Here is a 111,077-nt window from a genome sequence, read left to right on the forward strand (position 1 = left end):
CGGTGCTGTTGCGAAGCAGCTTCAGGCGCTCGCCCGCGGGCTTCTTGAGCATGCGGCCGTACACCTCGTCGGCCTTCTCGCCGCCGGGGACGTAGTCGCCCTTTTCGAGATCGAAGCGCAGCACGTCGCGCCCGACCTTCTTGTAGAAGCCGGCCTTCGTCTTCTGGCCGAGGTTGCCTTTTTCCAGCAGCGTCTTGAGCACTTCCGGCGTGCCGAAGCTGGGATAGAACGGGTCGGTGTCCGCGTTCAGCGTGTCCTGCAGCGTCTTGATGACGTGCGCCATCGTGTCCAGGCCCACAACGTCCGCCGTGCGGAACGTGCCGCTCGACGCGCGCCCCAGCTTCTTGCCGGTGAGGTCGTCCACCACGTCGAACGTCAGGCCGAACTTCTCCACCTCGCGCATCGTGCCCAGCATGCCGGCGATGCCGACGCGGTTGGCGATGAAGTTGGGCGTGTCCTTCGCGCGCACCACCCCCTTGCCGAGGCCGCTGGTGACGAAGGTTTCGAGGTCGTCGAGGATCTGCGGGTTGGTCGTCGGCGTGGCGATCAGCTCCACCAGGTACATGTACCGCGGCGGGTTGAAGAAGTGGATGCCGCAGAAGCGCGGCTTGATCGCTTCGGGCAGCGCTTCGCTCAATTTGGTGATCGACAGGCCCGAGGTGTTGGACGCCACGATCGCATGCGGCGCGACGAAGGGCGCGATCTTCTTGTACAGATCGAGCTTCCAGTCCATGCGCTCGGCGATCGCCTCGATGACGAGGTCGCAGTCCTTGAGCTGCTCGAGGTGCTCCTCGTAGTTGGCCTGCCCGATCAGCGCGGCGTCTTCGGCGACGCCGAGCGGCGAGGGCTTGAGCTTCTTGAGGTTGTCGACGGCCTTCGTGACGATGCCGTTCTTCGGGCCTTCCTTCGCGGGCAGGTCGAACAGCACCACGGGCACCTTGACGTTGACAAGGTGGGCCGCGATCTGCGCGCCCATCACGCCCGCGCCGAGCACGGCGACCTTCTTCACCTGGAATCGGCTCATGGCTTTCCCCGCCCTTTCCATGTTGGCGCCGGCGGCGCGTTCTTCCTGGTCTTTGTACATGTTTCTCTCGAGTCTGTGTCTACTGGACGCGCACCCACGTCTGCGTGCGGCCGAACGGGCCGAACGAGCCGCGCATCTCCAGCTTCCTGCCGCCGTCGATGGGCGTCAGGCGGGCGCCGTATTCCCGGCCGTTCTCCGGGTCCAGCACCTTGCCGCCGTCCCACACGCCGTCCTTGCCTTCGGCCTTGCGCACGCCGCGGATGATCTCCAGCCCGTCCATCGGCTTGCCCTTGCGGTCGTCCGAGCATTCGTCGCACACCGCGTCGGGCTTGGCGTTCTTGACGAGGCGCCGCTCGATGCGGCCGCTGAAGACGCCGTCCTTTTCGACGATGCGGATCTCCGCCTTGGCTTCGCCGGTCTTGTCGTCGATGCTTCGCCAGAGGCCTGCAGGCGTGACCTGCGCGAACGCCGTAACCGCCGTCATCAGGACGGCCGCAACCCAGACCTGCCTCATGCCAGCGCCGCGTCCGTGTCCAGCAGGTTCTTCACGCCCGCACGCGCGGTGCGCAGCAGCGTCGCCGTCTCGGGGAACAGGCGCGCGAAGTAGAAGCGCGCGGTCTGCAGCTTGGCCTGGTAGAACGGGTCCTTGTTGCCGGCCTCGATCTCGCGCAGCGCCACCTGCGCCATGCGCGCCCAGAAGTAGCCGAACACGAGGTGCCCCAGCACGCGCAGGTAGTCCACCGCGGCGGCGCCCACTTCGTCGGGGTTCTGGAAGCCCTTGAAACCCAGCTCGGTGGTGAACTTGGTCATCTGGTCGCCCAGGTAGGCCACCGGGTTGATGAACTCGCTCATCTTCTCGTTGACGCCTTCTTCCTCCACCAGCTGCGCCACCAGCTTGCCGAACTTCTTCAGCGTGGCGCCGTTGTTGCCCAGCACCTTGCGGCCCAGCAGGTCCAGCGACTGCACGGTGTTCGTGCCTTCGTAGATCATGTTGATGCGGGCATCGCGCACGAACTGCTCCATGCCCCATTCCTTGATGTAGCCGTGCCCTCCGTACACCTGCATGCAGGCGGAGGTGGCGGTCCAGCCGTTATCGGTGATGAAGGCCTTGACGATGGGCGTGAGCAGCGCGACGAGTTCGGCGCTGTCCTTGCGCACCTTCTCGTCGGGGTGGTGCAGCTCCTTGTCGAGCAGCAGCGCGCAGAAGTTCGCGAGCGCGCGGCCGCCTTCGGCGTACGCCTTGGCGGTGAGAAGCATCTTGCGCACGTCGGGGTGCACGATGATCGGGTCCGCCGGCTTGTCCTTGGCCTTCACGCCGGAGAGCGAGCGCATCTGGATGCGGTCCTTGGCGTAGGCCAGCGCGTTCTGGAACGCCACTTCCGTGAGGCCCAGCGACTGGTTGCCCACGCCCAGGCGCGCGGCGTTCATCATCACGAACATCGCCTGCAGGCCCTTGTTGGGCTCGCCCACCATCGTGCCCACGGCGCCGTCCAGCACCAGCTGTGCGGTCGCGTTGCCGTGGATGCCCATCTTGTGCTCGAGGCCCCCGCAATAGATGCCGTTGCGCGAACCGATGGAGCCATCGGCGTTCACGTTGAACTTGGGCACGAGGAACAGGCTGATGCCCTTGCTGCCCTGCGGCGCATCCGGCAGGCGGGCCAGCACCAGGTGCAGGATGTTGGGCGCCATGTCGTGCTCGCCGGCGGAAATGAAGATCTTGTTGCCGGTGATGCGGTACGTGCCGTCGGCCTGCGGTTCGGCCTTGGTGCGCAGCATGCCGAGGTCGGTGCCGCAATGCGGCTCGGTCAGGCACATCGTGCCGGTCCACTCGCCGCTCGCGAGCTTGGGCAGGTATTTCTTCTTCTGTTCTTCGGTGCCGTGCGCATGCAGCGCCTCGTAGGCGCCGTGCGACAGGCCGGGATACATCGTCCACGCCTGGTTGGCGGCGTTGAGCATCTCGTAGAAGTTCTGGTTGAGCGTGAATGGCAGGCCCTGGCCGCCGTATTCGGGGTCGCACGACAGCGCGGGCCAGCCGCCTTCGACGTATTTTTGATACGCCTCCTTGAAGCCTTTCGGCGTGGCGACCTCGTGGGTCTCCTTGTTCAACTTGCAGCCCTCTTCGTCCCCGCTGATGTTGAGGGGGAAGGTCACCTCGGCGGCGAACTTGCCGCCTTCCTCGAGCACCGCGTTGATCGTGTCCACGTCCACGTCGGCGTGCTTCGGGATCTGCTTGTATTCGTCGGTGACCTTGAGCAGTTCGTGCAGCACGAATTGCATGTCGCGCAGGGGCGGGGTGTACGTGGGCATGGGTTCAGCCTTTCTTGGTGGACTTCTTCGCGGCCGCGGGGGCGGGAGCCTGCGCGCCGTACTGCCGAAGGATGTTCTCGAAGCCCGCGTTGGCGCGGGCGATGGAGCGAGGGTTCTTGAGGAAGCGCGCTTCGTAGTGCAGCGCGAGGATGAGGCCGTGGATCTCGAAGAGCATCTGCTCCTCGTCGGTGTCGGGCTTGAGATGGCCTTCTTCCTTGGCGATCTCGATCGCGCGCTTCATCGCGGCGTGCCACGTCTGCACGGAGCTGGCGAGTGCGTCGCGGACGGGGCCGGTGCGGTCGTCGAACTCGACGGCGCCGCTGATGTAGATGCAGCCGGAGTCGATCTCGATCGACGTGCGCTTCATCCAGTTGGCGAACATCGCGCGCAGGCGCGGCAGGCCGCGCGGCTCGCTCATCGCGGGGTAGAAGACTTCTTCCTCGAAGCGCGCGTGGTACTCGCGGATGACGGAGATCTGCAGCTCCTCGCGCGAGCCGAAGTGCGCGAACACGCCGCTCTTGCTCATTTGCGTGACCTCGGCCAGCGCGCCGATCGACAGGCCTTCCAGGCCGATCTGCGTCGCCAGGCCCAGTGCCGCATCGACGATGGCGGCCTTGGTCTGCTGGCCCTTCTGCAAGGCGCGGCCTTCGCGCGCGCGCCGGGTGGGCAGGTCGGTGACGGACATGGGCTTCCTGGCAAGAAAATAAAACGAACGGTCGTTCTATTCTGCAGGAATTCGGAGGCGAAGGCGGCCAATGACCTCGTTTAGAGGGTTGGTACTAACCCGTACCCGGAGTTACCCTCGGCATGCCGCGAGGGTTTGCGCGCCTGGTGCCCTCAGATCACCTTCGCCAGCTCCATCGCCATGATCGGCACGAGCTGGTGCGACAGCGTGTCGCGCGAGAGGCGGCTCAGGGCGTCGCCGACCCAGCTGGACACCTCGAACACGTTGTTCTCGTCGGCGATCTCGATGAAGGGGAAGTTCACGTCGTGGCGCTGGATGTCCAGCCGCAGCTCGTCGAACTTCTCGTCGCGCAGGCGCTCGTCCACCAGGATGATGTTCGGCAGCTCGAGCTCGCACGAGCGCACCGCCTGCTTCATGGTGGGCGAGCAGTCCACCTGCATGCCGGCGCCCTTGCACACGCGCAGCACCACTTCCTTCACGGCGGGGTCGTCGCAGATCAGCAGCGCGCGGTGGCCGGCGAGCGGGCGGCTGCCGGTCTCCCAGTCGGAGTTGGGCGCGGCACCCGGGCCCACGTCGACTTCGATCGCGGTCAGGCCTTCGAGCTTGCGCACGGTGCGCGGAAACTCCAGTTGCATCACGAACTGGCCGGGCACGTGGAAGCGATCGACCGGCACGCCCATCGCGCGGGCGAGCTGCAGCAGCAGGCACCAGGCCACGTTGTTTTCGAACGGATCGTCCGCGCTGTTCGGTGCCGTGGCTTCCTCTTCGGCCAGCAGGATCGGCGCCGCGATCTTGAAGGTGAGCACCGCGTGCTCGGGCCAGTTGCGCATCTCCAGCCAGAGCTGGATCTTCGAGCCCTGGCTCGCGGCCCAGTCGAGCGCCGTTTCGACGAGGCTCACGAGCAGGCCGGGGTCGACGATGACTTCGATGTCGGAGAGGTGCAGGTCCACCAGCACGTGCTGCGCCTTGAGCCAGCGCTCGCGCTCCTGCGCGATGTTGCGCACCACCTGTTCCAGTGAGAGGCGTTCGTGCGACTGGCGCACGCGGCCGTTGCCCAGGCGGGCGATCTGCTGCGCGCGGATGGCGACGATGTGCGCGTCGGCGATCGCGTGGCGCAGCGCGCGCACCTGGTCGCGCGAGAGGAGCTTGCGGGCATGCAGCTCCTGCAGCTCGCGGTTCATCACGCGCGTGTGCCGCGCCAGCTCACCGCCGATCAACCCCGCCAAGGCCAGCCCGTCCAGGGTGGACGCGCCTGCCGCTTCTTCACCAGCGTCCGCATCGCTCATGTCCCGTCCTCCAACTGCTGGACGGCAGGTTACGAACTGACACAACTTGTGTCAATTTGTGTCCGATGGGCGGTTTTCGCTGTGAAATCGTTGGCAGCTGGCGACCGGAACTTCAGCTTCGAAACGGGCCACACACGACCGATGGAATGCATGAGGTGAGCATGAGTAGTGAGAGCAAGGTGTCGAGACAGCGGCCGCCCCCGATACCTGCTGCGCCGGCGCGGGGTCAAAGCCCTTTCAGTAGCGATCCAGCCGCCTCCAGGCGCTCGCCGCACGACGAACCGGTGCGGATACACGTCGAGCGAACCCGATCCCTGCCCCGGCAGCCCGCGACACAGCCGGCAGCTGCCCCCGCACGCCTCACGAGCACCGAGGACTGCCAGGCTTTCGCCGCCTTGCTGAAGCGCAAACCTCCTCCCGAGCCCGAGCAGGTGGCCGAGCAACTGGAACTGCTCGCCTTTCGCCCTGTGCTTGCCGTGCACGAGGCGCTGGACGCTCTTGTCGACTTCCTTCATGCAGGAGAAGAGGAAGGCGTCGACTTCGATGTGCGCCGGGCGAGGCTCGGCCTCGTCCAGACTTTTGCCAACCAATACCAGGGCGCCATCCAGGAACAGGCCGTCGAGAAGCTGCGCAAGGAGGCCAAGAGAGCCCAGATCGAAAGAACCAGGCTTCCGTCGGCCAAGGCGATAGCGAGACCGAAACAGGAAGAGGCAGTGAAAATGGAAGCGGACGCGTGCCGCAACTACGCGAACGGGCTTCTGAGCGCGATCGAATGGACTGCAGGCAAACGCGACGCCGGTGCGGTCGAGGACGTGAACATGCGCAGGTTCGAGACGCCCCAGGAGTCGGACCGGCGAAAACTCGACGCGAAGCGCGTCTTCGACGCCACGTGCGCCCGCCACCGGCACATCGAGCGTCTTCTCCACCTCGATGCGAAAACTCTCGCCGCAGAAGGCGCGGGCTCGCGTCCGGACTGGATCTCGCCCGAACTGTGGAACGCAGTCATTCCGGATGCGGTGCGCGACTGCCGCCCGCACGAGCGGAGCGATCTGGTCCAGAACGTACTCGCCCTGCTCGAACTCCTGCCGCCCCACGCACCGGAGCGGGAGGACCTCGAGGCGATCCTGATCGAGGCGCAAGCCGGGCTGGACGCGACGGCATCCGTCGCTGCGCCGCACGACGCACCTTCCGCAGCCTCGGGCGGTGCAGACGACAAGCAGGCCTCGTTGGCCGAACCCGCGCCGGCTTCGCAGGAGGATGACACCCGCGCCAGGTGCGCCGAATATGTCAACGCGCTTCTGGCGCCCGCCACCAACGGGGGAGCACCGCTGGCGCTCGAGCAGCTGGTGCGCCCGAACGTCGACCACCGGCAATTGCGAAGCGACATCCGGGCAGCGGTGAGCCGTCTCGACGAGGAGGCGCTGAAGGACCTGAGCCGTGCGCTGGCGCAGGCCATCGAGGAGCTGCCTTGCGACGATGCGGTCCGAAGCGACCTCATTGCGATCAAGGCCCAGGTCGACGCGGACCTGGAGGACATGCTGAAATGAGCTTCAGGCCTTGAACGCGACCACTTCCTGACGCTGCTCGCCGAGCCCGGCGATGCCCAGCGTCATCACGTCGCCTTTCTTCAGGTACTTCGGCGGCTTCATGCCGAGCCCTACGCCGGGCGGCGTGCCGGTGGTGATGATGTCGCCGGGCATGAGCGTCATGAAGTGGCTGACGTAGCTCACGCACTTGGCCACGTTGAAGATCATCGTGCGCGTGTTGCCCGTCTGCGTGCGCTGGCCGTTGATGTCCAGCCACATGTCGAGCTTCTGCACGTTGGCGATCTCGTCGGCGGTCACGAGCCACGGGCCCACGGGGCCGAACGTGTCGCAGCCCTTGCCCTTGTCCCACTGGCCGCCGGGTTTTTCCAGCTGGTACTCGCGTTCGCTCACGTCGTTGACCACGCAGTAGCCCGCCACGTGCGCGAGCGCCTTGCTCGAAGGCACGTAGCGCGCGCGAGTGCCGATCACCACGCCGAGCTCCACCTCCCAGTCGGTCTTGGTGGAGCCGCGCGGCAGCATCACCGGATCGTTCGGGCCCTGGATGCAGCTCGGCGCCTTCATGAAGACGACGGGCTCGGCGGGAATCGGCGCGCCGGATTCGGCCGCATGGTCCGCATAGTTCAGGCCGATGGCGATGAACTTGCTCACGGTGCTGACCGGGCAGCCGAAGCGCGGGTTGCCGCGCACGAGCGGCAGCTTTGCCGGGTTGGCCTTGCGGATGCGCGCGAGGCCGACGGCGCCGAGTTGCTCGGGCCCGATGTCGGGCACGACGGACGACAGGTCGCGCAGCTTGCCGTCTGCGTCGATCAGGCCCGGCTTCTCGCGGCCCGGGTTGCCATAGCGAACCAGTTTCATTTCTTCTTTCCTTCTCAGTAGGTGGAGCGGCCGCCGGAGAGGTCGAACACGGCGCCGGTGGAGAACGAGCAGTCCTCGGTGCACAGCCACCCGACCATCGCCGCGATCTCTTCGGGCGTGCCGAAGCGGCCCATGGGGATCTTCGACAGCATGAAGGCGATGTGCTCGGGCGTCATCTGGTCGAAGATCGCCGTCTTCACGGCGGCGGGCGTCACGCAGTTCACGCGGATGTTCGTGTCGGCGAGCTCCTTGCCGAGCGACTTGGTGATCGCGATGACGGCCGCCTTGCTCGCGCTGTAGGCGCTCGCGTTCGGGTTGCCGTCCTTGCCCGCGACCGAGGCGATGTTGACGATGCGGCCGTAGCCCGCGGCGCGCATCACGGGCACGACTTCGCGGCAGCAGAGGAACAGGCCCGTGAGGTTGACGTCCATCACCTGCCGCCACGCATCGACGGGGTAGTCCCACAGCTTCGTGTTGGGTCCGGTGATGCCGGCGCTGTTGACGAGCGCGTCGATGCGCGGTGCCTGCTTCACGGCGTTCTGCACCGATGCGGCGTCGGCAACGTCCACTTGCGTGAACTTCGCGCCGAGCTCCGCCGCGGCGCGCGCGCCTCCGGCTGCATCGCGGTCCCACAGCGTCACGCTGCCTCCCGAATCGATTAATCGCTTCGCAATGGCGAAGCCGAGCCCCGTCGCCCCGCCAGTCACCACCGCGTGGCGGCCCTTGAAATCGAGCTGGTTCAAATCGTGATCCCTCCATCCGCAGCATAAGCCTGCCCCGTGACGAACACCGATTCGTCGCTCGCGAGGAACACCACCAGCGGCGCGATCTCCTCCGGCTGCGCGAGGCGGCCCATCGGCTGGCGCTTGATGAAGTCCTTGCGCGCCTGCTCCGGGTTGGCGTTGGCATTGATGCGGTCCTTCAGCGACGGCGTGTCCACCGTGCCGGGGCAGATCGCATTGCAGCGGATGCCGTCGGCCACGTAGTCCGCGGCGACGCTCTTGGTCAGGCCGAGCACGGCCGCCTTCGTCGTGCCGTAGATGAAGCGGTTCGGCAGCCCCTTGATGCTGGAGCACACGCTGGCCATGTTGATGATGCTGCCGCTGCCGGCCTGCACCATGCGCGGCAGCGCGGCCTGGATGGCCCAGTACTGCGAACGCACGTTCAGGTTGAGCGCGAAGTTCCACTCTTCGTCCGTGGCCTGCAGGATGGTGCCGCTGTGCACGAAGCCCGCGCAGTTGAAGAGCACGTCCAGCGCGGGCATCGTGGCCACGATGCGGTGGATCGCGTCCTTGTCGAGCACGTCGAGCTGCACGGCCTTCACGCGCTCCACGCCTTCGTAGGTGCGCAGCAGGTCCTTGTTGACGTCGGTCGCCCAGACTTCGGCGCCTTCCTTCGCGAGCGCGAGCGCGCTCGCGCGCCCGATCCCCTGCCCGGCCGCCGTCACCAGCGCGGTCTTTCCTTTGAGTCGCATCGTTTCTTCTCCTAGGGATAGTCCCGTGGGATGCCAAGTTGCCGGACGACTATAAATTGGCCTGACCACTTGGCCAGTCAGGGTCAACGCCTAAATCCTTTTCATGCCCATCCAGGCCCTCGAACCGCAGCGCCTCTATCGCCAGATCGCGGAGCAGTTGCGCTCGCTCATCACCGGGGGCGAGTTCGGCCCCGGCGAGCGCCTGCCGGCCGAACGCGACCTCGCGAAGCAGCTCGCCGTGAGCCGGCCGTCGGTGCGCGAGGCGCTGATCGCGCTGGAAGTCGAAGGCTGGGTCGAGGTGCGAGTGGGTTCCGGCGTCTACGTGCTCGACCGCACGAAGACGAACGGCCACGCCAAGGTGCCCGCCAGCGAATGGGGCCCCCTCGAATTGATCCGCGCGCGCCGCGTCATCGAAGGCGAGATTGCGTCGCTGGCTGCGCAGCACGCGAAGCGCAAGCACATCAGCGCGATGAAGGCAGCCATCGCGTCGATGAAGGAAGACGCAGCCCGCAACGTCGCGCCGCTCGAAGGCGACCGCGCCTTCCACACCGCCATCGCCTCGGCCTGCGACAACGTCGTCCTGCTCGAAACGGTGGAGCGCTTCTGGGACGCGCGCCACGGCCCGCTCTTCGAGCGCCTGGGCGACTGGTTCGAGAGCGTGCCTTCCTGGCGCATCGCGATCGCCGAACACGAACAGGTGCTGGCCGCCATCTCCGCGCACGACGCGGAAGGCGCGCGCAGCGCCATGCAGAACCACATGGACAAGTCCCATGCCCGTTTCAGCGCGAGCTGGCGCCGCGCCAATTCCTCTTGACCGTCAACCGCCCAGCAGTACCCAAGGAGACTCACCGATGAAAAAGCGCTTCACCCTCCAACTCGCCGCCGCCGCCGTGCTGCTGGCGGCCGCCCTGCCGATGTCCGCGTTCGCGCAGACCAAGCTGAAATGGGCCCACGTGTACGAGACCTCGGAGCCCTTCCACAAGTGGTCGGTGTGGGCCGGCGAGGAGATCAAGAAGCGCACCAACGGCCGCTACGAGATCCAGGTGTTCCCCGCCTCCACGCTCGGCAAGGAGTCGGACATCAACCAGGGCCTGCAGCTGGGCACGGTGGACATCATCCTCACCGGCGCGAGCTTCGCGGCGCGCAGCTACCAGCCGCTGGCCATCTCGTATTTCCCGTTCATCTTCCGCGACGCCGAGCACCAGCTGAAGTACGCCAACAGCGACGTGTTCCGCGACCTCGCTTCCGGTTACGACAAGGCCAGCGGCAACCACATCGTCGCGCTCAACTACTACGGTGCGCGCCACGTCACGTCCAACAAGCCGGTGGCCAAGCCCGACGACATGAAGGGCCTGAAGATCCGCGTGCCGGACGCGCCCGCGTACCTCGCCTTCCCCAAGGCGCTCGGTGCGAACCCCACGCCGATCGCGTTCGCCGAGGTGTACCTCGCGCTGCAGAACGGCACGGTGGAAGCGCAGGAGAACCCGCTGCCCACGATCGAGGCCAAGAAGTTCTATGAAGTGCAGAAGAACATCTCGCTGACCGGCCACATCGTCGACTCGCTGCTCACCGTCGTCTCCGGCCCGCTGTGGAGCAAGCTGTCCGACGCCGACAAGAAGATCTTCACCGACGTGATGAAGGAAGCCGCGGACAAGACCGGCCGCGAGATCATCGCGTCCGAAGCACGCCTGGTGGACGAGTTCAAGAAGAAGGGCAACAACGTGATCGCGGTGGACAAGAACGCCTTCCGCGAGGCGGTGCTGAAGAACACCAAGCCCGCCGACCACGGCTACCGCCAGGCCGACTACGACAAGATCCTCGCGATCAAGTAAATGTCGGCAGTACCCGAGGAGCGTTCGCTCATCGACGACCTCCCCCACGTGATGGGGGAGGACGGGCAATTCCACGCGCAGGACGAAGCCGTGGACCTGTCCGGCACGACGTACGAAGCCTGGGTGGCCCTGGGCTTCTTCTGGCTGCTGGGCCTGACGGTCTTCTACCAGTTCTTCACGCGCTACGTGATGAACGACTCGGCGTCGTGGACCGAGGAGATCGCGCGCTACCTGCTGATCGCCACCGTCTTCATCGGCGCCGCCATCGGCGTGGCGAAGAACAACCACATCCAGGTGGACTTCTTCTACCGCCACATGCCGGCGGCGATGTCGAAGTGGATGTCGCGGCTGGTGGACGTGATCCGCGTCGCCTTCTTCGCCGCGGCCGTCGTGCTCACCATCCAGATGATGCTCAAGCTGGGCAACGCCCGCATGACCATCGTCGACCTGCCCATGAACATCGTGTACGGCATCTGCCTCCTGGGCTTCGCAGCCATGTTCGCGCGCTCCGTCTGGGTTGCGCGCCTGCATTGGCGCCAGGGCTGGAGCGTGCTCGAAAGACCCTGATGCTCAAGATCGTCTTCCTGTTCCTCATGAGCGGCGGCGTGCCCGTGGCCATCGCCATGGCCGGCGCCTCGCTCATCTACCTGCTGTGGCAGCAGACCACGCCGCCGTTCGTGGTGATCCACCGCATGGTCAGCGGCATCGACAGCTTCCCGCTGCTGGCGGTGCCCTTCTTCATCCTGGCCGGCAACCTGATGAACAACGCCGGCATCACCAACCGCATCTACAACTTCGCGCTGGCGCTCGTGGGCTGGTTGAAGGGCGGCCTCGGGCACGTCAACGTGCTCGGCTCCGTGATCTTCGCTGGCATGAGCGGCACGGCCATCGCCGATGCGGCGGGCCTGGGCACGATCGAGATCAAGGCGATGAAGGACCACGGCTACGAGACCGAGTTCGCCGTGGGCGTGACCGCCGCATCGGCAACGCTCGGCCCGATCATCCCGCCGTCGCTGCCCTTCGTGATCTACGGGATGATGGCCAACGTGAGCGTCGGCGCGCTGTTCCTGGCGGGCATCCTGCCGGGCGCGCTGATGGCCGTCCTGATGATGCTCACCGTGGCGTACTTCGCGCACCGCAACGGCTGGGGCGGCGACATCAAGTTCGAGTGGCCGCGCGTGATCAAGGCGCTGATCGAAACCGCCGTCGTGATCGGCTGGCCCGTCGCGCTGTGGGTGCTGATCGTCAAGCTGGGGATGCCGCCGCAAGCCACCGTCGTCGCAGGCCTCGTCGTGCTCTTCGGCCTCGACAAGGCCTTCCAGTTCCAGGCCGTGCTGCCCATCATGACGCCCGTGCTGCTGATCGGCGGCATGACGACGGGCCTGTTCACGCCCACCGAAGGCGCGATCGCCGCCTGCGTTTGGGCGATGGTGCTGGGCTTCGCGTGGTACCGCACGCTGAACTGGAAGATGTTCGTGAAGGTCTGCCTCGACACGGTGGAGACCACGTCGACGGTGCTTTTCATCGTGGCAGCGGCCAGCATCTTCGGCTGGATGCTCACGGCGACCGGCGTCACAGCGGCGATCTCCGAATGGGTGCTCGGCTTCACCAAGAACCCGTGGGTGTTCCTGCTGCTGGCCAACCTGCTGATGCTGTTCGTGGGCTGCTTCCTCGAGCCCACCGCCGCGATCACGATCCTCGTGCCCATCCTCGTGCCGATCTGCCAGCAGCTGGGCATCGACCTCGTGCACTTCGGTCTGGTGATGGTGCTCAACCTGATGATCGGCCTGCTGCACCCGCCCATGGGCATGGTGCTGTTCGTGCTGGCGCGCGTGGCGAAGCTCTCGGTGGAGCGCACGACCATCGCGATCCTGCCGTGGCTGATCCCGCTGCTGGGCAGCCTCGCGATCATCACGTATTTCCCCAAACTGGTTCTCTGGCTGCCGAAGCTGATGTCATGACACCCTTCATCCGACTGCACCCCAACGACGACGTGCTGATCGCCCGCAAGCAACTGGTGGGCGGCGCCAGCGTCGAGAACGTCCAGGTCAAGGGCCTCATCCCGCCGGGCCACAAGGTCGCGACGCGCGACATCGCGGCGGGCCAGCCCGTGCGGCGCTACAACCAGATCATCGGCTTCGCGAGCAAGCCCATTGCCGCGGGCGAGCACGTGCACACGCACAACCTGGCCATGGGTGACTTCGAGCGCGACTACGCCTTCGGCGCGGACGTGAAGCCGGAGCCGGCGCGCATGGAAGCGACGTTCATGGGCATCAAGCGCCCGGACGGCCGCGTGGCCACGCGCAACTACATCGGCATCCTCTCCAGCGTGAACTGCTCGGCGACGGCGGCACGCGCGATCGCGGACCACTTCACGCGCGAGCGGCTGGCCGACTATCCCAACGTCGATGGCGTGGTCGCGCTCACGCACGGCACCGGCTGCGGCATGGACACCGAAGGCCTGGGCATGCAGATCCTCGAGCGCACGCTCGCGGGTTATGCCACGCACGCCAATTTCGCGGCGGTGCTGGTGGTGGGCCTGGGCTGCGAAGCCAACCAGATCAACGCATGGCTCGCGCACTCGTCGCTGCGCGAAGGCGAGACGCTGCAGGTGTTCAACATCCAGGACACGGGCGGCACGCGCAAGACGGTCGAGAAAGGCATCTCGCTCGTCAAGCAGATGCTGCCGGCGGCCAACCGCGTCAAGCGCGAGCCGTGCAGCGCGTCGCACATCACCATCGGCCTGCAGTGCGGCGGCAGCGACGGCTACTCCGGCATCAGCGCCAACCCGGCGCTCGGCGCGGCCGTGGACCTGCTGGTGGCGCACGGCGGCACCGCGATCCTGTCCGAGACGCCGGAGATCTACGGCGCCGAACACCTGCTCACGCGCCGCGCGGTGCGCCGCGAAGTGGGCGAGAAACTCATCTCGCGCATCAAGTGGTGGGAGCACTACACCAAGGTGAACGACGGCGAGATGAACAACAACCCGTCGCCGGGCAACAAGGCGGGCGGGCTCACGACCATCCTCGAGAAGTCGCTCGGCGCGGTCGCCAAGGGCGGCACGACGAACCTCGTGGCCGTCTACGAATATGCGCAGAAGGTCACCGAGAACGGGTTTGTCTACATGGACACCCCCGGCTACGATCCGGTGAGTGCCACGGGCCAGGTGGCGGGCGGCGCCAACATGATCTGCTTCACCACCGGCCGCGGCTCGGCCTACGGCTGCGCGCCGTCGCCGTCGCTGAAGCTCGCGACGAACACCGCGCTGTGGCAGCGGCAGGAGGAGGACATGGACATCAACTGCGGCGAGATCGTCGACGGCGATGCGTCCATCCAGCAGATGGGCGAGCGCATCTTCCGCCTCGTGCTGGCGACGGCATCCGGCGAAGCGACCAAGAGCGAGCGTCACGGCTACGGGCAGAACGAGTTCGTGCCCTGGCAGGTCGGCGCGGTAATGTGAGGGAGAAGGCAAAGAGATGACGAAGGTACTGCAAGCGAACGAACTGAGGGCGCACGGCGCCGCGATCCTGCGCGCGGCCGGCAGCAATGCCGACGAGGCGCGCACCGTCGCCGACAACCTGGTGCTCGCCAACCTGAGCGGCCACGACTCGCACGGCGTGGGCATGATCCCGCGCTACGTGGACGCGGTACTCGAAGGCGGGCTGAAGCCCAACACGCGCGGCAAGGTGGTGCTGGACATCGGCTCGCTGCTGTCCATCGACGGCCAGCGCGGTTACGGCCAGGTGGTCGGCGAGCAGGCGATGACGCTCGCCATGTCGCGCGCGAAGGAGCTGGGCAGCTGCATCTTCGCGCTCGCGCATTCGCACCACCTCGGGCGCATCGGGCACTTCGCCGAGATGGCCGCGGCGCAGGGGCTGGTCTCGATTCATTTCGTGAACGTGCTGTCGCGGCCCGTGGTCGCGCCGTGGGAAGGCGGCGATGGGCGCTTCGGCACCAATCCCTTCTGCGTGGGCGTGCCGCTGCCCGGGCGCGAACCTTTTGTGCTGGACTTCGCGACGAGCCGCGTGGCGCAAGGCAAGATGCGCGTGGCGCACAACGAAGGACGCAAGGTCGAGGAGGGGCTCCTGATCGACGAGAAGGGCCAGCCGACGACCGACCCCGGCGTGGTGGTGGTGCCGCAAGCCGGCGGGCTGTTCGGTGCGCTGCGCACTTTTGGCGAGCACAAGGGTTACGGCATGGCCGTGGCCTGCGAGCTGCTTGGCGGCGCGATCACCGGCGGCGGCACGTGGCACCGCACGGCCGACACGAAGCGCTCCGTCTACAACGGCATGTTCGCGATCCTCGTGGACCCGCAGCGGCTGGGCACCCGCAAGGAGTTCGAGCAGGAGGCGCTCGCCTTCATCGAGTGGCTGAAGGAAAGCCCTTCATCCACCGGTGGCGTGAAGATCGCGGGCGACCCCGAGCGCACGGCGCGCAAGGAGCGCGAGCGCGAAGGCATCGCGGTGGATGACACCACGTGGGCCGAGATCGTCGCGGCCGGCGCGAAAGTCGGCGCAAAGATCGATTAGGCCGCCCGCGCGGGCGGCCTGTCGACGATCAAGAGCGCTTACTTGCCCAGCGCCAGGTAGCGCTGGTAGTCGCCGGCGAGGTAGCCGTTGGCCGGCGGCACGGGGCCCGCATAGCGGTACACCGTGACGGTGCTACCCGCGGGCGCGCCCATGATGGCGGTGTTGGTGTCGGTGACGGCAACGGTTTCGACGCTGGTCAGCTGGCCATTGCGGATCGTCGCGCCGGGGATCAGTTCCATGCGCGTGCCGGGCGTGACGACCATGCCCGTACCGGACGTCACGGCGATGCCCGTGCCGCTGGTGACGACGGCGGCCTGCTGCGCCATGGCGGGGACGACGACGGCGGCGGCAACCAGTGCCGCGCCGAGGGCCTTCAGTGATTTCATCGATCTCTCCTTGGTTTCGAGGGGTGGCTCGATTGGAAGAGACTGGGCGGCTGCCGTTGGCAAGACAGCGTTGATGGGGCAGGTAGGTGCGTCCCTACGTCAGGCGATCGGTAACGCGGGCAGCGCACGCACCACGTTCTCGGCAATGGGGAAGATGCGGTCCCCCGCGCGCGGCTCGATGCGGTGCATGCCCGTGAACGCGCCGAAGGCCGGCAGGATGCCGACGGCCTGCTGAGGCAGCTCGCCGGAATCGTCGCCGAACCAGAAGCACGGCAGCCTCAGCCGTTCGAACGCGCGGCCGCCGACGCTGATGCAGGGGTGCCAGTGCCCGGCAAGCACGTAACGGCCATCGACGGGATTCGGGTGGTGGCACAAGGCGAAAGGCCCGAGCGCCAGCGGCTCGTCGACGACGTCGATGCGAAGCGACGCGGGCGGGTCGCCGGCGCGGTCGTCGTGGTTGCCGCGCACGAGCGTGAGTTCGACGCCCGCGTGCTGCTCGCGCCAGGCGTGGATCGCGGCGAGCGTCGGCGCCGCATGCGAGCGCGCCGAATGCAGGAAGTCGCCCAGGAACACGACGCGCTGCGCACCGGTGTCGGTGATGGCGCCGGACAGCTTGCCCAGCGTCTCGCTCGTCGTGCCCTGCGGCACGGGGATGCCGAGCTTGCGGAAGCTCACCGCCTTGCCGAAGTGCGCATCGGCAACGAGCAGCGTGCGCTCGGAAGGTAGGAAGGCCGCGCCGCTCTCGTGGAGAACGGCGTCGCGCCCTGCGAGGGCAATGCGAAGCACGGGAAGAAGAAAACCGGTTAGATCATCCGCGCCAGGCTGGCGTCGAGGTGTTCGGACGGCGGGCGCTTGAAACCCGAGCGGGCGAAACGCTGCAGCCGCCCGACGATGAAGGAGGTGAGCATCGACGCGCGCACCTGCGCGTCGACGGTCGGGGTGGCACCCTCTGCGTCCGCCGCGCGCAGGCACTGCTTGAGCGAGGCTTCGACCTTGTCGAAGAACTGGTTCATGCGGTGCTGCAGCCGCTCGTTCTCGAACACCAGCGCGTCGCCGACCATCACGCGGGTCATGCCCGGGTTCTTCTCGGCGAACTGGATCAGCATGGCGACGATGCGCGCCGCCTGCGCCTGGCCCTGCGCCTCGCGCTCGCCGATCTGGTTGATGAGGGTGAAGACGCTCTGCTCGATGAACTCGATCAGCCCCTCGAACATCTGCGCCTTGCTGGCGAAGTGGCGGTACAGCGCGGCTTCGCTCACGTCCAGCCGCGCGGCCAGCGCGGCCGTGGTGATGCGCTCCGCCCCGGGCTGCTCCAGCATGGTCGCGAGCGCCTGCAGGATCTGCACGCGGCGCTCGCCCGGCTTGGGGCGCTTGCGCGCGGGCGCCGCCGGCTCCTCGGCGCCGGATGAGGGTTCAGGGCTGCTGATCTCGGCGTGCGACATAGGTTGTGAGCAATTGTGCCGGGCATTCTCGCATACTGAAGAGCCGGGTTTCCCCGGGTGCGCGTGGCGCGGCGGTTGGCGTAGCGGCCAAGTGCGCACTTACCCCGAAGGGAAAGTCAATGTGATCCGCAGGCCGCGCCCGTCGCGTCCTTCGCGCAGTTGCAGGTGGCTGTGGTGCACCCGCGCGATCTCCTCCGCGATGGCAAGGCCCAACCCGGTGCCCTCGCCTTGCGTGCCCTGCACGCGATAGAAGCGTTCGAGCACATGCGCGCGTTCCCCAGGCGGCACGCCCGGGCCGTCGTCTTCCACTTCGAGGAACGCCGCGTCGCCGCGCCGGCCGCAGCGGATGGTGACCGTGCCGCCCTCCGGCGTGTACTTGATGGCGTTGTCCACGAGGTTGCCGAGCAGCTCGCGCAGCAGCCAGTCGTGGCCAGTCACCTGCACGGGTTCGAGCTCCACGCCGAGGTCGATGCTCTTGGCGGCCGCCGCGTCCAGCTGGTGCTCCAGCTGCGTCTCACACAGCTCCTTGAGGTCCACCCGCTGCATCGGCTGCGCTTCCATGGCGCGGGCATCGGCGCGCGACAGCGCGAGCAGCTGGTTGGCCAGCTGCGACGTGCGGCGGGTCGCACCGCGCAGCCGCTGTACCTGCTCGACGGGCAGCGGGAGCTCGCCGCCCGGCGGCTTGCCCTGCGCGGCCTGGGCCCACGCCTCCACCTGCGCCTGCAGCGCGGCCAGGGGCGTGCGCAGCTGGTGGGCGGCGTCGGCGATGAAGCGCCGCTGGCCCTCGGCCTGCGCGTTCACCAGCCCGAAAAGGCGGTTGAGCGACTGCACGAGCGGCCGCACCTCCTCGGGCGACGCACTCTCGTCCAGCGCGCTCAGGTCGCGCGGCGAGCGGCGCTCCACCGCGTCCTTCAGCGCCAGCAGCGGCCGCAGCGCCTGCTCGACCGCGAAGCGCACCGCAAAAGCCGCCGCGGCGATCAGCACCAGGTTGGGCAGGAGCACCTTGATGAGGATGGCGCGCGCCCATTGCTGGCGCGGGTCCGACGCGTCGGCGACCACGACCACGATCTCGCCCAGCACGCTTTGCTGGCGCTGGCGCGCGATGCGCCAGGTGATGCCGGAACTCTCCTCGCTGTGCAGCTCCGGCTCCTGCGCGGACGGTACCTGCCCCGCGAGCCGGGGTTCGCCGTGCAGGACCTTGCCGTCCGGGTCGAGGATGGCGTACGCGGAATAGCCCGGACGGTCCTTCAGGAACTCCTCCACCGCGGGGGCGAGCAGCAGGACGGGCGGGTCGGCCTTGCTGGTCCCGGCGGCGATCACCGAGTCCGCCACGAGGGGCACCAGTGCCAGCAACTGCTGGTCCTGCTTGCTGCCGACGTTTTCCGCGGACTGGTAGTCGAACCATGCGTTGGCCAGCGCGAGGAGCACCAGCGGCACGATCAGCATGACCAGCAGCCGCCGCCGCAGGCCGGATGTCACCCCCTGCGAGGGCGCAAACCCGAGGTTCACTGCTGCTCTTGGCCGCGCAGCTCGAGGCGGTAGCCGAAGCCGCGGATCGAACGCAGCGCCACGCCATAGGGCTCGAGCTTGCCGCGCAGGCGCGAGATGTACACCTCCACCGCGTTGGGCGTGATCTCCTTGTCCCAGCCGGTCAGCGCCTGCAGCAGCTTCTCCTTGCTGGCGGGCTTGGGGGCGTTGATCAACAGGTACTCCATCACCGTCCATTCGCGCGGGCCGAGCTCGATGGGCACGGCCTCGCCGGTGTCCTTGCGCGCGGTGGCGCGCCGGTTGGCGGTGTCCAGCTCGATGGGGCCGAAGGCAAGGACGGCGGAAGTGGCAGCCTGCGAGCGGCGCAGCAGCGCGCGCAGGCGCGCCAGCAGCTCGGGCAACTCGTAGGGCTTGACCATGTAGTCGTCGGCGCCGAGGTCCAGGCCCTGCACGCGGTCCTGCAGCGCGTCGCGCGCGGTGAGGATCAGCACCGGCATCGCGCTGTTGGCCATGTCGGGCCGGCGCAGCCGCTTGGTGAGCTCCAGGCCGTCCATGTTGGGCAGGCCGATGTCGATGATCGCGGCGTCGAACACCTCGGTGCGCAGCACCTCCTCCGCGCGCTCGCCGCTGCCCACCCAGTCCACCGCATAGCCGGCATTGGTGAGCCCCAGCTTGATGCCGCTGGCCACCATCACGTCGTCTTCCACCAGCAGCAGGCGCATGGGGGTCCTTGGGGTTCTTGTCTCCAGGCTCTATTGTCGCTCGTGCCGGACAATGAGGCTCCCGTCGCAGCGGACCCCGAGCCACGCGGCGCCTTGCGCGTCGAGCCAGTCGGCGGCGGCCTCGCCCATGAGCATGGCCGTGGTGGATAGCGCACCGGCAGTGGTGGTGTTGGCGGCGGTCACCGTGATCGACTGCCACGCGGTGACGGGCCAACCGGTGCGCGGGTCGAGGATGTGGCAATAGCGGCGGCCATCGAGTTCGAACGCGCGCTCGTAGTCGCCGCTGGTGGCAATGCCGCCGCGTGCGAGCGGCAGCGTGGCCAGCGGCCCCTCGCCGCCGGGGCGCGGGCGTTCGACGGCGACCTGCCATGGCGAACCGTCGGCATGCGGGCCCAGCACGTGGATGTCGCCACCGAGGTTGACGAGCGCGTGCTGCAGGCCTGATTCGAGCAGTACGGCCGCCGCGCGGTCCGCGGCGTATTCCTTGCCGAAGCCGCCGAAGTCGATCTCCATGCCGGCGCGCGGCAGGCGCACTTCGCGCCCGCGCAGTTCCACCTGCTGCCAGCCGACGAAGGGCAGCAGCGCATCGAGTTGCGGCTGCGTGGGCACGCGTGCGTTGCGGAAGTCCCAGGCCTTGCGCAGCACGCCCGACGTGATGTCGAACAAGCCGTCGCTCGCCTCCCACAGCTGCGCAGCGAAGGCGAGAAGCGATGCGGTCTCCTCGTCGACCGCCTCGGGCTCGCCCCCCGCCCGTTCGTTGATTCGCGACACGACACTCGATGCGAGGTACCGCGAGAACTTCGCCTCGATGCGCCGCACTTCGTCGATGGCCGCCTGTGCGCCGCACCGCATCTGCTTCTCGCCCCGGCCCTCGATCGCGATCTCGCATGGCGAGGCCATGCATTCGAAGTCGAACTTGAGCGACCGCAGCGCGGCCATCAGAAGCGGTGCGTGTAACCCAGCTGCAGGAAGCGTGCGCGCAGCGGGTCGAGCCCCGCACCCGGCGAGGTGCGGTAGTGGTCCACCTTGAAGTCGACCGTGTTGTCCGCGTTGAAGTCGTAGGCTAGCTTGAGCGACACCGTCCACGCGTGGAAGGCAGCAAGGCGCGCATCGGCGGAATGCAGGCCGGTGAGGCGGATGGCGAAGCGGCGCGTTTCGAGGTCGCTCAAGCGGCCGGTGGCATCCGCCACCGGCGCGAACCAGAAGTCGGCGGCCGTCTGCCGGTACCAGCGCAGGCCCGGCGTGATCGTCCACGACGCGAGCGGCTGCGCCCATTCGGCGCCGAGCGTGTGGGCGCGCACGCCGAAGCCGTCGCGGTAGTAGCGCCAGTGCACGCGCAAGGCGGCGTCGAAGCGCTCCACATGACGGTTCCAGCGGGCAAGCAGGATGTCGGCGTCGCGCCTGTCGGGGCGGCGGTCGAAGTCCTTGTACGGGTCGTCGTAGTAGCCGCGGCCGTGAACGCGCGTGTAGAGGAACTGCGCGGTGTCGTCCGGCGTGAGCACCTGCGTGAGCCCGAGCTGCAGTTCCGTCGTGCGCCGATGCCGGTCGCGTACGCTGCCGCCGGTGCCGGTGGTGTCGATGCGGTCCTCGGCATGGCCGAGGCCGACGATGAAGGTGCGGTTGTTGTCGTCGGTGGAGAAGCGCGCCTCGAGGCCGGCGGCCTTCGACTCGTAATCGCGCTCGTCCGAATACGCGAGGGTGCCGGAGACGGACGCGCGCGGGAAGTAGCGCGTGACCTTCACGTCGGTCGCCTTGCGCCGCTCCGTCATGCGCGTGGCGCCGGTGGTGAACGTGTGCAAGCGAGGTGTCGCGCCCGACACGCTGTCGACCACGTGCGAGCCTTCGAGCGACCACTTCCCGGCGATGGGCGCCATCACGTACACATGCGGCGAGCGCACGCGGATGCGGTCCAGGCCCGGCTGCGAATCTTCGTAGTGCCCGTACTTGAGCGCGACGACGCCCTGCGCGGGCGCTTCCTCGGCGCGCGCCGCGCCCGACACGGCGGCAAGCCCCGGCAACACCATCGTCGCCGCGAGGATCCGCGAAGGCCCCTCAGTTGCAGCCACAACCGCCCCCGCCCACGCCGGTGCCGCCACTGGCTGCCTCGCGGCTCGTGTAGGTGTGCTGCGTGAACTTCGCGTCCAGCGGGTCGGCGTCGAAGCGCATGGCCGGCTTCGCGAGGTTGCCCTTCTCCCACGCCTCCACGGGGCGGATGGCGCATCCGGGCAGCAGCACGACGGCGAAGACGACGAGCCAGGACTTCTTCATCACTTCACCCCCAGCGCCTCGCGGATGCGGGCTTCGAGAGGCGCCTTGTCCTCCTCCGAGAAGCCCCGGTGCACGGCCAGCACCCGCCCGTCCGGGCCGACGAGCACGGACGACGGCATGGCCTTGACGTCGTAAGCGCGCGGCGCGTTCCCGGCGGGGTCGAACGCGACCTGGAATTTCGCAGGGGTCCTGTCCAGGAACTTCCCTGCATCCGAAGCGCGCTTGTCCACGTTGATGCCGATGACGCGCAGGTTCCGGTCGCCGTAGCGCGCCTGCATGTCGTTCATCCAGGGGAACGACTGCCGGCACGGCACGCACCACGAAGCCCAGAAATCGAGGTAAACCGTCTTGCCTTTGAAGTCCGCCAGCCGCACCATCGCGCCGTCGGGGCCCGGCAGTTCGAACGCGGGCGCGGGCTCGCCCGGCGCCAGGGCGAGGGCCGCGAGCGGGAGCGAAAGCAGGGCAGCGAACAGCCGTTTCATCTCAGGAAGGGAAGTTAGCATGCAGTTCACCACGCGCACATTCGGGATGTTCGTCATGGCCGCCGCGCTGTTGCTGGCAGGCTGCGGCGGGGGCAGCGACGAACCCGCACCGCCACCCGCCACCCCCGTGACCGCGCTGCGGGCCGCTGCGCAGGCGCAACAGGCCTTGCGCACGCCCACGGCCACCGAGCTGATGGACTGGGCGGAACGCCAGTTCCCGGCCTTCTTCGCGCCTTCGGCGCAGCCCAATCGCACGGCGGACCCCTTCGTCTACCGCGTCTACCCGGCCACCGGCAACGCCATCGGCGTCGCGTTCGGCGACGTCTACGTCCTGGGGCCGGTCACGGGCGGGCAGATCATCAAGGTGGGCTCGCTCGCGGCGTTCTCGTGCGCGGTGTTCACCTGCGGGCCGTCAGCGGCGAACGGCCGCACGCTGTACACGACGTTCCGGGGCAGCGCGGGCTACACCTGCGACCTGTGCCACGGGCCCACGCCGGGAACCGGCAGCGGCTTCGCCCTGATCCGGCAGGCGGCCGGCACCGCATCGAGCAACGGGGACCCGTCCTTGATCCGCTTCGCGATCAACAACAACTTCGGCACGCCGCCCATGGGGCAGTTCTCGGACCTGACGGATGCGCAGCTCGCGGACCTGGCCGCTTACATCAACGCAACCGTTTACGGCAAGCCGGTCCAGTAGCGGCTCAATGACTGCGGATCATCGTGCCGTAGGCCTGGTCCGTGAGGATCTCCAGCAGCATGGCATGCGGCACGCGGCCGTCGATGATGTGCACGGCGTTCACGCCGGCCTTGGCGGCGTCCAGCGCGCCGCTGATCTTGGGCAGCATGCCGCCCGAGATGGTGCCGTCGGCGAAGAGCTCGTCGATCTCGCGGGCCGACAGGTCGGTGAGGAGCTTGCCCTGCTTGTCCAGTACGCCCGGCGTGTTGGTCAGCAGCATCAGCTTCTCGGCGCGCAGCACCTCGGCCAGCTTGCTGGCCACGACGTCGGCGTTGATGTTGTAGCTCTCGTTCGACTCGCCGAAGCCGATGGGGCTGATGACGGGGATGAACTGGTCGTCCTGCAGCGCCTTCACCACCGACGGATCGATCGAGACGATGTCGCCCACCTGGCCGACGTCGTGCTCCTTCGTCGGGTCCTTGGCGTCGACCATCTTGAGCTTGCGCGCGCGGATCAGCCCGCCGTCGCGGCCGGTGAGGCCCACGGCCTTGCCGCCGGCCTGGTTGATCAGGCCGACGATGTCCTGCTGCACCTCGCCCGCGAGCACCCACTCGACGACTTCCATCGTCTCGGCGTCGGTGACACGCATGCCCTGGATGAAGGTGCCCTTCTTGCCCAGCTTGTTGAGCGCCTGCTCGATCTGCGGCCCGCCGCCGTGGACCACCACGGGGTTCATGCCCACCAGCTTGAGCAGCACCACGTCCTCGGCGAAGTCGGCCTGCAGCTCGGGGTCCGTCATCGCGTTGCCGCCGTACTTGATCACCATGGTCTTGCCATGGAAGCGGCGGATGTAGGGCAGTGCCTGCGCGAGGATCTCGGCCTTCTCGCGCGGCTCGATCCTGCTCACATCGGTCATGTACGCTGCCCTTGCAGCGCCCCCGTCCAGCGCAGATATTCGTTGAGCACGGGCTGGCGCCATAGGCGCAGCAGGCTGTTGACATGCCAGACGAAGCGCTGGGGCTGGCGACGGCTGGAGCGGGCGGCCTCGTGGACCACCGGCGGGCCTGCCTTCTGCAGCTCGCCGCCGGCAAGTTGCAGGCGCAGGCAGAAGTCGGCGTCCTCGCAGTACATGAAGTAGCCCTCGTCGAAGCCGCCCATGCGCGAGAACAGGTCGGACGGCAGCAGCCAGAAGGCGGCGCTGACCCAGTCGACCCGGTTTTCCTGGCGCCGCAGCGCGTGGCGGCGCCACAGCGACGACAGCGTGGGCACCTCGCGCTCGCTGTCCTGCTTGGAGCCGTCCACGTTCATCAGGGGCGGGTAGACGCAGGCCTGCGGGTTGTCGCCCGAGGCGTCGAGCAGCGCGCGCCAGACGCCCGGGCCGAGCAGCTCGATGTCGGGGTTGAGCACGCAGAAGTGGCTGCTGCGGCAGTGGCGGAAGGCCTGGTTGTGGTTGGCCCCGAAACCCATGCGCCGGGGGTTGTGCAGCTCGGTCACCAGGAAGTCGCACTTGAGCCGGCCCATGTTCACGCCGTTCTCGGGCACGTTGTGCGTGATGATGACTTCGCTGATGACGCCGTCATGCCAGCGGGCGAGCTGGCCCAGCAGCTGCTCGACCATGTCGCCTTGTGCGTGACTGACTATCGAAATGGTTATGCCGCGCGCGGTGTCCACTGTTTCTTCTTCAGGCCCCGGGCTCCGCCGCCGTCCCCACGAGGGCGATCGGGCCGAGGTTGTTGTAATCCATCGTCAGGCGGTTCGTGACCGTCGCGGCCGCCTGCCCGTACACCGTGTCCGTTTCAAGGCCTGCGAGCAGGTTGATCAGGTTCAGGACCACTTGGCCACGGGCGTCACTGTACACGCTAAAGATGGTCGCGAGCGCGTCCCGGATGGCCGCGTAGCTCGCGGCGGGGTCCGGGCCGCCCAATGTGTTGGTTTCCACCGCCAGCCGGGTGAGCACATCCTGTGCCAGCGTGGCGGCGGCCACCCCCATGAAGGCCTGCCCCACCCCGATGGCGAAAGCCGAGGCTCCCTGGCTCGTGACGGTGGCGAGGGAGGAGCTGTACTGGGAGGTGCCGGGGCCGAAGCCGTAAAAGGCCTCGCTGACGCCCAGCACGGTGCGGGCGTTGCCGGTCACCGCCGTGCCCAGCGTCAGGCTCCCGACCGCCCGGGCGCCGTCGCTGAACTGGAACTGCTCGACGCCGGAGACCACGTCGACGGCGTCGCGCGGCAGGCCGAGGCGGTCGCCCACGCTGTAGCGGCCGGTCGCGGCGTTGAAGAGGACCAGGTAGTCGGAAGCGGCGCCGCTGAAGACCGCCGTGTCGGTGCCCGTGCCCCCCTCGATGCGGTCGTAGCCGCCCGCCCCGGTGAGCGTGTCGTTGCCGGCGCCGGCGTCGAGCTTGTTGGCCACGGCGTTGCCCGTCAACCGGTCGTTGCCGCCGCCGCCCGTGCCGTTCTCGATGGTGACGTTGTCGGCAATCCACACATTGGAAACCTGCTGCAGCCGGGTGCCGAAGGAGTTGATCACGTACACCGCGTTGCCGAGCATCGAGCCGCTGCCGGCGCGCAGGTCGATCACGGCGTTGTCCAGGCCGCTGTAACTGATGCCGTCGATGCCGCCGCCGTCCCAGATCGTCTGGTGGTAGTCGGCGTTCTGGGCGTAGATGTAAGCGGTGTTGCCGGCGTTGTAGTCGGTGTTGGCGCCGTACAGGTACTGCATGGCCTGGATGTCCAGGCGCATCGGCGTGGTGGGCCGGTACGTGAAGTCCGTGTCCTGGTCGCCCGCCAGCGCGGCGTACGACATGATCGTGTAGCTCTGGTTGTCGAGCGCCCCGGTGAGCACCGTGCCGTTTCCGCTCACGCCGCTGAAGTTGTGCTTGAGCCCCAGCGCATGGCCGGTCTCGTGCACCAGCGTCATGTAGTCGTACGAGCCTTCGGCGAACGAGCGGTTGCGCTCGGAGTAGCTGAACCACACGTCGCCGCCGATGGCGACGCCCGGCGAATAGGCATGCGCCTGCGCATTGCCGACATCCGTGAACGCGAAGCGGATGTCGCCGACGTTGTTGCCGCTGTCGGCGGTCTCGGCCAGCGTGAGGCGCGCGACGTTCGCCCACTTCTGCAGGGCCGAGCGCGCGGCCACCTGGGCCGCGGCCCCGAAGGCCGTGAAGAAGGGGCTGTACGGCTCGCTGGAGAAGGAGACGGGATAGCCGGTGACGCTGTTCGTCGACCACTGGCTGGACGTGTTCGGGAAGCTGTACGTGAGGACCGGCGAAGCCCACTTGTTGCCGTACAGCAGCGAATCGACCGCGGTGTTGCCTGTGAGCGGCACCGAAACGGCGTCGGTGCCGGTGGTCGGGGTGGCCATGGGGTACTGCGTCTGCTCAGGAGAAGCGCAGAGTATCACCGCCGTTCATGAAGGAAAGGTCAAGTTCGCCGTTGGCGGTGACAGGCATCACGTTTTGTTGCTTGAGGGCGGCCGCGCGGGCCCGCGCGAGCTGGCCGAGCAGGGGCATGTTCTGGCTGGATAGCAGGTGTGCGTAAAGCAGCGGTAAAGCATGGGCCCGGCGCAGCGCAAGGAAGGCTTCGTCGGGCAGCCCGGCGATCTTCGCCTCCTCCACCTTGAGGAGGCCCTCGACCTCGCGCGGCCCCGCGTCGGTCTGCAGCGTGATCTTCCACGGCACGAGCAGGCCGTGCTCCTTGAGGGCGGCCGCGGCCGCCGCCGTCGGCGCCTTGTTGTCCTCGACGCGCGAGACGAACTCCATCACCTGCTTCACGGCCGGCGCGAGTTCGCCTTCAGGCGTGAAGAAAGGCTCGGTGCCGGGTGCGCCCGGCAGTTCGCGCACCTCGCCCGCGGCCTCGTCCACGCACAGCACGAGCTTGCCGTCCGGCGCGGGCAGCAGCGCGAAGGGGCGCATGCGCAGCATGGCGGGCACGTAGCCGCCGAGCCAGCGGCCGTCGGCCGCGACGAACAGGTTGACGCCCGGCTCGAAGCCGAGCACGGCCACGGTCAGCGGCGGTTCGCCCTCCTTGTGCACGAAGCCGATCGGCAGGTGCATGGCGGCCGTGGCGAGCTCCGGTGCGACGATCGGCACGAGGTTCGCGCCGGCCGCCCATTGGTAGGAGGAAAACTTGCGCCAGCTGCGCTGCGCGTGGCGCTCGCGCGTGACCGCATGGAAATCTGCGTTCATGGGGTACTTCGGTTCAGGGCTTGAGCCAGGCATTGATCTCGTCGAGCACGGTCGTGCGGGGGCCGCCCGCGAGCGCCTGCAAGCGCACGCGGGAGATGAGGTAGACGTAGCGCGCCTGCGAGAGGTCGCGCACGGCGGTTGCGTACTGCTGCTGCGCGTTGAGGATGTCCAGCAGCGTGCGGCTGCCGGCCTCGAAGCTGCGGCGGCTGGAGGTGACGGCCTGCTCCGCGGAGCGCACGGCGACCTCGAGTGCCTGCACCTTCAGCACGCCCTCGGTGACGCCGCGGAACTCGCGGTGCACGCGCACCGCGAGGTCGCGCCGCGTGGCCTCCAGCGTGTTCTCCAGCCGCTCCAGGTCGGCCAGCGCCTGGCGCACCTGCGAGCTGACGTAGCCGCCGGTGTACAGCGGCACGTTCAGCTGCACGCCGATCGCCTTGACGTTGTTGCGCTGGTTGATGTTGGTGATGGTGTCGCTCTCGCTGCGCGACACCTGCGCGACGGCATCGAGCGTCGGCAGGTGGCCGGCGCGGGCCTTCTGCACTTCGTAGCGGGCCGCTTCGACCTGGGCGCGCAGCGAACGGATCTCGGGGCTGTTCTCCACCGCCGTTTCGGTCCACGGGTCCACGCTGTCCGGCTCGGGCCGCGCCAGGCGCAGCGCGGCGGCGTCGAGCGTGGCGAGCTTGCCCAGCGGCATCTCGACCAGGGCCTCGAGCTGGCGGCGCGCCAGGTCGACGGCCTGCTTCAGTTCGAGCTCCTGCGCGATGGTCATGTCCAGGCGCGCCTGCGCCTCGTCGATGTCGGTGCGCGTGCCGGCGCCGGCCGCCATGCGCTTGCGCGCGGCGTCGAGCTGGCCGGTGTAGGCCGCCTTCTGCGCCTGCACGAGCTGCAGCTGGTCCTCGGCGAGCAGCGCCTCGAAATACGCGCCGCCGACGCGCACCACGAGCTCCTGCTCCTGCTTGTCCAGTTGCGCGTTGGCGTCGTCGACGATGGCCTGCGCCTGCTTGTAGTCGGCGAACAGCGCGGCGCGGAAGATCGGCTGGCGCACCTGCAGCGTCTCGTTCGAGCTCGTGTAGACCTGGTGGTTCTCGGTCTCCTGGCCCAGGAAGTTCGGCGCGCGCTGGTCGAGGATGTTGCGAAAGCGCGAGGCGCTCACCGCCACCTGCGGCAGCAACTGCGCGCGCGACTGCGGCAGGCGCTCGCGCCGCGCGGCGGCGTTGGCGCGCGCGGCACGGATCGTCGAGTCGTTGTCCAGCGCGGCGCGGTAGGCCTGCGACAGGTCGATGGCGCCGGCAGGCGCGAGCACGGCGGCGAGCGCGAGGGCGAGCGCGCCGCGCGCGAAGGTGCGGATGGGCATGGCGGGCACGCTCACTCCTCCTTCATCGCCGCGGCGACGCGCTTGGTCAGCGGATTGAGCAGGTACGTCAGCAGCGAGCGCTCGCCCGTCGTGAACACCACTTCCACCGGCATGCCCGGCTGCATGCGGCGCTTGCCCAGCTTCTTCATGCCCTCCGGCGTGACGGTGGCACGCGCGAGGTAGAAGCTCTGGCCGGTCTGCTGCTCGGTGATCAGGTCCTTCGAGATGGAGATGAGCTTGCCCTGCACGACCAGTTGCGGCGAGTGGGCGAACGCCGAGAAGCGCACGTCGACGGGCATGCCCTCGTGCACGCGGTCGATCATGTGCGGCGCCACGCGCGTCTCCAGCACCAGGGGCTCGTCGGTGGGCACGATGTCCATCAGCTTCTGGCCGGGCTGGACGACGCCGCCCACCGTCTGCGCACCCAGCCCCACGACCTGGCCGGCGGCGGGCGACTTGATGTCGATGCGCTCCAGGTCCTGCTGCAGCGCGACGTACTTGCCCTCCTCCGAGGTCACGTCGCGCGCCACGTCGGTCAGCTGCGTCTCGACCTCCTTGCGGTATTCCTGCTGCCGCTGGATCGAGCGCTGGCGCAGCTCCGCGATCGCGCGCTGCGCGCGCGTGATGTTGCCCAGCAGCTCCGCCTGCGCCGAATTCATCTCCGCCTGGCTGCGCTCCAGCTCCAGTTGGCGGTTGCGCGGCGCGTAGCCTTCCTTCACGAGGCCGCGCGTGTTGTTCAGCTCCTCGTTCAGCAGCCCCATCTGGCTCTTGCGGCTGGCCAGCATGCTCTGGTAGGCCTGCACCAGCGCCTCCTGGCCCTGGATGCTCTCCTGGATGCCCTGCAGGTCGGCGCGCAGCGCGGCGCGGCGCGACTGGAACAGCTGCTCCTGCGTCATGACCTGCCCCTTGATCAGCGGGTCGGTGGACGCCGCCACGAGGTCGGGGTGGAACGTGATCTTGTCGGCGCCCGACTGCTCCGCGAGCAGCCGCGCCTGGATCGCGCGCAGGCCGAGGTAGCGCTGGCGCGTCGCTTCGAAGTTGGCCTTGGCGACCGCCGAATCGAGGCGCATCAGCAGCTGGCCTTCCTTGACCACGTCGCCCTCGCGCACGTGCACTTCCTTCACGATGCCGCCAGTCTGGTGCTGCACGGCCTTGCGCTTGGTGTCGATCGCCACGTTACCCATGCTCGGCACGCCTTCGTCGAGCGGCGCGAACGCGGCCCAGAGCAGGAAGCCGCCGAAGAAGATGCCCAGCGCGTACAGCGCGATGCGGTTCGCGCGGCTGCGGTCGCCCGCGAGCAGCCGCGCGGCGTCGTCGCCGGCGTCCGGGCCCATGCCCTGCACGAGGGCTTCCTTGAGGTCGGTGGTGTTTTCGTTCGTTGCCATGTCTTTCACCCGTTCTGTCTTGTCATGCCGCGTTGGGCAGTGCACCCGCGGCCGGCGCGGCCGGCGCGGGCGGGCGCAGCGCGGCGAGCACTTCCTCGCGCGGGCCCTGCATCGCCACTTCGCCATTGCGCAGCATCACGATGCGGTCGCAGGCGGCGAGCGCCGACGGCCGGTGCGTCACGAGCACCACCGTGCGGCCTTTCGCCTTGAGCTCCTGCACCGCGCGCGCCAGCGCCGCTTCACCCGCCTCGTCGAGGTTGGCGTTGGGCTCGTCGAGCACCACGAGGGCCGGCGTGCCGTAGATCGCCCGCGCCAGGCCGATGCGCTGGCGCTGCCCGCCGGAGAGCAGGCCGCCCGCCTCGCCGATGGGCATGTCGTAGCCCTTGGGGAAGCGCAGGATCATCTCGTGCAGGCCGGCGGCGCGCGCCGCCTCGATCACCTTGTCCGAATCGAGCTGGCCGAAGCGCGCGATGTTCTCGGCGATCGTGCCGTCGAAGAGCTCCACGTCCTGCGGCAGGTAGCCGATGTGCGGGCCGAGCTGCACGCGGTCCCAGCCGGCCACGGGCAGGCCATCCAGCAGCACCTCGCCGGACACGTTGGGCCAGATGCCCACCATCGTGCGCGCGAGCGTGGACTTGCCCGAGCCGGACGGGCCGACGATGCCGACGACGGTGCCCGCGGGCAGGTCGAGCGACACGTTCTTGAGGATCGGCTCGGCGCGGTGCGGCGCGGTGGCGAACACGTCCCGCAGCGCCACGGCGCCGCTGGGCGCGACCCGTTTGAGGCCGGGGTCCTGCTCGGGATATTCGTTCAGCAGGCTTTCGAGGCGCAGGTAGGCGCCACGCGCGCTCACGAAGCCGCGCCAGGTGCTCACCAGCATGTCGATGGGCGCGAGGGCACGCGTCATCAGCACGTTGGCCGCGATCATGCCGCCGGGCGAGAGCTGCCCGTCGATCACGAGCAGCGCGCCGGCGCCGAGCGCGAGCGACTGCTGCGAGTAGCGCAGGAACTTGCTGATCGCGTTGATACGGTGGGCCCGGTCCTGCGAGTGCGCCGTCGTCTCGAGCGCGCCTGCGTGCAGCTTGCGCCAGCGCGCGGCCAGGTTGGGGATCATGCCCATCGACTCCAGCACTTCGGCGTTGCGCAGCTTGCTCTGCAGGTAGGCCTGCGACTGCTGGTTGGCCTTCACGGCCGCCTCGGTGGGCTCCTGGCTGTTGCGGTGGCCGTACCACGCGAGCAGCCCCTGGAAGACCGCGAACACCAGGCAGGTGATGCCCAGCAGCGGGTGCATGACGAAAGTGACGGCGATGTAGACCGGCGCCCACGGCGCGTCGAACAGCGCGAAGATGCCGATGCCGGTGAGGAACTGGCGGATCTCGATCAGGTCGTTGAACGCGCGCGAGGGGCTTGCGGTGGCCTGGCCCAGGTACGACTCGAAGCTCGCGTTGAACACGCGAGTGCCCAGGCGCTCGTCCAGCCGCATGCCGGCGCCCACCAGCACCTGCGAGCGGATGCGCTCGGAGAATGCGAGCACGCCGAAGAGGAAGAGCGTGATCAGCGACACGGCCATCAGCGTGACCTCGCTGTAGCTGACCAGCACGCGGTCGTAGACCTGCATCATGTACAGCGTGGGCGCGAGCATCAGCACGTTCACGATGGCGCTGAGGACGCCGACGATGATGAATTCGCGGCGGAAGACCCAGAGGGTCTGGCCGAGCTCGCTGCGCTGGAAGAACTGGGGCGTTTTCATGGTCAGGCCACGGCTGCGGTGAAGGGGTTCGCGGGACGTGCGGGCGCCTGCTGTGCATGCGCCTGCGCGGCGCGGGCGATGGCCTGCAGCACTTCGTCGCGCGGGCCGAAGGCCTGCGCCTGGCCGTCGCGCAGGACGAGCATCTTGTCCACGACGGCGAGGATGCTCGTGCGGTGCGTCATGACGACGAACGTGGTGCCGCGCTTCTTCATCTCCGTGACGGCAGACGCGAGGGCTGCGTCGCCCGCGTCGTCGAGGCTGGAATTCGGTTCGTCCAGCACGACGAAGACCGGGTCCCCGTACAGGGCGCGCGCGAGCGCGATGCGCTGGCGCTGGCCGCCGGAGAGCACGGCGCCTTCATGGCCGACCGGCGTGTCGTAGCCCTGCGGCAGGGCCAGGATGAATTCATGCACGCCCACGAGCTTCGCGGCGGCCTCAACCTTGTGCGGCTCCACCTGCCCGAAGCGCGCGATGTTCTCGGCGATGGTGCCGTCGAACAGCTCGATGCCTTGCGGCAGATAGCCGATGTGCGGCCCGAGCTGCGACTTGTCCCACGTGAACACGTCCACGCCGTCGAGGCGCACCTTGCCGGAAGCGGCGGGCCACAGGCCCACGAGCAGCCGCGCGAGCGTGGTCTTGCCGGAGGCGGACGGGCCGACCACCGCGACCGCCTCGCCCGGCGAGACGGCGAACTGCACGCCGCGCAGGATCATGGCCTGGCTGTTGGGCGCGCCGGCCATCAGGCCCTCGACCACCAGCGCGCCACGCGGAGCGGGCAGCTTCATCGTTTCCGCCGGCGGCGGAAGGAAGGAGAGCATCTGGTCCAGCCGGCGCCAGGCATCGCGGAAGTTCACGACGCTGCGCCACTGGCCCACGACCACCAGCGCCGGCTGCAGCACGCGGCCGCCGAGGATGGAGCCCACGATCATCATGCCGCCGCCGCCGCGCAGGTCGTTGCGCAGGAGCAGCCACGCGCCCAGGCCGAGCAGCGCCGAGGACAGCGTGATCGAGGTGAACTTGCCGAGCGCCTGCCACACGCCGGCCTTGTCCGAAGCCACGGCCTGCAGGTTGAGGAACATGCGCTGCTTGACCATCCAGCGGCGGTGGATGTCCTTGATCATGCCCATGGACTCGATCACCTGCGCGTTGCGCAGGGAACCGTCGGCATATTGCTGCGCCTCGATCGCGATGCGGTTGGCCATCACCAGCGGCGGCTTGGTGCCGCGCTCGTTGAGCCAGCCAATGAGCGCCTGCACGAGTGCGCCGACCAGCGCGGACCACCCGAGCACCGGGTGGATGGCGAACAGGATGGCGAGGAACACGATCGACACCGGCGCCTCGAGCGCGGCCAGCAGCGCGGGCGACGGCAGGAACTCGCGGATCGTGCGCAGGTCGTTCATGGGCTGCGCGGTGGCGCCGGGCAGCTTGCGCAGGTTGGCCTCGAACATGGCGGTGAAGACGCGATCGCGCAGGCGCGTGTCGAAGGCGATGCCGGCCGCCGTCATCATCTCGGCGCGCGCCCACTCCAGCACCTCCATCAGCACGAAGGCCGCGAGCAGGATGAGCGTCAGCATCGTGAGCGTGAGGTGGTTGCGGCTGTTCACGACGCGGTCGTAGACCTCCAGCATGTACCAGCTGGGCATGAGCACGAGCAGGCTCGCCAGCACGCTGAACCAGAACACGCGCAGGAAGGTGGGCTTGAGCGATTCGAGCGCTTCGCGCAGCTCCGAAGGGCCCGAGGGCCCGGGGCGTACCGGTGTCATTGCGTGGCCTCCACCATCACGTAATCGGGCAGCGCGGCGGGCATTGCCGCCGCCGGCTCCGCGTCTTCTTCGGGCGCGGAGAACGAGAATGTCAAATGAAAGCGCTGTTGCGCATCCCGCGAAAGCACGATTTCACGTAACTTGCGCTCGTGGAAGGCGGCCTCCGCCTCCGGGTGCAGCGCCAGGCTGAAATGCATGCGGCCGTCGAGCGTGTACATGGAAAGCTTCTTGTTGCGCACGCTGATCGTGTGGCGGTCGAAATACACCGGCGCCGTCCCGGTGAAGTTCAGCAGCGGCAGCTTGCGATCGCCCAGGCGCGCGATGTTGAACGGGCTGCCCGGGTGCTGGAAAACCTGGCGGCTGGTGCGCGACACGGAATAGATGGCGTTGCAGGCCATTTGCGAGCCGATGTGCGGAAACCGCTCGCGCAGCATGCGGTAGGCCAGGTGGTGCAGCGTGACGCGGTTCCAGGTGCGGGTCTGCTGCACCAGCGGCGCCAGCGCATTGCACGCCTGCGCAAAGGCGGCCTGCAGCGCGATCAGGCGCTCGGTCTGCTCCGGCGTCGTGTCCAGGGCGATGGTCAGCTGGGCATTCATATAGGAAGGCGGGATTGTAGTGCTTCCTATATGAATATCCCGGGGTCCATCCGCATTTTTCGATAATCGTGTGATGCCGGACACCACCAAGCAACCCGACCCCGCCCTGCTCGCCTCGATTGCCGCCGATATCGAGGCCGGGCGGATGGCCGACGCGCAGACGCTGATCGCGCAGGTGGAGGCCGAGGGCTACGGCGGCGAAGCCCTGGCTGCCCTGAAGGAGCGGCTGCTGCGAGGCCAGTTCGCGGATGCGCTGGCCGGCCAGTTGCGTGCGCTCGTCAGCGACGGCCTGCCCCAGCCGCAGCTGCCGAAGAACCGCGCCCAGCGGCGCGCGGAAGCACGCAAGCGCACCAAGTCCGGCAAACGCTAGCGGGCGAGTCCTTCCACCCAGGCCACCTGCGCGGGCAGGCAGCGGGTGAGCAGGTCGTAGCGTTCGATGACATCGGAGCGGGCTTTCGCCCCGAGGCGGCCGCGTGCAGCCGGATCCGCCAGCAGGCGTGCGATTTCGCCGGCCAATCGTTCGGGCTCGAAGAACGGCACCAGCACGCCGTTGTCGCCGTCGCGGATGGCTTCGCGCACGGGCGCCGTGTCGCTGGCCACCACTGCGCAGCCGATGCTCATCGCCTCGAGCAGGCTCCAGCTCAGCACGAACGGGTACGTGAGGTACACGTGCACCGTGGACAGCTGCAGCAGCGCGACGAACTTGTCGTACGGCAGGCTGCCGAGGAAATGGATGCGCTTGAGGTCCTCCTCGCGAAGCCGCGGCCGCACTTCGGCCAGGAACACGTCGCGCCACGTCGTACCCTGCGGCGGCGCGCGGCCGTAGCCGGTCGCGGTGCCGCCAACGATCAGGACGCGCGCGTTCGGGCGCTCGCGCAGCAACGTGGGCAGGCTGCGCATGAACACGTGATAGCCGCGGTAGGGCTCGAGGTTGCGGTTCACGAACGTGACCACTTCGTCGGCGCGCGTGAGCTCGTGGCCGTCGAGCGCGAGCTTGACGCCGGGGTTCGGCGCGAGCGCGGCGGTATCGATGCCGTCGTGGACGACGGTGATGCGGTCGCGGAAAGGCCCCGGGAAGGCATCGGCCTGCCACCGCGTCGGCGACAGCCCCGCGTCGGCGACCTCGAAGTGCAGCAGGTTGTTGATGTTCTTCACCCGCATGCGGGGCGCCGACGCGTCGTCGGTGCCGGGAAACTCGGGGTCGAAGCCGAGGTCCGCGCCTTCGGGGTGGTAGTGGAACTCGGCGTAGATGCCCAGGCGCGCCTGCGGCCACACGTCCTTGATGAACAGGCTCTCGCCCCAGCCGGGGTGCGCGACGATCGCGTCGGGGGTGTAGCCCTGCTCGCGCATCTGCAGCGCGGCGCGATATGCCGCTTCGCCGCGGATCACCTTCGTCTCCACGTCGATGAGCCACGGGTGGATGCCCGGCGTGCTCGCACGGCCGACGGCATACGGCACGAGGCGCACGCCGTTCCATTGCGCCGGCTGGTTGGCCTTCATCGTCATCGCCACCACCTCGTGCCCGCGCGCCGCGAGCGCCGGTGCCAGGTGCTTGAACTGGCCGGGGAAGTTCTGGTGGACGAAGAGAAGGCGCATGCGCGGCTCAGACCGGCATGTGCTGCACGGCGATCGCGCGGACTTCGTCGTGCGGGCGCTCGCGCTTCGTGGCGACGGCCCACAGGTCGAAGCGCTCGGGCCTCGCGAGCGTGGCAACGGTGCCGAAGCCCGCCTGGCGCAGCGTCGCATCCAGCACCTTCTGCGTGAACCCGCAGCGGTGCGCCATGTAAAGGTTGCCTGCCGCCATCGGCTCGCGATGGCCGTAAAGGATGTCGATGGGCGCGATCGGGCCCAGCGGCGAGTTGTACGCGGGCTCGGTCAGCTTGTCCTGCGCGACCAGCGCGCACACCGACTGCAGGTCGGGGCACGTGATCACCGCGAAGCCGTCGTCGTCCAGCACGCGCAGGAATTCGGCCAGGGCCACCGGCACTTCGTGCGCGTAGAGGTGCTCGATGTTGTGGCTGGAGAAGACCGCCTGCACGCTGCCGCTGGCAACGGCGGACATGTCGGTCATCGTGCCGACGAGGTCCGGCGTGACGGTCGGGTCGATGTCGAGGCGCAGCTCCTGCCAGTGCGGCTGGTTGAAGCCGCGTGTCGTGTGCTCCTTGTGCTTCGGCCCGCAGCCGACATGGAGGAAAGTGGGCATGCGAGGATTATCCGGCAGGGCGTTGGCACCACTCGCGCCAGAGCTTCCGGTACGCGGCCTCGATGCTTCGGGCGTGAAGGGGTTCGTCGAGCAGCGGGGATCGTCTCATGCGCTCGCGCAGCTCATGCCTCAGCCGCTCCATGCGCTGCGGGTCGCGAGCGAGCGCGACCGAGATCGCAACGTACTCTTCGGGAGTGGCAGCCACGAGTTCGGGCAACCCGACGGCCTGGAGCAACGCCTTGCCCATGCGGCTGGAAAAACGCGGCGCGAAGCCGCCGCCCTCTCCGGTGCACGTGACGAGCGGCACGCCCAGCCACAGCGTCTCGTAGCTCGTCGTGCCACCGTTGAAGGGGAACGGGTCCAGCGCGATGTCGATCTCGGCGTGCATCGCCCAGAAGCGGTCGTGCGCCATCGCGCCGTACGCGTCGATGCGATTGGCCGCCACGCCGCGGTTTTCGAAGAAGCGCGCGACTTCGGTGCGGACAGCGCCTTGGGGCAGGCCGATCGCCAGCCGCGAGCCCGGCACCTCGTGCAGGATGCGAGCCCAGCATTCCAGTGCGGGCTGTGACACCTTGGAGTAGCGGTTGAGGTGCCCGAAAGTGATGCAGCCCTTGCGCAGGTATGGCGGCGGCGCGGGCTCAGGCATGCCGGGCAGCGGGCGATAGCCCCACATGCTGCCCTCCAGCCGCACAAGGCGCTCGGTGTAGTCGTCGTCGGTGCCTTCGGGATCGGTGACGGCGTAGGTCAGCCGCGCGTCCATCGCCGAGAGCCCCGTCGTGAGCACATAGCCGAGCCAGCTCAGCTGCACCGGCGTGGGCTTGCGCGCGAACACGAGCAGGCGGTTGCCCTCGGTGTGGCCGGCGAGGTCGACGAGCACGTCGATGCGGTCGCTGCGGATGCGCTCGGCCAGCTGCGCGTCGTCCAAGTCGGCGCATTCGACCCATTGCGACGAGGCCTGCCTCAGCCGCGAGGTCCACTCGTCCACGACTTTCGAGCTGCTGTAGCAGACGGCCTCGACCTCGTTCGAATGGTTTTCGAGCAACGGCAGCAGGAAGTACGCGACGGCATGCCGGCGCAAGTCCGGCGAGACGTAGCCCACGCGCAGGCGCCGGCCGGGGTCCCGATCGTTCTCGTGGACCCGTGTGGCGCGCAGGTGCCGGGCACAGTGCGTGTCGAACTCGATCGCGGCCCACTTGACGTCGGCAGGCCCATGCAAGTGCGAGTAGTTCAGTGCGACGATGAGGTTGGAGCGGAAAATCGGCACCTCTGGTGCAGCGGCAATCGCGCCTGTGTAGCTCTCGATGGCCTCCGTGTACCGCGCGAGACCTTGCCATGCGCTGCCGAGGTTGTTCATCCCTGCCGCGTTGCCCGGCACCAGTTGCGCGGCGCGCGCATGCGCTGCGTGCGCTTCGTGCGCGAAGCCCGCAGTTGCGAGGGCCCGGCCGGCGGCCGTGAACGCCTCGGCGGTGACGAGTGCGGCGTTCGGGAGGCTGCTGTTCAACGCGTATCCGCGTTCATAGGCCTGCGCGGCGTCCAGCCATTTCTGCTGGCCGGCCAGCGCGTTGCCAAGGCCGAACCATGATTCGGCGCGACCCGGCTCGATAGCCAAGGCACGACGCGCAGCAGCTTCGGCCTGCGGCCATTGCCTCGTCTCGATGAATGCTGCAGCGAGGTTCGCGATGTACAGGACTTCGTCGGGCTGCGCCTCGACGGCGAGTCCGAGTTCGCCGATGGCCTCTTCATGCCGGCCTGCCTGCCAAAGTGCCAAAGCGGCTTCGTAGTGCGCGTTCATCTCATAAAAAAACCCCGCCCTTGCGGGCGGGGTTTTCGAACTGACCGAGGCCGTGAAGCCCCGGAACTGTCGTGGTCGATCAGACGAACACGAAGTCGCTGGCGGTAACCGTGCCAGTGACGCCCGTGATGTTGATCAGCATGTCGCCGCCGGCAGCGGTGATCGTGCCGTCGTTGTTCATGTCGATCGCCAGGTAGGTACCCGCGGCCAGGCCGGCGGAGACCACGACCAGCTTCGCAGCCGGCGTCGCAGCGGCGCCACCAGCAGCCGCACCGGCGCTGGCGTAAACCTGCGTCAGCGTGTCGGCCGTCGTGATGGTCGTCGTAGCGGCCATCGTCACGCCCGTCAGAGCGGTGCCGGTGAAGTCGGCCGCAGCCGCGCCCACCAGGCCGATCTTGTCGGTGCCGGCCACGAAGTCCGTGATCTTCACGATCTGCGCGGTACCGGAGGACTGGACCTTGCTCGTGAAGCGGAACTGGTCGGCCCCGTCACCGCCGGTGACGATGTCGCCCTGGCTCACGTTCGTGCCGAACAGGATGCGGTCGGCGCCGGCGCCGCCCACGATCTGGTCCGCACCGTCACTACCGAACAGCGTGTCGGCAGCGGCGCCGCCAGTGATCTGCACACCGTTGTTCGTCACGGCGACGCCAGCGGCGAGGCCGGCGCTGAACGAAGCGGCGGTCATGTTCAGGCTGCCGGTCAGCGCGGAGGCGTTGATCTGGTCGGCCGTCACGGCGCCAACGGTCACGTTGTTCGCACCGGTGAAGTTCACGACTTCCGGAGCGGCCGTAGCCGTCAGGGTGATCGTGCCCAGCGTGTTGGTCGCACCCAGGGCGCCGTTCGACGCGACGTTGATGGTCTCGAACCCGGTGCTGGCGATCGTGTTGTAAGCCAGGCTGCCGGTGGTGTCGGCAACGCCCAGGTTCAGGTTCAGCACGTCGTTCGTTGCGGAACCGCTGGAGTTCACCGTTGCCGTACCGGCTTGGCCGGCGCGCAGGTTCAGGCCAGCAGTGCCCGCACCGTAGTTGACCGTGTAGCCGGCGGTGCCGGTAGCGGCCAGCGTCAGCTGCGTCGCGCCGCCGAAGGCAACCGGCAGGTACACGTTGGTAGCCGCCGCACCCGTGGCGTTGACGTCGGTCGCCAGCGAGAGGATCTCGAGGTTCGACAGGTTCGTCTGGTTGCTCGTCACGTTGACCGCGGAAACGGCGTTCATCGAGATCGTGTCGTTGCCCGCGGCACCGTTGTACGTGTCGGCGGTCGTGTAGTTCGCGCCGAGCGTGAGGGTGTCACCGTTGGCCGAGCCGGTCATGCGGACGTTGTTCGCCGCGCCGCTGGCGTTGACGGTCAGCGTGCCCGTGCCGGTCATGCCGGTCGCGTCAACGGTGAGCTGGTTCGTGCTCACGCCGCTGGACAGCGACAGCGAACGCGTGCCGGAAACGTTGAACGTGGCGCCGGCGGAGTAGCCGTCGACGTTGATGCGGTTCGTGGACGGGCCCGTCGTCGTGACGTTCACGATCTCGTAGCCGGCCAGGCTCAGGGGGATGAAGCCCGGGACCAGCGTGGCAGCCTGCGACAGGTTCACGGCAACCGTGTCGGCGGTGCCGGCGATGGAAGCAGCGGTGTTCGTCACGATCAGGCCGGACTGGGTGGCGTTCAGCGAGATCGACGACAGGACGGTGCCGAGGTTCGTCAGCGTGATGTCACCACCGGCGGCGCCGTTGGCAACGCTCACCGACGTCAGGCCGGTACCGTTGGTCATGTCCAGCGTCGTGGCGCCGGCAGCCGTGGCGTTGACGGCCAGGTTCTCGATGCTGGTCAGCGTCGCGGAAATCGTCTGCGCTGCGCCATTGTTGAAGCCCGCGTTCAGGGTGTCCGTGCCCGCGCCGCCGTTGACGGTGTCACCGGTGTTGATGGTCTGGAAGAACGTGCCCGACGGCGTGTTGAAGAACAGGTTACCGTTGATGTTGTCGTTGCCGGACGTGCCGGTGACGATGTCGCCGGCGTTCACGGTCAGGGGCGACGTGGTCGTGATCGAACCCAGGGTCTGGGTCTGCACGTTGTTGGGGTTCGAAGCGTAGACGTACGCGTTCGTGACGGACTGGTTGAACGTCTGGGCGACCGTGCCGAACGTGGCGTCGGTTTCCAGGGTCGTCAGGATGTTCATCGCGTTCAGCACGACGATGCCGCGCTGCGTGGGGTACGCGGCGAAGGCTTGGGTCAGGGCCGTCTGCAGGGCGGTGTACGAAGCGGCCGGGATGGTCGTCGCGGTGATGCCCAGGTTGGTCAGGACGCTGGTCGCGAGGAGCGAGTCGCTCACGGTCGCGAACTGGTTGCCGATCGTCAGCGCCAGGTTCAGCGTGCTGGACGCGCCAGCCACGCCGATCAGGTTGTTGTAGATCGGGTTGCTGGGAGCCTGGCCGTAGAAGGCGATGTAAAGCTGAACCGCAGCTGCCGGTGCGCCAAAGATTTGTGCGGGCATTTATCTTCCTCTAGAAGGTTAATGAAGAACTAAACCAGTTAGACCGAGGGCCAAGAGCTTACCTTCGTGAGAAGACAAGCCATTGAGTCCCCGACCCTGACAAGTTCGCGGGGCATTATCACACAGAGGTCTTGCGACCCAAGCGGACTGTTGCCCTTTGCCAACTTGGTGCCGAAGTGTAGGTTCGGCCACTGACCCGGGACAAGTGACCCGGGTCACACGCTCCTGCAGATTCCGCGGCATGCGAACCGACGGCTTACCAGGTACTGCGCAGCGCAACGTACGGCCCCCAGCTGCGGCTGCTGAATAGGACGATCGCGGATCGCTGCACCGCCCACTCCGTGCCCACGAGCAGTTGCAGCGACCGCGACACCGGATACTGGTACTCGGCACGCAAGGTACTCCGTTTCACTTCACGTAAGCGCCCACTCTCCAACAGGGGGCTGTAGCTGGTGCGGTCACGCGACACACTCAGCTCCGCATCGACAAGCACCTGCCCCTGCGGCCGCTCGCCGAGCCCGACCCCGGTCCACACGGCTGCGCCGCGTGCGCTGTACTGGTGCTGGTCCCCGCCCGGGCGTTGCGGGTCGCGGGCGCGGTCGACGCCGGCACGCACGCTCGCCAGCCACTGGACACGGCGGCTGCCGTCGCAGGTCCAGTTCAAGGAAAACCCTGAGTAGCGCCCCGACAACACGGGGTTGTTCAGGTAGTCGCGCTCCTGCAGGTCGAGCCCGAGCCGGCCGTCGCAGCCGCTGGCTGCCCGCGTGGCGCCGAGCCCCGCGACGAGAGAGCGAGCGCGATAGTTCAGGCCCGTGCGCGCGTGCAGCACCGATGTGGACGCACCGGCGAAGAAGCCACGCCTGCCGGGAGCGCGCTGGTAATTGTTGTACTGCAGGGCAAGATCGAGCTGGTCCGAGCCGACGTCCGCGACCGCGCCGCTGCGGCGGCTGCGCAGCCCCACGAAAGCGTCCCACTGGCCGTACTGGCCGCTGTCCCGGCGCGCCTCGAGCTGCAGGTCCACGCGTCCGTAGATTCCGCCCTTGCGCTTGTAGCTCTCGTCCAGCGGCAGCACCACCGTCTGGCCCGGGAACGTGAGGGCCAGCGACGTGAGGTTGGGCGTGCCCAGCAAATTGCTGTCGTAGCCCACGCGGGTGTTGAGCACGAGCCGCATCTGCGTGCCGCTGCCGCGGGTCCACCCGGCACGTTGCCGTTCCAGCACGGGCCGCAGCGCGGGCGGCAGGTCGCTCTCGGCGAGCAGGTTCTCCACGAGCGATAGAGCGGATGCAAGGTCGCCCACGCCCGCGAGCGCGATGGCGTAATCGACCTGCGCGCCCTTGAAGCCCGGCTCCAGCAGCAGCGCGCGTTCGAGGTGGTCCGCGGCCTCGACGTACCGGCCGCGCTCGTTCAGGAAATGGCCCAGCGCGGCGAGGAAAGCCGCGTCGCGCTGGCAGTCCGGCACGCGCTGGACCAGCAGGTTCAGCGTGGTCTCGTCGCCGGCGGTGTCGGGCGCGCGGCAATCCGCCGCCTGGGCGCAGGCGGCGAACAGCAGCAACGCGGCCCCTGCGGCCGGCCTAAGACTTCCCGAGCGCCGAAACCAGCGGGTAAGCATATATATGGTGGGGAACTCGCAGCCCTTCGAGCAGGAAGGTGCCGAGCGACTCGAGCCCCGCGGCGCCCACTTGCGCCGCGAGGCCCTCGCCGACCAGGATGGGATGGGCCAGCTCGGCGGTCATGTCGACCAACCGGCTGGCGATGGTGACGGTGCGGCCCAGGACCATGTGCGTGCGGCGGCTCGCCTGGCCGAACGATCCCGCCATGGCAGGGCCGGTCTCGACGCCGATGCCCAGGGCCAGCGGCTCGAGGCCGCCCGGGGCGGGATCCGGCAGCGACCCGCGCATCGCCTCGTGCAGTTTCACCGCGGCCTGCAGCGCGCGCTTCGCGTGGTCGGCGCCGGCCGTTCCGGGCTCGCCGGGGTCGCCGTTCCACACGGCGACCACCGCATCGCCCTGGAACGATTCGATCACCCCGCCTTCGCCTTCGACGATGCGCGCGGCCGTCGAGAAGAACGCGTGGAGCACCGCGGCGCATTCCTCCGGCGGCCGGGCTTCGCAGTAAGCCGAGAAGTTGCGGATGTCCGCGAACATCACCGAGACGAGGTTCGTGCTGGCCGTGATCGCGCTCGAAGGCGACTGCGACGCCAATGCCGCCGCCACCGGCGCGGGCAGGTAGCTCGAGAGGTGCGTGAAGAGCCGGTTGCGGTCGAAGCGGCTCCTCGCGTGCTGCAGGATGCCCATCGCCACGCCTGCGACGACGAGGAAGAAGGCCGGCTGGATCCAGCCGAGCCACACCGAGCCGCGGTACAGCACCAGCGAATGCAGCGCCCACAGCGCCGCCGCCCACAGCAGCGCGGCAACCGGCACCAGGTACACGGGGAAGCGCTTCACGTCGCGCCCCAGCAGCACGAGCAGCGCAAACCCGAGCAGCGCCATCGCCAGCTGGTACAGGACCGCGGCCTGCGGCTCGTAAGGCGTGCGGCCGTCGATGAGCCCGGCCATCAGCTGCACGTGCACCTGCAGGCCGGCGCCCGCGGCGGCAAAGGGCGTCGCGATCGAGTCGTTCAGCCCGAAAGCCGTGCTTCCCACGAGCACCCATGCATTCGACATCAGCCCCGCCGGCACGCGCCCCGCGAGCACGTCGGCCGCGGAGATGCTGACGATGCTCTCCGGATGGATGCGCCACGCCACGCGCAGGTCGCCGCGCCCATCGAGCGGCACGGCGCCCGAGGGCAGGTTCTTGCCAGTCAGCAGCCACGGCGCGTCGAAGGGGGACTCGCCGCGCTGCAGCGCGAGCCCTTGCTCGCCCGTGCCACGCATGAACGCTGCGACGGCCAGCGACGGGTAGGAGCGCCCCTGGAAGCAGATCACCGCCGGCACGTGCCGAACGAGGCCGTCGCCATCCAGGCGCGGCGTGATGTGGCCCACGAAGTCGCTGCGGATCTTCGGTGCGTTGGCGAGGTAGCCGCTCGCATCCTGGAACGGCGCCGGGCACGCCTTCCAGTCCAGCGCGCCGCCCAGCTGCCCCACGGCCTGACTGCCGCCCTGCTGCAGCGCGAAAACCTGGGCGAGCACGGCGGAGTTGCGCGAGACGGCCTTGGCCAGCTCTTCGTCGTCCGCCTTCGGGTCGGTGAACACCACGTCGAACACCTGCTGGCTCGCACCCTGCGCGGCCACCTGGTTCGACAGCTTCGCGAGTGTCGCCCGCGACCAGGGCCAAGCTCCCACTTCGCGCAAGCTGCGCTCATCCACGTCGACGACGATGATGCGGCGCTCGTCGCGGCGCTCGGCGGTCAGGCGCCAGACGAGGTCGCCCGAGCGCTCCTCAGCTTCGGAAAGAAGGGCGGGGAACAGCAGCGCCTGCACCGCCCACAGGAGGGCGGCGACGGCCAGTCCGGCGCCGGCCACCCAGTGCGTGGCCCAGCCGCGGCGCCGTGTCAATCAGCGACCCCAGAGCGTGATGCCGCTGAGCGCACCCGCCGGGAGGGACCTCTGGAAGAAATAGCCGGCTTCCTTGCCGTCGACGCTGAGCGCGCCGGCCACGTACGCGTTGCCGCTCTGGCCCAGCAGGTAGCCGTTGGGCCGCACGATGCCTGCGGCCGTGACCGACTCGTTGCCGATCCTCGTGCCGGACACGTTCAGCTGCGTGGCGAACGTCTGCTTCGTGAAGTCCACGTTGAGCGTGCCGGAGTCGACCTTCACCGGGTCGAGCAGCGTGTCACGGCCCTGCTGGTAGGCGAGCTGGCCCACGCCCGAATGCAGCCGGAAATTGGCCGACGTGTCGGTCGTCTGCAGCAGCGCGTTCTCCGATGCAGCCTGGCGGAACAGGCCGTACGCGCCGTCGCCGACGGTGGAGACGCGCCCGTTCTGCGTGGCCTCTTCGAACACGCGGGAGATCGTGTCGCCGTCGACCGGCTTGACCCATTCCCAGCGGCCCCACACGAGCTGGTTGACCTGGGGAGCGGGCAGCGGCACCGCGGGTGCCACGGCATTGCCTGACGCCACCACCACGGCCGAGCGCGACTCGTTGACCACGGCCTTGTCGGCGCTGGGCTCCTCGCGGCCCGCGGCGGCCACGGTGATGGGCTTTTCCATCTTGCCCGCCTGCGCTTCGCCCGCGTTCATGCGGCGCTGCTGCGCCATCAGGTCCACCAGCGGCACGAGCTGCGGCGTGGTCTGCTGGCGGCTGAGCTCCAGCATCTGGCCTTTCATGTCCTCGGACAGCAGCTTTTCCTGGCCGCTCTGGCAGGGGCCCAGCGTGCCCATACAGCCCGCCACCAGCGGCGAGACGCTGATCGTGCCGGTGTAGACGGACGCGGAGGTCTTGTCGCCCTCGTTGCGCACGACGAAGTCGGTGCCCTTGACGCCGATGGCGGCCACCGGGGTGTTCAGGCGGAAGCGGTCGCGCGCGTTCTCGCCCCACTGGCCCGTGATCGAGCGCACGACGCCTTCTTCGAGCCGGAACTTGATGGCCGTCTGCTGCGCCGGCTGGCCGCCGTTGTTGTAGCTCTCCACCTGCAGGCGGCTGGACGGGCGGATGCTCAGCCGGCCGCCGTCGATGAAACGAAAGTGGACATGGCCGCCGACCTCGGTCTCGACCTTGTCGCCCACGCGGATGGGCGTGCCGCGCTCGACGCCGCGCGAGCTGCCGTCGGCGCCGGTGAGGCGCGCGACGCCGATCACCATCGTGGCCTCGCCGACGATGGTGGCCGCGGCCTGCTGGGCCAGCGCCGGCACGCCGGCGGCTGCCACAGCCACGGCGAGGGCGGCGCGCCCGAAGAAAGTAGGAAAGTTCATGGTTTCACCTTTGGGATCGCAAGCGCACGCGGCGGCCGCGGACGCTCGAGTCCGGATGGCATTTTGCACCGCCCGCCCCCGCGCGGTTGTGCGCGGCATCACAAGTCCGGCGAGGCCGCAGGCCCTTAAACTCGCGCTCGCATGCCGGTTTCGCTCCAACTGCTTGGCCAGTTCCCCCTGCTGCGTCCCCTGCCCCGCGAAGTCCTGGAGCCGTTGTCGGCAACGATGTCGCTCCGGTCCTTCGCGCGCCGCGCCATGGTGATGGCCAAGGACAGCCCGATCATGGAGCTCGGCTTCCTCGTCGAAGGCCGGTTGCAGGGCATCGACTTCACGGTGGACGGCCGCAGCGTGGGCCTGTACTTCGTGGACCCGGGCGACTACTTCGGCGAGCTCTCGGTGGTGGACGGCGAGCCCTCGTCCGAATTCGTGGTGGCGGCCGCGAAGTCCACGGTGGCCTTTCTCGACGCGCCGCGTGCGCGCGACCTCATCTCGGTGCACCCGGAACTCGCGCGCGCCGTGATGGCGCGCCTGGCGCAGCGCGTGCGGCTGGTCACCGCGCAACGCACGCTGCTGGGCCTGGTCAACCCGTTCCAGCGACTGTGCGTGTTGCTCCTACAATTGCCGCAGCAGCAAGGCAGCGTGGTGAATGCGCCCACCCACCAGGAGATGGCGATCATGATCAACGCGAGCCGCGAAACGGTCACGCGTGCGTTCCAGCTGCTGTTCCTCAACAAGCTGCTGGTGCGCGAAGGCAACACGCTCAGGCTCGTGCAGCCGCAGGTGCTGAAGGACATCGCCGAAGGCCGGGTGGACCCGCCCAAGGCATGACACACGCCCGACATCACCGGTGAGCTCGCTGATCTCCTACCTCGCCCCCTGGCAGCACGCCGGCATCATCCGCCAGTTCGCAAGCCGCGACGTCCATTCCCGCTACCGCCAGTCGTGGCTGGGCGCGGCGTGGGCGGTCATCACGCCGCTGTTGATGCTCGCGGTCTACACCTTCGTGTTCCGCCACATCTTCGGCTTGCGCTGGGGCGACTCGGGCGGCAGCGACCTCGGCTTCGCCGTGCGGCTCTACGCGGGCCTGGCGGTCTTCAACTTCTTCGCCGAATGCGTGAGCCGGGCGCCGCGGCTCGTGCTGGACCAGCCGCACCTGGTGAAGAAGGTCCGCTTCCCGCTGGAGGTGCTGCCGTGGGCGAGCGCCCTGTCCGCCGGCGTGCATCTCGTCATCGCGCTCGTGCTGCTGCTCGCGCTCGGGGCGTGGGATTCGGGTCGCGTCCCGCCGACGGTGCTCGCGTTGCCCTTCGTGTGGCTGCCCATGCTGCCGCTCGTGGTGGGGCTCGGCTGGTGGCTCGCGGCGCTCGGCACCTACGTGCGCGACATCGGGCAGCTCATCGCGCTGGCGCTGAGCTTCCTGATGTTCCTCAGCCCCATCTTCTATCCCATCGAGGCCGTGCCGGCGGCACTGCGGCCGTGGCTCGTGGTCAACCCGCTCGCGCCCGTGATCACGCAGACGCGGCAGGTGCTGCTGGAAGGTGTGTGGCCGGCGTGGGGCTCGCTCGCGCTGAACTTCATCGTCTGCGTCGCGATCGCGGTTGCCGGCGCCGCGTTCTTCCGCAAGGTGCGTTCGGGGTTCCCGGATGTCGTCTGAGTTCGCGATCCGCGCCCGCGGGCTGGGCAAGACGTACTCGCTGTACGAGCGGCCCGCCGACCGGCTGAAGCAACTGCTGTGGGGCCGCTGGCGCAACTACGCGCGCGAGTTCCGCGCGCTGCAGAGCATCGATCTCGAAATCCGGCCCGGCGAAGTGATCGGCGTCGTCGGCCGCAACGGCGCGGGCAAGTCGACGCTGCTGCAGATGGTGTGCGGCACGCTGCAGCCGAGCGCGGGCGAGCTGGAGGTGAACGGCCGCGTGGCCGCGCTGCTGGAGCTGGGGGCCGGCTTCAGCCCCGACTTCACCGGCCTCGAGAACATCTACATGAACGCGGCGATCCTCGGCCTCACGCGCGCCGAGGTCGACGCGCGGCTCGCCGACATCGTCGCGTTCGCCGACATCGGCGACTTCATCCGCCAGCCGGTCAAGACCTATTCCAGCGGCATGTTCATGCGCCTCGCGTTCGCCGTGGCCACGGCCGTGGAGCCCGACATCCTCGTGATCGACGAGGCGCTGTCGGTGGGCGACGGCGCGTTCGCGCGCAAGTCGTTCGACCGCATCATGAAGCTCAAGGAGGCGGGCAAGACCATCCTGTTCTGCTCGCACTCGATGTACCAGGTCGAGGCGCTGTGCTCGCGCGCGATGTGGATCGAAGCCGGGCAGTTGCGGCAGTTCGGGCCGGCGGCCCAGGTCACGAGCGCCTACCAGGCCAGCCTGAATGCGGCGATGTCGCCGACGCTGATCGCCGAAGCCCCCGCCGCTGCCTCCGCACCACCCGGCACCGCGCGCATCACCAGGGTGGACGCATCGGCCGACGGCCACCACGGCAACGAGCTCACGCTGCACAGCACGCGCTCGGACCTCACGCTGGCCATCGACTTCGCCTGCGACCCGGCGCTGCCGGTGCCTGCGGTGGCCCTTGGCATCTCGGACGCCAACGGGCTGACGGTCGCCAGCGCGTCGAGCCACAACGACGGCGTGCAGCTGCGCTTCGATGCGGCCGGGCGCGGGCGCGCGAGCATCGTGTTCACGCAGGTGCCGCTGCTCAAGGGCGACTACTGGGTCACGGCCTTCCTGATCACCGAAGACGGCGTGCACGTGTACGAGCAGGTCGAGCGCTGCGTGCTGCTGCACGTGACGCAGTCGGGGCTGGAGCAGGGGCTGGTGACGCTGCCGCACGAGTGGCAGGCATGAGTGCGGCGATCGAGATCGGCGGCGCGCAGTTCGAACTGCGCGACCTGGGCCGCAACGATCGCGCAGCGCTGATCGGGCTGCATCGCGAGGTGTTCGGCGAAGGTGCCTCGGACGGGTGGTACGTGTGGAAGTACGTCCAGGGCCACGGCCTCGGCAGCGGCCTGTGGCACGACGGGCGATTGGTCGCCCACTGCGGCGGCGTCCCGCGCGCCTTGTGGCAGGAAGGCGAGCGCCGCACCGGCATCCAGATCGGCGACGTGATGGTGGCGCCGCAATGGCGCGGCGTGCTCACGCGGCGCGGGCCGTTCTTCCATGTCTCGCAGAAGTTCTACGACGGTCACGTCGGCAGCGAGCATGCGGTGGCATTCGGTTTCCCGAGCGAGCGGCACCTGCGGCTGGCGGTGAAGACGCAGCTGCTCTGGGACGGCGGCCCGGTGCACTCGCTGTCGTGGATGACGGCCCATGCCCCCGCACCCGGCTGGGCGTGGCGGTGGGAGCCGCTCGACGCAGGCTCACCAGCATTCGACAGCGCCATCGCCTCGGCGTGGTCGAACATGCAGGCCGAGTGCGGCCGCTTCGTCGTGGGCGAGCGCAACGCCGACTACGTGCGGTGGCGTTTCTTCCGGCGGCCCGGCCGGCACCATGCAGCGTTCGCACTGCGCCGCGCTTGGTCGCGGGCCGTGCGCGGCGTGGCAATCCTCGACCTCGCGCAACCCACCGCGCATTGGCTCGACTGGATCGGCCGGCCCTCGGACATGCCGCTCGCCTGCACGTGTTGCCGCGCGCAGGCCCACGCGGCCGGCGCGCAATACCTCACCGCCTGGGCGACACCCGCGGTGGCACAATCGCTCGCCCCCAGCGGCATCCTGCACAGCGAGGTGACGGCGTGGCTCGGCATCCCGCGCCGGTCGCAACTGGCCGAAGCCGACGTCGGTCGGCTCGCATGGTGGCTGATGGGCGGCGACACCGATTTCCTATGACGCCTGCGCAGCAACTCGTTTTCGTGACGGCCGTGAGCCGCGTGGATGTGCTGCGCGAGCGTTTGCTCGCATCTCCGTGCATCCGTGAGCGCAAGCGCAAGCTCGTCGCTTACTTCAATGTCGCGTCTGCTGCCGAAGCGTTCAACGCAGCGATGGCTTCGGTCACCAGCGCCGGCACATGGCTCGTCTGGGTCCACCAGGATGTCGTGCTGCCCGAGGGCTGGGACGAGCGATTTCTTGCCGCGCTCGATGAGGCACAGCGTACCTTCCCCGACCTCGCCGTCGCGGGCATCTACGGCATGTCGGGCAGCACGCGCGCGGGGCACGTGCTGGATCGGGGCAACCTGTTGCGCGAGAGCGCCGCGCTGCCCTGCGCGGTGGACAGCCTGGACGAGCTGTTGTTCGCAGTGCGAGCGGATTCGGGCCTGCGGCTCGACCCGGATCTCGCTTTCGATTTCTACGGCACCGACATCGTCCTGCAGGCGCAGGCAAGCGGCATGCGCGCCGCGGTCGTGGACGCGTACTGCGAGCACTGGTCCGACACGCCCGCGGGCACGCCGATCCCGCCTTCGATGGCGGACCGCATCGTGCGCAGCGGACGCGCCTTCGAGGCGAAGTGGGCTTCGCGGCTGCCGGTGCACACCTCGTGGCTGGCCGTGGAACGGCCTGGCGATGTCGAACGCTTCATCGACTCCCTCCGCTGAAATGCCCGTACGCGACGTCCTGAAGCAATGGGCGTGGGCGGCCGCGCGCCGCGCGCACCACCTCGACTTCGCGTACCTGTTGCCTGCGATCGCAAAGCTGCCGATCCCTTTGGGACATCGCCTCGCCGCGTTGCGAGGTGAACTGAATGCACGCCTCGGCCGCGACTGGCGCTCGATGGCCCTGGGCTTTCGCCACATCCGCTCGCATTGCATCGGCGCGTACCGCGAGCTGCAGCCCTCCGCGAGCCAGGACCAGCTCGCGGCGTGGACGCGCGGCCGCTTCGTCGCCGAGGCCCGAGACGAATACGAATCGCGCCTCACCATGGCAGGCCGCGTCGAGGAACTCGAGTGCGAGATCGTCGCGCCGTTCGACCTGAAGCAGCAGCTTTCGAACCGCGAGCGCGGCCTCGTCCTGCTCACGCCGCACTACCAGAGCTTCTTCCTCGGCATCGCCTTCCTCGCGCGCGCGAGCGGTGCGTTGGTCAACTCCATGTCGTCGTCGGTCACGCACGACCCGCGCGTCGACCCTGCGGTGCAGCGCCACTTCGACGCGAAGTACCGCGCGCTGGAACGCTACATCGGCGGCAAGGTGCCGGACCACGAGACCGGCAGCCGGCAGTTCTACCGCATGCTCCAGCGCAAGGAGGTGCTGGTCATCCTCGGCGATGCGCCGGTGCTGCCCGATGGCGCCGCGATGGCGGTGGATTTCCTCGGCGCGAAACGAGAGCTCGCGGGGGGCGCGCTGCGCATGGCGCGCGCAACCGGCAGCGACGTCGGGGCTTTCGTGTGCCGGCACCTGGGCGGCAAGCGGTACCGCATCGAGATGAGCGAGATCGGCTCCGCCAATGACGAGTCCGCGATCGCAAAGGCGTATCGCTTCCTCGGAACCGCCATCGAAGCCGACCCAGGTGGCTGGTGGGCGTCGGACCTGATCACCGCGATGCCGCGCGTCGCGAGCTCCGCGGGGGATATCGAAGCGCTCGTCATCACGGACAGCCTGCTGAGCGGTTCCGGCGAGCTCGCGCAGGGCCTGCCGCAGCTGCGACGCAGCGTCGGGCTTTCGCAGTGGCACGAGCGGCACGCGGCCGATGCCACGCCACTCGGCTTCCTTGCGGAGTGCACGGCCTCGCGCGTGCTCGTGCTGCTCGAACCCTCGCTGCTCGCCACCTCATCGCTCGCACCCGAGCTGGCCCGATGCATGGACGAGGCGCAAGCCGCCTGCGTTACGGCCACCGATCCGCGAGACGCCTCCGGCGAATGGGGCATCAGCTACACCACGCTCGGCGACTTCGAAACCTACGTCGCGCGACGTACCGCGCTGCCCGTGAGCGCGCCCGTGCCCGCGCATCCGCCCGTTGCGATGCTGCTCGACGTGGCGCGCACTCGCGACCTGCTGCGCGAGCGGCCGCAACTGTCCTGGGCGGACTTGCCTTCGGCGTTCGGCGCCGCGGCCGTGCAGGCACCGCGCGCCTTCGTCCACTCGTACGCGGCCTACCAGCAGGGGAATCGCATGGAGATGCTCGAACTCTTGCCCGAGGGCGTGAAGACCCTGCTCGACATTGGCGGCGGCGAAGGCGGCTTCGCGCGCGCGTTTGCCGTTACGCGGGGCGGCGAAGCCTGGCTCGTCGAACCGAGCGAAGCCGCCACGCGCGCCGCGCCGCACGACCGCGTCCACGTCGTGCGTGGCAAGCTACAGGAGCTCGATGCGTCCCTGCATGGCCGCTTCGATGCCGTGAGCTTCCTCGACGTCCTCGAACACGTCACCGACCCCGGCGAGCTGCTGCGCGCTGCCCGCCCCTTCCTGCGCGAGGGCGGCCACGTACTCGTTTCCGTGCCCAACGTCGGCCACTGGTCCGTCGTGCGCGACCTCGCGCAGGGCCGCTTCGACTACCTGCCCGTCGGCATCCTCTGCGCGACGCACATCCGCTTCTTCACCGAGCGCAGCGTGCGCGAGCTGCTGGAGGCGGCCGGCTTCGAGCCGATGCGGTGGCGCCGCGCCGGGCCTTCGCTGCCGCCGGAGTTCGAGCAGTTCGCAGCTGCCGCGCGGCAAGCCGGTATCGCGATCGACCGCGACAGCCTCGCCACCGAAAGCCTGCATGTCCTCGCCCGGCTCGGTTGACGTCTGCATCGTCAACTACCGCGGCGCCGACGACGTGCGCGAGGCGGTGCGCACGCTCGGCGAATGGCCGCACGGCACGCTCTGGATCGTGGACAACAGCGAGGACGCGGCGCAGGCCGACGCGCTTGCAAGCATCGCGGGCGCGCAGCTCCTCGTGCCGCAGAAGAACCTCGGGTTCGGGCGCGGCTGCAACCTCGCGTTCGAACGCTCGCAGGCGGATTTCTTCCTGCTGCTCAACCCGGATGCGCGCATCGAGGCGGCCGACCTGCTGCGGCTGGCCGATGCCATGCGGGCCGATGCGCGGCTCGCGGCCCTCTCGCCGCGCATCTGGTGGAACCCCGAACGCAGTTTCCTGCTGCCTGCGGCGTTCCCGCAGACACCGTGGGTCACGATCGCGCAGACGCTCGCTCCCGGGGCGCGCGGCCTCACGATGAAGAGTTCGGCGCGCTACCTCGCAAGGCAACGCGCGATGGCCGCATCGCACGCGACTACACCGGTTGATTTCATCGCCGGCGCCGTGCTGCTCCTGCGTCGCGGCGCGGTGCAGGAGGCAGGCGGTCTCTTCGATCCCGCCTACTTCATGTTCTACGAAGACAGCGACTTGTCGCTGCGGCTGCGCCGCCGCGGCTGGCGGCTGGGCGTCACCGGAGCGGCGGACGCGGTGCACGAGTACCGCCACAAGGCATTCAAGGGTGCGTTGATGATGCAGGCCCGCGAGGTCTACTTCCGCAAGCAGTACCCCGGGTTCTGGCGCGCGACCGGTGGCCTGCGCCGCCTCGATGCGTTCGTGCGGCAGGTGCCGCTGGCCGAGTGGTTCGACGTGCTGCCGCGCCCTTGCCGCACCCTCGACGACTTCAATGAGCAGAGCGGGAGCGCGCGCATCGAAGCCTTCAGCCCGTCCCCGCTGACGATGCCCGCGATCTTCCGCCCGGGCGCGCCCGCGGCGTTCACGCGGGAAGAATGGGCACTGCTGGAGCCCGCCGGCTATGCCGCGCGGATCGCAGGCCGCACGCGGTGGGCCTGGTTCGAGCGGAGCGCCACCGAATGACGCCTCGCGAGACCTGCTGCTGCTGCGACGCCCCGCCGCAAACAGGTCTCGCGCCCTGGCACCTCGTGTGCCCCACCTGCGGCTACGAGCGCGCGCACCTCGAACCCGCGATCAACGTGGGCAGCGCGCACGACGAACTCGACGAGGCGCAGCGGGACACCGGCCTGCGCGCGCTGCGCGACCAGAATTTCCGGCAGCTGCTGGATCGCCTCGTGCCGCAACTGCCCGGCAAGCGCTTGCTCGACGTCGGTGCCGCGCACGGCTGGTTCGTGCAGCGTGCCGCCGAACGCGGGCTGCAGGCCGAAGGCATCGAACCCGACGAAGCCGTCTGCGCCCAGGCGCAGCGCAATGGCGCGCCGCTGCGGCCCGGTTTCTTCCCGCAGGCATTGCGCGAAGGCGAGCGCTTCGACGCGATCGCCTTCAACGACGTCTTCGAGCACATCCCCGATGCCGCCGGCATCCTGCGCGCGTGCCACGAGCGGCTGGAGCAGGGCGGCCTGCTGGTTGTCAATCTGCCCTCCAGCCGCGGCGTGTTCTATCGCACGTCGAAGCTGCTGCAGCGGCTCGGCCTGCCCGGCTCCTTCGAGCGCATGTGGCAGAAGGGCCTGCCGTCGCCGCACGTGCATTACTTCGACGCGGCCAACCTGTCGCGGCTGGGCGCGCGCCACGGCTTCGAAGCCATCGACACCTTCCACCTGCCGAGCGTGCGCGTGCGGGGGCTCTATTCCCGCATTGCATCCGTGCGCAGCGGCCGGTGGAAGGCGCCCATCGTCTGGCTTGGCGTGGTGCTCGCCTATCCGCTGCTGGCGGTGCTGCCCGCCGACATCGACGTGGTGGTCTTCAGGCGGGTTGCCGCGCCGCGATCCGGCGGCTGAGGTCGCGCCCGAAGTTGCGCGCCGGCGCTTCCAGTGCATGGTGCAGCACCCAAGCCAGGAGCAGAGTCGCAGCGAGGCACAACCCGACAGCCGTCCAGCCCTCGATCGGCCAGCCGAACTTCGCACGCATCTGCGGCAATGCGTTGTGGAACAGGTACACGCCGTAGCTCAGCTCGCCGGCCAGCAGGCACAGGCGCAAGCGCCAGCCCTGCGGGTTGGGCCGGGCTGCGACGCCGCTCACCACGAGCGCGTAGCCGAGCGCCGCGCCCAGGCCGATGTTGCCGCTGATCCAGGGCCACGCATCGGCCGCGGCCTTCGGGTCCGGTGCGACGAACTTCGTGTACACCGCGCACATCGCCACGAGCGCCACGCATCCCAGCAACACACGCAGCATGCGTCCGCCGCCTTCGCGCGCGATGCGCCACGCACAGGCACCGAGCGCGAATTCCACCAGTACACCGGGCAGGTGCACGCTCGCAATCGCCGATGAAGTGACGCCCTGCCCCGGCTGGGCCACGGCGATGAGCGCCATGTGCATCAGCAGCGCGAACACGAACAGCGCGGCAAATGCCCGCCCTCGCAGCGTCGCCGCGATCACCGGCAGCAGCAGGTAGAACTCCACCTCCGGCGGCAGGCTCCAGAACGCCGCGTTGTAGAAGAATGCGATCTCGAGTGAGCGCAGCGTGTGCGCCATGAACACGTGGTCCACCACGTACTTCGTCGCGGCGGGGTCCGGCAACTTCAGCAGCACGTACAGCGCCAGCGCCACGAGGTACAGCGGGTACAGCCGGAAGAAACGCCGCACGAGGTGCGGCCCCCACGCCAGCGGCCGGCCGAAGAAGTACGGCGCGAACACATAGCCGCTGAGCACGAAGAAGAGGTCGACGCCGGTGGCGGCAAAGCCCCACGCGCCGGGCGCGCCCGTGACGAGGTGCGCGTAGTGCGAGCCGACGACAATGAGCGCCGCCAGGCCACGCAGGCCTTCGATGGCGGCGTCTTCGCCGGAACGATCGGAAACGGAGAAACCCAAGGCGTTCTTTACAATCCGGCGCGAGCGCCAAGCCCGATGCAAGAAAAGATCGCCGCCATTATTCCCTGTTACCGCGTCAAGGCGCACATCCTCGACGTCATCGGGCGCATCGGGGGCGAGGTCGGCCGCATCTACGTGGTCGACGACGCCTGCCCGGAACACACCGGCGACCACGTCGAGGCGCACTGCAACGACATCCGCGTCGTCGTCGTCCGCAACACCGAGAACCTCGGCGTGGGCGGTGCGGTGATGGCCGGCTACAGGGCCGCCATCGCCGACGGCGCCGACATCCTGGTCAAGATCGACGGCGACGGCCAGATGGACCCGGCCCTCGTATGGCGCTTCGTGCGGCCCATCGCGGCCGGCCAGGCCGACTACACCAAGGGCAATCGCTTCTACGACCTCACCGAGATCGGCCAGATGCCCACGATGCGCCTCGTGGGCAACGCGGTGCTGTCGTTCATGGCCAAGCTCTCCACGGGTTACTGGAACGTGTTCGACATCACCAACGGCTACACGGCCATCCACGCCAAGGTGGCGAAGCACCTGCCGATGGACAAGATCAGCCGCCGCTACTTCTTCGAGACGGACATGCTGTTCCGCCTGAACATCGTGCGCGCGGTGGTGGTGGACGTGCCGATGGATGCCGCCTACGGCAGCGAGGTGAGCAACCTGCGCATCCGCCGCATCGTCGGCGAGTTCCTCGCCAAGCACGCGCGCAATTTCTTCAAGCGCATCGCTTACAACTATTTCCTGCGCGACATGACCGTGGCATCGCTCGAGCTTGTCTTCGGCGCGGCGCTGCTCGGGTTCGGCGTCGTGTTCGGCAGCGTGCACTGGTGGCGCTCGGCTCAACTGGGCCTGGCAACGCCGCTGGGCACGATCATGCTCGCGGCCCTGCCCACGCTCGTGGGGCTGCAGATGCTGCTGGCATTCGTCGGCTTCGACGTCGCGAACGTGCCGCGGCGGCCCATCCATATCGACCTGCCCTGAACGCCGATGGCCCGCCCGCACCACTATCTCCTGCTCGTGTTGACCGTCGCCGCGCTCGCGGTCGGGCAGGTGCTGTTCAAGCTCGCCGCCGGCGCGATGCAGCCGGGCCGGGCGTGGCACGAATGGATCTTCAACCGCCACCTCGTCGCCGCCCTCTTCGTCTATGCCGCGGCCACGGGCATGTGGATCGCGCTGCTGCGCGAGGTGCCGCTGTCCGCCGCCTACCCGTTCGCCGCGCTGGCGTTCTTCTTCGTGCCGGTGCTCGCGCATTTCACCGTGGGTGAGCCGCTGCGCTGGCAGACGCTCGCGGGCGCCGCGATCATCTTCGTCGGCGTCTGGGTGTCGGGCCTCGAATGACCCGGGGCCGCCTGCTGGCGCTGTGGGCAGCGCTCGTCGTCCTGGCTGCGTGCGTGAGCGCGCTCATCCCGCCCATGCAGTCGCCGGACGAACACAGCCACGTCTTCCGCGCGCAGGCGCTCGCGCATGGCCAGTTGCGCATGGAGACACCGCCCGGCCAGAGCACCGGCGTGTACGTGGACGAGGGCCTCATCTACTTCGTCCAGCCGCACCTGTGGAAGATCGTTTCCGAGCGGGCCGCCCGGCTGACGCCGCATGAAAAAGAGCTCACCCACGCGAAGCGGTGGGAGGGCAAGGCGCATTTCGTCCAGATCCCGGGCACCGGCTATTACTTTCCGCTCGTGTATGCGCCGCACGCGGTGGGTATCGGCCTCGGCGAACTCCTGGGCCTGAGCGTGGTCCACAGCTACCGGCTGATGCGCGTCGTCTGCATCGCCGCGAGCCTGGCGCTGCTCGTGGCCGCGTTTCGCATCGCCCGGCCCCCGCTGCTCGCGATTGCCTTGCTGCTGCTGCCGATGACGGTGTACCAGCTGGTGCAGCCGACGCTCGACGGCTTCACGACGAGCCTGGCCGTGCTGGCGCTCAGCCTCTTCACGCGGCGCATCATGGAACCCGAAGGCGGCTCGCGGCGCGAGGACTGGGTGCTGGCAGGCTGCCTGTTCCTGCTCGCCACCAGCCGCGTGCACTTGGCGCCGCTGCTGCTGCTGCCGCTCTACCTGGCGTGGCGCCGCAAGTCACCCGCGGCCGCGGTGCCTGGCGTGGTGGCCCTTGCCGCGACACTTGCGTGGACAGGCTATGCGCTCGCGACGACGGTCGATGCTCGGGTCAAGCGCGACCACACGACAGCCCAGCTCGTGCTGCAGTACGTGCAGCATCCGCTCGACTTCGTCCGAATCGTCTGGGCCTCGGTGACCGACGAGAAGCTCGGCACGGAATACTCCCGGTCCTTCATCGGGGTGCTCGGCTGGCTGGACACCCACCTGGCGCTGCACTGGTACACCGCGCTGTGGATCGGCCTGGCCCTGTGCCTGCTGGTGTCGGCGCTGCGCGCGCCGCTGCGCCAGGCCGCCGAGGGCCGCGCCGTCCTCGTGCTGGGCGCCGTGGCCAGCGTCGCGCTGGCTTTCTTCGCGCTGCTGGTCACGTGGACGCCGCATCCGGCGAAGACGATCGAAGGCATCCAGGGCCGCTATTTCATCGTGCCGGCGCTCGCGGTGGCGTATGCGCTCGCCTCCCCGGCCGGCGCAGCGCCGCCGGACCGGTTGCGTTGGGTGGCCTGGGGGCTGGGTGGCGCCTTTGCCGCGGCGGCCCTCTACGCGCTCGTCGAGGCGATCCTCGGCCGGTATCATTGACGGCTTTTCGTCGCCGCGTGGAATCCGACCTTGTCCCCTACCAAGCCCTCGCCAGCCTGCCTGCCCGGTCGGTGCTGGTGCTGGCGCCGCATGCGGACGACGAAACCTTCGGCTGCGCCGGGGCGATCGCAGCGCATGTGGCGCACGGCGCCCGCGTCCGTGTCGTCGTCCTGACCGACGGCGCCATCTACGGCGACCGCGAGGTGCGCGAGCGCGAGTGCCGCACCGCCTGCGACGTACTCGGGTGCGAGCCGGAGTTCTGGCGCCAAGCCGACCGCGCACTCTTGCCCACCGATGCGCTCGTGCAGCGGCTGGCCACGATCGATGCGGACCTCGTCTACGCGCCCTCGCCCTGGGAGGTGCATCCGGACCATCGCGCCGCTGCACAGCTCGCGCTTCGCCTCGGGCATACACGCGGCGTGCGCATTGCGTTCTACGAGGTCGGCGCGCCGTTGCCGCCGAACGTGCTGGTCGACATCACACCGCACCTGGAGGCCAAGCGCAGGGCGGCGAGCTGCTACGAATCGCAGCTCGCGCAGCAGGACTACGCCGGCCAGCTGCTGGCGCTCAACCGCTTCCGCACGTACACGCTGCCCGCGCAGGTGCAGGCCGCCGAGGCCTTCCTGCTCCTGCAGCCGCACGAGCTCGCCACGCGCCTGCCCGCGCTGTTGGGCGCGCACCCGGTCACCGGCATGCCGGCCGCGGACACGCCGGACGACGCGCAGCTGGTCTCCGTCCTCGTGCGCAGCATCGACCGGGAAACGCTGGCCGCGGCGCTGGATTCGATCGCCGTGCAGGCGTGGCCGCGCGTCGAAGTCGTCGTCGTGGCCGCGAACCCGGGCCACTCGCCGCTGCCCGCGCATTGCGGGCCGCACGCCGTCCGGCTGGTGCAGCCGTCCCAAGCACTCCAGCGCAGCCAGACGGCCAACCACGCGCTGGACGCCGCGCGCGGCGAGCTGCTGCTGTTCCTCGACGACGACGACTGGCTGCTGCCGGGCCACATCGAACGCCTCGCTTCGGCGCTGCAGCGCCAGCCCCGCATGGTGGCCGCGTACACGGGTGTGATGCACGTGGACGGCGACGGCAAGCCGACGGGACAGGTCACCGACCTGCCGTTCGACGGCGTGCGCCAGCTCGCGGGCAACCTGATGCCGATCCACGCCGTGATGTTCCGCCGGCGCGCCGTCGAACAAGGCTGCCGCTTCGACGAGTCGCTGGACCGCTACGAGGACTGGGACTTCTGGCTGCAGCTTGCCCGCCTCGGCCCCGTCGCGCATCTGCCGGGCGTGAGCGCGGTGTACCGCATCCACCAGAGTTCCGGCGTGCACGACGAAGTGGGCGCGACGACCGCGGCCAGCCGCCGCATCTACGACAAGTGGCAATCGAAATGGCGCGAGGGCGACATCGCCGCCGTCATGCAGCGCGCCTGGGCCACCGACGATTTCGAGCAGCGCCACGCCGAACTCGCCGAGGACGTGGCGAAGCTGCACGACACCGTGCGCGCCCAGGGCGACGACATCGGCCGGCAGCTCGCGCACATCGAGGACCTCACGAAGCACGCCGCGGGGCTGCAGGAAGTCCTCGCGCGGCGCGAAGCCGAAATCGCTGCGCTGCACGCCAGCAGCAGCTGGCGCATCACGGCGCCGCTGCGCTGGCTCGCGGCGCGCTTGCGCGGCGGCACGAATACCTGACCACTCCATGCAGAAAAAGAGCTTCATCCAGCGCGTGCTTCGCTACCGGGACCGCCACGGCACGAAACAGCTGTTCAAGCAGGCGTGGCTGCACATCTGGCTGCCCGTGCGCGCCCGGTGGAACCGCTTCGCCTTCCGCTTCCAGCGCATCCGGCCGCAGAAGGAGCCGATGCAGTACGTGCGCGACGCCACGGTCGAACTGCTCCTGAAGGTGCTCGGCCCCGGCTACAAGGTGGTCGAGCCCATCCAGCTCACGCGCAACGCGAAGGGCGTGCGCGCCAACGAGGTGGTCGAGCACCGCTTCCGCAACCTCACGCCGATCCGCTTCTTCCCGGTGCCGCCCACGCCGGGCGGTCGCATCAACATCGTCACCGACAGCATCAACCCGGGAAGCCTGTTCGGCGGGGTTGCCACGTCCGTGATCATGGGCCTGCTCGCGGCGCAGGACACCGGCCGGCGCCTGCGCATCATCACGCGCACCGAGGCGCCGCACCCCGACGGCCTTGACGCGGTGCTCGGTGCTTACGGCATCGCAGTGAGCGGCGACCTCGAGTTGAGCTACGCGCCGATCGACGGCGAAGAACCCGGCCACATCGAAGCGGCACCCGACGAACTGTTCATCACCACGTCGTGGTGGACCACGACGGCGGTGCTGGCCACGGTCGACGCGCGGCAGGTCGTTTACCTGCTGCAGGAAGACGAGCGCATGTTCTACGCGCACGGCGACGAGCTGCTGCGCTGCGAGCGCCTGCTGCGCACGCCGGACGTCCGGTTCGTCGTGAACTCGAAGCTGCTGTTCGACCACCTGGTCGCCTCCGGGCTGGACAACGTCGCTGCGCGCGGGACCTGGTTCGAACCCGCCTTCCCGCCGCAGGTGTTCCACCCGCGCCCACGCTCGGGCGAGAAGCAGGTGCTGATGTTCTATGCGCGCCCTTTCAACGCGCGCAACCTCTTCACGCTCGGCCTCGAAGTGCTGGAAGCCGCCGTGGTGCGCGGCGTCATCGACCCCGCGAAGTGGGACGTCGTGCTCGTCGGCAAGGACCTGCTGCCCGTCCTGCTCGGCGACGGCACCTGCGTGCCCACGCGGCTGGAAAACCTCGACTGGCGTGCGTATGCCGAGCTCGTCGGCAAGGTGGACCTCGCGTTGTCGCTGATGTACACGCCGCACCCCAGCTACCCGCCGTTCGACCTTGCCGCCAGCGGCGCCGTGGTGGTGACCAACACCTACGGCAACAAGCAGGACCTTTCGGGCTACAGCCGCAACATCCTGTGCGCGGCGCCCGAGGTGGACGCACTGCTGGCCGCGCTTGCGGAAGGTGTCAAGCTCGCCGGGGACCTGGAACGCCGTCGCGCGAACCACGCCGCGAACCACCTGCCCGCCGACTGGCGCGATGCGTACGCGCAGGTGCAGGACGCTTTCCGGGCCGGCTGATGTACGACCTGGAGATCGGCGCCCAGCCCTACCTGGACCCGTGGCACCTGCCGCTGCGGGACCGGCTCGCCGCGCTGGCGCGCGGCCGCAAGCGGCGCATCGCATACTTCTACGAGAAGGCGGACAACAGCACCTTCCGCTACCGCGTCTACAACATGGCGCAGGTGCTCAACGCCGGTGACGACGAGGTCTCGGCGGGCTACTTCTTCCTCGACGACCTGCGGCGCATCGACGAGATCCTCGACCTCGCCGACATGCTGGTGGTCTGCCGCACGCGTTACGACCACCGCGTGAGCCACCTCATCCAGCGCTTCCAGGGCCGCGGCAAGCCGGTGCTCTTCGACACCGACGACCTGGTGTTCGACATCGAGCAGGCGCACCTGCTGATGGCCACGCTGGACGTGGAGTTCGACATCCCGAGCGTGTGGGAGTACTGGTTCGCCTACATCGGCCGGCTGGGCGCCACGCTGAAGATGTGCGACGGCGCCGTCACCACCAACGACTTCCTCGCGCAGCGCATCCGCGACTTCGCCGACGTTCCCGTGAACGTCGTGCCGAACTTCATGAACCGCGAGCAGCTCGAGCTCTCCGACCGCGTGTTCCAGGCGAAGCAGGGCCGCCGGCCCGACGCCAACGAGGTGATCCACTTCGGCTACTTCAGCGGCTCGCCTTCGCACAACCATGACTTCGGGCTGATCGCGCCGGCGCTCGAGGCGGCGCTGGAGGAGGATGAGCGGCTGGGCGTCGTCGTGGTCGGCTACATCGAGGCAGGCCCGAAGCTGCTGAAGTTCGGGCCGAAGCGCGTCACGCGCTTTCCTTTCGTGGACTACGTGAACCTGCAGCGGCTGATCGGGTCGGTCGAGTTCAATGTGATGCCGCTGCAGTCGAACACGTTCACGCACTGCAAGTCGGAACTGAAGTACTTCGAGGCGGCCGCGGTGGGCACGCAGAGCATCGCGTCGCCGACATACACGTACGGCCGCGCGATCCGCCACGGCGACAACGGCTGGCTCGCGCAGGCCCACCAGTGGCTGCGCGTGATCCGCGAAGCGCTCGCCGGGATCGACGGCTACGCGGCGATGGCGGAGCGCAGCCGCGCCGATGCGCTGGCGAAATACGCCTGGTACAACCAGCGCGAGACCATCCTGCGCGCGCTTTCGCTCCCATGAACGTCTGGGCCTGCATCGTCTGCTGGCGAGCGGATCCGGCGGCCGTCCGCCAACTCGCGGACGTGCTGCGCAGGCAGGTGAGCGGGCTGCTCGTCATGGACAACGCGGCGGATGCCGTGCTGCAGCGCGAGGTTCCCGGCCATGCGCGTTACGTCGCGCTGGAAGCCAACCTCGGAACGGCCGGCGCGATCAATCGCGCCTGGGAGATCGCGTCACGCGAGGGCGCGGACGCGCTCGTGATGCTGGACCAGGACAGCGTGCCGGAGCCGCACATGGTTGCCAAGCTGGCCGCCGCGCTGCAAGGGCTGCAGGCAGGCGGCGTCAAGGTCGCCGCGGTCGGTCCGGCCAAGGTGGACCCGCGCAACGGCCGCCCGGGCCGCCTGCTCAAGCCCGTGCGTTTCCTGCGCCGGTTCGCGCAGCCCGATTCCGGCAGCGTGATCGAAGTCGACCACCTGATCACGTCCGGCAGCCTCGTCACGTCCGCCGCGTGGCGCGAGGCCGGGCCGCTCGACGAAGCGCTCTTCCTGGACTACGTGGACATCGAGTGGTGCGTGCGCGCCCGCTCGAAGGGGCTGCGCAGTTTCTGCGTGCCGGGCGCGACGCTCTCGCACACCATCGGCGAGAACGTCGTCGACGTCGGCGTCCGCACGCTCTCGCTGCACGCACCCGCGCGCACGTACCTTCTCGTGCGGAACCACCTGCTGCTGTGGCGGAAGCGGACGATGCCGGGGCTGTGGCTGCTCAGCGATGCCCTGCAGGTGATGAAGAAAGTCGCGGGGCTGCTCGCCCTCGCGCCGCAAAAGCGTGAGCGGCTGCGCGCGGTGGGACGAGGTTTCGCCGACGGCCTGCACGGCCGCGGCGGCCCGCTCTAGGCAAACACCTCGGCCTGCGCCAGCGGCTTGCCCTGCTGGTCCTTCGCCGACAGCGAGGGCTCGCCCGTGAAGCCATGCGCGAACCAGTCGATGGCCAGTTGCGGGTCGTTCCAGACGATGCAGCGCTCGTGCGCCGGTGCGTAGTAGTCGGTCGTCTTGTAAAGGAACTGCGCCGTCTCGCTGAGCACCAGGAAGCCATGCGCGAAGCCCTCGGGCACCCACAGCTGGCGCTGGTTTTCGGCGCTCAACACCTCGCCCACCCACTTGCCGAAGTTGGGCGAGCTGCGGCGGATGTCCACGGCCACGTCGTACACAGCCCCTTCGACCACGCGCACCAGCTTGCCTTGCGCCTGCTGGAGCTGGTAGTGCAACCCGCGCAGCACGCCGCGCGCCGATCGCGAGTGGTTGTCCTGCACGAAGTCCGCCTTCACGCCCGTCGCTTCCTCGAACACGCGCTGGTTGAAGCTCTCGAAGAAGAATCCGCGCGCGTCGCCGAACACCTTCGGCTCCAGCAGCATGACTTCCGGCAGCGCGGTGCGCGTCGCCTTCATGCAAAGCCCTTCTGGTGCAGCAGGCGCAGCAGGTACTGGCCGTAGCCGCTCTTGGCCAGCGGCTGCGCGATGCGCTCGAGGTCCTCACTGGTGATGAAGCCATTGCGCCAGGCGACCTCTTCGGGGCAGGCAACCTTCAGGCCCTGCCGGTGCTCCAGCGTCGCGATGAACTGGCTCGCCTCCAGCAGGCTCTCGTGCGTGCCGGTGTCCAGCCATGCGTAGCCGCGCGCCATGATCTGCACATTGAGCCTGCCCTGCGCCAGGTACGCCTGGTTCACGGCGGTGATCTCCAGTTCGCCGCGCGCGCTCGGCTTGACGGACTTGGCGATCTCGACCACGTGCGGGTCGTAGAAGTACAGGCCCGTGACGGCGAAGCTGCTCTTGGGCTCCCTCGGCTTTTCCTCGATGCTGCTGGCGCGGCCGGTGTCGTCGAAGGCCACAACGCCGTAGCGCTCCGGGTCCTGCACGTGGTACGCGAACACGGTGGCGCCTTCCTCGCGCTTGTCGGCCTGCAGCAGCAGCGGCGCGAAGTCGTGGCCGTAGAACAGGTTGTCGCCCAGCACGAGCGCACTCGGCGCGCCGCCGACGAACTTGTCGCCGATGATGAAGGCCTGCGCCAGCCCGTCGGGGCTGGGCTGCACCGCGTACTGCAGGTTCAGGCCCCACTGCGAGCCGTCGCCCAGCAGCTGCTGGAAGCGCGGCGTGTCCTGCGGCGTGCTGATCACCAGGATGTCGCGGATGCCCGCGAGCATCAGCGTGGTGAGCGGGTAGTACACCATCGGCTTGTCGTACACCGGCAGCAGCTGCTTGCTGATGGCCAGCGTGGCGGGGTGCAGGCGCGTGCCCGATCCGCCCGCGAGGATGATGCCCCTGCGTTTCGTCATGTCAGTACCTCGGTCAACATGCGTTCGACACCTTGCTGCCACGGGGGCGGCGCAAGCCCGAACGCTTCCTCGAATCTCGTGGTGTCCAGCCGCGAGTTGTTCGGCCGCCGGGCGGCCGTCTTGAATTGGGAGCTGGGCACCGGCTGCACGGCATCGGGGCCCGCCCTCAGTTCGACGCCCTTGGCCTGCGCGGAGGCGAGCACCATGCGCGCATAACCGTACCAGCTGGTCTCGCCGGCGGCGGCCAGGTGGTAGAGGCCGCACAACTTCGGGTCGGCAAGCGCCGCGCGAATCGCGTGCGCGGTCGCATCCGCCAGCAATTCGGCGCCCGTGGGGGCGCCGAACTGGTCATCGACCACAGTGAGCGCCTCGCGTTCCTTCGCGAGGCGCAGCATGGTCTTCGCGAAGTTGCCCCCGCGCGCGGCGTAGACCCAGCTCGTGCGGAAGATGAGGTGGCGCCCCTGCGCGGCCTCGATGCGCCGCTCGCCTTCGAGCTTGGTCGCACCGTACACGCCCAGCGGCGCGGTCGGGTCGGTTTCCTTCCAGCGATGCGTGCCGGTGCCGTCGAAGACGTAATCCGTGGAGTAGTGGACGAGCAATGCGCCGACAGCTTTCGCCGCCTGCGCCATCACGCCCGGCGCCGTGCCGTTGACGGCCAGCGCGCGGTCCGGCTCGGCCTCCGCCCTGTCGACCGCGGTGTAGGCGGCGGCATTCACGATGACTTGCGGCTTGACGGCAGCGATGGTCGCGCGCAGGCCCTCGGCATCGGCCAGGTCACCGCTGTAGTCGGTGCTCGTGCTCGCCAGCGCCACCAGCTCGCCCAAGGGGGCCAGGCTGCGCTGCAATTCCCAGCCGACTTGTCCATTGCGGCCGAAAAGCAGGATCTTCATCGGGGCGTGGGGATCAGGCTGCGGCGTATTGCGTCTGGATCCACTCGCGGTAGGCGCCCGACTGCACGCGCGCCACCCACTCGGGGTGGTCCAGGTACCACTGCACCGTCTTGCGGATGCCCGTCTCGAAGGTCTCCGCCGGCCGCCAGCCGAGCTCGGACTCGATCTTCGATGCGTCGATCGCGTACCGCCGGTCGTGGCCGGGGCGGTCCGTCACGAAAGTCACCTGCCCCGAATAGGACTTGCCGTCCTTGCGCGGGCGCAGCTCGTCCAGCAGCGCGCAGATGGTGCGCACGATCTCGAGGTTCGGCTTCTCGTTGTGGCCGCCGACGTTGTAGACCTCGCCGGGGCGGCCCGCCTCGAGCACGCGGCGGATCGCGCTGCAGTGGTCCTTGACGTACAGCCAGTCGCGCACCTGCTGGCCGTCGCCGTAGACCGGCAGGTTCTTGCCCGCCAGCGCGTTGACGATCATCAGCGGGATGAGCTTCTCGGGAAAGTGATACGGGCCGTAATTGTTCGAGCAATTCGTCGTGAGCACCGGCAGGCCGTACGTGTGGTGGTACGCGCGCACGAGGTGGTCGCTCGCGGCCTTGCTCGCGGAATAAGGGCTGTTCGGCTCGTAGCGGTGCTGCTCCGTGAAGGCGGGCGCCTGGGACGCGAGCGAGCCGTACACCTCATCGGTCGAGACGTGCAGGAAACGGAAGGCCGGCTTCGCCAGCTCCGGCAGATCCTTCCAGTAGTGCCGCACCGCCTCCAGCAGCCGGAAGGTGCCGACCATGTTGGTCTGCACGAACGCCTCCGGGCCGAGGATGGACCGGTCGACGTGCGATTCGGCGGCGAAATTCACCACTGCGCGCGGCTTGTGCTGCCCGAGCAATTGCACCACCAGGTCCGTGTCGCCGATGTCGCCCTGCACGAACACGTGCCGGGCGTCGCCCTCGAGGGATGCCAGGTTTTCCCGGTTGCCGGCATAGGTCAGCTTGTCGAGGTTGACAAGGGGTTCACCGCCGGCTTCGAGCCAATCCAGGACGAAGTTGGAGCCGATGAAGCCGGCGCCCCCTGTCACGAGAATCATTCGATAGCCTCCTGCCGCCCCGCCAGCCAGGGCGCATCCGGGGGAGATTATCTCATCCGGCTCGCCGGCCTCAGAAGTGGATGCCACGCATCATCTGCTGCAGGGCGATCGCCTCCGGCGACAGAGTGGGCTTGGCCGACTTGTCACCCTTGGCAGCCGAGGAGTCCGGGAACATCCGGAAGCTCGTGTTCATCACGATCTGCGCCACGCGCGGCACCAGCGCGTGCAGCAGCTGGCCGGTGATGCCCAGGCGGGTGGCGATGCGCACGGGCTTGGTGATGCAGGCGTCGGCGATCATGTCCGCGGCCTCCTCGGGGGCCAGCGTCGGCACGTTGTTGTAGATCTTGGTGGGCGCGATCATCGGCGTGCGCACCAGCGGCATGTTGATGGTGGTGAAGGTGATGCCCTGGTCCTGGAACTCGCTGGAGGCGCAGCGCGTCCACGCATCCAGCGCCGCCTTCGACGCCACGTACGCCGAGAAGCGCGGCGCGTTGGTCAGCACGCCGATGGAGCTGATGTTCACCACATGGCCCTTGCGCTTGGCGACCATGCCGGGCAGCAGGCCCATCGTGACGCGCAGGCAGCCGAAGTAGTTGAGCTGCATGGTCCGCTCGTAGTCGTGGAAACGGTCGTAGCTGGACTCGATGGCGCGGCGGATCGAGCGGCCGGCGTTGTTGATCAGGAAGTCCACGCCGCCGTGGTTCTCCACCAGCAGCTGCACGAAGCGGTCGCAATCGGCCATGTCGGCGATGTCCGCCGGGTACGCGATGAACTCGTAGCCCTTGGCCTTGGCTTCCTTGCAGGCCTCGTCCAGCTTGTCCTGGTCGCGGCCGCAGATGATGGTGATGGCACCAGCCTCGGCGAACTTGTGCGCCGCGGCCAGCCCGATGCCCGAGGAGCCGCCCGTGACCAGCACCACCTTGCCACCCACCGTGCCCTTGAGCGAACGGTCGATGTGCAGGTCCGGGTCGAGGTGGCGTTCCCAGTAGTCCCACAGGCGCCAAGCGTAGTCGTTGAGGTTGGGGCACTCGATCCCCGTGCCCTTGAGCATCGCCTGCGCCTCGCGGCTGTCGAAGCGCGTGGGGTAGTTGACGAAGGCGAGAATGTCCTCGGGCAAGCCGAGGTCCTTCATCACGGCGTTGCGGATGCGGCGCACCGGCGCGATCGCCATCAGGCTCTTCTTCACGCCGCGCGGGATGAACCCGAGCAGCGCCGCATTGATGAACAGGTTCATGCGGGGCGCATGCGCGGCCCGCGTGAAGATGTCCAGCACGTCGCCCACGCGGTAACCCACCGGGTCCACGAGGTGGTAGCACTTCTTCTCGATGCCCGTCTTGTGGCTGATGTGGTCCAGCGCGTTGACGACATAGTCCACCGGCACGATGTTCACGCGCCCGCCTTCGAGCCCCACCGCCGGCATCCATGGCGGCAGGATCTGCCGCATGCGCTGGATGACCTTGAAGAAGTAGTAGGGCCCGTCGATCTTGTCCATCTCGCCGGTGCGGCTGTCGCCCACCACCATCGCGGGGCGGTAGATCGTCCAGGCGCCCTTGAACTCCTTGCGCACGATGCCTTCGCTCTCGTGCTTGGTGGCGAAGTACGGGTGATCGTAGTTCTCGGCCTCGTCGAACATGTCCTCGCGGAAAACGCCTTCGTACAGGCCCGCGGCGGCAATGGAGGAGACGTGATGGAAATGCTCCGCGTCGATGGCACGCGCGAATTCCACGGTGCTGCGCGTGCCCTCGATGTTCACGGCCACCTGGCTCTCCTCGTCGGCACCGAGGTCGTAGACGGCGGCCAGGTGGTAGAAGTGGGTGACCGTGCCCTTGAGTTTCTTGATGTCGTCGGAGGACACGCCCAGCTTCTTCGCCGTGAGGTCGCCGTACACCGGGATCGCCTTGTTCGCCGCGGCGCCCCAGTATTCGCGCAGTTCCGCCACCTTGCCTTCGCTCTCCTTGCGCAGGAGGAAGTGGACCACGGCGCCCTTGCGCTCCAGGAGCTTCTTGACGAGCCGCTTGCCGATGAAGCCGGTCGCGCCGGTGACGAAATAGTGCATGGGGAGCCTCCGGGATTGGTTGTTGGTTCGAGGTTTTCGGGCCATTTTGGCCAAAGCGAAGCCGCGATGATTCCGCACAAACCCGCGCGAGGCTGGAGCGCGGCGCCTACCGTATTAGGATCGGCCACCTAAACGACGGGCGCGCTTGCGCGTAGATTCCGCCGCATCAACCTTTGCGAGGAGTAGCGACCATGGTCAAGAAGATCCAGAAGTCCGGCGGCGGCGCCGAAGAGAAGAAGTCCGGCGCCCAGCTTTCGGGCACCGTGAAGGACAGCGCCCAGCAGATCTGGCTGGCGGGCCTGGGCGCCTTCGCCAAGGCGCAGGAGGAAGGCAGCAAGGTGTTCGACGCGCTGGTCAAGGAAGGCATGTCCATCCAGCGCAAGACGCAGGCGGCCGCCGAGGAGAAGATTTCCGAGGCCACCAACCGCATGGCCTCCATGGCCACCGACCTGTCGTCCAAGGCGTCGGGCCAGTGGAACAAGATGGAAGGCATCTTCGAGGAGCGCGTCTCGCGCGCCCTCAACAAGCTGGGCGTGCCCTCGGCGAAGGACATCGACGCGCTGATCGCGCGCATCGATGAACTCAATCGCAACGTGGCGCGCCTGTCGGCCAAGCAGGCGGCGGCGTCCCACGAGGCGCCGGCGAAGCCTTCGCGCAAGCGCGCGGCGCGCAAGGCGTCGTGACCGTTCGACGCATCGGCACAAGGGCGCTGAGGCGCCCTTTTTGCTGCCCGCCTTGCTGCAACGCAACAAGATCGGCACCACCCCGCACCTACACTGCGCCCTGATGAGGACGAGCCCCACCCCTCCCCCCAAGATCGCCCTCGCGCTGGCCGGCGGCGGCCCGCTGGGCGCCATCTACGAGATCGGCGCGCTGTGCGCGCTCGACGAGGCGCTGCAAGGCATCGACTTCACGCGGCTGCACCACTACGTCGGCGTCTCGGCGGGAGGTTTCATCGCCGCTGGCCTGGCCAACGGCATGAGCCCGCGCCAGCTGTGCGCGGCTTTCATCGAGAACGATGCGAGCGCGTCCGAAGTGTTCGACCCTGCCTGGCTGATGGTGCCCGCTTACGGCGAATTCGCCCGGCGCGCGATCATGCTGCCCGGGCTGGCGCTTTCCGCCGCCTGGCGCGCGACGTTCGGCCGCCGTTCCCTCACCCACTCGCTGGAGCAGCTCGGCCCGATCCTGCCCACCGGCATCTTCTCGAACGACGAGGTCGACCGGCGCCTCGCCCGCGTTTTCTCGCGCGAGGGCCGCACGAACGACTTCCGCGAGCTGAAGGCCAAGCTGACACTGGTCGCCACGAACCTCGACACCGGCGAGGCCGCGCCCTTCGGCCGCCCCGGGTTCGACCACGTGCCGATCTCGAAGGCGGTGCAGGCCAGCTCCGCCCTGCCGGGCCTCTTTCCGCCCGTGGAGATCGAGGAGCACTACTACGTGGACGGCGCGCTGAAGAAGACCATGCACGCCTCGGTGGCCCTCGAGGACGGCGTGGACCTGATGCTGTGCCTGAATCCGCTCGTGCCCTTCCGCGCCGCGCGGATCGTGGACGGCGGCCTGCCCGCGGTGCTCAGCCAGACCTTCCGCTCCATGATCCATTCCCGCATGGCGCTGGGGATGAAGCACTACGAGCGCGCGTACCCCGGCACGGACATCGTGCTGGTGGAACCGGACCCGCTCGACACGCAACTGCACCGCGCGAACACCTTCAGCTACGGCCAGCGCCGGCAGATGGCCGAGCACGCTTACCAGCAGACACGCGCGATGCTGCGCGCCCGCCACGCCGAGCTCTCGGCCAAGCTGCGCCGGCACGGCGTGAGCCTGCGCGCCGACGTGCTGCACGACCCGGCGCGGCACCTCGTGGAGCCGCGCACGCCGCCCACGCGGTTCGGCCGCGCCGTCGCCTCGCTGCACGCGGGCCTGGACGAACTTTCCGTCGCCATTGCCTGAAGAAATGTTGACCCCCACGTTTGCCGCTTCGCGGACTGCACTGCCCCCCGAGGGGGCTTCAATCGCCTTCGGGCGGCCGGGCGGCGATTGATGGCCAAGAAAGCCCCACGCCGCACGGCCGAACGCATCCTCGAGGTGACACTCGATTTGTTCAACCGCTTCGGCGAACCCAACGTCTCCACCACGCTGATCTCGGCCGAGCTGAACATCAGCCCCGGCAACCTTTACTACCACTACCCGGCGAAGGACGAGCTGATCAACTCGCTCTTCGACCGCTACGAGCGCTCCCTGTCGGAGCTGCTGAACGCGAGCGATGGCGTGCGCGACGTGGAGGACGCGTGGTTCTTCATGCACACGCTGTTCGAGCTGATCTGGCAATACCGCTTCCTGTACCGGGACCTGAACGACCTCCTGTCGAAGAACCGCCGCCTGGAGACCCACTTCCAGTGGGTGCTGAAGAACAAGACCCGCGCCATCCGCGCGCTGCTCGACGGCATGAGCCGCTCGGGCGCGATGTCGATCGACTCGCGCGAGGTGGAGGCGACGGCCACGAGCATGGTGGTGGTGCTCACCTACTGGTTGAGTTACGAGTACGTGCGGGATCCCCGCCGCGCGCTGGAGCCGGAGAGCGCGCAGCTCGCCCTCATGCGCGGCGCCCACCACGTGCTCAATCTGCTGGTACCCTATCTCCAGCACGACCAGCGCGCGCATTTGCTCAAGCTGGTTTCGGCATACGGCAACGCAGGTTGAGGAGACGACGAACGAGATGGCCAAGTGGTCGGCAGTTCCCCATTCGGGCGCTTTCGCCTATGACCCCGCCTCGCTGCGCAAGGTGTGGGACCGGCTGCACGCGGGCGATGCCGAACCGTGGCCGGCCGACGCAGCCGTGGTGGACGCGTGGGTGCTGTTCCACAACGGTGAGTTCCAGAAGGCCGTGGACGCGGGGTTGCAGGCCGGCGGTCACGGCATCACGGTCGCGAACAAGGCCACGTGCATTTACGCGAACTACCTCGAGAAAAAAGAGAAGGCCAAGCTCGAGCTGCTGATGGAGGCTGCGCAGCGCGCCGAGGCGCAGTCGCGCGAGCAGCCGGAGGCGCCCAACGCCTGGTACTGGCAGGCGTATGCGCTCGGCCGGTATAGCCAGGGCATCAGCGTCGCGAAGGCGCTGGCGCAGGGGCTCGGCACCAAGGTGAAGGAAGCGCTGGAGACCACCATCCGCCTTCAACCGCGCCATGCGGACGCGCACGTGGCGCTCGCCGCCTTCCATGCCGAAGTGATCGACAAGGTCGGTTCACTAATCGGCGGCATGACGTATGGCGCAAAGAAGGACACGGGCCTGAAGCTGTACGAGGAAGCGCTGAAGATCAACCCGCACTCGGTGATCACGCTGATCGAATACGCCAACGGCCTTGTGATGCTCGAAGGCGAGAAGAAGATGAAGGAAGCCACGCGCCTGTACGAGCAGGCCGTGGCCATGAAGCCGCTCGATGCCACCGAGTGGCTGGATTGCGAGCTGGCGAAAGTCGAGCTGGCGAGCTGACGCCGCCTTTCGCCTGCGGACTACAGGGCCGCGGGGCCTGCGCGACCAGAATCGCGCCTCATGGACATCTTCGAAGCCTTGCGCCTTTCGCACGACACGCAGCGTGCAATGGCGATGCAGATCCTCGACACCGCCACGCAGGACCCCAAGCGCGGCGAGCTCTTCACCGAATTCAAGCGCGAGCTCGGCGCGCATGCCGCCGCCGAGGAGCGCTGGTTCTACCTGCCGCTGATCGAGCACGACTCCACCATGGGGCTCGCGCGCCACGGCATGGGCGAGCACCACGAAATGGACGAACTGGTCGCCGAACTGGAGAAGCTCGAGACGGCGTCGACCGAGTGGCTGGAGCACTTCCGCAAGCTGCAGGAGAAGGTGTTCCACCACCTCGACGACGAGGAAGAGGACTTCTTCCCCGTCGCGAAGCAGAAGCTCGAGCAGGGCCAGCAATCGGAGCTGGCGGTGGGCTACGAAGAGGACTTCGCCAAGTTCCGCATCGACAAGGAACCCGTGTCCTCCGCCGAGGACGACTAGGTCTCGCCCCAGGGCAGCATCAGCGTCACGAGCGAGAGCTTCGCGAACTCCGGCTCGAACTCGTCGATGATCTTCTGCGGATCCGGGCACAGCTGCGTGTCGGTGATCACGCCGAACTGCACGCCGCCGCCATAACTGAGGATCGACACGCCCAGCCCGATGTCGCCGGACTGCGGCACCCAGAACATGCTCTGCTCCAGGGTCGAGCCCAGGAACTTGAGCTTCTCGCGCGGGCCGGGCACGTTGGTCATCACTGCCGTGGTCTTGCGGCCGAACAGGTTGAGCATCGCGTCCTGCGCGGGCTTGATCAGCAGGCCGGCGATCGCCAGCATGCCGAAAGCCAGCAACGGCTGCGTGCTGCCCTTGAGCGCGCTCATGCGGCGCCGCACCTCGTACACGCGCTCGATCGGGTTCTCGATGCCGATCGGCAACACCAGCGGCACCAGCCCGAAGCGGTTGCCCAGCTTGTAAGCCTGGTCCAGCGGGCGCAGGTTCACCGGGATCATCGCGCGGATCTCCTGCCCCTTCACGTCGTCGCCCTGCGACTTGAGGTATTCGCCGATGGCGCCGGCCACGCACGAGAGCAGGACGTCGTTGACCGAGCAGTTGAGCGCCTTGCCGACCGCCTTGACTTCATCCAGTGGCAGCGGCGGGCACCAGGCCACGCGCTTGGCGTTTCCGGGCTTGCCCTTCAGTCGCGTCTTGGAATCGTCCGGCATCAACGCGAGCGAGGCCGCGTCGCTCACCACCTGGTAGGCCAGGCGAGCCATGTCGACGGAGCCGCCGAGCGCCTTCTGCGGGTCGTGCAGCAATCCGAGCGACTTCGCGGCGCCTTCGCCGGCCGCATCGAGCGCCTTGACGGTGATCTCCGTCAGCGGCTTGATCAGCGTGTCCGCGATCCAGTCCTCCGCACCCTCCGGCCGCTCGCGCTTGCGGCGCTCCGGCGGCGGCGCGCCGCCGTCCACGAGAGACATCGTCACCGAGATGAGCGCGATGCCGTCCGCGATGCAGTGGTGGATGCGCACGATCATCGCGCTGCCGCCCTCGTAGTCCTCCACGAGGTGGATCTGCCACAGCGGCCTCTTGCGGTCCAGCGGCACCATCGCAAGCTCGCCCACGCGGTCCTGCAGCAGCTCCTGCGCGGAGGCGCCTCGGCGCTTGCCGAGCTTTTCGCGCACGACGTGCTGGGTGACGTCGACGTCGTGTTCGACCCACGTCGCGCCCGCCGCATCTTCCGACACGCGCTGGCGGAAGCGGTGGTACTTGAGGAGGCGCTCCTCCACGCGCTTGCACAGATCCGCGTAGGAGACGCCCGGCTGCAGCGTCCACACGCCCACGATCATCATCAGGTTGGCCGCCGAGTCCATCCGCAGCCACGCCGTGTCCACCTTGGACATGCGCTCGCCCGCGAGCCCCAGCATGCCGGTGGCTGCGCGCGTGGCCTGCCGGCGCACGGTGCGCGCGGCTTTCGTGGCTTGGGCGGCGGCGTTGCCGGCGGCCTGGCGGGCGATGCGGGTGACCATGGGGTGCGCTCCTGATTGTTTTGACGCTGCGCGTCTAATTCGAAGGCGGCCTCTATTCTGGGCAGCCCCGGAACCTTAAGATACCGCGAAGTTACCCGCAGCCTTGCCGCAAAGGTAGACGCGGGCCTCCACCCACAAGAAACCCAGGAGTCCTCACATGGCCGACCTCAACGCCGAATTCGAAGCCGCCGTGGCCAATTCCAAGAAGCTGTCGGAGCGCCCCGACAACACCACGCTGCTGAAGATCTACGGCCTGTACAAGCAGGCCACCGCCGGCGACAACACCGAAAAGAAGCCCGGCTTCGGCGACATGGTCGGCCGCGCCAAGTGGGACGCGTGGAACGGCTTCAAGGGCACTGCTGCCGACGACGCCAAGCAGCAGTACATCGACCTGATCAAGTCGCTGAGCTGACGCTCACTCCGCCGTGATCTTCGCCTTGCGGATCACGGTGCCCCAGTAGTCGAGTTCCTTCTTCGTGAACGCCGCGAACTGCGCGGGCGTCATGGTCTCTACGGCCGTGCCGGAATCATCGGCCTTCTTCTTCACTTCGGGCATCGCGAGGATCTTCGCGATCTCGGCGTTCAGCTGGTTCACGATCTCCGGCGGCGTGCCCGCCGGCGCGTACAGCGCGAACCACGAATCGAGTTCGTAGCCGTTCAGGCCCGACTCCGCGGCCGTCGGTACATTCGGCATCGACGCGAGGCGCTGCTTGCTCGTCACGGCCAGCGCCTTCAGCTTGCCCGCCTGCACCTGGCTGACCACACCCGCGGGCGTCGTGATGAACAGGTCCACCTGCCCGCCCATCAGGTCCTGCACCGCCGGGCCGGACCCCTTGTACGGGATATGCGTGATGAACACGCCGGTGAGCTGCTTGAGCAGTTCGCCCGCGATGTGCTGGATGGAGCCGTTGCCCGACGACGCGTAATTGAGCTTGCCCGGGTTGGCCTTCGCGTAGGCGATCAGCTCCTTGAGGTTGTTCACGGGCAGCGTCGGCCGCGCCGCGATCACCTGCGGCGCGCGCGTGAGCATCGCCACCGGCGCGAAGTCCTTGATCGGGTCCCAGCCGGCCTGCTTGAACAGGTGCGGGTTGCCCACGTGGTAGCCGCTGTACGAGAGCAGCAGCGTGTAGCCGTCCGGCTTGGCACGCGCGACGAACTGGTTGCCGATGTTGCCGGAGGCCCCGGGCTTGTTGTCGACGATCACCGGCTGGCCGAGCGCGCGCGACAGCGGGTCGGCGATCAGGCGCGCGGTGAAGTCGGTGCTCCCGCCGGGGGCCGTCGGCACCACGATCGTGATGGGGCGCGAGGGGTACTTGCCCTGCGCGAAGGCTTGCGGCGTGACGGCAGCCGCTGCGGCCAGCGCGAGGAGGTGTCGGCGTTGCATGGTGGTTTGTCTCCTGGGACTTTTGAAATTCATTGCACGGGGGCGGGATGCAGCTCGGTGATCAGGCCGGCCTTGGCGACCTGGCCCGGCACCCCGTGGCCCACGATGGAAGGCAGCCGCCGCGCGGCGGCAAGCAGCCGGGCGAGGTCGACGCCGGTGTCGTAGCCCATCACCGCGAGCATGTGGACGGCGTCTTCGCTGCAGATGTTGCCGCTCGCGCCAGGCGCGTACGGGCAGCCGCCGAGGCCGCCGAGTGAGCCGTCGAAGCGGTCGATGCCGCCCTGCACGGCGGCCAGCACGTTGGCCAGCCCCATGCCGCGCGTGTTGTGGAAGTGCAGCGTAAGCTGCAGGTGTGCGAAGCGCTGGTTCAGCGCTTCGACCATGCGCGCCACCTGCGCCGGGTGCGCCATGCCGGTGGTGTCGCAGATCGTGAGGCCGCGCACGCCGAGGTCGGCGAAGCGCGCGCACCAGCGCAGCACTTCTTCCTGCGGCACGTCGCCCTCCATCGGGCAGCCGAAGGACGTGGAAAGAGACACGTTGATGGCGACCTGCCCCTCGACGCGGCGGATCACCTCGGCCAGCGACTCGAAGCTCTTTTCGCGCGTCATGCGCAGGTTGGCCAGGTTGTGGGTCTCCGAAGTGGACATCACGAGGTTGAACTCGTCCGGCTTCGATTCGAGCGCCCGCTCGGCGCCGCGCATGTTGGGCACGAGCACGGTGTACTCGACGCCCGGCACGCGGCGGATGCGTCCCATCACCTCTTCCGCGTCGCGCAGCGCGGGGATCGCCTTGGCGGAGGTGAACGACGTCACCTCGATCTTGGCGTAGCCGCATGGCGACAGCTCGTCGATGAGCGCCACCTTGGCATCGGTGGGGATGAACTCCGGCTCGATCTGGAAGCCGTCGCGCGTGACGACCTCGTTGAAGAAGATGCGTTTCATGGTTGCGAGGCGTCCTTGACGATGCCGCGCTGCTTGAGCTCGGCGACTTGGGCGTCGGTCAGGCCGATCTCGCGCAGGACGCTGTCGGTGTCCTGCCCGAGCTTCGGTGCGTTGCGCCGATGGCCGCCCGGCGTGAGCGAGAGCTTGGGCACGATGCCGGGCACGGTGAGCTGGCTGCCGTCGTCCATGGTCACCTGCTGCAGCATGCCGCGCGCGGCGTAGTGCGGGTCGGCGGCGATGTCGGCCACGGTGTAGATCCGGCCGGCCGGCACGGAAGCGGCATCCAGCGCGGCGAGCACCTCGTCGACGCTGCGCGTCTTCGTCCACTCGCCGATCGCGGCATCGATCTCCTCGACGCGCTTGACGCGGCCGGCGTTGTCCGCGAGCGCGGGGTCGGCGGCGAGGTCGTTGCGGCCGATCACGCCCATCAGGCGCTTGAAGATGCTGTCGCCGTTGCCGGCGACCAGCGCATACCCGCCGTCGTTGCACAGGTACGCATTGCTGGGTGCGATGCCCGGCAGCGCGCTGCCCGCCGGGCCGCGCACCGCGCCGAACGCGCTGTACTCCGGCAACAGGCTTTCCATGCAGTTGAACACCGACTCGTAGAGGGCCACGTCGATCACCTGCCCCTGCCCCGTGCGGTGGCGGTGCTGCAGCGCGAGCAGGATGCCGATCACGCCATGCAGCGCGGCCAGCGTGTCGCCGATGCTCACGCCCACGCGCACCGGCACGCGGCCGGGCTCGGCGGTGAGGTGGCGCAGGCCCCCCATCGCTTCACCGACGACGCCGAAACCGGGCCGGTCGCGATACGGCCCCGTCTGCCCATAGCCGCTGATGCGCAGCACGATGAGGCGCGGGTTCAGCGCCTGCAACGCTTCCGGCCCGAGCCCCCAGCCTTCCATCGCGCCGGGGCGGAAGTTCTCGATCAGCACGTCCGCTTCTGCCGCGAGCTTGCGCACGATGTCCTGCGCCTGCTTGTCCTTCAGGTCCAGCGCGAGGGAGCGCTTGTTGCGCGCCTGCACCTGCCACCACACGGACGTGCCGTCCTTGATCAGCCGCCAGTTGCGCAGCGGGTCGCCGGCACCCGGCGGCTCGATCTTGACAACGTCGGCGCCGAAGTCGGCGAGCGTCTTGGCCGCGAACGGCCCGGCGATGAGCTGCCCGAGCTCGACAACCTTGAGGCCGGCCAGCGCGGACGGGGGGAGGGTCGTTTCCATCCCGCGGAGTCTGCGCAAGGCGGCGCGCTGCGTCTATTGCTTCTTGCGGCGGCGAGCGTTCGCAGCTTGCGAAGGCTGCACGAGGAAGTCCACCAGCGCCTGCGCGGCCGGCTCGGGCGAGGCGGCGGTCGCTACGAGGATGCGGCGCCGGGCCCAGGCATCGGCAAGGGGGCGCCAGTCGAGGTTCATCGCGCGCACGATGGGCAGCGCCGCTGCCTTCGGCAGCACCGCAAGGCCGAAGCCGGAAGCGACGAGGTGGCAGACCGCGTCGAAGCTGCGTACCTGCATGCGCAGCCGGAAGGGCCGGTTGGCGGCGAGCGCCGCCTCCTGCTGGCGCTGCAGCATCGCGGCGCCGGTGTTCAGGCTGATCCAGTCCTCGTCCAGCGCATCGGCGAACGCGAGCCGCGACTTGCCGGCGAGGCGATGGCGGCGCGGCAGCACGACCACGAGCTCGTCGTTGCGGAACACCTGCACTTGCAGGCCGCTCACGTCCGGCCCCTCCACGAACACGCCCACGTCCGCGCGTCCGTCGCGCAACGCGGCAGCGGCGGCATCCGACACCTGCTCCTCCAGGTCGATTCGAACTTGCGGTTCTCGTTTGGCGTACTCGGCCAGCAGCGGCGGCAGGAACTGGTTGATCGCCGCCGTGCTGGCGCACAGGCGCACATGACGGGCCACACCCTGGTGCAGGTCCGCCATCTCGGCGCCCATCTGCTCCAGCGTCTGCAGCAGCGCGAGGCCGTGCTTCACGAAGACGCGTCCCGCGGCCGTCACCGTGAGGCCGCGAGCATGCCGCTCGAACAGCGGCCCGCCGAGTGCGTCTTCCAGCTCGTGGATGCGGCGGCTCGCGGCCGCCAGCGCGAGGTGCGATTCGCGCGCCGCCGCCGTGAGACTGCCACTTTGCGCGCAGCTCACGGCCAGCCGCACCGAGAGCAGGTCGAACCGGGCCAGGTTGTAGCCCGTGCGGGCCATCAGGCTTTCTTTCGCGCGGGCGCCTTCTTCGCGGCCTTTTTCGGGGAACCCGGCTCGCGACCGGCTTCGTGGTCCGCCAGCCCCTGCTTGAAAGCGGAGTGCGGATCCTTCTGCGCCAGCAGCAGGTCGAGGTTCTTGACGATCTCCGACTCGATGCGCTCCCTGAACAGCCCGAGCAGCATCCCGAGCTGGGCGTCCAGCACGAACGAGTTCTTCGTCACCTGCAGCTCGCCCTTGCAGCCCGGCCGCGTGAACGTGACGACGTCCGCCGCCTTGCCTTCCTCGTACGTGCACTCCATGTCCAGCTTCTGCTCCGCGGCTTCGGCCCACTGGAACGCGAGCTTGCGCGCGGCGGGCAGGCCCAGCGAATGTTGCCGCTCGATGTGGATGTCAGGCACCGCGGCCTCCCGCCGAGCCGCCTCTAGGGAGGCCAGCCCCCTCGGGGGGCAGCGACGACACGAAGTGCGGAGCGTGGGGGCTCATTGTTTCTCCTTCAGTTTTTTATGACGCTCTTCCTTCGGCACTTGGGAGAGCGCTTTGGCCGCATCATAGAACCGCTTCCAGTCCCCGCCCACGCTCGCGAACAGCGCCTCGAAGCCGGGCACCAGTTCGTCATAGGCGGCCTGCGCGCCGAAGGCCGCGTTGTTCGCCTTGTCGACCCAGTCGTTGTAGCCGCGCCAGCGCGCCGGGTCGCCGCCCCAGCTCGTTCGCAGGGCGACGAACTGCGCGCGGAATTCGTCGAGGATGCGCTTCTTCTCCACGGCCTTCTGCGCCACGGGAAGCTGCTGCTGCTCGTACAGCACCTTGAGCTTCTCGCGCGTGGCCAGGCGCAGCGCATTGAACTGCTTGCGGCGGCCGTCGTAGTCGGCGTACTCGGCGCGCGCCTGGGGCGATGCCTGCGTCGCGAGCCAGCGCGAGCCCCCGAGCCGCTCCACCGCCGTCGCGAACGACTCGTTGAACATCGTGTCGCCGCTCGCGTACACCACCTGGTGCGCCAGCTCGTGGAAGATCAGGCGCGCGAGTTCGCCCTCGGGATAGTTGATGAAGGTGGAGAGCAGCGGGTCGCCACCGGCCCAGTTGGACCAGCCGAGCGTGGAGTACGCCGGCACCGGGTACACGCTCACCTCCCAGCCCTGCGACGCGAGGAAGTCGCCTTCGGCCCGCGCCTTCTTCTCGTCGAAGTAGCCGCGGTAGCCGACGCAGCCCGTCACCGGGAAGCACCATGTCTTGAGCGTCACCGAATATTCCGGCGCGGCCACCACGTTCCACACCACCGCGCTTCGATGCAGGTCCGCGTAACGCCGGTAGCTCGGGTTGTCCGGCAGGTGCAGCTCGCGCGCGGCGTATTCGCGGATGCGGCGCGCGAGTTCGAGCTTGCGCTTGACCGGCTCCGGCGTGGCGCTGTCGTCCAGCCACTCCTGCACCGGCTTGGCGGCATTGAGCACCTTCAGGTGGCCCGTCACCGACTGCCAGTAGTAGCCCATGTTGGCGCAGCCCGTGAGGCACACGGCCGCCACGACCGCCAGCCCTGCCGAAGCGAATGCCGTCAAGACCCAGGCCTTCCGCTTCACGCCGCCTGGACTTGGACGCGGCAGTCGTAGAACACCGGCGCGCGGCCGATGTCCGTCAGCCGCTGGCTCGTCAGCTCGTTGACGTTGGTGCCGCGCGGCCCGAACTTGCGCCACCACACGCCGAGCCCGTTGACCACGCCGGGGCGCGCGCGGTCGGTGACCTGCGCCTTGCAGAAATATTCGCCGCGGTCGTTGAACACGCGCACCACGCTGCCGTCGGCGATGCCCCGCGCCGCCGCGTCCTGCACGTTGATCTCCAGCACCGGCTCGCGCTCGATGTCGCGCAGGCTGGTCACGTTGACGAAGGTGGAGTTGAGGAAGTTGCGCGCCGGCGGCGAGATCATGGCCAGCGGGTACACCTCCGACGTGCCGCCCGGCTCGTAGTTGGGCAGGTGGTCCGGCAGCCCGTCCAGGCCTTCGCGCGCGAGGCGCTCGCTGAAGAACTCGCACTTGCCCGACGCGGTGGGGAAGCCGCCGTTGGCAAATGGCGCATCCGGGATCGCCAGCGGCGAGAAGCCTTCCTGCACGAGCTCGTCGAAATCGACCTTGTCGCCGTAGGCCGTGCGGCACAGCTGCAGGTCGCTGTCCTCGAAGCACGGGTCCTCGAAACCCATGCGCCGCGCCAGTTCGCGGAACACCTGGGTGTTCGGTTTCGCTTCGCCCACGGGCGCGATGGCGGGGCGATTGAGCGTCACGTCGGTGTGGCCGTACGCGAGGTGGATGTCCCAGTGCTCCAGTTGCGTCGTGGCCGGCAGGATGTAGTCCGCGTAATCGGCCGTGTCGGTCTGGAAGTGCTCCAGCACCACGGTGAACAGGTCCTCGCGCGCGAAGCCCGCGACCACCTTGCCCGATTGCGGGGCCACCGCCACCGGGTTGCTGTTGTAGACCACCACCGCTTCCACCTTCGGGCCGAACGCCGTGGAAGACGGCCGCAGCAGGTCGTCGCCGATGGTGCTCATGTTGATCGTGCGCGGCGTGCGCCCCGCCAGCAGGTCGGGACGCTGCAGCGCGGCGCGGTCCACCGGGAACATCCCCGAGCTCGAAAGCAGCACCCCGCCCGCGCGATGGCGCCACGCACCGGTGAGGGCCGGCAGCGAAACGATGGCACGCGCCGCATTGCCGCCGCCGCGCACGCGTTGCATGCCGTAGTTGACGCGGATCGCGGCCGGCTTGATCGTGCCGTAGTCGCGCGCGAGCGAGCGGACCTGCTCCACCGGCACGCCGCACACCTGCGCCGCGCGCTCGGGCGTCCAGCGCAGCGCGCGCTCGCGCATCGCTTCCCAGCCGAGGGTGTGGTCCCGCAGGTACTCGTGGTCCAGCCAGTCGTTCACGATGAGTTCGTGCATCACGGCCAGGGCCAGCGCCGCGTCGGTGCCGGGCAGCAACTGGATGTGCTCGTGGCACTTCTCCGCCGTCTCGGTGCGGCGCGGGTCGATGCAGATGAGCTTCGCGCCGGCGCGCTTGGCCTCCTGCGCCACGCGCCAGAAGTGCAGGTTGCTCGCGATCGAGTTGCTGCCCCAGATGACGACCAGCTTCGACTCGGCGAAGAACTGCACCTTCATGCCGACCTTGCCGCCCAGTGTCTGCACCAGCGCCTCGCCGCCGGCGGCGGAGCAGATCGTGCGGTCCAGCAGCGACGCGCCCAGCTTGTGGAAGAAGCGCGCGGAGATGCTCTCGCCTTGCACGAGCCCCATCGTGCCCGCGTAGCTATACGGAAGGATGGCTTGCGGATCGCGCGCAGCGATTATCTTCAGCCGTGCAGCGATGTCGTCCAGTGCCTCGTCCCAGCTGACCGGCTCGAAACGCCCCGCGCCCTTCGGGCCCGCGCGGCGCAGCGGCCGCAGGATGCGGTCGCGGTGATAGGTGCGCTCGGTGTAGCGGGAAACCTTCGTGCACAGCACGCCACCCGTGGCGCGGTGTTCGGGATTGCCCTGAACCTTGATGGCAACCCCGTCACTTACCGTGGTGAGCAGGGCGCAGGTGTCGGGGCAGTCGTGCGGGCAGGCGCCGCGCACCACGCCCGAGCCTGTCGGCGCGCTGACGTCGGTGGAGATGCCGATGGTGTCTTGCATTTCGTAGGCCTATAGTTCGCGCGCAGGAGACCCGGCCCCCGGGCCGAAGGAGCAACACATGAAGTTCGCCGCAGCAGTCGTTCGAATCGTGATGGTAGCGGCGCTGGCCGCCGCGGGTGTAACCACCCACGCGCAGGACGGCGTGGGCAAGTCGTCCATCACCATCGGGCAGTCGCTCGCGCTCACGGGCCCCGGCTCGGCGCTCGCGACGCAGTTCCACCAGGGCGCGAAGATGTACTTCGACCGCCTCAACGCGGCCGGCGGTGTCAACGGGCGCAAGATCGAGCTGGTGACGATGGACGACCGCGGCAACGCCGAGACCACCGCCGCCAACACGAAGAAGCTCATCGAGCAGGGCGTGTTCGCCCTCTTCGGCTACTACGGCTCCCCGCAGGTCACCGCGGCCTACCCCTCGTTCAAGGACACCGACCTGCTGCTCTTCGCCCCGATGGCGGCGGCCGACGAGTTCCGCGGCGCGGCCTACGGCAACGTGTTCTCGCTGCGGCCCGGCTACGCCGAGGAAGCCGCCGCGATCACGCGCCACGCCGAAACGCTCGGCGCGCGCAAGCTCGGCATCCTGCACGCGCAGGACGGCGAGTCGCTGGCCGCGCTCGACTCCGCCCAGCGCACCATGACCAGCATGGGCGCGAACCTGCTGGTGACCTCCGCGATGGGCGCGGGCTCCGTGGCCAACGCCGTCACGAAGGCAATTGCTGCCAAGCCGGAGTCGCTGCTCGTCGTGGGCGACGCCGCCATCGCCGCCAGCGCCGTGCGCGACTTGCGCGCCAAGGGCTTCCGCGGCCCGATCTACGGCTTCTCCAACGCGGGCGAGAGCCTGCTGGCCGAGGCGCTCGGCCCGGCGGGCGCCGGCGTCGTGGTCGTGCGCGTGGTGCCGAGGAGCGACACGGCCAAGGTCCCGGTGGTGCGCGAGCTGATGGAGGACGCGAAAGCTGCCGGGGCCAAGCCCAACGTGTACATGCTCGAAGGCTACATCGCCGCGCGGGTGTTCGCCGAGGCGCTGCGTCGCCTGCCGCAGGCTCCGACCCGCGCGAAGTTCCGCAAGGCGCTCGAAGGCATGGAGGAGCTCAGCGTGGGCGGCTTCCGCATCAACTTCGCGGACGACCGCGTGGGCTCCAAGCTCGTGCAGCTGAGCCTGATCGACTCACAAGGCAAGGTGAGGGAATGACCTAGGCCAGCTCCCGCGTCGCCGCGAGCTGCTGCATGAAGCGCTCGCAGCGGCCGAGCTGCTCCAGCGTCACGTACTCGTCGGGCTGGTGCGCCTGCACGATGCTGCCGGGCCCGCACACCACCGTGGGGATGCCGGCGTTCTTGAAGAGGCCCGCCTCCGTGCCGAACGCCACGAGCGTCGTGCGAGCCTCGCCCGACAGGCGCTGCGCCAGCCGCGTGACCGCGTCGGCTTCGGAGCCGAGGAAACTCGGGATCTCGCAGATGGTGTCGAACGCGATGCCCGCCTCGGGCGCCACGCGCTTCATCGCGGGTTCCAGCGAGCGCGCATAGGCGACCACCTCCGCCTGCATCGCACGCGCGTCGGCCGTCGGCAGGTCGCGGAATTCGTAGCGGAACTCGGCGTCGCGCGGCACCACGTTGTCCGCGATGCCGCCGTGGAACTGCCCCACGCTCGCGGTGGAGAACGGCACGTCGAAGCCTTCGTAGCGCGGCTCCTCGCGCTCGAAGCGCTCGGCCATGTCCCGCACCCGCCCGACCACGCGCGCCGCCATCTCGATGGCATTCACCGAGGCCGGCGTGAGGGATGAATGCGCCTCCTTGCCGCGCACGCAGCAGCGGTACCGGTACACGCCCTTGTGCGCGATGGCGGGCACCATGTTCGTCGGCTCGCCCACGATGCAGGCCAGGGGCTTGATGCCCGCTTCTCGCATGTCGGCGATCAGCTCCTTCACGCCGAAGCAGCCCACCTCCTCGTCGTAGCTGAACGCGAAGTGCAGCGCGAAAGGCGCGTCGGCATCGAGGAACCGCTGCGCGTTCGCCACCGCGATCGCGATGAAGCTCTTCATGTCCGCCGAGCCGCGCCCGTAGAGCCGCCCGTCGCGTACCGTGGCGGCCAGCGGGTCGTCGGTCCACGCCTGCCCGTCCCAGGGCACCGTGTCCGTGTGGCCGGAGAGGATCAACCCGGCCGGCTTGCCTGCGCCGAGCGTGGCGAACAGGTTGGCCTTGGTCTTTTCCGCGTTGAAGGTCAGGCGGCTTTTCACGCCCAGCCGCGCCAGCTCGTCGCGGATCGTTTCGATGAGGGCGAGGTTGCTGTTGGCGCTGACGGTATTCAGGCGCACGAAGCTGCGCGCCAGCTCGAGCGCGCGGTCGGAAAGCGGGAACTGCATGGCCGGATTCTGGCGGAATCTTCCCGATGGCGCCCGGCGCCCCTGCTCGATAGACTGTGGGGCTCCCGCAGTACCCAGGACCCACCCATGAACCTGCTCGATTCGATCGTGACGCAAGCCGCGTCCATCGCCGCGGTCCGCCGCGACCTCCATGCCCACCCCGAGTTGTGCTTCCAGGAAGTGCGCACCGCCGACGTCGTCGCCGCCAAGCTCACGGAATGGGGCATCCCCATCCACCGGGGCCTGGGCAAGACGGGCGTGGTGGGCATCGTGAAGAACGGCACCAGCTCGCGCGCCGTGGGCCTGCGCGCCGACATGGACGCGCTGCCGATGCAGGAGTTCAACACCTTCGCGCACGCCAGCCAGCACGCCGGCAAGATGCACGCCTGCGGGCACGACGGGCACACGGCCATGCTGCTCGCCGCGGCGCAGCATTTCGCGAAGAACCGCAATTTCGACGGCACGGTGTACCTGATCTTCCAGCCCGCCGAGGAAGGCGGCGGCGGCGCGCACGAGATGATCAAGGACGGCCTGTTCGAGAAGTTCCCGATGGAGGCCGCTTTCGGCATGCACAACTGGCCCGGCATGGCCGTGGGCCAGTTCGCCGTCGCGCCGGGGCCGGTGATGGCGTCCACCGCGGAATTCAAGGTGACCATCCGCGGCCGCGGCTCCCACGCCGCGCTGCCGCACAACGGCATCGACCCGGTGCCGATCGCCTGCCAGATGGTGCAGGCCTTCCAGACCATCATCAGCCGCAACAAGAAGCCGATCGACGCGGCCGTCATCTCCGTGACGATGATCCACGCCGGCGAAGCCACCAACGTGGTGCCGGACAGCTGCGAGCTGCAGGGCACGGTACGCACGTTCACGACCGAAGTGCAGGACATGATCGAGCGCCGCATGAAGCAGGTGGCCGAGCACACCTGCGCGGCCCACGACGCGCAGTGCACGTTCGAGTTCAAGCGCAACTACCCGCCCACGGTCAACTCGGCGGCCGAAGCCGAGTTCGCGCGCTCGGTGATGGCGTCGATCGTCGGCTCGGACAACGTCAAGGTGCAGGAGCCCACGATGGGCGCGGAGGACTTCGCGTTCATGCTGCAGGCCAAGCCCGGCGCGTACTGCTTCATCGGCAACGGCGACGGCACGCATCGCGAGATGGGCCATGGCGGCGGGCCGTGCATGCTGCACAACCCGAGCTACGACTTCAACGACGAGCTGATCCCGCTGGGCGCCACTTACTGGGTGCGCCTGGCCGAAGCCTGGCTCGCGAAGGCCCGCTGATGGCCGAGGCGATCGACAGCCACTTTTCCGCCAGTTACGCCGAAGCCCGCAGCAAGTTCCTCGCCGCCGTGCGCGAGCGCTCCATTCCCGTGGAGTCGCTGGTGCATCCCGAAAAGGGGCGGGACGGCGAGGAGCTCGCAATGGACGTCGCGCGCGAGGGCGACCCCAATGCGCAGCGCGTGCTCATCCTCTCCAGCGGCTGCCACGGCGTGGAAGGCTACTGCGGCAGCGGGGTACAACTTGCGACGCTGCACGACGAGGAACCGCGCCGCCGCGCCCGCGAAGCCGGCGTGGCGCTGCTCTACATCCACGCGCTGAATCCCTACGGCTTCTCGCACGTGCGGCGTGTGACGCACGAGAACGTGGACATCAACCGCAACTTCCACGATTTCTCCAGGCCCTTGCCCCGCAACCCGGCGTACGCGGAGATCCACCCGTGGCTCGTGCCTGCGCAGTGGCCGCCCACGCAGGAGAACGAAGCGGCCTTGATGAAGTTCGTGGCCGAACGCGGCCAGGCCGCCTACCAGGCCGCGGTGAGCGGCGGGCAGCACGAGTTCCCCGACGGTCTTTTCTTCGGCGGGACCGCGCCCACGTGGAGCAACCGCCAGCTGCGCGAAGTGCTGCGCGCGCACGGCCGCCGCGCCGCGCGCATCGCGTGGATCGACATCCACACGGGCCTGGGGCCCAGCGGCGTCGGCGAGCGGATCTACGCCGGCGTGGACGACGCAGCAACTGTCGCTCGTGCGCGCAAGTGGTGGGACGGCGGCGGCCGCACGCCGGTTACTTCGATCTTCGACGGCTCGTCCACGTCCGCCTTCCTCACCGGCCTCATGTGGAACTCGGTCTACGACGAGTGCCCGCAGTCCGAGTACACCGGCATCGCGATGGAATACGGCACGGTGCCCGTGATGCAGACGGTGAACGCGCTGCGCGCCGAGCAATGGCTGCACACGCACCCAGGCGCACCGCCGGAGATAGCGCGGCAGATCAAGCAGCAGATGATGGACGCGTTCTACACCGACACGCACGAGTGGAAAGAAGCGGTGCTCGTGCAGGCGCGCGAGGCGTTGCTGCAGGCGATCGAAGGGCTGGCCGCCTGATCAGGTGGGCCAGCGGTGCTGCGCTATCTCCAGCAGCCCGTCGAGGATCAGGCTCTCCACCAGCTCGAAGCGCTCCGCCAGGTGCGGCGCCATCTTCCAGCCCGCGCCGCCGGTGAGGAAGCACACCGGGTCCTGCCCGCTCCTGCTTCGCATGTGCTGCACCATGCGCTCGATCGCGCCCGCGATGGCGAAGGTGCCGCCGCTCGTGAGCGCATCGCTCGTGTTGGTGGGGAACTCGCGCACGTCACCCGTGGGCACGTGCAGGCCGGCGGTGCCGGACTCCAGCGCGCGCAGCATGATGCCGTGGCCGGGCAGGATGAAGCCGCCCAGGAAGCGGCCCTGCGGATCGACGGCCTCGACGGTGACCGCCGTGCCGATCATCGCCAGCACCATCGGCCGCGGCGGCTCCTTGCGCGCCTGCAGGCGGTGCCATGCGCCGATCATCGCGACCCAGCGGTCCGCGCCGAGCCGCGTGGGGTGGTCGTAGCCGTTGGTGAGGCCCGCCTCCGCGGCGCTGGAGACGACCCAGTGCGCGGGCACGTCCCACAGCTCCTCCATCTGCTCCTCGACGCGGCGCTTCACTGCGTCGGCGGCGACCGAGCAGCCCAGCATGCGCTGCGGCGCGCTGAACGCCTGCCAAGGACCATCGGAGAGCTTGTCGATGTTCTCGAGGAATTCGGCGCCGTGCGCCAGCATGGGCGCATGCGGCCGGCCGGCTTCGTACAGCGCCCACTTAAGGCGCGTGTTGCCGACGTCGATGGCCAGGAAGGTCATGGTGGCGCGACCGCCGCTACATCGCGGCGCGCAGGTGCTCGGCGAGGGCCGCAACGCCCTCGGCCTGCGACTTCTCGGCTTCGCGCAACTGGCCGCAGTCCGCGATGGCCTCGCCCAGGTGCTGCTTGAGCACGCGCTGCGCTTCCTGCGGGCCCTCGAGGGCAGGCGCTGGCGAGCTGCCTTCGCCGGCCGCGGCGGCGACGGGCGACATGCGTGCCTGCCACTCCTTCACGTCACCGGCGATGCGCTGCTGCAGAGACTGCACGAGCGCGAGCCGCCGCGCCGCGGTGGCCTGCACCGCCTGGCGTGCCTGCTGCGCGGCGCTGCTCGCGGCGCGCAGGAGCTTCAGGCGGGCGACCAGCAGTTCGCAGCGCGCGGCGTCTTCCTTGACCTGCTGCAGCTTCTCCTCGTCGCCGCCGGCCTCGGCCTGGCGCGTCTTGAGCTGGCCGCGCATGTCCTGCAGCCAGCGCGCGCCCTGGTCGATGATCTTCTCCAGGCCGTTGGTCTCGACCTCGAACTCCACCAGCGCGCGGTCGGCCGCCGCGGCCTGTGCCTGCTGGTGCGTGGCGAGCTTCTTCGCCTGCACGCTCACGCGCTCGGCCGCCTCGAGGACCTGCTCGTACTGCCGCGCGAATTCCGCGCCGGCGGTCTTGCCCTTGCCGGTCATGCGCGCGAAGAGGCCCTTGTTCTGGCCGAGCAGGGAAAAGTCGAGGCGGTCGAGCGCCGTGCCCGCTTCGGCGAGGCTGTCGGTGCAGCCCTGCAGGTCGCCGCCGCCGGGCTGCGCCTCGAACTGCGCGCGCAGCTCCATCAGGCGGGCCACGTGCACGGCACCGGCGTCGCTCGCCATCTTGTCGAGCCATGCCGCCGGGGTGGCCGCGGGCTTGGGCTTGGACTGCGCCAGCTGCGCCAGCTTCGCCGGCGTCATGAGGGAGGCAGTGCGGTCGGCATCGTCGCTCATGGCGGAGCAATATACCCCTTCCGGGGTGGCGATCAAATCGCCCCGAGCCAGCAGGCGCGCTGGATGGCGGCCATCTTGTTGTCCACGCGCAGCTTGTTCATCGCGTTGGAGATGTGGTAGTTGATCGTGCGTTCGGAGCAGCGCAGCCTCTGCGCGCTCTCCTTGGCGGTCCTGCCTTCGAAGGCGAGCATGAGGCACTCGCGCTCGCGCGGGCTGAGCATCGAACGCGCCGTGGCGATCGAGCGCCTCACCAGCGGCCAGATGTTCATCGCGGACCACACGATCGACGCGGCCTCGGCGCGGTCGGTGAGCTCGCGCGGGCTGAACATGAAGCACTCGAACGCGCGGCCCACCGGCAGCGGGAACTCCACGCGCACGACGGTCTGGAAGCCGTGCGCGAGCCACAACTGGCGCCAGCGGCTCGTGTCGAGGCTGTCCGACTTGGCGATGTGCTGCCACGCGACCAGGGGCGCGTCGGACGCGCGCCACGGCGCGCCGAAGTCGTGGCTGTCGGCCAGTGCCTTCGCGGCGTCGGCGAGCAGCGGCGGATGCACCGCCACCACCTGCCTGTCCTCCACGCCGCCGAAGGGATCGGGCCCGAGGACCACGACCGCTTCCACGGAAAACTCGCGCAATGCACTCAACCAGTCGCTGAGCAGCCCGTCCAGGCTCACACTGTCAAAGTTAACAGGTAGATGCATCGACGGTTATCGAAAGAACCGGGACAATAGCATGGACCCATGCATCGACAGCCGCGTGCGCACGCAGCGACCGGTTGGTCTGAGGCACCTCCCCATTCCATGAGCTTCCCCCTCTTTCATCGCCCCGGCACCCTCGTCTTCCTCGACGACGACCCGGACTACCTCGAGATGCTCGCGATGGTGCTGCCGCGCCAGTGGCACGTGAAGCTGTTCCAGCGCCCGTCCGCATGCATCTCCTACCTGCAGCAGGAGCCCCCGTTCTGGGAGGCCGATGCGTGGAACCAGCACGAGCTGATCGAGCGCTGGCGCGAGGGCAAGCCGCTCGTGCCGCAGGTGCTCGCGTACTGGTCCAAGTACACCGAGCGCTACGCGCTCACGCGCGTGTGCGTGGTGGACTATTCGATGCCGGGCATGGACGGCCTGCAGGTGCTCGGCGAGCTGGTGGACTGGCCCGGCTCGCGCGTGCTGCTCACGGGGCAGGCGGACGAACAGGTCGCGGTGCGCGCGTTCAACCGCGGGCTCATCGACCAGTTCATCCCCAAGCAGACGCCCGACATCTCGCGCCGCCTGATCGAGGCGGTGGAGCACCTGCTCACGACCCCGCACGCGCGGCATGCGCAGATCTGGCGCGCGACGCTGAAACCGGAGCACAACGCGCTGCTTCGCACGACGGCCGTCGCCGACGAGCTCGCGGCCTTCGTGGGCAAGCGCTGGGTGGAGCACGTCGTGCTCGGCGAGCCGTTCGGCGTGCTCGGGATGGACAGCGCCGGCAACGTCGGCTGGCTGCAGCTGGAGACGGGCGACGGGCTGGTTGCGCAGGCGGAGCTCGCGCAGCTGGAGGGGCTGGACGCGGAGGCGATCGAGGACATCCGCGCCGGCCGCCGCCTGACAAGCATCGAGCTGCGGCAGGCGCTCGGCGGCGCGGGCGAGATCGAACTCGCCACCGCGTTCCGGGTGACCAAGGACGCGAACCTGTACGGCGCCGTCTTCGCGCTCGACCCGCAGCACTGCCCCGACCCGAGCAGCAGCTACGCGAACTGGCTCGCGCGGCAGGAGAAGCGGCAGGTCCAGCCCTGACCGCCGGCGTTCACGCATCCGTCCCCTCCCGGTGTGGTTCCAGACCGCATTGGAGGCGCAAACGTGCGCCGGCGCTGCACGCACCCTGTCAGGTCTGACAGGTCATCGAAAGTCCTCAGGTGAGGCGGCCGTGGCAGTGCTTGTACTTCTTGCCGCTGCCGCAGGGGCAGGGGTCGTTGCGTCCGACATGCGCCATCGCGAAGGCGGCCGCGGCAGCGGCGCCGCCGCCCTGTGACGCCGCGCGCGCGGTGCTCTCGTCCAGCTGCGACTCGACCTCGCCGGTTTCGGTGGGCGCCGTGTAGGTGACGTTGGCGATGCGCTCCGCGCGGTCTTCCATGTCCTCGGCCGCCTGCTCCAGCTGTTCGCCGGACTGCACCTGCACCGTCATCAGCACGCGCGTCACTTCGTTCTTCACCGAGTCGAGCATCTGCCCGAACAGCTCGAACGCCTCGCGCTTGTATTCCTGCTTCGGCTGCTTCTGCGCGTAGCCGCGCAGGTGGATGCCCTGGCGCAGGTAGTCCAGCGCGGCGAGGTGCTCGCGCCAGTGCGAGTCCAGCGTCTGCAGCAGCACGATGCGCTCGAACTGCGTGAAGTTCTCGGCGCCGATCTGCGCGACCTTGGCGTCGAAGGCTTCGTTCGCGGCGGCGACCACTTTCTCCGCGATGTCCTCGTCGGTCAGGCTCTCGGAAGACTCCACGAGCTTCTTCAGCTCCAGCGAGATGCCCCAGTCGTTCAGGAGCGACTGCTCCAGCCCCGGGATGTCCCACTGCTCTTCCACGGTCTCCGCCGGCACGTAGCCGTGCACGAGGTCGGTGAAGCAGCCTTCGCGCAGCGCGGCGATCTGGGGGCCCAGCTCGCTCGCGTCGAGGATGTCGTTGCGCTGCTGGTAGATCACCTTGCGCTGGTCGTTGGCGACGTCGTCGTACTCGAGCAGCTGCTTGCGGATGTCGAAGTTGCGGCCTTCCACCTTGCGCTGCGCGCTCTCGATGCTGCGCGTGACGATGCCCGCCTCGATGGCTTCGCCGTCGGGCATCTTCAGGCGCTCCATGATCGCCTTGACGCGGTCGCCCGCGAAGATGCGCATCAGCGGGTCGTCCAGCGACAGGTAGAAGCGCGAGGAACCGGGGTCGCCCTGGCGGCCCGAACGGCCGCGCAGCTGGTTGTCGATGCGGCGGGACTCGTGGCGCTCGGTCGCGATGATGCGCAGGCCGCCCTGCGCCACCACGAACTCGTGGTCCTTCTGCCACTGCGCGCGCAGCTCGGCAATGCGGTCGCGCTTGGCCGACGGGTCCATGCCCTCGTCGGCCTCGACCGCTTCCACCGCCTTCTCGACGTTGCCGCCCAGCACGATGTCGGTGCCGCGGCCCGCCATGTTGGTGGCGATGGTGATCATCTTCGGCCGGCCGGCCTGCGCGACGATGTCCGCCTCGCGTGCGTGCTGCTTGGCGTTGAGCACCTGGTGCGGCAGGTTCGCCTTCTTCAGCAGCTCGGAGATGATCTCGGAGTTCTCGATGGAGGTCGTGCCCACCAGCACCGGCTGGCCGCGTTCGTAGCACTCGCGGATGTCCTGGATGGCCGCCTCGTACTTCTCGCGCGCCGTCTTGTACACGCGGTCGAGCTGGTCGTCGCGCTTGCTCGGCTTGTTGGGCGGCACCACCACCGTCTCCAGGCCGTAGATCTCCTGGAACTCGTAGGCCTCGGTGTCGGCCGTGCCCGTCATGCCGGCCAGCTTGCCGTAGAGGCGGAAGTAGTTCTGGAACGTGATCGACGCGAGCGTCTGGTTCTCCGGCTGGATCGAGACGCCTTCCTTGGCTTCCACGGCCTGGTGCAGGCCGTCGCTCCAGCGGCGGCCCTGCATCAGGCGGCCGGTGAACTCGTCGACGATGATGATCTCGCCGTCCTGCACCACGTAATGCTGGTCGCGGTGGTACAGGTGGTTGGCCCGCAGCGCCGCGTTCAGGTGGTGCATCAGCGAGATGTTGGCGGGGTCGTAGAGCGACGCGCCCTCGGGGATGAGGCCCAGGTTGAACAGGATGCGCTCGGCGTTCTCGTGGCCCTGCTCGGTGAGGAAGACCTGGTGGGTCTTCTCGTCGACCGTGAAGTCGCCCGGCTTGGTGACGCCCTCGCCGGTGCGCGGGTCGGCCTCGCCCTCCTGCTTCGACAGCAGCGGCACCACGCGGTTGATCGCGATGTACAGGTCGGTGTGGTCCTCGGCCTGGCCGCTGATGATCAGCGGCGTGCGCGCCTCGTCGATCAGGATCGAGTCCACCTCGTCGACGATCGCGTAATTGAGCTTGCGCTGCACGCGGTCGGCCACCTCGTAGACCATGTTGTCGCGCAGGTAGTCGAAGCCGTACTCGTTGTTGGTGCCGTAGGTGATGTCGGCGCGGTAGGCGGCCTGCTTCTCCTCGCGCGGCATGTGCGGCAGGTTCACGCCGACCGACATGCCCAGGAAGTTGTACAGGCGCCCCATCCACTGCGCGTCGCGATTGGCGAGGTAGTCGTTGACCGTGACCACGTGCACGCCCTTGCCGGACAGCGCGTTCAGGTACACCGGCAGCGTGGCGGTGAGCGTCTTGCCCTCGCCCGTGCGCATTTCGGCGATCTTGCCCTGGTGCAGCGCGATGCCGCCCATGAGCTGCACGTCGAAGTGGCGCATCTTCATGACGCGCTTGGACGCTTCGCGAACGACGGCGAAGGCTTCGGGCAGGATGGCGTCGAGCTCTTCGCCCTGTTCGAGGCGCTGGCGGAATTCGCCGGTCTTGGCCTTCAGCGCGTCGTCCGCCAGGCCCTCGAGCTCGCGCTCCAGCGAGTTGATGCGCTCGACCGTGCGGCGGTACTGCTTGAGCAGGCGGTCGTTGCGGGAGCCGAAGATCTTGGTGAGGATGTTGGTCGCCATGCGCGGTGCGGCCCTGCGGGGCAGCGCAATCCTTTTGTTCGTCGTGAGGACATGGGGGCCCCGGAGCCGTTTGCAACGGCCGGCGCACCCAAAGCGAGGGATTTTACCTGTGCAGGCCGGCCGGCGTGGCCTGCGCCACCGGGGGCATGTTCTGCCCGGCCGCCAGGAATTTCTGCGGGTCCTGCGGCACGCCCTGCACCAGCACCTCGAAGTGCAGGTGCGGCCCGGTCGAGCGGCCCGTGGTGCCCACCTCGGCGATCTTCTGGCCGCGCTTGATGAGGTCGCCCTTCCTGACGAGCAGCTTCGATGCGTGGGCGTAGCGCGTGACGAGGTCGTTGCCGTGGTCCACCTCGACCATGTTGCCGTAGGCGGGGTGCACTTCGGAGGTGACCACCACGCCGCCGGCCGCCGAATGGATCGCCGTGCCGACGTCGGCCTGGAAGTCCAGGCCGGTGTGCAAGGCCGAGCGGCCGGTGAACGGGTCGATGCGCCAGCCGAAGGACGAGCCGAGGTTGCCCGATTGGACCGGCTGCTGCGTGGGCACCATCATCTTGCGGATCTTCGCGTCGAAGAGGCGGGACTCCATCACCGTGAGCAGGTCGGCGCGGCTGGCAGTGAGTTCGTCGAGGTCGGCCAGCGTCTTCTGCAGTTCTTCCAGGGTGAGCGGGCGGCCTTCCACGAGGGCGCCGCCGCGGCCGGCGACCGCGCGGATTTCGGCGGGGTTGACGCCCGCGAGGCCAGACACGCGCTCGCCGAGCGCTTCGAGCTGGACCATCTTGGCCTGCATCTCGCCGAGCTTGCGCGCCATGGCGTCGAGGTTCTCGCGCATGAACCGGTCGCGCTGCTCGAACTCGTCCTTGACGACCAGGCGCAGCATGCTGCCCACCACCGGCCAGCCTTCGCGCGCGCCCTTGAGGAACACCCAGTGGTAGAGGCCCGCCGCGCAGAGCATCAGCGCGAACGACAGCCCGACGAGGGCGAGCACGAGCTTGGTGCCGCTCAGGTGGATCGCGCGGCTCTTGGCGAGCCACGCGTCCGTGATAATGAAGTGCACTTGCCTATCCCCTCACTGCATGCAGACGCCCGTGAACCGCCGCCACCCCGTCAGCCTGCAACAGGCTGCGGACGAGTCGCCGACCCTCGCACGGCTGGCGCAACGCGCGCGCGAGTCCGGCGAGCGGCTCAAGGCCATCGAATTCCTGATTCCCCTCCAGCTCCGCGCCGCCGTCAGGCCGGGCCCGATCGAAGGGGCCGACTGGTGCCTGCTGGTCGACAACAGTGCCGCCGCGGCCAAGCTGAGGCAGGTGGTGCCTGCTTTGGTGTCCGAGCTCAGCCGGCGGGGATGCGAGGTTAACTCAATCCGCCTGAAGGTGGGAAGGGGTTGACGGGTCCGGATTGAGGCCTAAAGGCTTCAATTCGCCCGCGTAAAGTGCTACCAGTCGTCAGGTGAGGCCCAGGCGCCGCCAGACGGGCGCCCGGTGGGTGATGAAGGGCTCCGCACGGCGCTCCAGCGCCTCCGCCGTCTCGCCGCACCAGGGCGCCACGGCCCGCGCGATTTCGGGCGCGGTGCGTGCGCCCTCGTGCCACGCCAGCCAGAACAGCCGGTCATGGCGGCCCGCATCGACGCCGGCGCCGGCAACCGGCGAGGCGAGGTAGCGCAGCGAGTCGCCGTGCAATGCGCGCGTTGCGATCGCCATGTTCATTTCGTTGGCCGCCGACGCCGTGGCGCAGGCCGCGTCGTCCGCGAACACCGGCGCGATATCGCGGCGCGCAACGAGGCGGGAGAGGTGGAGCACGAGGTCTTCCGGTGACCAGCCCTCGAGTTCGGGTATGCCACGCAACTCGGCGAGGGTGATGGCCCCATCGGCCTCGCCCAGCCGCTGCAGCAGCGGGCGCAGGCGCGATTCGTCCATCGCCATCTGGCCGTAAGGCGTGGTGAGGAACATGCCCACTTCGGCCGCGGGGCGCAGCGGCACGAAAGCGACTTCGTCGAGCATCGCCCAGCGCTGCGACGGCGTGAGCATCACCGAGCCGCGCATGAAGATGTCGCGCCGGAAGCGCCGGCCCAGCACGAAGTCGGCCGCGGTTTCCCGCATGCGCATGCCGGAGGCGAGCTGCTCCAGGCCGGAACCGGCGAGCCGCTCGCGCACTTCCCCGGACACGTCGGACATGTGGACGGAGCACGCGAAGCGCAGGCTCGCGGCCTGCAGCGTGCGCTCGACGTCCGCGAAGTACGTGAGCCACCACGAGCTGTTGAAGTATTCGTGCGCGAGGCTGCCGGGCTCCTGGCGCAGCATGTCGTCGAGCGCCTTGCTCGCGCGCGCGTTGTCGGTGAAGAAGGCGCAGCCGTGGCGGCGCAGCGCGCGCGCGAACTGCAATGCGTTGGCGATGCGTTCCGGCGTCGGGGCGTCGGGCGCGCCCTCGTGTTCCGCGTGCATGAAGAGCAGGTCGCGCAGCGGCTTCTCGGCGTTCCACCCGGGCAGCACGTTGTAGCTGATGTAGACGAGCCCGCCCGGCTTGAGCTTGCGCCGCATGATCTCCACCAGCGCATGCTGCGCGGCGGGGCTCACCCATGACCAGACGCCGTGCAGCACGATGAAGTCGAAGTGCGGGGTTGACGCGTCAAGGAAATCTTCGAAGCTGTCGCCGTGCCAATGCGCCTGCAGGCCGCCCTCGTGCGCGAGCGAGCGCGCGTTCAGCACATGGTCCGGGTTGAAGTCGGTGCCCCAGAACTCGCCGCGCGGGTTGGCGGCCGCATGGATGTTCGCCGAGACGCCCTGTCCGAAGCCCAGCTCGCAATACGTGTAGCGCCCGCCATCCGAGGGACACGCGCGGCCGTTCACGAGCAGGTGGTAGCGCAGGTACGCGGGCGCCAGCTCATGGAAGTAGCCGTGCGAGTAAGTGATGTCGGATACGTAGCCGTCGGCCCAGTCGCGTTTCATGGCATCTCCACGTTGACGCGGAGCATCTTGCTCGCGCGTCTCGCGACGCGGAACCAGCCATTGGTATCGGGGAGTGGTGCCGATTGTCCGAATCGAACGGACGACCTACCGCTTACAAGGCGGTTGCTCTACCAACTGAGCTAAATCGGCTCGACAGCGATTCTTACTTGATTCGCTTCAATGCGGGGCGTGGCCCGCCGGAAGGCTTGGGCGGCTCGTCGTCCGGCGCGCCCGGCTCCGGATTGACCAGCTGCACGACCTTGCCCTCCTCGGCGCCGCCGGCCGCCGGCACGCTCGAAAGCGGCGAAGGCTTGGGCGCATCTTCGGCCGCCGCGGTCACCGGCACCGGGAACGCCATGCCCTGCCCGTTCTCGCGCGCATAGATCGCGATCACGCGGTTGACGGGCACCATGATCTCGCGCGCCGTGCCCGCGAAGCGCGCCTTGAACTCGATGAACTCGTTGCCCAGCTTGAGCGACGAGGTCGCGTCGAAGCTGATGTTCAGCACGATCTCGCCGTTCTTCACGTACTCGCGCGGCACCTGCACGGTGTCGTCCACCAGCACCGCGACGTACGGCGTGAAGCCGTTGTCGGTGCACCAGTCGTACAGGGCCCGAATGAGGTACGGGCGGGTGGACGTGGACTCGAGTGCGTTCATTCCGGCGAGATTACTTGCGCATCACCTTTTCCGAAGGCGTGAGCGCTTCGATATAGGCGGGGCGCGAGAAGATGCGCTCGGCGTACTTCAGCAACGGCGCCGCGTTCTTCGACAGCTCGATGCCATAGTAATCCAGGCGCCACAGCAGGGGCGCGATGGCCACGTCGAGCATCGAGAAATTCTCGCCCAGCATGTACTTGTTCTTCAGGAACACGGGCGCGAGCTGCGTGAGGCGGTCGCGGATGTGGTTGCGCGCCTTCTCCAGCAGCTTCTCGTTCGACTTGGCGGCGCGCGACTCCAGCGTGCTCACGTGCACGAACAGCTCCTTCTCGAAATTGAGCAGGAACAGGCGCACGCGCGCGCGGTCCACCGGGTCGCCGGGCATCAGCTGCGGGTGCGGGAAGCGCTCGTCGATGTACTCGTTGATGATGTTCGACTCGTACAGGATCAGGTCGCGCTCCACGAGGATCGGGACCTGGCCGTACGGGTTCATCACGTTGATGTCCTCCGGCTTGTTGTACAGGTCCACGTCGCGGATCTCGAAGTCCATGCCCTTTTCGAACAGGACGAAGCGGCAGCGGTGGGAAAAGGGGCAGGTGGTTCCCGAGTAAAGCACCATCATGATGGGGGCTCCTTGAAAGCTGAAAACACGGTCGGCCTTGCGGCGTCGACCGTGTTGGAAAGGGGGGCGCGAAGGGTTACTTCACGTTTCTCCAGAAAGCGGCATTGAGGCGCCACGCGATGACGGTGAAGAGCGCCAGGAAAACCAGCACCCACACGCCGACGCGCACGCGGCTGTTGGCGGCGGGCTCGCCCATCCACTCGAGGTACGCCACGAGGTCGCCGACCGCCTGGTCGTACTGCTGCGGCGTCATCGTGCCGGGGCTCACCTGCTTCCAGCCCTTGAACACCTGCGTCTCGTGGCCGTGGCTCATCATCTTCTCGAACACCGGCTCGCGCACGCCCTGCAATTCCCACAGCGCGTGGGGCATGCCGACGTTGGGGAACACGAGGTTGTTCCAGCCCGTGGCCTTGGCGGGGTCGCGGTAGTAGGTGCGCAGGTACGTGTACACGTAGTCGGCGCCCGTGCCGCCGTGGCCGGAGCGCGAACGCGTGATCAGCGTGAGGTCGGGCGGGTTGCCGCCGAACCACTCCTTGGCTTCCTTCGGGTCGATGGCGGCCTTCATGGTCTCGCCGACCTTGGCGTCGCCGAAGAGGAGGTTGTCCTTGATCTGCTGCTCCGACAGGCCGATGTCCTTCAGGCGGTTGTAGCGCTGGAAGGCGGCCGAGTGGCAGTTCAGGCAGTAGTTGACGAACAGCTTCGCGCCGTTCTGCAGCGAGGGCAGGTCGTTCGTGCGGCCCGGCGCCTTGTCCCAGTGGACGGTGTCGCCGCCGGAGGCGTGCGCGCCGGCCACGAGGCCCAGCGCGGCGATGAGGGTCAGGAGGATCTTTTTCATGCTGTCGTCCTCCTGCTCAGTGGCCCGCGAACACGATGCGCTCGGGCGGCGTGTCGAACTTGCCGACACGGCTCCACCACGGCATCAGCAGGAAGAAGCCGAAGTAATAGATGGTGCCGACCTGCGCGATGATCGTGCCGATCTCCGAAGGCGGCTGGATGCCCAGGTAGCCGAGCACGAAGAAGTTGGCCACGAAGATGCCGTACATCCACCAGTGCCAGCGCGGGCGGTAGCGGATCGACTTGACCGGGCTGTGGTCCAGCCAGGGCAGCGCGAACAGGATGATGACCGCCAGGCCCATCACGACCACGCCCCAGAACTTCGGGTCGAAGGCCTTGAGCAGCAGGATGCCGACGACGGCAGCGACGATCACCGCGATCTTGGCGAACCCGGGCAGTTTGCCCTTGATGAACGTGAAGATCGCGGCAATGGCGGCCAGCAGGCACAGCACGTTGACCATGGTTTCGGTCGTCGCGCGCAGCATCGAGTAGTACGGCGTGAAGTACCACACCGGCGCGATGTGCGGCGGCGTCTTCAGCGGGTCGGCCGGGATGAAGTTGTTGTACTCGAGGAAGTACCCGCCCAGCTCCGGCGCGAAGAAGATGATCGCGGTGAAGACGATCAGGAACACCGACACGCCCAGGATGTCGTGCACGGTGTAGTACGGGTGGAAGGGGATGCCGTCGACCGGGTGGCCGTGCTCGTCCATCTTCGCGTTCGGGCCCTTGATCTCGACGCCGTCCGGGTTGTTAGAGCCGACGTCGTGCAGCGCCAGGATGTGCGCGGCCACGAGGCCGATGATCACCAGCGGGATCGCGATCACGTGGAAGCTGAAGAAGCGGTTGAGCGTCGCATCGCTCACCACGTAGTCGCCGCGGATCCACAGGGACAGCTCGGGGCCGATGAAGGGGATGGCGGAGAACAGGTTCACGATCACCTGCGCGCCCCAGTAGGACATCTGGCCCCACGGGAGCAGGTAGCCGAAGAAGGCCTCGCCCATCAGCGACAGGAAGATCGCGCAGCCGAAGATCCACACCAGCTCGCGCGGCTTGCGGTAGCTGCCGTAGATGAGGCCGCGGTACATGTGCAGGTACACGACGATGAAGAACGCCGAGGCGCCCGTCGAGTGCATGTAGCGGATCAGCCAGCCCCAGGGCACGTCGCGCATGATGTACTCGACCGAGCCGAACGCCAGGCTGGCGTCGGGCTTGTAGTGCATCACGAGGAAGATGCCGGTGACGATCTGGATGACCAGCACCAGCAGCGACAGCGAGCCGAAGAAGTACCAGAAGTTGAAGTTCTTCGGAGCGTAGTACTCCGACATGTGCTTCTTGTATTCGACCGTCGCCGTCGGGAAGCGGCTGTCGAACCAGTTGTACAGCTTGGCCGTGAGCGGGGCGTTCGGGGAGATTTCGCGTTCCTGGAATGCCATGGTGTCAGGCCTTCTTGTCTTCGCCGATCAGGAGGCGAGTGTCGGAGAGGAACATGTACGGCGGCACCTCGAGGTTGTCCGGCGCCGGCTTGTTCTTGAACACGCGGCCGGCCAGGTCGAAGGTGGAGCCGTGGCAGGGGCACAGGAAACCGCCCTGCCAGTCATCGGGCAGCGAGGGCTGCGGGCCGGACTGGAACTTGTCCGTGGGCGAGCAGCCCAGGTGCGAGCAGATGCCCACAGCGACGAAGTACTCGGGCTTGATCGAGCGGTACTCATTCTTCGCGTAGTCGGGCGTGGGGAAGGCGGTGCGCTCGGACTTGGGGTCGGCCACCTGCGGATCGGTCTTCTTGAGCGAGGCCAGCTGCTCGGGCGTGCGGCGCACGATCCACACGGGCTTGCCGCGCCACTCCACCGTCATCTTCTCGCCGGGCTTGAGCTGCGAGATGTCCGCTTCCACCGCGGCACCGGCGGCCTTGGCTCGTTCGGAGGGCTGGAAGCTGCTGACGAAGGGCACGGCGGTCAAAGCGCCGCCCACGACGCCGGCGCAGCCGGAGGCGATGAGCCAAGTCCGTTTGCTGGCGTCCTCGGGGGAGTTGCTCATGGAGTCCTCGGGAGGGAATTGCTGGGAAGCTGAATCAGGGTCAACCCGCGATTGTAGCGGAGCGGTTGTGACGGATTCAACGCTGCAGCTGCCGGGCCACCCTCACCGCTTCGACGAGGCTGGACGCATCGGCGCGGCCGGTGCCCGCGATGTCGAAAGCGGTTCCGTGGTCGGGGCTGGTGCGCACGAGCGGCAGCCCCAGCGTGACGTTCACGCCCTTCTCGACACCCAGATATTTGACCGGGATCAGACCCTGGTCGTGGTACATGGCCACCACGACGTCGAATTCGCCCTTGCGCGCGCGCATGAACACGGTGTCCGGCGCGAAGGGGCCGTGCGCATCGACGCCCTTCGCACGCGCGGCCGCGATGGCGGGCACGATCACGTCGATCTCCTCGCGCCCGAACAGCCCGCCCTCGCCCGCGTGGGGGTTCAGGCCCGCCACCGCGATGCGCGGCGCGCGGCCCAGCGAGCGCGAGAGCGATTCGTGCGTGATTCGCAGCGTGGTGCCCACGTTGTCCGGCGTCACCGCGTTGAGCGCGTCGCGCAGCGAGACGTGGATGCTGACCAGCACCGTTCGCAGTTCGTCGTTGGCCAGCATCATGCGCACCGGCATGTCGGCCAGCGGCACGCCCCGGTGCGCCGCGGCTTCGGCCTGCAGCAGCTCGGTGTGGCCGGGATAAGGCAGCCCTGCGGCCGCAAGCGCTTCCTTGTTCAGCGGCGCGGTCACGAGGCCGGCGACGCGCCCGCCGAGTGCCGCGCGCGCGGCCCACAGCACCGCCTGCGCCGCCATGCGGCCGGCGCGCGCGTCGACGCGGCCCACGGGCGGCGGCTCGCCGGTATCGACCACCTGCAGCACGGGGATGCAGCCGGGGGGCGCGTCCAGCGCTTCCTGCGGTTCGTCCAGCACCACCACCGGCAGGGGCGGCGCCGCGCCCGCGACCCACGCGGCCGCGCGGCGGATGCAGGCCACGTCGCCCGCGACGAAGCAGCCCGCGAGTTGGGAAGGCGCGTCGCGAAACGATTTCGCGAGGATCTCGGGGCCGATCCCGGCGGGGTCGCCCAGCGTCAAGGCAAGAGGGGGTTGGGGCACGCGCCCGATTGTCGTACGGGTCGGCCCCATGTCGCGCGCGGGAGCGCTCCGGATAATGGACCAGGTTCGACATGCCGTAAGGGGAGGCGATGAGCCCGGTCGAAGTCGTGATCTGGAGCATGGCAACCGGCGCCATCGGCACCGTCGTGCTGCTCGGCCTGGCGGAAGTCGCCTTCGGCCGCACGGTGGCGGGCCTGCAAGGCACCGCCTACCACGCGCTGGCGCTCCTCTTCGTCTTCCTCCTGAGCGGCCTGCCGCGCGAAATCTGGCCCGGGCTCGACGAGCGCTGGCTGCGCGTGATGCAGGTCATGATCGGGCCCATCTGCAACACGCTGGGCAACTACTGGGTGCGCGGCTGGCTCGGCGCGCACTATCGCGACAGCCTGATGGAAGCGGGGCTGCGCTGGGCGGGGTGGGTCTCGCCGTTCGCGGGCCTGGCCTGCCTGCTGCTGCCGTGGCCGCAGCAACTGCCGGCCGCCGGCGCGATCTGCCTGCTCAACGCCGCCCTGCTCTTCTGGCTCACGACGCGCGGTTTCCTGCTGGGCGACCGCATGGCCGCGGGCATGGTGGTGGGCAGCGGCTTCGCGCTCCCGGCCATCCTGGGGCTGTACGGCGTCGCGCTGCGGCTGTGGGAGCTGCCCATCGGCGTGCAGGTGCTCATCGCGCTGTGCGCCGTGCTGTGCACCTGCTGCGTGAGCGTGATGGTGTGGCTGCGCGCGCACCCGCACGTGCTGTCGCGCCCCGACCCCGAGTCGTCGCTGCGGCACGACCCGGTCACCAAGCTGTACAGCGGCATCGCGCTCGTGCAGAAGATGATCAAGGCGCAGCGCCGGCGCCGGCGCACGCGGCGCGACGGCGCCATCGTCGCGGTGATCGTGTTCGACCTCGACCGCATCGCCGAGCAGTTGGGCCCCAACGGCCTCAACGAGCTGTTCATCGCCGTCGGCAACCGCATCCAGCGCCAGGTGGGCGTCGTGAACCCGGTGGGCCGCTACTGGGACCGGTGCTTCGTCTCGCTGGTCGAGACGATCCCCTCGCCCTCCTGGCTGCGCACGCTGGGCCTGCGCGTGTCGTCCAACCTGCGCCGGCCCATCGAGGTCAGCGGGCCGAACGGCACGCGCGTGTCCGTGCGCCCGGACATCGGCGTGGGCGTGGTGCACCTGCTGCCCGGGCACACCGCGGTCGAGGACATCCTGCACGACGCGCAGCGGCTGGCCGAGGCCGCGCGCGGGATGCGTTCGCGCGCGGCCACGCTCGACCTGGCCACCGGCGAAGTGGTGGCTGTCGAGGAGGCCAACCTCGGGCCGCGGCGGCGCGGCCAGGCGAACCATGTTCCCCACTCCACCCCTGCGAGAGGCGCGGCAGTCTAAACTGCACGGATGCGACGTTACTGGCTCGTCTTCTCCCAGGCGGTCACGGTCCTCCTGGCCGCCTGGTTCGTGGTCGCGACGCTCAAGCCCGAGTGGCTGAACAAGCGTTCGGCGGTGTCCTCCAGCACCGGCGTGGCGCTCGTCGAGTCGACCGCGCCCGCGTCCGGCCCCGCGCCGCTGGGCAGCCTGCGCAACGCGGCGCTGCGCGCGTCGGCGGCCGTGGTGAGCATCAACACGACCAAGGCCGTGGCGAAGCACCCGTACGCCAACGACCCGTGGTTCCGTTTCTTCTTCGGCGACCAGGGCGCGGGCGCCGAGCCGCAGGCCGGGCTTGGCAGCGGCGTGATCCTCAGCACCGACGGCTACATCCTCACGAACAACCACGTGGTCGAGGGCGCCGACGAGATCGAGGTCGTGCTGCAGGACAGCCGCCGCACGCGCGCCAAGGTGATCGGCACCGACCCGGAGAGCGACCTCGCGGTGCTGAAGGTCACGCTCGACCGCCTGCCCGTCATCACGCTCGGCAACTCCGACTCGCTGCAGGTGGGCGACTACGTGCTGGCCATCGGCAACCCGTTCGGCGTGGGCCAGACGGTGACGCACGGCATCGTGAGCGCCGTGGGCCGCAACCAGCTGGGCATCAACACCTTCGAGAACTTCATCCAGACCGATGCGGCGATCAATCCCGGCAACTCGGGCGGCGCGCTGGTGGACGTCAACGGCAACCTGATGGGCATCAACACGGCCATCTACTCGCGCTCGGGCGGCAGCATGGGCATCGGCTTCGCCATCCCCGTCTCCACGGCCAAGCAGGTGCTCGAAGGCATCGTGAAGGAAGGCGTGGTCACGCGCGGCTGGATCGGCGTGGAGCCCGCGGAGCTCTCGCCCGAGCTGATGGAAACGTTCGGCGTGAAGGCGAAGAAGGGCGTGCTGATCACGGGCGTGCTGCAGAACGGCCCGGCCGCGCAAGCCGGCGTGAAGCCCGGCGACGTGATCGTCGACGTGGGCGGCAAGTCGGTGAGCACCGTCGGCGAGCTGCTGTCCAGCGTCGCCGGCCTCAAACCGGGCGCGCCGACGAAATTCCACGTGCAGCGGCGCGACGACACGGTGGAAGTGACGGTGACACCCGGCAAGCGCCCGAAACCGCGAGCAATGCCGCGCGGGCAGCAACAGCCGGTGCCGGAAGGCCGCTAGGAGCTGGCCTTTTCGCCGGCTTCTTCCGGCGCCTTGGTGTGCTTGATGAACACCTGCGCGGCCCAGATGCCCGCCTCGTACAGCAGGCACATCGGGATGGCCAGGGCCAGTTGCGACACCACGTCCGGCGGCGTGATCACCGCGGCGATGATGAACGCCAGCACGACGAAGTAGCCGCGGAACTCCTTGAGTTTCTCGACGGACACCAGCCCCATGCGCGCCAGCACGACCACCACGACCGGCACTTCGAATGCGGCGCCGAACGCCAGGAACATCGTGAGCACGAAGCTGAGGTACGCCTCGATGTCCGGCGCGGCGGTGATGCTCTTGGGCGCGAAGCTCTGGATGAACGAGAACACCTGCCCGAACACGAAGAAGTAGCAGAAGGCCACGCCGACGAAGAACAGGATGGTGCTGGAGATGACCAGCGGCATCACCAGCTTCTTCTCGTGCGAGTACAGCCCCGGCGCGACGAACGCCCACGCCTGGTACAGCACGACGGGCAGCGCGAGCAGGAACGCGGCCATCAGCAGGATCTTCAGCGGCACGATGAAGGGCGAGATCACCGAGGTGGCGATCAGCGTCGCGCCCTTGGGCAGGTGCGCGATCAGCGGCTGGGCAAGCAGGTCGTACAGGTGCGCGGGGCCGGGCCAGATGGCCAGCACCCCGGCCATCACGCCGATGGCGATGATGGCCTTGATGAGGCGGTCGCGCAGCTCCACGAGGTGGGCCACGAACGGCTGCTCGGTACCCGCGAGCTCGTCTTCCTTGTCTTGGGGATCGGCCATGCGGCCCGGACTTTCAGTTGAATTTGTGCGGACGGTACTTTGCCACACGGGCGGCGCCCGACAGCGCCTTCGTGCGAACGCCCGCGCGGGCCTTGTACCAGTGCGGCACGGCGCCCTGCTTCAGGCGCCACTTTTTCTTCGGGTGCTTGTACTCGGGAAAGGACGGCGGCTCCTCGAGCGCGGTGGACGTGACGTTCTGCCACTCCTTCTCGAACTCGGCGGCCGTGGTGGACACGGACGTCTCCACTTCGCGCGCGGCTTGCTCCACCGTCTCCTTCATCTTCTTGAGCTCGTCGAGCTCCATCGAGCGGTTGACCTCCGCCTTCACGTCGTTGACGTAGCGCTGGGCCTTGCCCAGGAGCGTGCCCACCGTGCGCGCGACGCGCGGCAGTTTCTCCGGGCCGATGACGATCAGCGCCACGGCGCCGATCAATGCCATCTTGGAAAGGCCGAGGTCGATCACGTGCTAGGGCTTCAGGACTTGTTGCGCGCTTCGACGTCGATGGTGGTCTTGTCGGCGGCCGGCGGCTGCTGGCTGGCCGTGACCTGCCCCGCGGGCGGCACGGGCTGCTCCGGCGTGGAACCGTCCTTCATGCCGTCCTTGAAGCCCTTGACGGCGCCGCCGAGGTCCTGCCCGATGTTCTTGAGCTTCTTCGTGCCGAAGACCAGCACGACGATCAGCAGCACGATCAGCCAGTGCCAGATGGAAAACGAACCCATGGATCTCTCCTGTACAGACTTGGGTGGATTCTAGTTGCCGGGCTAAGTTCAGCCCTTGAGCCACGGACGCGGGCCGCCGATGACGTGGAAGTGCAGGTGCGGCACTTCCTGGCCGCCGTCGCCGCCGGTGTTACAGACGAGCCGGAACCCGCCCTCGGGGTACGGGCGGCAGCCCTCCTGCTTCGCGAGTTTCGGCACGAGGGCCATCATCTTGCCGAGCAGGGCCGCATGCGAATCCTCCACGTGCGCCATCGACGTGATGTGCGCCTTGGGGATGATGAGGAAGTGCACCGGCGCCCACGGGTGGATGTCGTGGAACGCGAGGATCTCGTCGTCCTCGTGGACCTTCTTCGAGGGGATTTTTCCTTCGGCGATCTTGCAGAAGATGCAGTTCGGGTCGTGCGACATGTCTCAGGTGGGCGGGACGTGGTTGCTGAAACGCAGCCATCCGCGCACGAACCGGTACACGTACCAGACGCCGATGATGGACCACGCGACGAAGCCGGGGATGAGGAAGGCCAGGAACAGCGGCGACGTCAGCACCAGCCAGAGGATCGTCCACCAGAAGGTGGAGATCATGTAGTTGTGGTGCATGACGTAGAGGGCATCGTGCTCGTCGCCACGCTTGATGTAGTTGACGACGAGCGCCACGACGGACAGTGACCACATCGTGAACGGCGCGACGGCGTGCAGGCCGTACAGCACGTTCATGACCGAACGGTCCTGCGGCGACTTCATCTCGAACTGGGCGTAGTCGGTTTCCGGCATCTTCAGTCCCCTTCGCGTTCGCGCACCTTGCGCAAGGCCTTCTCCTCCAGGCCGCTCATGCCCTCGCGGCGCTCGAGCTCGCGGATGACGTCGGCCGGCGTGAGGCCGTAATGCGCCAGCGCGATCATCGAGTGGAACCACAGGTCGGCCACTTCGTTGACGATCTTCGTGGGCTCGCCGTCCTTGGCGGCCATCACCACCTCGGTCGCCTCCTCGCCGATCTTCTTGAGGAACGCGTCCGGGCCCTTCGCCAGCAGGCGGGCCACGTAGCTCTTGTCCGGGTCGCCGCCCTTGCGGCTTTCGATGACCGCGGCCAGGCGCGCGAGCGAGTCGTTGGAGGTGGTCACTTGTAGATGCTCTCCGGGTCCTTCAGCACGGGCTCCACGGCTTCCCATTTTCCGTCGCGATAGCGCTGGAAGAAGCAGCTGTGGCGGCCCGTGTGGCAGGCGATGGAGGGATCATGCCCCAGCTGCGTCACCTTCAGCAGCACCACGTCGTTGTCGCAATCGAGCCGGATCTCGTGCACCTGCTGCACGTGGCCCGACTCCTCGCCCTTGAACCACAGCTTGCCGCGCGAGCGGCTGAAGTAGACGGCCCGGCCCAGCTCCGCGGTCTTCGCGAGCGCCTCGCGGTTCATCCACGCGAACATGAGCACGTCGCCCGTCGCCCGTTCCTGGGCGATGACGGGAACGAGCCCCTGCGCGTCCCAGCGGATGTCATTGAGCCAATCCATGTGGCCCTATTGTCGGCGATTGGTTAAAGCCGTACGGGAATCCCGCGTTCGGCCATGCGCTGCTTGGCTTGCGCCACGGTGTACTCGCCGTAGTGGAAGATGCTGGCGGCCAGCACGGCATCGGCGCCGCCCTTCTGGATGCCGTCGGCGAGGTGGTCGAGGTTGCCGACGCCGCCGGACGCGATCACGGGAACCGGCACCGCGTCGCTGACGGCGCGGGTGAGTTCGAGGTCGAAACCGGCCTTGGTGCCGTCGCGGTCCATGCTGGTGAGAAGGATTTCGCCGGCGCCGCGCTTTGCCATCTCGGTGGCCCAGGCCACGGCGTCCAGGCCGGTATTCTTGCGCCCGCCGTGGCTGTAGACGTCCCAGCCGCCGCCTTCGCGGCGCTTGGCGTCGATGGCCACCACGATGCACTGCGCGCCGTACTTGTCGGATGCTGCGTCGATCACGTCCGGGTTGGCGATGGCCGCGGAGTTGAAGCTCGTCTTGTCGGCGCCCGCGTTCAGCAGCCGGCGCACGTCTTCCACGGTCCGCACGCCGCCGCCCACGGTCAGCGGGATGAACACCTGCGAAGCGACCGCCTCGATGATGTGCAGGATCAGGTCGCGCTCGTCGCTCGTCGCGGTGATGTCGAGGAAGGTGAGTTCGTCCGCGCCCTGCTCGTTGTAGCGCGCGGCGATCTCCACCGGGTCGCCGGCGTCACGCAGTTCGAGGAAGTTGACGCCCTTGACGACCCGGCCGCCGGTGACGTCCAGGCAGGGGATGATGCGTTTTGCGAGCACGTTATGAGCCGAGCTCGTCGGCGAGTTCCTGCGCCTTCACGAAGTCCAGGTCGCCGGAATAGATGGCGCGGCCGCAGATCACGCCCTCGATGCCCTCGTCCTCCACCGCGCACAGCTTGCGGATGTCTTCGAGGTTCGACAGGCCGCCGGAGGCGATCACGGGGATGGTGAGCGACTGCGCGAGCTTGACCGTGGCGTCGATGTTGATGCCCGAGAGCATGCCGTCGCGGCCGATGTCGGTGTACACGATCGCGTCCACGCCGTAGTCCTCGAACTTCTTCGCGAGGTCGACCACCTCGTGGCCGGTCAGCTTGCTCCAGCCGTCCGTGGCCACCTTGCCGTCCTTGGCGTCCAGGCCCACGATCACGTGGCCGCCGAAGGCGCTGCATGCGTCCTTGAGGAAGCCCGGGTTCTTGACGGCGGCCGTGCCGATGATCACGTAGCGCAGGCCGCTGTCGATGTATTTCTCGATGGTGTCCAGGTCGCGGATGCCGCCGCCCAGCTGCACCGGGATCTCCTCGCCCACCTCGGCGAGGATCGCCTTGATGGCGGCGAGGTTCTGCGGCTTGCCGGCGAAGGCGCCGTTCAGGTCCACCAGGTGCAGGCGGCGCGCGCCCTTGCCCAGCCACGCCCGCGCCATGGCGGCGGGGTCCTCGCTGAAGGTGGTGGCCTGGTCCATGTCACCCTGTTTCAGGCGGACGCAGTGGCCGTCCTTCAGGTCAATCGCGGGGATCAAAAGCATCGGGGGGAGCGGCTCGCGCGGCGTCAGGGGTTCCAGTGGAGGAAGTTTCGGTAGAGGGCGAGCCCCTGGTCGGCGCTTTTTTCGGGGTGGAACTGGGTCGCAAAAATATTATCGCGGGCGATGGCGGCGGTAAAGCGGGCGCCGTAGTCGGCTTCCCCCACGCTGTGGCGCGCATCCGACGGCCGCGCGTAGTAGCTGTGGACGAAGTAGAAGTACGCGCCGTCCTCCACGCCCTGCCAGATGGGGTGGGCGCCCGTCTGCCAGACCCGGTTCCAGCCCATTTGCGGCACCTTGTAGCGGCTGCCATCGGGCTGCATCCTGCCCGCCAGGTCGAACTTGAGAACCTCGCCGTGGATCAGCCCGAGGCCGTCTGTGGGGCCTTCGGCGCTGCGATCCAGCAGCATCTGCATGCCCACGCACACCCCGAAGAGCGGCTTGGCGGCGGCGGCCTCCAGCACGGGGGCCAGCAGGCCGGAATCGCGCAGCTCGCGCATGCAGTCCGGCATGGCGCCCTGCCCCGGCAGCACGACGCGCTCGGCCGCGCGCACTTCGTCGGGCCTGGAAGTGACCAGCGTGCGGAAGCCCTCGGCCGCGGCGACGTGCGCCACCGCCTGCGACACCGAGCGCAGGTTGCCCATGCCGTAGTCGACCACCGCCACGGTCTTCACGTTCAAAGGCTGCCCTTCGTGGAGGGGATGGAGCCGGCGGCGCGCGGGTCGAACTCGGCGGCCGCGCGCAGCGCGCGCGCGAAGGCCTTGAAGACGGTTTCGCACTGGTGGTGCGCGTTCTCGCCCTTGAGGTTGTCGATGTGCAGCGTCACGAACGCGTGGTTGGCGAAGCCCTGGAAGAACTCGTGGGCCAGCTGGGTGTCGAAGGCACCGATCATGCCGCTCTTGAAAGGCACGTTCATGACGAGCCCCGGGCGCCCGGAGAAGTCGATGACCACGCGCGAGAGCGCCTCGTCGAGCGGCACGTAGGCATGCCCGTAGCGGCGGATGCCCTTCTTGTCGCCGATGGCCTTGTGCACCGCCTGGCCGAGCGTGATGCCGACGTCCTCCACCGTGTGGTGGCCGTCGATGTGCAAATCGCCCTTGGCTTCGACTGTGAGGTCGACCAGGCCGTGGCGGGCGATCTGGTCCAGCATGTGGTCGAAGAAGCCGATGCCGGTGGAAAGCTTGGCCACGCCGGTGCCGTCGAGGTTGACGGCCACGGTGATCTGCGTCTCCGCGGTGTTGCGGGTGACTTCGGCGGTGCGTTGGGGTGCGGTCATAGGGAGGCCTGCAGGGCCGCGAGCATCTGCGTGTTCTCGTCGGCGGTGCCGACGGTCAGGCGCAGGCAGTTGGCCAGCAATGGATGCATTCTAGAAACGTTCTTCACCAGGACGCCGCGGGCCTTCATGCCGTCGAAGGCGCGGGCCGCGTCGGGCACGCGAACGAGGATCATGTTGGCGTCGCTCGGCCACGCCTTCACGCCGGGCATGCGCGACAACTCGCGCTGGATGCGTGAACGCTCCTCGCGGATTTCCTGCGCCTGCGCGGCGAACACGCTTTCGTGCTCGAGCGCGAAGAGCGCCGCCTCGCAGTTGAGGACGCTGATGTTGTACGGCGGGCGCACCTTGTCGATCTCGGCGACGAGCGCGGCCGGGCCCATCATGTAGCCGATGCGCACGCCGGCCAGCCCGAACTTGCTCATCGTGCGCATGAGAAGCACGTGCTCGTGCTTCGCGACCCGGTCGATGTAGCTGCGGCTGGCGAAGGGCTGGTAAGCCTCGTCGATGACCACGAGGCCGGGCGCGGCCTGCACGATCTTCTCGATGACCGCGTCGTCCCACAGGTTGGCGGTGGGGTTGTTCGGGTAGGCGAGGTAGACGACGGAGGGCTGGTGCTGCTCGATCGCGGCGAGCATCGCGCGTTCGTCCAGCTCGAAGTCGGGCGTGAGGTCCACGCCGATGAACTTCAGCCCCTGCAGCTGCGCGCTCATCGCGTACATCACGAAGCCGGGCAGCGGCGCGAGGATGGAGGCACCGGGCACGTCGCAGGCCATCGCCACCAGCGAGATCAGCTCGTCGGAGCCGTTGCCCAGCATCAGGCTGAAGCCTTCGGGCATCTTCGCGTGGCGGGCCAGCGCGGCGCGCAGTTCGTCGATGCGGGCGCCGGGGTAGCGGTTGAGCGCGACTTCGGCGAGGCGCTCGCCCAGCTGCCTGCGCAAATCGGGCGACAAGCGATGGGGGTTCTCCATCGCATCCAGCTTCACGAGGCCGCGCGACTCCTGGATGGCGTAGGCGTGCATGGACTGCACGTCCTGGCGGATGCGGGTGGCGATGAGGTTTGACCGGTTCACTTGAGCGTATCGAGGACTGAGGGGGGGTGCCGGAACGGATCGAGGACCTTGACCATGCCGTACATCTGGCCGTCCGCAAGGTCCTCGGAGAGCAGGACCGAGCAGTCGAGATGCTGGGCAGCAGCCACGATCAGGCTGTCCCAAAAATGAAGCCCATACCTCGCCTCGACTGCCCACGCAGTCTCGATGACGCTGTGGTCGATCACGAGCGGCGTCCAGGCCTGGAATCGACGTATCTTCGCCCGCGCCTCACCGCGGTCCAGCGGTGGCCGCAATTTGCGCGTGGCGTTGACATAGAACTCGTTGAGCGTTTGTGTCGAGAGATGCCCGAC

110 protein-coding genes and 1 tRNA gene (2 of these 111 cut by a window edge) are annotated in these 111,077 nt (G+C 68.5%); 37 read left to right on the forward strand and 74 right to left on the reverse strand.

All coding sequences use genetic code 11. From position 1 onward, the window contains the following. The 5 genes from H8R02_RS09600 to H8R02_RS09620 all read right to left on the reverse strand — a co-directional run. Nucleotides 1-1,024, reverse strand: partial view of a 3-hydroxyacyl-CoA dehydrogenase/enoyl-CoA hydratase family protein gene (locus tag H8R02_RS09600; protein WP_187081583.1) — the 5' end (the start) only. It extends 1,376 nt beyond the left edge of the window; 1,024 of the gene's 2,400 nt are visible here — the first part of the coding sequence; its start codon is at nucleotides 1,022-1,024; the stop codon falls past the left edge of the window. Nucleotides 1,025-1,103: 79 nt separating this feature from the next. After that, nucleotides 1,104-1,538: a DUF2147 domain-containing protein gene (locus tag H8R02_RS09605; protein WP_187081182.1), complete on the reverse strand. Its 435-nt coding sequence runs from the start codon at nucleotides 1,536-1,538 to the stop codon at nucleotides 1,104-1,106. After that, entirely contained in the window at nucleotides 1,535-3,331 is a 1,797-nt protein-coding gene (locus H8R02_RS09610) for an acyl-CoA dehydrogenase C-terminal domain-containing protein (protein WP_187081183.1), read from the reverse strand. Before H8R02_RS09610 ends, H8R02_RS09605 begins: the two co-directional genes overlap by 4 nt. A gap of 4 nt (nucleotides 3,332-3,335) precedes the next feature. After that, nucleotides 3,336-4,016: a TetR/AcrR family transcriptional regulator gene (locus H8R02_RS09615; protein WP_187081184.1), complete on the reverse strand. Its 681-nt coding sequence runs from the start codon at nucleotides 4,014-4,016 to the stop codon at nucleotides 3,336-3,338. 152 nt (nucleotides 4,017-4,168) lie between these two features. Beyond that, nucleotides 4,169-5,302, reverse strand: a complete 1,134-nt coding sequence (locus H8R02_RS09620; protein ID WP_187081185.1) for a hypothetical protein — start codon at nucleotides 5,300-5,302, stop codon at nucleotides 4,169-4,171. Between the two features lie 395 nt (nucleotides 5,303-5,697). Here H8R02_RS09620 and H8R02_RS09625 point away from each other — a divergent pair, with 395 nt between their 5' ends. After that, on the forward strand, nucleotides 5,698-6,849 hold the full coding sequence (locus H8R02_RS09625; protein ID WP_187081186.1) for a hypothetical protein: 1,152 nt from the start codon (nucleotides 5,698-5,700) through the stop codon (nucleotides 6,847-6,849). 3 nt (nucleotides 6,850-6,852) lie between these two features. Here the strand turns inward: H8R02_RS09625 and H8R02_RS09630 are convergent, their stop codons facing one another. The 3 genes from H8R02_RS09630 to H8R02_RS09640 are packed head-to-tail and all read right to left on the reverse strand — an operon-like array spanning nucleotide 6,853 to nucleotide 9,178. Then, nucleotides 6,853-7,704 (reverse strand): fumarylacetoacetate hydrolase family protein, encoded by an 852-nt coding sequence (locus H8R02_RS09630; RefSeq protein ID WP_187081187.1) that lies wholly within the window; start codon nucleotides 7,702-7,704, stop codon nucleotides 6,853-6,855. Between the two features lie 14 nt (nucleotides 7,705-7,718). Then, entirely contained in the window at nucleotides 7,719-8,447 is a 729-nt protein-coding gene (locus tag H8R02_RS09635; protein WP_187081188.1) for an SDR family NAD(P)-dependent oxidoreductase, read from the reverse strand. Further along, entirely contained in the window at nucleotides 8,444-9,178 is a 735-nt protein-coding gene (locus tag H8R02_RS09640; RefSeq protein WP_187081189.1) for an SDR family oxidoreductase, read from the reverse strand. The genes H8R02_RS09635 and H8R02_RS09640 overlap by 4 nt, the downstream gene beginning before the upstream one ends. Before the next feature lie 103 nt (nucleotides 9,179-9,281). Between H8R02_RS09640 and H8R02_RS09645 the strand changes: the two genes are divergently transcribed. From H8R02_RS09645 to H8R02_RS09670, 6 genes are read left to right on the forward strand one after another with little or no spacing between them, the layout of a single operon-like run. Then, nucleotides 9,282-9,992, forward strand: coding sequence for a FadR/GntR family transcriptional regulator (locus H8R02_RS09645; protein WP_187081190.1), 711 nt, complete (start codon nucleotides 9,282-9,284; stop codon nucleotides 9,990-9,992). A 37-nt stretch (nucleotides 9,993-10,029) separates the two neighbouring features. After that, nucleotides 10,030-11,010, forward strand: coding sequence for a sialic acid TRAP transporter substrate-binding protein SiaP (locus H8R02_RS09650; protein WP_187081191.1), 981 nt, complete (start codon nucleotides 10,030-10,032; stop codon nucleotides 11,008-11,010). Then, nucleotides 11,011-11,577, forward strand: coding sequence for a TRAP transporter small permease (locus H8R02_RS09655; RefSeq protein ID WP_187081192.1), 567 nt, complete (start codon nucleotides 11,011-11,013; stop codon nucleotides 11,575-11,577). After that, on the forward strand, nucleotides 11,577-12,971 hold the full coding sequence (locus tag H8R02_RS09660) for a TRAP transporter large permease (RefSeq protein WP_187081193.1): 1,395 nt from the start codon (nucleotides 11,577-11,579) through the stop codon (nucleotides 12,969-12,971). The genes H8R02_RS09655 and H8R02_RS09660 overlap by 1 nt, the downstream gene beginning before the upstream one ends. After that, nucleotides 12,968-14,470 carry a UxaA family hydrolase gene (locus H8R02_RS09665; RefSeq protein WP_187081194.1) on the forward strand — a complete coding sequence of 501 codons (1,503 nt, stop codon included), beginning with the start codon at nucleotides 12,968-12,970 and terminating at the stop codon, nucleotides 14,468-14,470. Before H8R02_RS09660 ends, H8R02_RS09665 begins: the two co-directional genes overlap by 4 nt. A 16-nt stretch (nucleotides 14,471-14,486) precedes the next feature. Further along, nucleotides 14,487-15,539 (forward strand): malate/lactate/ureidoglycolate dehydrogenase, encoded by a 1,053-nt coding sequence (locus H8R02_RS09670; RefSeq protein ID WP_187081195.1) that lies wholly within the window; start codon nucleotides 14,487-14,489, stop codon nucleotides 15,537-15,539. A gap of 38 nt (nucleotides 15,540-15,577) precedes the next feature. On the opposite strand, the gene H8R02_RS09675 is transcribed toward H8R02_RS09670, so the two are convergent. The 9 genes from H8R02_RS09675 to H8R02_RS09715 form a co-directional block, all read right to left on the reverse strand. Further along, on the reverse strand, nucleotides 15,578-15,925 hold the full coding sequence (locus tag H8R02_RS09675; protein WP_187081196.1) for a hypothetical protein: 348 nt from the start codon (nucleotides 15,923-15,925) through the stop codon (nucleotides 15,578-15,580). Between the two features lie 99 nt (nucleotides 15,926-16,024). Next, complete coding sequence (gene pdeM / locus H8R02_RS09680; protein WP_187081197.1) at nucleotides 16,025-16,711, reverse strand: ligase-associated DNA damage response endonuclease PdeM; 687 nt, start codon at nucleotides 16,709-16,711, stop codon at nucleotides 16,025-16,027. Between the two features lie 17 nt (nucleotides 16,712-16,728). Beyond that, nucleotides 16,729-17,367, reverse strand: a complete 639-nt coding sequence (gene slmA / locus H8R02_RS09685; RefSeq protein ID WP_187081198.1) for a nucleoid occlusion factor SlmA — start codon at nucleotides 17,365-17,367, stop codon at nucleotides 16,729-16,731. A gap of 99 nt (nucleotides 17,368-17,466) precedes the next feature. Next, nucleotides 17,467-18,846, reverse strand: coding sequence for a sensor histidine kinase (locus H8R02_RS09690; RefSeq protein WP_187081584.1), 1,380 nt, complete (start codon nucleotides 18,844-18,846; stop codon nucleotides 17,467-17,469). 26 nt (nucleotides 18,847-18,872) lie between these two features. Then, complete coding sequence (locus tag H8R02_RS09695; protein WP_187081199.1) at nucleotides 18,873-19,577, reverse strand: response regulator transcription factor; 705 nt, start codon at nucleotides 19,575-19,577, stop codon at nucleotides 18,873-18,875. A 30-nt stretch (nucleotides 19,578-19,607) separates the two neighbouring features. Next, nucleotides 19,608-20,516, reverse strand: coding sequence for an FAD:protein FMN transferase (locus H8R02_RS09700; RefSeq protein ID WP_187081200.1), 909 nt, complete (start codon nucleotides 20,514-20,516; stop codon nucleotides 19,608-19,610). Continuing rightward, nucleotides 20,516-21,643 (reverse strand): DUF3570 domain-containing protein, encoded by a 1,128-nt coding sequence (locus H8R02_RS09705; protein ID WP_354004893.1) that lies wholly within the window; start codon nucleotides 21,641-21,643, stop codon nucleotides 20,516-20,518. Before H8R02_RS09705 ends, H8R02_RS09700 begins: the two co-directional genes overlap by 1 nt. Next, the gene (locus H8R02_RS09710) at nucleotides 21,630-21,845 is read right to left on the reverse strand and encodes a DUF4266 domain-containing protein (RefSeq protein ID WP_187081201.1); all 216 of its coding nucleotides are present in this window, start codon (nucleotides 21,843-21,845) and stop codon (nucleotides 21,630-21,632) included. Before H8R02_RS09710 ends, H8R02_RS09705 begins: the two co-directional genes overlap by 14 nt. Continuing rightward, the gene (locus H8R02_RS09715; protein WP_187081202.1) at nucleotides 21,845-22,327 is read right to left on the reverse strand and encodes a TlpA family protein disulfide reductase; all 483 of its coding nucleotides are present in this window, start codon (nucleotides 22,325-22,327) and stop codon (nucleotides 21,845-21,847) included. The genes H8R02_RS09710 and H8R02_RS09715 overlap by 1 nt, the downstream gene beginning before the upstream one ends. 19 nt (nucleotides 22,328-22,346) lie before the next feature. On the opposite strand from H8R02_RS09715, the gene H8R02_RS09720 reads away from it, so the two are divergent. Next, the gene (locus H8R02_RS09720; protein WP_187081203.1) at nucleotides 22,347-23,024 is read left to right on the forward strand and encodes a c-type cytochrome; all 678 of its coding nucleotides are present in this window, start codon (nucleotides 22,347-22,349) and stop codon (nucleotides 23,022-23,024) included. Between the two features lie 4 nt (nucleotides 23,025-23,028). Here the strand turns inward: H8R02_RS09720 and argB are convergent, their stop codons facing one another. The 9 genes from argB to H8R02_RS09765 form a co-directional block, all read right to left on the reverse strand. Further along, a complete protein-coding gene (gene argB, locus H8R02_RS09725) occupies nucleotides 23,029-23,919 on the reverse strand; it encodes an acetylglutamate kinase (RefSeq protein WP_187081204.1) in 891 nt (296 codons plus the stop codon). Beyond that, complete coding sequence (locus H8R02_RS09730; protein ID WP_187081205.1) at nucleotides 23,916-24,620, reverse strand: glycosyltransferase family protein; 705 nt, start codon at nucleotides 24,618-24,620, stop codon at nucleotides 23,916-23,918. The genes argB and H8R02_RS09730 overlap by 4 nt, the downstream gene beginning before the upstream one ends. A gap of 64 nt (nucleotides 24,621-24,684) precedes the next feature. Further along, nucleotides 24,685-26,364: a M10 family metallopeptidase gene (locus tag H8R02_RS09735; RefSeq protein WP_187081206.1), complete on the reverse strand. Its 1,680-nt coding sequence runs from the start codon at nucleotides 26,362-26,364 to the stop codon at nucleotides 24,685-24,687. 16 nt (nucleotides 26,365-26,380) lie between these two features. After that, entirely contained in the window at nucleotides 26,381-27,187 is an 807-nt protein-coding gene (locus tag H8R02_RS09740) for a SapC family protein (RefSeq protein ID WP_187081207.1), read from the reverse strand. A gap of 13 nt (nucleotides 27,188-27,200) precedes the next feature. Further along, nucleotides 27,201-28,541: a TolC family outer membrane protein gene (locus H8R02_RS09745; protein ID WP_187081586.1), complete on the reverse strand. Its 1,341-nt coding sequence runs from the start codon at nucleotides 28,539-28,541 to the stop codon at nucleotides 27,201-27,203. 11 nt (nucleotides 28,542-28,552) lie between these two features. Then, nucleotides 28,553-29,926: an HlyD family type I secretion periplasmic adaptor subunit gene (locus H8R02_RS09750; RefSeq protein WP_187081208.1), complete on the reverse strand. Its 1,374-nt coding sequence runs from the start codon at nucleotides 29,924-29,926 to the stop codon at nucleotides 28,553-28,555. Between the two features lie 22 nt (nucleotides 29,927-29,948). Then, nucleotides 29,949-31,676: a type I secretion system permease/ATPase gene (locus H8R02_RS09755; RefSeq protein WP_187081209.1), complete on the reverse strand. Its 1,728-nt coding sequence runs from the start codon at nucleotides 31,674-31,676 to the stop codon at nucleotides 29,949-29,951. A 2-nt stretch (nucleotides 31,677-31,678) separates the two neighbouring features. After that, nucleotides 31,679-33,439: a type I secretion system permease/ATPase gene (locus H8R02_RS09760; RefSeq protein WP_187081210.1), complete on the reverse strand. Its 1,761-nt coding sequence runs from the start codon at nucleotides 33,437-33,439 to the stop codon at nucleotides 31,679-31,681. Continuing rightward, nucleotides 33,436-34,035, reverse strand: coding sequence for a hypothetical protein (locus tag H8R02_RS09765; protein WP_187081211.1), 600 nt, complete (start codon nucleotides 34,033-34,035; stop codon nucleotides 33,436-33,438). Before H8R02_RS09765 ends, H8R02_RS09760 begins: the two co-directional genes overlap by 4 nt. A 73-nt stretch (nucleotides 34,036-34,108) precedes the next feature. Between H8R02_RS09765 and H8R02_RS09770 the strand changes: the two genes are divergently transcribed. Then, a complete protein-coding gene (locus tag H8R02_RS09770; RefSeq protein ID WP_187081212.1) occupies nucleotides 34,109-34,405 on the forward strand; it encodes a hypothetical protein in 297 nt (98 codons plus the stop codon). Here H8R02_RS09770 and H8R02_RS09775 read toward each other — a convergent pair. The 7 genes from H8R02_RS09775 to H8R02_RS09805 form a co-directional block, all read right to left on the reverse strand. Then, nucleotides 34,402-35,631, reverse strand: coding sequence for a glycosyltransferase family 4 protein (locus tag H8R02_RS09775; RefSeq protein WP_187081213.1), 1,230 nt, complete (start codon nucleotides 35,629-35,631; stop codon nucleotides 34,402-34,404). The two genes, H8R02_RS09770 and H8R02_RS09775, sit on opposite strands and share 4 nt — an antisense overlap. A gap of 7 nt (nucleotides 35,632-35,638) precedes the next feature. Beyond that, on the reverse strand, nucleotides 35,639-36,238 hold the full coding sequence (locus H8R02_RS09780; protein ID WP_187081214.1) for a class I SAM-dependent methyltransferase: 600 nt from the start codon (nucleotides 36,236-36,238) through the stop codon (nucleotides 35,639-35,641). A gap of 7 nt (nucleotides 36,239-36,245) precedes the next feature. Further along, nucleotides 36,246-38,030, reverse strand: coding sequence for an O-linked N-acetylglucosamine transferase, SPINDLY family protein (locus H8R02_RS09785; protein ID WP_187081215.1), 1,785 nt, complete (start codon nucleotides 38,028-38,030; stop codon nucleotides 36,246-36,248). Between the two features lie 79 nt (nucleotides 38,031-38,109). After that, nucleotides 38,110-40,509, reverse strand: coding sequence for a beta strand repeat-containing protein (locus tag H8R02_RS09790; protein WP_187081216.1), 2,400 nt, complete (start codon nucleotides 40,507-40,509; stop codon nucleotides 38,110-38,112). 256 nt (nucleotides 40,510-40,765) lie between these two features. Beyond that, the gene (locus H8R02_RS09795) at nucleotides 40,766-42,061 is read right to left on the reverse strand and encodes a tetratricopeptide repeat protein (protein WP_187081217.1); all 1,296 of its coding nucleotides are present in this window, start codon (nucleotides 42,059-42,061) and stop codon (nucleotides 40,766-40,768) included. Between the two features lie 19 nt (nucleotides 42,062-42,080). Then, nucleotides 42,081-44,003 carry a CHASE2 domain-containing protein gene (locus H8R02_RS09800; RefSeq protein ID WP_187081218.1) on the reverse strand — a complete coding sequence of 641 codons (1,923 nt, stop codon included), beginning with the start codon at nucleotides 44,001-44,003 and terminating at the stop codon, nucleotides 42,081-42,083. Further along, nucleotides 44,004-45,359: a FecR family protein gene (locus tag H8R02_RS09805; protein ID WP_187081219.1), complete on the reverse strand. Its 1,356-nt coding sequence runs from the start codon at nucleotides 45,357-45,359 to the stop codon at nucleotides 44,004-44,006. 141 nt (nucleotides 45,360-45,500) lie between these two features. Here H8R02_RS09805 and H8R02_RS09810 point away from each other — a divergent pair, with 141 nt between their 5' ends. The 8 genes from H8R02_RS09810 to H8R02_RS09845 are packed head-to-tail and all read left to right on the forward strand — an operon-like array spanning nucleotide 45,501 to nucleotide 53,931. Next, nucleotides 45,501-46,187: a Crp/Fnr family transcriptional regulator gene (locus tag H8R02_RS09810; RefSeq protein ID WP_187081220.1), complete on the forward strand. Its 687-nt coding sequence runs from the start codon at nucleotides 45,501-45,503 to the stop codon at nucleotides 46,185-46,187. Nucleotides 46,188-46,206: 19 nt separating this feature from the next. Further along, the gene (locus tag H8R02_RS09815; RefSeq protein ID WP_187081221.1) at nucleotides 46,207-47,010 is read left to right on the forward strand and encodes an ABC transporter permease; all 804 of its coding nucleotides are present in this window, start codon (nucleotides 46,207-46,209) and stop codon (nucleotides 47,008-47,010) included. Beyond that, a complete protein-coding gene (locus tag H8R02_RS09820) occupies nucleotides 47,000-48,205 on the forward strand; it encodes an ABC transporter ATP-binding protein (protein WP_187081222.1) in 1,206 nt (401 codons plus the stop codon). The genes H8R02_RS09815 and H8R02_RS09820 overlap by 11 nt, the downstream gene beginning before the upstream one ends. Further along, nucleotides 48,202-49,185: a GNAT family N-acetyltransferase gene (locus H8R02_RS09825; protein WP_187081223.1), complete on the forward strand. Its 984-nt coding sequence runs from the start codon at nucleotides 48,202-48,204 to the stop codon at nucleotides 49,183-49,185. Before H8R02_RS09820 ends, H8R02_RS09825 begins: the two co-directional genes overlap by 4 nt. Continuing rightward, the gene (locus H8R02_RS09830) at nucleotides 49,182-49,889 is read left to right on the forward strand and encodes a hypothetical protein (RefSeq protein ID WP_187081224.1); all 708 of its coding nucleotides are present in this window, start codon (nucleotides 49,182-49,184) and stop codon (nucleotides 49,887-49,889) included. Before H8R02_RS09825 ends, H8R02_RS09830 begins: the two co-directional genes overlap by 4 nt. Nucleotide 49,890: 1 nt before the next feature. Then, entirely contained in the window at nucleotides 49,891-52,008 is a 2,118-nt protein-coding gene (locus H8R02_RS09835) for a methyltransferase domain-containing protein (RefSeq protein ID WP_187081225.1), read from the forward strand. Beyond that, entirely contained in the window at nucleotides 51,986-53,056 is a 1,071-nt protein-coding gene (locus H8R02_RS09840) for a glycosyltransferase (protein ID WP_187081226.1), read from the forward strand. The genes H8R02_RS09835 and H8R02_RS09840 overlap by 23 nt, the downstream gene beginning before the upstream one ends. Next, entirely contained in the window at nucleotides 53,053-53,931 is an 879-nt protein-coding gene (locus H8R02_RS09845) for a class I SAM-dependent methyltransferase (RefSeq protein ID WP_187081227.1), read from the forward strand. Before H8R02_RS09840 ends, H8R02_RS09845 begins: the two co-directional genes overlap by 4 nt. Here the strand turns inward: H8R02_RS09845 and H8R02_RS09850 are convergent. Continuing rightward, entirely contained in the window at nucleotides 53,897-54,961 is a 1,065-nt protein-coding gene (locus H8R02_RS09850; RefSeq protein WP_187081228.1) for an acyltransferase family protein, read from the reverse strand. The genes H8R02_RS09845 and H8R02_RS09850 overlap by 35 nt on opposite strands. A gap of 36 nt (nucleotides 54,962-54,997) precedes the next feature. Between H8R02_RS09850 and H8R02_RS09855 the strand changes: the two genes are divergently transcribed. Genes H8R02_RS09855 through H8R02_RS09885 form a run of 7 tightly spaced genes read left to right on the forward strand, consistent with a single transcriptional unit; the run spans nucleotide 54,998 to nucleotide 62,824 of the window. After that, on the forward strand, nucleotides 54,998-55,954 hold the full coding sequence (locus tag H8R02_RS09855; RefSeq protein ID WP_187081229.1) for a glycosyltransferase family 2 protein: 957 nt from the start codon (nucleotides 54,998-55,000) through the stop codon (nucleotides 55,952-55,954). Between the two features lie 6 nt (nucleotides 55,955-55,960). After that, the gene (locus H8R02_RS09860) at nucleotides 55,961-56,311 is read left to right on the forward strand and encodes an EamA family transporter (protein ID WP_187081230.1); all 351 of its coding nucleotides are present in this window, start codon (nucleotides 55,961-55,963) and stop codon (nucleotides 56,309-56,311) included. After that, nucleotides 56,308-57,660, forward strand: coding sequence for a DUF2142 domain-containing protein (locus tag H8R02_RS09865; RefSeq protein WP_187081231.1), 1,353 nt, complete (start codon nucleotides 56,308-56,310; stop codon nucleotides 57,658-57,660). Before H8R02_RS09860 ends, H8R02_RS09865 begins: the two co-directional genes overlap by 4 nt. A 17-nt stretch (nucleotides 57,661-57,677) precedes the next feature. Continuing rightward, a complete protein-coding gene (locus H8R02_RS09870; protein WP_187081232.1) occupies nucleotides 57,678-59,351 on the forward strand; it encodes a PIG-L family deacetylase in 1,674 nt (557 codons plus the stop codon). Between the two features lie 7 nt (nucleotides 59,352-59,358). Further along, complete coding sequence (locus H8R02_RS09875; protein WP_187081233.1) at nucleotides 59,359-60,783, forward strand: rhamnosyltransferase WsaF family glycosyltransferase; 1,425 nt, start codon at nucleotides 59,359-59,361, stop codon at nucleotides 60,781-60,783. Continuing rightward, a complete protein-coding gene (locus H8R02_RS09880; RefSeq protein ID WP_187081234.1) occupies nucleotides 60,783-61,952 on the forward strand; it encodes a glycosyltransferase in 1,170 nt (389 codons plus the stop codon). The genes H8R02_RS09875 and H8R02_RS09880 overlap by 1 nt, the downstream gene beginning before the upstream one ends. Then, a complete protein-coding gene (locus tag H8R02_RS09885) occupies nucleotides 61,949-62,824 on the forward strand; it encodes a glycosyltransferase family 2 protein (RefSeq protein ID WP_187081235.1) in 876 nt (291 codons plus the stop codon). The genes H8R02_RS09880 and H8R02_RS09885 overlap by 4 nt, the downstream gene beginning before the upstream one ends. Here H8R02_RS09885 and rfbC read toward each other — a convergent pair. The 5 genes from rfbC to H8R02_RS09910 form a co-directional block, all read right to left on the reverse strand. After that, the gene (rfbC, locus tag H8R02_RS09890) at nucleotides 62,821-63,375 is read right to left on the reverse strand and encodes a dTDP-4-dehydrorhamnose 3,5-epimerase (RefSeq protein WP_187081236.1); all 555 of its coding nucleotides are present in this window, start codon (nucleotides 63,373-63,375) and stop codon (nucleotides 62,821-62,823) included. The genes H8R02_RS09885 and rfbC overlap by 4 nt on opposite strands. Next, nucleotides 63,372-64,259: a glucose-1-phosphate thymidylyltransferase RfbA gene (gene rfbA, locus H8R02_RS09895; protein WP_187081237.1), complete on the reverse strand. Its 888-nt coding sequence runs from the start codon at nucleotides 64,257-64,259 to the stop codon at nucleotides 63,372-63,374. The genes rfbC and rfbA overlap by 4 nt, the downstream gene beginning before the upstream one ends. After that, nucleotides 64,256-65,149 (reverse strand): dTDP-4-dehydrorhamnose reductase, encoded by an 894-nt coding sequence (gene rfbD, locus H8R02_RS09900; protein ID WP_187081238.1) that lies wholly within the window; start codon nucleotides 65,147-65,149, stop codon nucleotides 64,256-64,258. Before rfbD ends, rfbA begins: the two co-directional genes overlap by 4 nt. A 13-nt stretch (nucleotides 65,150-65,162) precedes the next feature. Continuing rightward, nucleotides 65,163-66,224, reverse strand: coding sequence for a dTDP-glucose 4,6-dehydratase (gene rfbB, locus H8R02_RS09905; RefSeq protein WP_187081239.1), 1,062 nt, complete (start codon nucleotides 66,222-66,224; stop codon nucleotides 65,163-65,165). Nucleotides 66,225-66,294: 70 nt separating this feature from the next. After that, a complete protein-coding gene (locus tag H8R02_RS09910; RefSeq protein WP_187081240.1) occupies nucleotides 66,295-68,280 on the reverse strand; it encodes an SDR family oxidoreductase in 1,986 nt (661 codons plus the stop codon). Between the two features lie 191 nt (nucleotides 68,281-68,471). On the opposite strand from H8R02_RS09910, the gene H8R02_RS09915 reads away from it, so the two are divergent. The 5 genes from H8R02_RS09915 to H8R02_RS09935 all read left to right on the forward strand — a co-directional run bounded on the left by H8R02_RS09915 (nucleotide 68,472) and on the right by H8R02_RS09935 (nucleotide 72,301). After that, nucleotides 68,472-68,963 (forward strand): phasin family protein, encoded by a 492-nt coding sequence (locus H8R02_RS09915; protein WP_187081241.1) that lies wholly within the window; start codon nucleotides 68,472-68,474, stop codon nucleotides 68,961-68,963. Between the two features lie 103 nt (nucleotides 68,964-69,066). Next, complete coding sequence (locus H8R02_RS09920; RefSeq protein ID WP_187081242.1) at nucleotides 69,067-70,230, forward strand: patatin-like phospholipase family protein; 1,164 nt, start codon at nucleotides 69,067-69,069, stop codon at nucleotides 70,228-70,230. Nucleotides 70,231-70,320: 90 nt separating this feature from the next. Continuing rightward, nucleotides 70,321-70,980: a TetR/AcrR family transcriptional regulator gene (locus H8R02_RS09925; protein WP_187081243.1), complete on the forward strand. Its 660-nt coding sequence runs from the start codon at nucleotides 70,321-70,323 to the stop codon at nucleotides 70,978-70,980. 16 nt (nucleotides 70,981-70,996) lie between these two features. Then, nucleotides 70,997-71,770 (forward strand): tetratricopeptide repeat protein, encoded by a 774-nt coding sequence (locus H8R02_RS09930; RefSeq protein ID WP_187081244.1) that lies wholly within the window; start codon nucleotides 70,997-70,999, stop codon nucleotides 71,768-71,770. Between the two features lie 60 nt (nucleotides 71,771-71,830). Further along, the gene (locus tag H8R02_RS09935) at nucleotides 71,831-72,301 is read left to right on the forward strand and encodes a hemerythrin domain-containing protein (RefSeq protein ID WP_187081245.1); all 471 of its coding nucleotides are present in this window, start codon (nucleotides 71,831-71,833) and stop codon (nucleotides 72,299-72,301) included. On the opposite strand, the gene H8R02_RS09940 is transcribed toward H8R02_RS09935, so the two are convergent. Continuing rightward, nucleotides 72,298-73,824 (reverse strand): wax ester/triacylglycerol synthase family O-acyltransferase, encoded by a 1,527-nt coding sequence (locus H8R02_RS09940; RefSeq protein ID WP_187081246.1) that lies wholly within the window; start codon nucleotides 73,822-73,824, stop codon nucleotides 72,298-72,300. The two genes, H8R02_RS09935 and H8R02_RS09940, sit on opposite strands and share 4 nt — an antisense overlap. Before the next feature lie 157 nt (nucleotides 73,825-73,981). Between H8R02_RS09940 and H8R02_RS09945 the strand changes: the two genes are divergently transcribed. Then, entirely contained in the window at nucleotides 73,982-74,236 is a 255-nt protein-coding gene (locus H8R02_RS09945; protein WP_187081247.1) for an acyl-CoA-binding protein, read from the forward strand. Between the two features lie 3 nt (nucleotides 74,237-74,239). Here the strand turns inward: H8R02_RS09945 and H8R02_RS09950 are convergent, their stop codons facing one another. The 7 genes from H8R02_RS09950 to H8R02_RS09980 all read right to left on the reverse strand — a co-directional run bounded on the left by H8R02_RS09950 (nucleotide 74,240) and on the right by H8R02_RS09980 (nucleotide 81,981). After that, nucleotides 74,240-75,208 carry a Bug family tripartite tricarboxylate transporter substrate binding protein gene (locus tag H8R02_RS09950; protein WP_187081248.1) on the reverse strand — a complete coding sequence of 323 codons (969 nt, stop codon included), beginning with the start codon at nucleotides 75,206-75,208 and terminating at the stop codon, nucleotides 74,240-74,242. Nucleotides 75,209-75,237: 29 nt separating this feature from the next. Continuing rightward, complete coding sequence (locus H8R02_RS09955) at nucleotides 75,238-76,149, reverse strand: hydroxymethylglutaryl-CoA lyase (protein ID WP_187081249.1); 912 nt, start codon at nucleotides 76,147-76,149, stop codon at nucleotides 75,238-75,240. After that, the gene (locus H8R02_RS09960) at nucleotides 76,146-77,366 is read right to left on the reverse strand and encodes a CaiB/BaiF CoA transferase family protein (RefSeq protein WP_187081250.1); all 1,221 of its coding nucleotides are present in this window, start codon (nucleotides 77,364-77,366) and stop codon (nucleotides 76,146-76,148) included. The genes H8R02_RS09955 and H8R02_RS09960 overlap by 4 nt, the downstream gene beginning before the upstream one ends. A 33-nt stretch (nucleotides 77,367-77,399) precedes the next feature. After that, nucleotides 77,400-78,338 (reverse strand): LysR family transcriptional regulator, encoded by a 939-nt coding sequence (locus tag H8R02_RS09965; protein WP_187081251.1) that lies wholly within the window; start codon nucleotides 78,336-78,338, stop codon nucleotides 77,400-77,402. Beyond that, nucleotides 78,338-78,736: a polyhydroxyalkanoic acid system family protein gene (locus tag H8R02_RS09970; protein ID WP_187081252.1), complete on the reverse strand. Its 399-nt coding sequence runs from the start codon at nucleotides 78,734-78,736 to the stop codon at nucleotides 78,338-78,340. The genes H8R02_RS09965 and H8R02_RS09970 overlap by 1 nt, the downstream gene beginning before the upstream one ends. 81 nt (nucleotides 78,737-78,817) lie before the next feature. Further along, nucleotides 78,818-79,822: an aminopeptidase gene (locus H8R02_RS09975; protein ID WP_187081587.1), complete on the reverse strand. Its 1,005-nt coding sequence runs from the start codon at nucleotides 79,820-79,822 to the stop codon at nucleotides 78,818-78,820. Between the two features lie 83 nt (nucleotides 79,823-79,905). Beyond that, a complete protein-coding gene (locus H8R02_RS09980) occupies nucleotides 79,906-81,981 on the reverse strand; it encodes a molybdopterin-containing oxidoreductase family protein (RefSeq protein ID WP_187081253.1) in 2,076 nt (691 codons plus the stop codon). 58 nt (nucleotides 81,982-82,039) lie between these two features. Between H8R02_RS09980 and H8R02_RS09985 the strand changes: the two genes are divergently transcribed. Beyond that, the gene (locus H8R02_RS09985) at nucleotides 82,040-83,167 is read left to right on the forward strand and encodes an ABC transporter substrate-binding protein (RefSeq protein WP_187081254.1); all 1,128 of its coding nucleotides are present in this window, start codon (nucleotides 82,040-82,042) and stop codon (nucleotides 83,165-83,167) included. 1 nt (nucleotide 83,168) lies between these two features. On the opposite strand, the gene argE is transcribed toward H8R02_RS09985, so the two are convergent. Then, the gene (gene argE / locus H8R02_RS09990; RefSeq protein ID WP_187081255.1) at nucleotides 83,169-84,335 is read right to left on the reverse strand and encodes an acetylornithine deacetylase; all 1,167 of its coding nucleotides are present in this window, start codon (nucleotides 84,333-84,335) and stop codon (nucleotides 83,169-83,171) included. An 87-nt stretch (nucleotides 84,336-84,422) separates the two neighbouring features. On the opposite strand from argE, the gene H8R02_RS09995 reads away from it, so the two are divergent. Both H8R02_RS09995 and H8R02_RS10000 read left to right on the forward strand, forming a co-directional pair. Next, entirely contained in the window at nucleotides 84,423-85,616 is a 1,194-nt protein-coding gene (locus H8R02_RS09995; RefSeq protein WP_187081256.1) for a M20 aminoacylase family protein, read from the forward strand. After that, nucleotides 85,616-86,716 carry a M14 family metallopeptidase gene (locus tag H8R02_RS10000; RefSeq protein ID WP_187081257.1) on the forward strand — a complete coding sequence of 367 codons (1,101 nt, stop codon included), beginning with the start codon at nucleotides 85,616-85,618 and terminating at the stop codon, nucleotides 86,714-86,716. Before H8R02_RS09995 ends, H8R02_RS10000 begins: the two co-directional genes overlap by 1 nt. Here H8R02_RS10000 and H8R02_RS10005 read toward each other — a convergent pair whose 3' ends face one another. The 3 genes from H8R02_RS10005 to H8R02_RS10015 are packed head-to-tail and all read right to left on the reverse strand — an operon-like array spanning nucleotide 86,717 to nucleotide 89,122. Then, the gene (locus H8R02_RS10005) at nucleotides 86,717-87,490 is read right to left on the reverse strand and encodes a type III pantothenate kinase (RefSeq protein WP_187081258.1); all 774 of its coding nucleotides are present in this window, start codon (nucleotides 87,488-87,490) and stop codon (nucleotides 86,717-86,719) included. A gap of 16 nt (nucleotides 87,491-87,506) precedes the next feature. Beyond that, nucleotides 87,507-88,448, reverse strand: coding sequence for a toxic anion resistance protein (locus tag H8R02_RS10010; RefSeq protein ID WP_187081259.1), 942 nt, complete (start codon nucleotides 88,446-88,448; stop codon nucleotides 87,507-87,509). 32 nt (nucleotides 88,449-88,480) lie between these two features. Next, on the reverse strand, nucleotides 88,481-89,122 hold the full coding sequence (locus H8R02_RS10015; protein ID WP_354004894.1) for a helix-turn-helix transcriptional regulator: 642 nt from the start codon (nucleotides 89,120-89,122) through the stop codon (nucleotides 88,481-88,483). A gap of 126 nt (nucleotides 89,123-89,248) precedes the next feature. On the opposite strand from H8R02_RS10015, the gene H8R02_RS10020 reads away from it, so the two are divergent. Further along, nucleotides 89,249-90,226, forward strand: coding sequence for a DNA-binding transcriptional response regulator (locus H8R02_RS10020; RefSeq protein WP_187081261.1), 978 nt, complete (start codon nucleotides 89,249-89,251; stop codon nucleotides 90,224-90,226). A gap of 115 nt (nucleotides 90,227-90,341) precedes the next feature. On the opposite strand, the gene secA is transcribed toward H8R02_RS10020, so the two are convergent. After that, nucleotides 90,342-93,125, reverse strand: coding sequence for a preprotein translocase subunit SecA (secA, locus tag H8R02_RS10025; protein WP_187081262.1), 2,784 nt, complete (start codon nucleotides 93,123-93,125; stop codon nucleotides 90,342-90,344). A gap of 103 nt (nucleotides 93,126-93,228) precedes the next feature. Continuing rightward, nucleotides 93,229-94,179, reverse strand: coding sequence for a M23 family metallopeptidase (locus tag H8R02_RS10030; RefSeq protein ID WP_187081263.1), 951 nt, complete (start codon nucleotides 94,177-94,179; stop codon nucleotides 93,229-93,231). 31 nt (nucleotides 94,180-94,210) lie between these two features. On the opposite strand from H8R02_RS10030, the gene H8R02_RS10035 reads away from it, so the two are divergent. Then, entirely contained in the window at nucleotides 94,211-94,510 is a 300-nt protein-coding gene (locus H8R02_RS10035; RefSeq protein ID WP_187081588.1) for a DciA family protein, read from the forward strand. Nucleotides 94,511-94,567: 57 nt separating this feature from the next. On the opposite strand, the gene H8R02_RS10040 is transcribed toward H8R02_RS10035, so the two are convergent. From H8R02_RS10040 to pdxA, 8 genes are all read right to left on the reverse strand, one after another. After that, complete coding sequence (locus tag H8R02_RS10040; protein ID WP_187081264.1) at nucleotides 94,568-96,067, reverse strand: class I SAM-dependent methyltransferase; 1,500 nt, start codon at nucleotides 96,065-96,067, stop codon at nucleotides 94,568-94,570. Nucleotides 96,068-96,141: 74 nt separating this feature from the next. Further along, nucleotides 96,142-96,217, reverse strand: a tRNA-Thr gene (locus tag H8R02_RS10045). A 13-nt stretch (nucleotides 96,218-96,230) separates the two neighbouring features. Beyond that, complete coding sequence (locus tag H8R02_RS10050; RefSeq protein ID WP_187081265.1) at nucleotides 96,231-96,725, reverse strand: ClpXP protease specificity-enhancing factor; 495 nt, start codon at nucleotides 96,723-96,725, stop codon at nucleotides 96,231-96,233. 10 nt (nucleotides 96,726-96,735) lie between these two features. Continuing rightward, on the reverse strand, nucleotides 96,736-97,347 hold the full coding sequence (locus H8R02_RS10055) for a glutathione S-transferase N-terminal domain-containing protein (protein WP_187081266.1): 612 nt from the start codon (nucleotides 97,345-97,347) through the stop codon (nucleotides 96,736-96,738). A 76-nt stretch (nucleotides 97,348-97,423) separates the two neighbouring features. Beyond that, on the reverse strand, nucleotides 97,424-98,182 hold the full coding sequence (locus H8R02_RS10060; protein WP_187081267.1) for a cytochrome c1: 759 nt from the start codon (nucleotides 98,180-98,182) through the stop codon (nucleotides 97,424-97,426). Between the two features lie 16 nt (nucleotides 98,183-98,198). Further along, nucleotides 98,199-99,614, reverse strand: coding sequence for a cytochrome b (locus tag H8R02_RS10065; RefSeq protein WP_187081268.1), 1,416 nt, complete (start codon nucleotides 99,612-99,614; stop codon nucleotides 98,199-98,201). Nucleotides 99,615-99,618: 4 nt separating this feature from the next. Continuing rightward, on the reverse strand, nucleotides 99,619-100,215 hold the full coding sequence (petA, locus tag H8R02_RS10070; protein WP_187081269.1) for a ubiquinol-cytochrome c reductase iron-sulfur subunit: 597 nt from the start codon (nucleotides 100,213-100,215) through the stop codon (nucleotides 99,619-99,621). Between the two features lie 76 nt (nucleotides 100,216-100,291). After that, nucleotides 100,292-101,308, reverse strand: a complete 1,017-nt coding sequence (gene pdxA, locus H8R02_RS10075) for a 4-hydroxythreonine-4-phosphate dehydrogenase PdxA (RefSeq protein ID WP_354004895.1) — start codon at nucleotides 101,306-101,308, stop codon at nucleotides 100,292-100,294. Between the two features lie 89 nt (nucleotides 101,309-101,397). Here pdxA and H8R02_RS10080 point away from each other — a divergent pair, with 89 nt between their 5' ends. Further along, nucleotides 101,398-102,678, forward strand: coding sequence for a diguanylate cyclase domain-containing protein (locus tag H8R02_RS10080; protein ID WP_187081271.1), 1,281 nt, complete (start codon nucleotides 101,398-101,400; stop codon nucleotides 102,676-102,678). 9 nt (nucleotides 102,679-102,687) lie between these two features. Beyond that, nucleotides 102,688-103,872: a S1C family serine protease gene (locus tag H8R02_RS10085; RefSeq protein WP_187081272.1), complete on the forward strand. Its 1,185-nt coding sequence runs from the start codon at nucleotides 102,688-102,690 to the stop codon at nucleotides 103,870-103,872. Here H8R02_RS10085 and tatC read toward each other — a convergent pair. The 13 genes in view from tatC to H8R02_RS10150 are tightly spaced (at most 48 nt apart) and all read right to left on the reverse strand, a layout consistent with a single transcriptional unit that may run on beyond the window. After that, complete coding sequence (tatC, locus tag H8R02_RS10090; RefSeq protein WP_187081273.1) at nucleotides 103,869-104,660, reverse strand: twin-arginine translocase subunit TatC; 792 nt, start codon at nucleotides 104,658-104,660, stop codon at nucleotides 103,869-103,871. The two genes, H8R02_RS10085 and tatC, sit on opposite strands and share 4 nt — an antisense overlap. 13 nt (nucleotides 104,661-104,673) lie before the next feature. Next, nucleotides 104,674-105,123 (reverse strand): Sec-independent protein translocase protein TatB, encoded by a 450-nt coding sequence (tatB, locus tag H8R02_RS10095; RefSeq protein WP_187081274.1) that lies wholly within the window; start codon nucleotides 105,121-105,123, stop codon nucleotides 104,674-104,676. An 11-nt stretch (nucleotides 105,124-105,134) separates the two neighbouring features. After that, entirely contained in the window at nucleotides 105,135-105,380 is a 246-nt protein-coding gene (tatA, locus tag H8R02_RS10100; RefSeq protein WP_187081275.1) for a Sec-independent protein translocase subunit TatA, read from the reverse strand. 48 nt (nucleotides 105,381-105,428) lie between these two features. After that, the gene (locus H8R02_RS10105; RefSeq protein WP_187081276.1) at nucleotides 105,429-105,788 is read right to left on the reverse strand and encodes a histidine triad nucleotide-binding protein; all 360 of its coding nucleotides are present in this window, start codon (nucleotides 105,786-105,788) and stop codon (nucleotides 105,429-105,431) included. A 3-nt stretch (nucleotides 105,789-105,791) separates the two neighbouring features. Then, entirely contained in the window at nucleotides 105,792-106,148 is a 357-nt protein-coding gene (locus H8R02_RS10110; protein WP_187081277.1) for a DUF4870 family protein, read from the reverse strand. A 2-nt stretch (nucleotides 106,149-106,150) separates the two neighbouring features. Beyond that, nucleotides 106,151-106,495, reverse strand: coding sequence for a phosphoribosyl-ATP diphosphatase (locus H8R02_RS10115; protein ID WP_435531269.1), 345 nt, complete (start codon nucleotides 106,493-106,495; stop codon nucleotides 106,151-106,153). Further along, nucleotides 106,492-106,881: a phosphoribosyl-AMP cyclohydrolase gene (hisI, locus tag H8R02_RS10120; protein ID WP_187081279.1), complete on the reverse strand. Its 390-nt coding sequence runs from the start codon at nucleotides 106,879-106,881 to the stop codon at nucleotides 106,492-106,494. The genes H8R02_RS10115 and hisI overlap by 4 nt, the downstream gene beginning before the upstream one ends. A gap of 23 nt (nucleotides 106,882-106,904) precedes the next feature. Beyond that, complete coding sequence (gene hisF / locus H8R02_RS10125; RefSeq protein ID WP_187081280.1) at nucleotides 106,905-107,663, reverse strand: imidazole glycerol phosphate synthase subunit HisF; 759 nt, start codon at nucleotides 107,661-107,663, stop codon at nucleotides 106,905-106,907. A 1-nt stretch (nucleotide 107,664) separates the two neighbouring features. Further along, nucleotides 107,665-108,405, reverse strand: coding sequence for a 1-(5-phosphoribosyl)-5-[(5-phosphoribosylamino)methylideneamino]imidazole-4-carboxamide isomerase (hisA, locus tag H8R02_RS10130; protein WP_187081281.1), 741 nt, complete (start codon nucleotides 108,403-108,405; stop codon nucleotides 107,665-107,667). A 23-nt stretch (nucleotides 108,406-108,428) separates the two neighbouring features. Beyond that, entirely contained in the window at nucleotides 108,429-109,079 is a 651-nt protein-coding gene (gene hisH / locus H8R02_RS10135) for an imidazole glycerol phosphate synthase subunit HisH (protein ID WP_290427962.1), read from the reverse strand. Then, a complete protein-coding gene (hisB, locus tag H8R02_RS10140) occupies nucleotides 109,076-109,675 on the reverse strand; it encodes an imidazoleglycerol-phosphate dehydratase HisB (protein ID WP_187081282.1) in 600 nt (199 codons plus the stop codon). The genes hisH and hisB overlap by 4 nt, the downstream gene beginning before the upstream one ends. Further along, nucleotides 109,672-110,745 carry a histidinol-phosphate transaminase gene (gene hisC / locus H8R02_RS10145; protein WP_354004896.1) on the reverse strand — a complete coding sequence of 358 codons (1,074 nt, stop codon included), beginning with the start codon at nucleotides 110,743-110,745 and terminating at the stop codon, nucleotides 109,672-109,674. Before hisC ends, hisB begins: the two co-directional genes overlap by 4 nt. After that, nucleotides 110,742-111,077, reverse strand: partial view of a PIN domain-containing protein gene (locus H8R02_RS10150; RefSeq protein ID WP_187081283.1) — the 3' portion only. Its footprint extends 111 nt past the window's final position; the window shows 336 of its 447 coding nt (coding positions 112-447); its start codon lies off the right edge, out of view — the gene reads right to left on this strand; its stop codon occupies nucleotides 110,742-110,744. The genes hisC and H8R02_RS10150 overlap by 4 nt, the downstream gene beginning before the upstream one ends.

This window comes from Ramlibacter albus, from assembly GCF_014297445.1.
Classification (GTDB): domain Bacteria; phylum Pseudomonadota; class Gammaproteobacteria; order Burkholderiales; family Burkholderiaceae_C; genus Ramlibacter; species Ramlibacter albus.

Bases quoted from the DNA above. Each gene is read 5' to 3' on its own strand.
- H8R02_RS09605 (WP_187081182.1), bottom strand. From the start codon at position 1,538: ATGAGGCAGGTCTGGGTTGCGGCCGTCCTGATGACGGCGGTTACGGCG.
- H8R02_RS09865 (WP_187081231.1), top strand. From the start codon at position 56,308: ATGACCCGGGGCCGCCTGCTGGCGCTGTGGGCAGCGCTCGTCGTCCTG.
- H8R02_RS10065 (WP_187081268.1), bottom strand. From the start codon at position 99,614: ATGGCATTCCAGGAACGCGAAATCTCCCCGAACGCCCCGCTCACGGCC.
- H8R02_RS09735 (WP_187081206.1), bottom strand. From the start codon at position 26,364: ATGGCCACCCCGACCACCGGCACCGACGCCGTTTCGGTGCCGCTCACA.
- H8R02_RS09730 (WP_187081205.1), bottom strand. From the start codon at position 24,620: ATGGTCGAGCAGCTGCTGGGCCAGCTCGCCCGCTGGCATGACGGCGTC.
- H8R02_RS09620 (WP_187081185.1), bottom strand. From the start codon at position 5,302: ATGAGCGATGCGGACGCTGGTGAAGAAGCGGCAGGCGCGTCCACCCTG.
- H8R02_RS09845 (WP_187081227.1), top strand. From the start codon at position 53,053: ATGACGCCTCGCGAGACCTGCTGCTGCTGCGACGCCCCGCCGCAAACA.
- H8R02_RS09950 (WP_187081248.1), bottom strand. From the start codon at position 75,208: ATGCAACGCCGACACCTCCTCGCGCTGGCCGCAGCGGCTGCCGTCACG.
- H8R02_RS09710 (WP_187081201.1), bottom strand. From the start codon at position 21,845: ATGAAGAAGTCCTGGCTCGTCGTCTTCGCCGTCGTGCTGCTGCCCGGA.
- H8R02_RS09860 (WP_187081230.1), top strand. From the start codon at position 55,961: ATGGCCCGCCCGCACCACTATCTCCTGCTCGTGTTGACCGTCGCCGCG.
- H8R02_RS09765 (WP_187081211.1), bottom strand. From the start codon at position 34,035: ATGAATGCCCAGCTGACCATCGCCCTGGACACGACGCCGGAGCAGACC.
- H8R02_RS09945 (WP_187081247.1), top strand. From the start codon at position 73,982: ATGGCCGACCTCAACGCCGAATTCGAAGCCGCCGTGGCCAATTCCAAG.
- H8R02_RS10110 (WP_187081277.1), bottom strand. From the start codon at position 106,148: ATGCCGGAAACCGACTACGCCCAGTTCGAGATGAAGTCGCCGCAGGAC.
- tatA (WP_187081275.1), bottom strand. From the start codon at position 105,380: ATGGGTTCGTTTTCCATCTGGCACTGGCTGATCGTGCTGCTGATCGTC.
- H8R02_RS09740 (WP_187081207.1), bottom strand. From the start codon at position 27,187: ATGAACGCAGATTTCCATGCGGTCACGCGCGAGCGCCACGCGCAGCGC.
- H8R02_RS09920 (WP_187081242.1), top strand. From the start codon at position 69,067: ATGAGGACGAGCCCCACCCCTCCCCCCAAGATCGCCCTCGCGCTGGCC.
- rfbD (WP_187081238.1), bottom strand. From the start codon at position 65,149: ATGAAGATCCTGCTTTTCGGCCGCAATGGACAAGTCGGCTGGGAATTG.
- H8R02_RS10005 (WP_187081258.1), bottom strand. From the start codon at position 87,490: ATGACCTTCCTGGCCATCGACGTCGGCAACACGCGCCTTAAGTGGGCG.
- H8R02_RS10105 (WP_187081276.1), bottom strand. From the start codon at position 105,788: ATGTCGCACGACCCGAACTGCATCTTCTGCAAGATCGCCGAAGGAAAA.
- slmA (WP_187081198.1), bottom strand. From the start codon at position 17,367: ATGTCGCACGCCGAGATCAGCAGCCCTGAACCCTCATCCGGCGCCGAG.
- H8R02_RS09615 (WP_187081184.1), bottom strand. From the start codon at position 4,016: ATGTCCGTCACCGACCTGCCCACCCGGCGCGCGCGCGAAGGCCGCGCC.
- H8R02_RS09915 (WP_187081241.1), top strand. From the start codon at position 68,472: ATGGTCAAGAAGATCCAGAAGTCCGGCGGCGGCGCCGAAGAGAAGAAG.
- H8R02_RS09700 (WP_187081200.1), bottom strand. From the start codon at position 20,516: ATGGCCGCGCTGCGGTCGCTCAAGTTCGACTTCGAATGCATGGCCTCG.
- rfbA (WP_187081237.1), bottom strand. From the start codon at position 64,259: ATGACGAAACGCAGGGGCATCATCCTCGCGGGCGGATCGGGCACGCGC.
- H8R02_RS10060 (WP_187081267.1), bottom strand. From the start codon at position 98,182: ATGAAAAAGATCCTCCTGACCCTCATCGCCGCGCTGGGCCTCGTGGCC.
- H8R02_RS09910 (WP_187081240.1), bottom strand. From the start codon at position 68,280: ATGCACTATTTCGTCACCGGCGCGACCGGCTTCATCGGCAAGCGGCTC.
- H8R02_RS09660 (WP_187081193.1), top strand. From the start codon at position 11,577: ATGCTCAAGATCGTCTTCCTGTTCCTCATGAGCGGCGGCGTGCCCGTG.
- H8R02_RS09775 (WP_187081213.1), bottom strand. From the start codon at position 35,631: ATGCGCCTTCTCTTCGTCCACCAGAACTTCCCCGGCCAGTTCAAGCAC.
- H8R02_RS09790 (WP_187081216.1), bottom strand. From the start codon at position 40,509: ATGCCCGCACAAATCTTTGGCGCACCGGCAGCTGCGGTTCAGCTTTAC.
- secA (WP_187081262.1), bottom strand. From the start codon at position 93,125: ATGGCGACCAACATCCTCACCAAGATCTTCGGCTCCCGCAACGACCGC.
- H8R02_RS09835 (WP_187081225.1), top strand. From the start codon at position 49,891: ATGCCCGTACGCGACGTCCTGAAGCAATGGGCGTGGGCGGCCGCGCGC.
- H8R02_RS10080 (WP_187081271.1), top strand. From the start codon at position 101,398: ATGAGCCCGGTCGAAGTCGTGATCTGGAGCATGGCAACCGGCGCCATC.
- H8R02_RS09820 (WP_187081222.1), top strand. From the start codon at position 47,000: ATGTCGTCTGAGTTCGCGATCCGCGCCCGCGGGCTGGGCAAGACGTAC.
- H8R02_RS09650 (WP_187081191.1), top strand. From the start codon at position 10,030: ATGAAAAAGCGCTTCACCCTCCAACTCGCCGCCGCCGCCGTGCTGCTG.
- H8R02_RS09975 (WP_187081587.1), bottom strand. From the start codon at position 79,822: ATGGGCTACTACTGGCAGTCGGTGACGGGCCACCTGAAGGTGCTCAAT.
- argE (WP_187081255.1), bottom strand. From the start codon at position 84,335: ATGCAGTTCCCGCTTTCCGACCGCGCGCTCGAGCTGGCGCGCAGCTTC.
- H8R02_RS09810 (WP_187081220.1), top strand. From the start codon at position 45,501: ATGCCGGTTTCGCTCCAACTGCTTGGCCAGTTCCCCCTGCTGCGTCCC.
- H8R02_RS10055 (WP_187081266.1), bottom strand. From the start codon at position 97,347: ATGATGGTGCTTTACTCGGGAACCACCTGCCCCTTTTCCCACCGCTGC.
- H8R02_RS09965 (WP_187081251.1), bottom strand. From the start codon at position 78,338: ATGGCCCGCACGGGCTACAACCTGGCCCGGTTCGACCTGCTCTCGGTG.
- petA (WP_187081269.1), bottom strand. From the start codon at position 100,215: ATGAGCAACTCCCCCGAGGACGCCAGCAAACGGACTTGGCTCATCGCC.
- H8R02_RS09885 (WP_187081235.1), top strand. From the start codon at position 61,949: ATGAACGTCTGGGCCTGCATCGTCTGCTGGCGAGCGGATCCGGCGGCC.
- hisA (WP_187081281.1), bottom strand. From the start codon at position 108,405: ATGCTTTTGATCCCCGCGATTGACCTGAAGGACGGCCACTGCGTCCGC.
- H8R02_RS10000 (WP_187081257.1), top strand. From the start codon at position 85,616: ATGGCCGAGGCGATCGACAGCCACTTTTCCGCCAGTTACGCCGAAGCC.
- H8R02_RS09780 (WP_187081214.1), bottom strand. From the start codon at position 36,238: ATGCCCACTTTCCTCCATGTCGGCTGCGGGCCGAAGCACAAGGAGCAC.
- H8R02_RS09715 (WP_187081202.1), bottom strand. From the start codon at position 22,327: ATGAAACGGCTGTTCGCTGCCCTGCTTTCGCTCCCGCTCGCGGCCCTC.
- H8R02_RS09785 (WP_187081215.1), bottom strand. From the start codon at position 38,030: ATGAACGCGCACTACGAAGCCGCTTTGGCACTTTGGCAGGCAGGCCGG.
- H8R02_RS09985 (WP_187081254.1), top strand. From the start codon at position 82,040: ATGAAGTTCGCCGCAGCAGTCGTTCGAATCGTGATGGTAGCGGCGCTG.
- H8R02_RS09830 (WP_187081224.1), top strand. From the start codon at position 49,182: ATGACGCCTGCGCAGCAACTCGTTTTCGTGACGGCCGTGAGCCGCGTG.
- argB (WP_187081204.1), bottom strand. From the start codon at position 23,919: ATGACCGATGTGAGCAGGATCGAGCCGCGCGAGAAGGCCGAGATCCTC.
- H8R02_RS09655 (WP_187081192.1), top strand. From the start codon at position 11,011: ATGTCGGCAGTACCCGAGGAGCGTTCGCTCATCGACGACCTCCCCCAC.
- H8R02_RS10020 (WP_187081261.1), top strand. From the start codon at position 89,249: ATGAGCTTCCCCCTCTTTCATCGCCCCGGCACCCTCGTCTTCCTCGAC.
- H8R02_RS09675 (WP_187081196.1), bottom strand. From the start codon at position 15,925: ATGAAATCACTGAAGGCCCTCGGCGCGGCACTGGTTGCCGCCGCCGTC.
- tatC (WP_187081273.1), bottom strand. From the start codon at position 104,660: ATGGCCGATCCCCAAGACAAGGAAGACGAGCTCGCGGGTACCGAGCAG.
- rfbC (WP_187081236.1), bottom strand. From the start codon at position 63,375: ATGAAGGCGACGCGCACCGCGCTGCCGGAAGTCATGCTGCTGGAGCCG.
- H8R02_RS09750 (WP_187081208.1), bottom strand. From the start codon at position 29,926: ATGGCAACGAACGAAAACACCACCGACCTCAAGGAAGCCCTCGTGCAG.
- H8R02_RS10010 (WP_187081259.1), bottom strand. From the start codon at position 88,448: ATGAGCGACGATGCCGACCGCACTGCCTCCCTCATGACGCCGGCGAAG.
- H8R02_RS09825 (WP_187081223.1), top strand. From the start codon at position 48,202: ATGAGTGCGGCGATCGAGATCGGCGGCGCGCAGTTCGAACTGCGCGAC.
- H8R02_RS09640 (WP_187081189.1), bottom strand. From the start codon at position 9,178: ATGCGACTCAAAGGAAAGACCGCGCTGGTGACGGCGGCCGGGCAGGGG.
- H8R02_RS09925 (WP_187081243.1), top strand. From the start codon at position 70,321: ATGGCCAAGAAAGCCCCACGCCGCACGGCCGAACGCATCCTCGAGGTG.
- H8R02_RS10050 (WP_187081265.1), bottom strand. From the start codon at position 96,725: ATGAACGCACTCGAGTCCACGTCCACCCGCCCGTACCTCATTCGGGCC.
- H8R02_RS09880 (WP_187081234.1), top strand. From the start codon at position 60,783: ATGTACGACCTGGAGATCGGCGCCCAGCCCTACCTGGACCCGTGGCAC.
- H8R02_RS09980 (WP_187081253.1), bottom strand. From the start codon at position 81,981: ATGCAAGACACCATCGGCATCTCCACCGACGTCAGCGCGCCGACAGGC.
- H8R02_RS09770 (WP_187081212.1), top strand. From the start codon at position 34,109: ATGCCGGACACCACCAAGCAACCCGACCCCGCCCTGCTCGCCTCGATT.
- H8R02_RS09855 (WP_187081229.1), top strand. From the start codon at position 54,998: ATGCAAGAAAAGATCGCCGCCATTATTCCCTGTTACCGCGTCAAGGCG.
- H8R02_RS09665 (WP_187081194.1), top strand. From the start codon at position 12,968: ATGACACCCTTCATCCGACTGCACCCCAACGACGACGTGCTGATCGCC.
- H8R02_RS09955 (WP_187081249.1), bottom strand. From the start codon at position 76,149: ATGAAACGCATCTTCTTCAACGAGGTCGTCACGCGCGACGGCTTCCAG.
- H8R02_RS09840 (WP_187081226.1), top strand. From the start codon at position 51,986: ATGTCCTCGCCCGGCTCGGTTGACGTCTGCATCGTCAACTACCGCGGC.
- H8R02_RS10040 (WP_187081264.1), bottom strand. From the start codon at position 96,067: ATGAAACGCGACTGGGCCGACGGCTACGTATCCGACATCACTTACTCG.
- H8R02_RS10085 (WP_187081272.1), top strand. From the start codon at position 102,688: ATGCGACGTTACTGGCTCGTCTTCTCCCAGGCGGTCACGGTCCTCCTG.
- H8R02_RS09875 (WP_187081233.1), top strand. From the start codon at position 59,359: ATGCAGAAAAAGAGCTTCATCCAGCGCGTGCTTCGCTACCGGGACCGC.
- H8R02_RS09695 (WP_187081199.1), bottom strand. From the start codon at position 19,577: ATGCGCCTGCTGCTGGTGGAAGACGACGTGATGGTGGCCAGCGGCATC.
- H8R02_RS09935 (WP_187081245.1), top strand. From the start codon at position 71,831: ATGGACATCTTCGAAGCCTTGCGCCTTTCGCACGACACGCAGCGTGCA.
- H8R02_RS09995 (WP_187081256.1), top strand. From the start codon at position 84,423: ATGAACCTGCTCGATTCGATCGTGACGCAAGCCGCGTCCATCGCCGCG.
- H8R02_RS09760 (WP_187081210.1), bottom strand. From the start codon at position 33,439: ATGACACCGGTACGCCCCGGGCCCTCGGGCCCTTCGGAGCTGCGCGAA.
- H8R02_RS09930 (WP_187081244.1), top strand. From the start codon at position 70,997: ATGGCCAAGTGGTCGGCAGTTCCCCATTCGGGCGCTTTCGCCTATGAC.
- H8R02_RS09745 (WP_187081586.1), bottom strand. From the start codon at position 28,541: ATGCCCATCCGCACCTTCGCGCGCGGCGCGCTCGCCCTCGCGCTCGCC.
- H8R02_RS09755 (WP_187081209.1), bottom strand. From the start codon at position 31,676: ATGAAAACGCCCCAGTTCTTCCAGCGCAGCGAGCTCGGCCAGACCCTC.
- hisI (WP_187081279.1), bottom strand. From the start codon at position 106,881: ATGGATTGGCTCAATGACATCCGCTGGGACGCGCAGGGGCTCGTTCCC.
- hisB (WP_187081282.1), bottom strand. From the start codon at position 109,675: ATGACCGCACCCCAACGCACCGCCGAAGTCACCCGCAACACCGCGGAG.
- H8R02_RS09940 (WP_187081246.1), bottom strand. From the start codon at position 73,824: ATGGTCACCCGCATCGCCCGCCAGGCCGCCGGCAACGCCGCCGCCCAA.
- H8R02_RS09720 (WP_187081203.1), top strand. From the start codon at position 22,347: ATGCAGTTCACCACGCGCACATTCGGGATGTTCGTCATGGCCGCCGCG.
- H8R02_RS09645 (WP_187081190.1), top strand. From the start codon at position 9,282: ATGCCCATCCAGGCCCTCGAACCGCAGCGCCTCTATCGCCAGATCGCG.
- H8R02_RS09670 (WP_187081195.1), top strand. From the start codon at position 14,487: ATGACGAAGGTACTGCAAGCGAACGAACTGAGGGCGCACGGCGCCGCG.
- rfbB (WP_187081239.1), bottom strand. From the start codon at position 66,224: ATGATTCTCGTGACAGGGGGCGCCGGCTTCATCGGCTCCAACTTCGTC.
- H8R02_RS09610 (WP_187081183.1), bottom strand. From the start codon at position 3,331: ATGCCCACGTACACCCCGCCCCTGCGCGACATGCAATTCGTGCTGCAC.
- H8R02_RS09805 (WP_187081219.1), bottom strand. From the start codon at position 45,359: ATGAACTTTCCTACTTTCTTCGGGCGCGCCGCCCTCGCCGTGGCTGTG.
- H8R02_RS09960 (WP_187081250.1), bottom strand. From the start codon at position 77,366: ATGGAAACGACCCTCCCCCCGTCCGCGCTGGCCGGCCTCAAGGTTGTC.
- H8R02_RS09630 (WP_187081187.1), bottom strand. From the start codon at position 7,704: ATGAAACTGGTTCGCTATGGCAACCCGGGCCGCGAGAAGCCGGGCCTG.